At 43.1% G+C, this 109,997-nt stretch carries 97 protein-coding genes, 1 rRNA gene and 7 pseudogenes; 30 read left to right on the plus strand and 75 right to left on the minus strand.

Going from position 1 to position 109,997, the window contains the following annotated elements; translation table 11 throughout:
• The 5 genes from FTV30_RS03780 to FTV30_RS03800 all read right to left on the minus strand — a co-directional run.
• On the minus strand, positions 1-126 hold a 126-nt coding region (locus tag FTV30_RS03780; RefSeq protein ID WP_227518531.1), incomplete at its 3' end, for a GTP-binding protein.
• A gap of 92 nt (positions 127-218) precedes the next feature.
• Complete coding sequence (gene fusA / locus FTV30_RS03785) at positions 219-2,354, minus strand: elongation factor G (RefSeq protein WP_074384132.1); 2,136 nt, start codon at positions 2,352-2,354, stop codon at positions 219-221.
• 128 nt (positions 2,355-2,482) lie between these two features.
• Positions 2,483-2,953, minus strand: coding sequence for a 30S ribosomal protein S7 (rpsG, locus tag FTV30_RS03790; protein WP_004279240.1), 471 nt, complete (start codon positions 2,951-2,953; stop codon positions 2,483-2,485).
• Between the two features lie 178 nt (positions 2,954-3,131).
• On the minus strand, positions 3,132-3,506 hold the full coding sequence (gene rpsL / locus FTV30_RS03795; RefSeq protein WP_002050319.1) for a 30S ribosomal protein S12: 375 nt from the start codon (positions 3,504-3,506) through the stop codon (positions 3,132-3,134).
• Positions 3,507-3,660: 154 nt separating this feature from the next.
• Positions 3,661-5,163, minus strand: coding sequence for an EcsC family protein (locus FTV30_RS03800; protein WP_180001050.1), 1,503 nt, complete (start codon positions 5,161-5,163; stop codon positions 3,661-3,663).
• 275 nt (positions 5,164-5,438) lie between these two features.
• On the opposite strand from FTV30_RS03800, the gene FTV30_RS03805 reads away from it, so the two are divergent.
• Together FTV30_RS03805 and FTV30_RS03810 are read left to right on the plus strand one after the other, a co-directional pair.
• Complete coding sequence (locus tag FTV30_RS03805; RefSeq protein WP_005096011.1) at positions 5,439-6,668, plus strand: beta-ketoacyl synthase N-terminal-like domain-containing protein; 1,230 nt, start codon at positions 5,439-5,441, stop codon at positions 6,666-6,668.
• A 23-nt stretch (positions 6,669-6,691) separates the two neighbouring features.
• Positions 6,692-7,144, plus strand: a complete 453-nt coding sequence (locus FTV30_RS03810) for a CopD family protein (RefSeq protein WP_074384131.1) — start codon at positions 6,692-6,694, stop codon at positions 7,142-7,144.
• A gap of 57 nt (positions 7,145-7,201) precedes the next feature.
• Here the strand turns inward: FTV30_RS03810 and FTV30_RS03815 are convergent, their stop codons facing one another.
• The 5 genes from FTV30_RS03815 to FTV30_RS03835 form a co-directional block, all read right to left on the minus strand.
• The gene (locus FTV30_RS03815; protein WP_373683701.1) at positions 7,202-8,440 is read right to left on the minus strand and encodes a hypothetical protein; all 1,239 of its coding nucleotides are present in this window, start codon (positions 8,438-8,440) and stop codon (positions 7,202-7,204) included.
• Positions 8,441-8,612: 172 nt separating this feature from the next.
• Positions 8,613-10,052, minus strand: a complete 1,440-nt coding sequence (locus FTV30_RS03820) for an amino acid permease (protein WP_074384173.1) — start codon at positions 10,050-10,052, stop codon at positions 8,613-8,615.
• A 151-nt stretch (positions 10,053-10,203) separates the two neighbouring features.
• Positions 10,204-10,566, minus strand: coding sequence for a RidA family protein (locus FTV30_RS03825; RefSeq protein ID WP_005172374.1), 363 nt, complete (start codon positions 10,564-10,566; stop codon positions 10,204-10,206).
• A gap of 45 nt (positions 10,567-10,611) precedes the next feature.
• Entirely contained in the window at positions 10,612-11,724 is a 1,113-nt protein-coding gene (alr, locus tag FTV30_RS03830) for an alanine racemase (protein ID WP_100534696.1), read from the minus strand.
• A gap of 23 nt (positions 11,725-11,747) precedes the next feature.
• On the minus strand, positions 11,748-13,007 hold the full coding sequence (locus FTV30_RS03835) for a D-amino acid dehydrogenase (RefSeq protein ID WP_005095996.1): 1,260 nt from the start codon (positions 13,005-13,007) through the stop codon (positions 11,748-11,750).
• A gap of 138 nt (positions 13,008-13,145) precedes the next feature.
• On the opposite strand from FTV30_RS03835, the gene FTV30_RS03840 reads away from it, so the two are divergent.
• Positions 13,146-13,613, plus strand: coding sequence for an Lrp/AsnC ligand binding domain-containing protein (locus tag FTV30_RS03840; RefSeq protein ID WP_005095994.1), 468 nt, complete (start codon positions 13,146-13,148; stop codon positions 13,611-13,613).
• Positions 13,614-13,723: 110 nt separating this feature from the next.
• On the opposite strand, the gene lysM is transcribed toward FTV30_RS03840, so the two are convergent.
• The 6 genes from lysM to FTV30_RS03870 all read right to left on the minus strand — a co-directional run bounded on the left by lysM (position 13,724) and on the right by FTV30_RS03870 (position 17,484).
• On the minus strand, positions 13,724-14,221 hold the full coding sequence (gene lysM, locus FTV30_RS03845) for a peptidoglycan-binding protein LysM (protein ID WP_005095992.1): 498 nt from the start codon (positions 14,219-14,221) through the stop codon (positions 13,724-13,726).
• A 185-nt stretch (positions 14,222-14,406) separates the two neighbouring features.
• On the minus strand, positions 14,407-14,643 hold the full coding sequence (gene acpP / locus FTV30_RS03850) for an acyl carrier protein (protein WP_004646101.1): 237 nt from the start codon (positions 14,641-14,643) through the stop codon (positions 14,407-14,409).
• A gap of 83 nt (positions 14,644-14,726) precedes the next feature.
• Positions 14,727-15,461 carry a 3-oxoacyl-ACP reductase FabG gene (gene fabG, locus FTV30_RS03855; RefSeq protein WP_005095990.1) on the minus strand — a complete coding sequence of 245 codons (735 nt, stop codon included), beginning with the start codon at positions 15,459-15,461 and terminating at the stop codon, positions 14,727-14,729.
• Positions 15,458-16,444, minus strand: coding sequence for an ACP S-malonyltransferase (fabD, locus tag FTV30_RS03860; RefSeq protein WP_005095987.1), 987 nt, complete (start codon positions 16,442-16,444; stop codon positions 15,458-15,460). Before fabD ends, fabG begins: the two co-directional genes overlap by 4 nt.
• A gap of 222 nt (positions 16,445-16,666) precedes the next feature.
• A complete protein-coding gene (rpmF, locus tag FTV30_RS03865) occupies positions 16,667-16,849 on the minus strand; it encodes a 50S ribosomal protein L32 (protein WP_004279227.1) in 183 nt (60 codons plus the stop codon).
• Between the two features lie 77 nt (positions 16,850-16,926).
• Positions 16,927-17,484: a DUF177 domain-containing protein gene (locus FTV30_RS03870; protein ID WP_074384127.1), complete on the minus strand. Its 558-nt coding sequence runs from the start codon at positions 17,482-17,484 to the stop codon at positions 16,927-16,929.
• Between the two features lie 97 nt (positions 17,485-17,581).
• On the opposite strand from FTV30_RS03870, the gene FTV30_RS03875 reads away from it, so the two are divergent.
• From FTV30_RS03875 to rluB, 6 genes are all read left to right on the plus strand, one after another.
• Positions 17,582-18,244: an elongation factor P hydroxylase gene (locus FTV30_RS03875; protein WP_180001089.1), complete on the plus strand. Its 663-nt coding sequence runs from the start codon at positions 17,582-17,584 to the stop codon at positions 18,242-18,244.
• Positions 18,245-18,331: 87 nt separating this feature from the next.
• Positions 18,332-18,949: an L-threonylcarbamoyladenylate synthase gene (locus FTV30_RS03880; protein WP_005095982.1), complete on the plus strand. Its 618-nt coding sequence runs from the start codon at positions 18,332-18,334 to the stop codon at positions 18,947-18,949.
• Positions 18,950-18,990: 41 nt separating this feature from the next.
• Positions 18,991-19,275 (plus strand): hypothetical protein, encoded by a 285-nt coding sequence (locus FTV30_RS03885; protein ID WP_005095980.1) that lies wholly within the window; start codon positions 18,991-18,993, stop codon positions 19,273-19,275.
• A 323-nt stretch (positions 19,276-19,598) separates the two neighbouring features.
• Positions 19,599-20,393 carry a ScpA family protein gene (locus FTV30_RS03890; RefSeq protein WP_005172392.1) on the plus strand — a complete coding sequence of 265 codons (795 nt, stop codon included), beginning with the start codon at positions 19,599-19,601 and terminating at the stop codon, positions 20,391-20,393.
• A complete protein-coding gene (gene scpB / locus FTV30_RS03895; protein WP_180001052.1) occupies positions 20,390-20,980 on the plus strand; it encodes an SMC-Scp complex subunit ScpB in 591 nt (196 codons plus the stop codon). The genes FTV30_RS03890 and scpB overlap by 4 nt, the downstream gene beginning before the upstream one ends.
• 41 nt (positions 20,981-21,021) lie before the next feature.
• On the plus strand, positions 21,022-22,113 hold the full coding sequence (gene rluB / locus FTV30_RS03900) for a 23S rRNA pseudouridine(2605) synthase RluB (protein WP_074384125.1): 1,092 nt from the start codon (positions 21,022-21,024) through the stop codon (positions 22,111-22,113).
• A gap of 54 nt (positions 22,114-22,167) precedes the next feature.
• Here the strand turns inward: rluB and FTV30_RS03905 are convergent, their stop codons facing one another.
• The 7 genes from FTV30_RS03905 to bfr form a co-directional block, all read right to left on the minus strand.
• Positions 22,168-23,904: an ABC transporter ATP-binding protein gene (locus tag FTV30_RS03905; RefSeq protein ID WP_180001053.1), complete on the minus strand. Its 1,737-nt coding sequence runs from the start codon at positions 23,902-23,904 to the stop codon at positions 22,168-22,170.
• A gap of 10 nt (positions 23,905-23,914) precedes the next feature.
• Positions 23,915-25,066 (minus strand): ABC transporter permease, encoded by a 1,152-nt coding sequence (locus FTV30_RS03910; RefSeq protein WP_159138574.1) that lies wholly within the window; start codon positions 25,064-25,066, stop codon positions 23,915-23,917.
• Positions 25,067-25,073: 7 nt separating this feature from the next.
• Positions 25,074-26,012, minus strand: coding sequence for an ABC transporter permease (locus FTV30_RS03915; protein ID WP_180001054.1), 939 nt, complete (start codon positions 26,010-26,012; stop codon positions 25,074-25,076).
• A gap of 12 nt (positions 26,013-26,024) precedes the next feature.
• On the minus strand, positions 26,025-28,031 hold the full coding sequence (locus FTV30_RS03920) for a M3 family metallopeptidase (RefSeq protein WP_180001055.1): 2,007 nt from the start codon (positions 28,029-28,031) through the stop codon (positions 26,025-26,027).
• 19 nt (positions 28,032-28,050) lie between these two features.
• Positions 28,051-29,856, minus strand: a complete 1,806-nt coding sequence (locus tag FTV30_RS03925) for an ABC transporter substrate-binding protein (RefSeq protein WP_180001090.1) — start codon at positions 29,854-29,856, stop codon at positions 28,051-28,053.
• A gap of 22 nt (positions 29,857-29,878) precedes the next feature.
• Entirely contained in the window at positions 29,879-31,636 is a 1,758-nt protein-coding gene (locus FTV30_RS03930) for an ABC transporter substrate-binding protein (RefSeq protein WP_180001056.1), read from the minus strand.
• Between the two features lie 517 nt (positions 31,637-32,153).
• Positions 32,154-32,618, minus strand: a complete 465-nt coding sequence (gene bfr / locus FTV30_RS03935) for a bacterioferritin (RefSeq protein WP_005095949.1) — start codon at positions 32,616-32,618, stop codon at positions 32,154-32,156.
• Between the two features lie 341 nt (positions 32,619-32,959).
• On the opposite strand from bfr, the gene FTV30_RS03940 reads away from it, so the two are divergent.
• Positions 32,960-34,027 (plus strand): aldehyde reductase, encoded by a 1,068-nt coding sequence (locus FTV30_RS03940; protein WP_180001057.1) that lies wholly within the window; start codon positions 32,960-32,962, stop codon positions 34,025-34,027.
• Between the two features lie 415 nt (positions 34,028-34,442).
• Here the strand turns inward: FTV30_RS03940 and FTV30_RS03945 are convergent.
• Positions 34,443-35,324 (minus strand): annotated as a pseudogene (locus FTV30_RS03945) (helix-hairpin-helix domain-containing protein); the annotation flags it as partial.
• Positions 35,325-35,435: 111 nt separating this feature from the next.
• On the opposite strand from FTV30_RS03945, the gene FTV30_RS03950 reads away from it, so the two are divergent.
• The 4 genes from FTV30_RS03950 to FTV30_RS03965 are packed head-to-tail and all read left to right on the plus strand — an operon-like array spanning position 35,436 to position 41,962.
• Positions 35,436-38,054, plus strand: a complete 2,619-nt coding sequence (locus tag FTV30_RS03950; RefSeq protein ID WP_180001058.1) for a hypothetical protein — start codon at positions 35,436-35,438, stop codon at positions 38,052-38,054.
• A gap of 11 nt (positions 38,055-38,065) precedes the next feature.
• Entirely contained in the window at positions 38,066-40,054 is a 1,989-nt protein-coding gene (locus FTV30_RS03955) for a hypothetical protein (RefSeq protein WP_092692908.1), read from the plus strand.
• A gap of 16 nt (positions 40,055-40,070) precedes the next feature.
• A complete protein-coding gene (locus tag FTV30_RS03960) occupies positions 40,071-40,607 on the plus strand; it encodes a hypothetical protein (RefSeq protein ID WP_092692924.1) in 537 nt (178 codons plus the stop codon).
• The gene (locus tag FTV30_RS03965) at positions 40,607-41,962 is read left to right on the plus strand and encodes a site-specific integrase (RefSeq protein ID WP_180001059.1); all 1,356 of its coding nucleotides are present in this window, start codon (positions 40,607-40,609) and stop codon (positions 41,960-41,962) included. Before FTV30_RS03960 ends, FTV30_RS03965 begins: the two co-directional genes overlap by 1 nt.
• A 94-nt stretch (positions 41,963-42,056) precedes the next feature.
• Here FTV30_RS03965 and FTV30_RS03970 read toward each other — a convergent pair whose 3' ends face one another.
• From FTV30_RS03970 to FTV30_RS03980, 3 genes are read right to left on the minus strand one after another with little or no spacing between them, the layout of a single operon-like run.
• A complete protein-coding gene (locus FTV30_RS03970) occupies positions 42,057-43,115 on the minus strand; it encodes a patatin-like phospholipase family protein (RefSeq protein ID WP_180001060.1) in 1,059 nt (352 codons plus the stop codon).
• The gene (locus FTV30_RS03975) at positions 43,115-45,367 is read right to left on the minus strand and encodes a ThiF family adenylyltransferase (RefSeq protein ID WP_180001061.1); all 2,253 of its coding nucleotides are present in this window, start codon (positions 45,365-45,367) and stop codon (positions 43,115-43,117) included. The genes FTV30_RS03970 and FTV30_RS03975 overlap by 1 nt, the downstream gene beginning before the upstream one ends.
• Positions 45,348-46,526, minus strand: coding sequence for a hypothetical protein (locus FTV30_RS03980; protein WP_004669931.1), 1,179 nt, complete (start codon positions 46,524-46,526; stop codon positions 45,348-45,350). The genes FTV30_RS03975 and FTV30_RS03980 overlap by 20 nt, the downstream gene beginning before the upstream one ends.
• A gap of 447 nt (positions 46,527-46,973) precedes the next feature.
• Between FTV30_RS03980 and FTV30_RS03985 the strand changes: the two genes are divergently transcribed.
• Positions 46,974-47,585: an HAD family hydrolase gene (locus tag FTV30_RS03985; protein ID WP_004669930.1), complete on the plus strand. Its 612-nt coding sequence runs from the start codon at positions 46,974-46,976 to the stop codon at positions 47,583-47,585.
• Here the strand turns inward: FTV30_RS03985 and FTV30_RS03990 are convergent.
• The gene (locus tag FTV30_RS03990; protein WP_004669929.1) at positions 47,559-47,780 is read right to left on the minus strand and encodes a helix-turn-helix domain-containing protein; all 222 of its coding nucleotides are present in this window, start codon (positions 47,778-47,780) and stop codon (positions 47,559-47,561) included. The genes FTV30_RS03985 and FTV30_RS03990 overlap by 27 nt on opposite strands.
• A 134-nt stretch (positions 47,781-47,914) precedes the next feature.
• On the opposite strand from FTV30_RS03990, the gene FTV30_RS03995 reads away from it, so the two are divergent.
• From FTV30_RS03995 to FTV30_RS16215, 3 genes are all read left to right on the plus strand, one after another.
• Positions 47,915-48,358: a hypothetical protein gene (locus FTV30_RS03995; protein ID WP_227523941.1), complete on the plus strand. Its 444-nt coding sequence runs from the start codon at positions 47,915-47,917 to the stop codon at positions 48,356-48,358.
• A 116-nt stretch (positions 48,359-48,474) separates the two neighbouring features.
• Entirely contained in the window at positions 48,475-48,669 is a 195-nt protein-coding gene (locus FTV30_RS04000; protein ID WP_004669927.1) for a DNA-binding protein, read from the plus strand.
• Between the two features lie 41 nt (positions 48,670-48,710).
• On the plus strand, positions 48,711-48,833 hold the full coding sequence (locus FTV30_RS16215; RefSeq protein ID WP_276553980.1) for an ATP-binding protein: 123 nt from the start codon (positions 48,711-48,713) through the stop codon (positions 48,831-48,833).
• A gap of 72 nt (positions 48,834-48,905) precedes the next feature.
• Here FTV30_RS16215 and FTV30_RS04005 read toward each other — a convergent pair whose 3' ends face one another.
• The 10 genes and pseudogenes from FTV30_RS04005 to FTV30_RS04050 form a co-directional block, all read right to left on the minus strand.
• Positions 48,906-52,019: an HsdR family type I site-specific deoxyribonuclease gene (locus FTV30_RS04005; protein WP_180001062.1), complete on the minus strand. Its 3,114-nt coding sequence runs from the start codon at positions 52,017-52,019 to the stop codon at positions 48,906-48,908.
• Positions 52,020-52,027: 8 nt separating this feature from the next.
• Positions 52,028-53,233 carry an AAA family ATPase gene (locus FTV30_RS04010; RefSeq protein ID WP_180001063.1) on the minus strand — a complete coding sequence of 402 codons (1,206 nt, stop codon included), beginning with the start codon at positions 53,231-53,233 and terminating at the stop codon, positions 52,028-52,030.
• 1 nt (position 53,234) lies between these two features.
• Complete coding sequence (locus FTV30_RS04015) at positions 53,235-54,461, minus strand: restriction endonuclease subunit S (protein WP_218950548.1); 1,227 nt, start codon at positions 54,459-54,461, stop codon at positions 53,235-53,237.
• Between the two features lie 5 nt (positions 54,462-54,466).
• Entirely contained in the window at positions 54,467-56,026 is a 1,560-nt protein-coding gene (locus tag FTV30_RS04020; protein WP_180001065.1) for a type I restriction-modification system subunit M, read from the minus strand.
• Positions 56,027-56,110: 84 nt separating this feature from the next.
• Positions 56,111-58,054: a BRCT domain-containing protein gene (locus tag FTV30_RS04025; protein ID WP_180001066.1), complete on the minus strand. Its 1,944-nt coding sequence runs from the start codon at positions 58,052-58,054 to the stop codon at positions 56,111-56,113.
• Between the two features lie 74 nt (positions 58,055-58,128).
• Positions 58,129-59,289: pseudogene (ligA, locus tag FTV30_RS04030) on the minus strand (NAD-dependent DNA ligase LigA); the annotation flags it as partial.
• A 108-nt stretch (positions 59,290-59,397) separates the two neighbouring features.
• Positions 59,398-60,390, minus strand: a complete 993-nt coding sequence (locus FTV30_RS04035; RefSeq protein ID WP_180001068.1) for a cell division protein ZipA C-terminal FtsZ-binding domain-containing protein — start codon at positions 60,388-60,390, stop codon at positions 59,398-59,400.
• Position 60,391: 1 nt separating this feature from the next.
• Positions 60,392-63,844 (minus strand): chromosome segregation protein SMC, encoded by a 3,453-nt coding sequence (gene smc / locus FTV30_RS04040; RefSeq protein WP_180001091.1) that lies wholly within the window; start codon positions 63,842-63,844, stop codon positions 60,392-60,394.
• Between the two features lie 11 nt (positions 63,845-63,855).
• The gene (locus FTV30_RS04045; RefSeq protein ID WP_005095938.1) at positions 63,856-64,551 is read right to left on the minus strand and encodes a GntR family transcriptional regulator; all 696 of its coding nucleotides are present in this window, start codon (positions 64,549-64,551) and stop codon (positions 63,856-63,858) included.
• A gap of 199 nt (positions 64,552-64,750) precedes the next feature.
• The gene (locus FTV30_RS04050; RefSeq protein WP_005095936.1) at positions 64,751-65,554 is read right to left on the minus strand and encodes a sulfite exporter TauE/SafE family protein; all 804 of its coding nucleotides are present in this window, start codon (positions 65,552-65,554) and stop codon (positions 64,751-64,753) included.
• 27 nt (positions 65,555-65,581) lie between these two features.
• Here FTV30_RS04050 and FTV30_RS04055 point away from each other — a divergent pair, with 27 nt between their 5' ends.
• Together FTV30_RS04055 and FTV30_RS04060 are read left to right on the plus strand one after the other, a co-directional pair.
• Complete coding sequence (locus tag FTV30_RS04055) at positions 65,582-66,337, plus strand: biotin--[acetyl-CoA-carboxylase] ligase (RefSeq protein ID WP_180001069.1); 756 nt, start codon at positions 65,582-65,584, stop codon at positions 66,335-66,337.
• Between the two features lie 13 nt (positions 66,338-66,350).
• Complete coding sequence (locus FTV30_RS04060; protein WP_005172432.1) at positions 66,351-67,094, plus strand: type III pantothenate kinase; 744 nt, start codon at positions 66,351-66,353, stop codon at positions 67,092-67,094.
• Here FTV30_RS04060 and FTV30_RS04065 read toward each other — a convergent pair.
• From FTV30_RS04065 to ffh, 3 genes are all read right to left on the minus strand, one after another.
• Positions 67,045-67,650: an alpha/beta hydrolase gene (locus tag FTV30_RS04065; protein WP_180001070.1), complete on the minus strand. Its 606-nt coding sequence runs from the start codon at positions 67,648-67,650 to the stop codon at positions 67,045-67,047. The genes FTV30_RS04060 and FTV30_RS04065 overlap by 50 nt on opposite strands.
• A gap of 137 nt (positions 67,651-67,787) precedes the next feature.
• Positions 67,788-68,360 carry an alpha/beta hydrolase gene (locus tag FTV30_RS04070; protein ID WP_005095930.1) on the minus strand — a complete coding sequence of 191 codons (573 nt, stop codon included), beginning with the start codon at positions 68,358-68,360 and terminating at the stop codon, positions 67,788-67,790.
• Between the two features lie 150 nt (positions 68,361-68,510).
• Positions 68,511-69,917 carry a signal recognition particle protein gene (gene ffh / locus FTV30_RS04075; RefSeq protein ID WP_005095929.1) on the minus strand — a complete coding sequence of 469 codons (1,407 nt, stop codon included), beginning with the start codon at positions 69,915-69,917 and terminating at the stop codon, positions 68,511-68,513.
• A gap of 138 nt (positions 69,918-70,055) precedes the next feature.
• Between ffh and FTV30_RS04080 the strand changes: the two genes are divergently transcribed.
• Complete coding sequence (locus tag FTV30_RS04080; RefSeq protein WP_180001071.1) at positions 70,056-70,865, plus strand: inner membrane protein YpjD; 810 nt, start codon at positions 70,056-70,058, stop codon at positions 70,863-70,865.
• Between the two features lie 60 nt (positions 70,866-70,925).
• Here FTV30_RS04080 and FTV30_RS16420 read toward each other — a convergent pair.
• Positions 70,926-71,192 (minus strand): annotated as a pseudogene (locus FTV30_RS16420) (class I SAM-dependent methyltransferase); the annotation flags it as partial.
• On the opposite strand from FTV30_RS16420, the pseudogene FTV30_RS16220 reads away from it, so the two are divergent.
• Both FTV30_RS16220 and FTV30_RS04090 read left to right on the plus strand, forming a co-directional pair.
• Positions 71,181-71,333, plus strand: a pseudogene (locus FTV30_RS16220) (cytochrome C assembly protein); the annotation flags it as partial. The pseudogenes FTV30_RS16420 and FTV30_RS16220 overlap by 12 nt on opposite strands.
• Before the next feature lie 47 nt (positions 71,334-71,380).
• Positions 71,381-71,857, plus strand: a complete 477-nt coding sequence (locus tag FTV30_RS04090; protein ID WP_005095921.1) for a hypothetical protein — start codon at positions 71,381-71,383, stop codon at positions 71,855-71,857.
• Between the two features lie 55 nt (positions 71,858-71,912).
• On the opposite strand, the gene FTV30_RS04095 is transcribed toward FTV30_RS04090, so the two are convergent.
• The 12 genes from FTV30_RS04095 to paaA all read right to left on the minus strand — a co-directional run bounded on the left by FTV30_RS04095 (position 71,913) and on the right by paaA (position 82,983).
• Complete coding sequence (locus tag FTV30_RS04095; RefSeq protein WP_005095918.1) at positions 71,913-72,512, minus strand: hypothetical protein; 600 nt, start codon at positions 72,510-72,512, stop codon at positions 71,913-71,915.
• A gap of 31 nt (positions 72,513-72,543) precedes the next feature.
• Positions 72,544-73,482 carry a phenylacetic acid degradation operon negative regulatory protein PaaX gene (paaX, locus tag FTV30_RS04100; RefSeq protein WP_005095916.1) on the minus strand — a complete coding sequence of 313 codons (939 nt, stop codon included), beginning with the start codon at positions 73,480-73,482 and terminating at the stop codon, positions 72,544-72,546.
• A gap of 63 nt (positions 73,483-73,545) precedes the next feature.
• Entirely contained in the window at positions 73,546-74,838 is a 1,293-nt protein-coding gene (gene paaK, locus FTV30_RS04105) for a phenylacetate--CoA ligase PaaK (protein WP_180001072.1), read from the minus strand.
• A 60-nt stretch (positions 74,839-74,898) separates the two neighbouring features.
• The gene (gene pcaF / locus FTV30_RS04110) at positions 74,899-76,110 is read right to left on the minus strand and encodes a 3-oxoadipyl-CoA thiolase (RefSeq protein ID WP_180001073.1); all 1,212 of its coding nucleotides are present in this window, start codon (positions 76,108-76,110) and stop codon (positions 74,899-74,901) included.
• 11 nt (positions 76,111-76,121) lie between these two features.
• Complete coding sequence (locus FTV30_RS04115) at positions 76,122-77,675, minus strand: 3-hydroxyacyl-CoA dehydrogenase (RefSeq protein WP_180001074.1); 1,554 nt, start codon at positions 77,673-77,675, stop codon at positions 76,122-76,124.
• Between the two features lie 3 nt (positions 77,676-77,678).
• Positions 77,679-78,470 (minus strand): 2-(1,2-epoxy-1,2-dihydrophenyl)acetyl-CoA isomerase PaaG, encoded by a 792-nt coding sequence (paaG, locus tag FTV30_RS04120; protein WP_180001075.1) that lies wholly within the window; start codon positions 78,468-78,470, stop codon positions 77,679-77,681.
• The gene (locus FTV30_RS04125; RefSeq protein WP_180001076.1) at positions 78,470-79,240 is read right to left on the minus strand and encodes an enoyl-CoA hydratase-related protein; all 771 of its coding nucleotides are present in this window, start codon (positions 79,238-79,240) and stop codon (positions 78,470-78,472) included. The genes paaG and FTV30_RS04125 overlap by 1 nt, the downstream gene beginning before the upstream one ends.
• Before the next feature lie 40 nt (positions 79,241-79,280).
• Entirely contained in the window at positions 79,281-80,339 is a 1,059-nt protein-coding gene (gene paaE / locus FTV30_RS04130) for a 1,2-phenylacetyl-CoA epoxidase subunit PaaE (protein ID WP_180001077.1), read from the minus strand.
• A gap of 75 nt (positions 80,340-80,414) precedes the next feature.
• Positions 80,415-80,915, minus strand: coding sequence for a 1,2-phenylacetyl-CoA epoxidase subunit PaaD (paaD, locus tag FTV30_RS04135; protein ID WP_005247163.1), 501 nt, complete (start codon positions 80,913-80,915; stop codon positions 80,415-80,417).
• A 28-nt stretch (positions 80,916-80,943) separates the two neighbouring features.
• On the minus strand, positions 80,944-81,699 hold the full coding sequence (gene paaC, locus FTV30_RS04140; RefSeq protein ID WP_180001078.1) for a 1,2-phenylacetyl-CoA epoxidase subunit PaaC: 756 nt from the start codon (positions 81,697-81,699) through the stop codon (positions 80,944-80,946).
• 17 nt (positions 81,700-81,716) lie between these two features.
• Positions 81,717-82,007, minus strand: a complete 291-nt coding sequence (gene paaB, locus FTV30_RS04145; RefSeq protein WP_004279183.1) for a 1,2-phenylacetyl-CoA epoxidase subunit PaaB — start codon at positions 82,005-82,007, stop codon at positions 81,717-81,719.
• A gap of 31 nt (positions 82,008-82,038) precedes the next feature.
• Entirely contained in the window at positions 82,039-82,983 is a 945-nt protein-coding gene (gene paaA, locus FTV30_RS04150) for a 1,2-phenylacetyl-CoA epoxidase subunit PaaA (RefSeq protein WP_074384100.1), read from the minus strand.
• 262 nt (positions 82,984-83,245) lie between these two features.
• On the opposite strand from paaA, the gene paaZ reads away from it, so the two are divergent.
• From paaZ to FTV30_RS04165, 3 genes are all read left to right on the plus strand, one after another.
• Positions 83,246-85,357, plus strand: a complete 2,112-nt coding sequence (gene paaZ, locus FTV30_RS04155; RefSeq protein ID WP_180001079.1) for a phenylacetic acid degradation bifunctional protein PaaZ — start codon at positions 83,246-83,248, stop codon at positions 85,355-85,357.
• Between the two features lie 194 nt (positions 85,358-85,551).
• Positions 85,552-86,991 (plus strand): MFS transporter, encoded by a 1,440-nt coding sequence (locus tag FTV30_RS04160; protein ID WP_180001080.1) that lies wholly within the window; start codon positions 85,552-85,554, stop codon positions 86,989-86,991.
• Positions 86,992-87,178: 187 nt separating this feature from the next.
• A complete protein-coding gene (locus FTV30_RS04165) occupies positions 87,179-88,114 on the plus strand; it encodes a tRNA-dihydrouridine synthase (protein ID WP_180001081.1) in 936 nt (311 codons plus the stop codon).
• A gap of 52 nt (positions 88,115-88,166) precedes the next feature.
• Here FTV30_RS04165 and FTV30_RS04170 read toward each other — a convergent pair whose 3' ends face one another.
• The 4 genes from FTV30_RS04170 to rpe all read right to left on the minus strand — a co-directional run bounded on the left by FTV30_RS04170 (position 88,167) and on the right by rpe (position 91,053).
• Positions 88,167-88,829 carry a nuclease-related domain-containing protein gene (locus tag FTV30_RS04170; protein WP_180001092.1) on the minus strand — a complete coding sequence of 221 codons (663 nt, stop codon included), beginning with the start codon at positions 88,827-88,829 and terminating at the stop codon, positions 88,167-88,169.
• A gap of 33 nt (positions 88,830-88,862) precedes the next feature.
• Positions 88,863-89,345: a methylated-DNA--[protein]-cysteine S-methyltransferase gene (locus FTV30_RS04175; protein ID WP_005095887.1), complete on the minus strand. Its 483-nt coding sequence runs from the start codon at positions 89,343-89,345 to the stop codon at positions 88,863-88,865.
• A gap of 74 nt (positions 89,346-89,419) precedes the next feature.
• Positions 89,420-89,737: a quaternary ammonium compound efflux SMR transporter SugE gene (gene sugE / locus FTV30_RS04180; protein ID WP_005095886.1), complete on the minus strand. Its 318-nt coding sequence runs from the start codon at positions 89,735-89,737 to the stop codon at positions 89,420-89,422.
• Between the two features lie 629 nt (positions 89,738-90,366).
• Positions 90,367-91,053, minus strand: a complete 687-nt coding sequence (rpe, locus tag FTV30_RS04185) for a ribulose-phosphate 3-epimerase (RefSeq protein WP_180001082.1) — start codon at positions 91,051-91,053, stop codon at positions 90,367-90,369.
• Between the two features lie 171 nt (positions 91,054-91,224).
• Between rpe and FTV30_RS04190 the strand changes: the two genes are divergently transcribed.
• Entirely contained in the window at positions 91,225-91,503 is a 279-nt protein-coding gene (locus FTV30_RS04190; RefSeq protein ID WP_005095882.1) for a DUF2218 domain-containing protein, read from the plus strand.
• Positions 91,504-91,565: 62 nt separating this feature from the next.
• On the opposite strand, the gene fghA is transcribed toward FTV30_RS04190, so the two are convergent.
• From fghA to FTV30_RS04225, 7 genes are all read right to left on the minus strand, one after another.
• Positions 91,566-92,402, minus strand: a complete 837-nt coding sequence (gene fghA / locus FTV30_RS04195; RefSeq protein ID WP_100355870.1) for an S-formylglutathione hydrolase — start codon at positions 92,400-92,402, stop codon at positions 91,566-91,568.
• A 44-nt stretch (positions 92,403-92,446) separates the two neighbouring features.
• Positions 92,447-93,829, minus strand: coding sequence for a C13 family peptidase (locus FTV30_RS04200; protein ID WP_180001083.1), 1,383 nt, complete (start codon positions 93,827-93,829; stop codon positions 92,447-92,449).
• Between the two features lie 121 nt (positions 93,830-93,950).
• On the minus strand, positions 93,951-94,772 hold the full coding sequence (locus tag FTV30_RS04205) for a class I SAM-dependent methyltransferase (protein ID WP_074384092.1): 822 nt from the start codon (positions 94,770-94,772) through the stop codon (positions 93,951-93,953).
• Positions 94,766-95,590, minus strand: a complete 825-nt coding sequence (locus FTV30_RS04210; protein ID WP_005095875.1) for an undecaprenyl-diphosphate phosphatase — start codon at positions 95,588-95,590, stop codon at positions 94,766-94,768. The genes FTV30_RS04205 and FTV30_RS04210 overlap by 7 nt, the downstream gene beginning before the upstream one ends.
• 16 nt (positions 95,591-95,606) lie before the next feature.
• Complete coding sequence (tsaB, locus tag FTV30_RS04215; RefSeq protein WP_074384091.1) at positions 95,607-96,272, minus strand: tRNA (adenosine(37)-N6)-threonylcarbamoyltransferase complex dimerization subunit type 1 TsaB; 666 nt, start codon at positions 96,270-96,272, stop codon at positions 95,607-95,609.
• A gap of 136 nt (positions 96,273-96,408) precedes the next feature.
• Positions 96,409-96,936 (minus strand): gamma carbonic anhydrase family protein, encoded by a 528-nt coding sequence (locus tag FTV30_RS04220; protein ID WP_373683702.1) that lies wholly within the window; start codon positions 96,934-96,936, stop codon positions 96,409-96,411.
• A 24-nt stretch (positions 96,937-96,960) separates the two neighbouring features.
• On the minus strand, positions 96,961-97,569 hold the full coding sequence (locus FTV30_RS04225; RefSeq protein ID WP_005095870.1) for a CoA pyrophosphatase: 609 nt from the start codon (positions 97,567-97,569) through the stop codon (positions 96,961-96,963).
• Between the two features lie 123 nt (positions 97,570-97,692).
• Between FTV30_RS04225 and FTV30_RS04230 the strand changes: the two genes are divergently transcribed.
• Positions 97,693-98,241: an NUDIX hydrolase gene (locus FTV30_RS04230; protein ID WP_167381261.1), complete on the plus strand. Its 549-nt coding sequence runs from the start codon at positions 97,693-97,695 to the stop codon at positions 98,239-98,241.
• A gap of 66 nt (positions 98,242-98,307) precedes the next feature.
• Here the strand turns inward: FTV30_RS04230 and FTV30_RS04235 are convergent.
• Positions 98,308-99,000 (minus strand): annotated as a pseudogene (locus FTV30_RS04235) (hypothetical protein); the annotation flags it as partial.
• Positions 99,001-99,058: 58 nt separating this feature from the next.
• On the opposite strand from FTV30_RS04235, the pseudogene FTV30_RS04240 reads away from it, so the two are divergent.
• Positions 99,059-99,999: pseudogene (locus FTV30_RS04240) on the plus strand (IS5 family transposase).
• A gap of 55 nt (positions 100,000-100,054) precedes the next feature.
• Here FTV30_RS04240 and FTV30_RS04245 read toward each other — a convergent pair.
• Positions 100,055-100,830: pseudogene (locus tag FTV30_RS04245) on the minus strand (DUF6160 family protein); the annotation flags it as partial.
• A 260-nt stretch (positions 100,831-101,090) separates the two neighbouring features.
• On the opposite strand from FTV30_RS04245, the gene FTV30_RS04250 reads away from it, so the two are divergent.
• Entirely contained in the window at positions 101,091-102,422 is a 1,332-nt protein-coding gene (locus tag FTV30_RS04250; RefSeq protein ID WP_005095856.1) for an anthranilate synthase component I family protein, read from the plus strand.
• Positions 102,423-102,541: 119 nt separating this feature from the next.
• Here the strand turns inward: FTV30_RS04250 and hisC are convergent, their stop codons facing one another.
• The 8 genes from hisC to rrf all read right to left on the minus strand — a co-directional run bounded on the left by hisC (position 102,542) and on the right by rrf (position 109,993).
• Positions 102,542-103,633 (minus strand): histidinol-phosphate transaminase, encoded by a 1,092-nt coding sequence (hisC, locus tag FTV30_RS04255; protein WP_180001085.1) that lies wholly within the window; start codon positions 103,631-103,633, stop codon positions 102,542-102,544.
• A gap of 151 nt (positions 103,634-103,784) precedes the next feature.
• Positions 103,785-105,086, minus strand: coding sequence for a histidinol dehydrogenase (gene hisD, locus FTV30_RS04260; protein WP_081273097.1), 1,302 nt, complete (start codon positions 105,084-105,086; stop codon positions 103,785-103,787).
• Between the two features lie 186 nt (positions 105,087-105,272).
• Complete coding sequence (hisG, locus tag FTV30_RS04265) at positions 105,273-105,974, minus strand: ATP phosphoribosyltransferase (RefSeq protein ID WP_004646025.1); 702 nt, start codon at positions 105,972-105,974, stop codon at positions 105,273-105,275.
• The gene (murA, locus tag FTV30_RS04270; RefSeq protein ID WP_180001086.1) at positions 105,974-107,230 is read right to left on the minus strand and encodes a UDP-N-acetylglucosamine 1-carboxyvinyltransferase; all 1,257 of its coding nucleotides are present in this window, start codon (positions 107,228-107,230) and stop codon (positions 105,974-105,976) included. Before murA ends, hisG begins: the two co-directional genes overlap by 1 nt.
• 7 nt (positions 107,231-107,237) lie before the next feature.
• Positions 107,238-107,489 carry a BolA family iron metabolism protein IbaG gene (gene ibaG, locus FTV30_RS04275; protein WP_004730742.1) on the minus strand — a complete coding sequence of 84 codons (252 nt, stop codon included), beginning with the start codon at positions 107,487-107,489 and terminating at the stop codon, positions 107,238-107,240.
• A 133-nt stretch (positions 107,490-107,622) separates the two neighbouring features.
• A complete protein-coding gene (gene hpf / locus FTV30_RS04280) occupies positions 107,623-107,955 on the minus strand; it encodes a ribosome hibernation-promoting factor, HPF/YfiA family (protein ID WP_180001087.1) in 333 nt (110 codons plus the stop codon).
• A gap of 183 nt (positions 107,956-108,138) precedes the next feature.
• The gene (locus tag FTV30_RS04285; RefSeq protein WP_180001088.1) at positions 108,139-109,590 is read right to left on the minus strand and encodes an RNA polymerase factor sigma-54; all 1,452 of its coding nucleotides are present in this window, start codon (positions 109,588-109,590) and stop codon (positions 108,139-108,141) included.
• Between the two features lie 288 nt (positions 109,591-109,878).
• Positions 109,879-109,993: ribosomal RNA gene (gene rrf / locus FTV30_RS04290) — 5S ribosomal RNA — on the minus strand.
• Between the last annotated feature and the right edge of the window lie 4 nt (positions 109,994-109,997).

Genomic DNA, 109,997 nt, shown 5'->3' on the forward strand with positions numbered 1-109,997 from the left:
GCCACCGAATTTTTTCGCACATACAGTTGCAATCGCAGCTGTTAAAGTTGTTTTACCATGGTCGACGTGACCAATTGTGCCCACGTTAACGTGTGGCTTATTACGTTCAAACTTAGCCTTAGCCATGAGATCTTCCTTTTTAAACTACTCATGCAGGATCACTGCATGAGCACTTGGGTTTAACTATGAATTAGTTTGGGCTTATAGTAATCGAAAGATTACTCGTCGTCACCTTTTTTACCGCCAGACTGGAACTTAGAAATGATGCCTTCAGCCACATTACGTGGAGTTTCAGCATATTTAGCAAATTCCATAGAGTAAGTCGCACGACCTTGAGACATAGAACGCATATGAGTTGCGTAACCAAACATCTCAGCCAATGGAACTTCAGCACGAATGGCTTTAGTACCACCAGGTAAATCGTCCATACCCTGAACCATACCACGACGACGGTTTAAGTCACCCATGATATCGCCCATGTAGTCTTCTGGAGTTTCTACTTCAACTTTCATGATTGGTTCAAGCAAGATTGGATCTGCTTTCATGAAACCATCACGGAATGCGTAAGAACCTGCCATTTTGAACGATAATTCGTCAGAATCGACATCATGGTAAGAACCGTCGAACAATGTCGCTTTGATGCCCACTACTGGATAACCAGCAAGTACACCATTCTTCATACGTTCTTGGATACCCTTGTCAACCGCTCCGAAGAATTCTTTAGGTACTACACCACCTACAACTTCTTCAACGAATTCGTAGTCTTTACCAGCGTCTTCAGCAAGCGGTTCTAGACGTACGTATACGTGACCGAACTTACCTTTACCACCAGTTTGACGTACGAATTTACCTTCTTGTTCAACTGACTTTTTGATCGTTTCACGGTAAGAAACCATTGGTTTACCAATGTTGGCTTCAACACCGAATTCACGCTTCATACGGTCAACAATGATGTCAAGGTGAAGTTCACCCATACCAGCAATAATGGTTTGACCTGATTCTTCATCAGTACGTACGCGGAATGATGGATCTTCTTTCGCCAAACGACCTAAAGCAACTGACATTTTTTCTTGGTCAGCTTTAGTTTTAGGCTCAACTGCAAGTGCAATTACTGGCTCAGGGAATTCCATACGCTCTAGTGTAATTACGTGGTTTTCATCACATAATGTATCACCAGTCGTTGTGTCTTTAAGACCTACACATGCCGCGATGTCGCCCGCACGAATTTCTTCGATATCTTTACGGTCATTCGCATGCATCTGTACGATACGGCCAACACGCTCACGCTTCATTTTTACTGGGTTATAACACGGGCTACCCGCTTTAAGAACACCTGAGTAAACACGAACGAAAGTCAAGTTACCTACGAATTTGTCATTCATAATTTTGAATGCAAGTGCAGAGAACGGAGCTTCGTCAGACGCTTCACGAGAACCTTCAGATTCGTCTTTGTCGTCAAGGATACCCTTGATCGCCTCAACGTCAGTCGGTGCTGGCAAGAATTCAATTACAGCATCCAACATACGTTGAACACCTTTGTTTTTGAATGCCGAACCACAAAGCATCGGTTGAATTTCGTTTGCCAATGTACGCTTACGGATACCAGCAACGATTTCTTCTTTAGTTAGCTCTTCGCCTTCTAGGTACTTGTCCATGAGTTCTTCTGATGCTTCCGCAGCAGCTTCAACCATGTTAGTACGCCATTCTTCAGCAGTAGCAACTAAGTCAGCAGGGATGTCGCCATATTCGAATTGCATACCTTGAGATGCTTCATCCCAAATGATTGCTTTCATTTCGATCAGGTCAATAACACCCTGGAAGTTTTCTTCTGCGCCGATTGGAACAACGATTGGCACTGGATTACCGCCAAGACGTGTTTTAACTTGTTCAACTGCGCGGAAGAAGTTCGCGCCAGTACGGTCCATTTTATTAACGAACGCAATACGTGGAACTTTATATTTATTTGCTTGACGCCATACCGTTTCTGACTGAGGCTGAACACCACCTACAGCACAGTAAACCATGCACGCACCGTCAAGAACACGCATAGAACGCTCAACTTCAATCGTGAAGTCAACGTGTCCCGGGGTGTCAATTACGTTAATACGGTGTTGTTCGAACTGGTTCGCCATACCTTTCCAGAAGCATGTTACAGCTGCTGAGGTAATGGTAATACCGCGTTCTTGCTCTTGTTCCATCCAGTCCGTAGTTGCCGAACCTTCGTGAGTTTCACCAAGTTTATGGCTCTCACCTGTGTAGAACAAAATACGTTCAGAAGTGGTTGTCTTACCTGCGTCAATGTGCGCAGAAATACCAATGTTACGGTAACGAGAAATTGGGGTTTGACGTGCCATGATTTCTAGCATTCCTAAATTTTGTTGTTTAAAACAGGACGCTTTAAGCTGCATAGCAACTTAAAGCGCTTTGGTGACAAAACCATGACGGTTTTAGCACTTTCCTGAATAGGGCCTGTTTTATCTGCTTAGAAACGGTAGTGAGAGAATGCTTTGTTGGCTTCAGCCATACGGTGCACATCTTCACGTTTCTTAACCGCAGCGCCTTTGCCTTCAGATGCATCAAGCAACTCGCCAGCAAGACGTAAAGCCATAGTTTTTTCAGAACGCTTAGCAGCAGCATCTACTAACCAACGCATAGCTAGGGCAGTACGACGGGATGGGCGTACTTCCATAGGTACTTGGTATGTAGCACCACCAACACGGCGTGCTTTTACTTCGACCATAGGACGAACTTTTTCAAGAGTAGTCTCGAAAAATTCAACTGGGTCTACTTTAGATTTTTCTTGAACGCGGTCTAAAGCACCGTAAACGATACTTTCAGCAATAGATTTTTTACCATCTTGCATTACGTGGTTCATGAATTTAGCGATTGTTTGGCTGCTGAACTTAGGATCCGGAAGGATTTCACGAGCAGCGACTACGCGACGTCTTGGCATTTTAAACTACCTATAAAGATGACACTTCAGGTTTATCCAGCATGAGCACAAAGTGTCATGTGCATTCGCTGGCCTTACTACACGTCGCTTGAATTTCACAAAATTAAATGCAGAAATCAGACAAGCGAGACGATAAAGGATTGCGGTTCTACGTTCTTAAAATTTAATTCTCGACGAATTATTTCTTAGGACGTTTAGTACCGTATTTAGAACGAGACTGGTTACGATCTTTAACACCAGCACAGTCTAAAGAACCACGAACGGTATGGTAACGTACACCTGGTAAGTCTTTAACACGACCACCACGGATAAGAACAACACTGTGCTCTTGCAGGTTATGGCCTTCACCACCGATGTAGCTAGAAACTTCAAAACCTGAAGTTAAGCGAACACGGCAAACTTTACGCATTGCTGAGTTAGGTTTTTTAGGTGTAGTTGTGTAAACACGTGTACAAACACCACGGCGCTGTGGACAAGCCTTCAACGCAGGAACTTTAGATTTTTCAACTAAAGTCGTACGACCCTTACGGATCAACTGATTTGTTGTTGCCATTTGGCAATTCTCCCGTTAATAAAAAGCCCCAAAAACATACTGCTTTTTGAGGGCATGCAATTGTAATTCAAGATGTAAAATTGGTCAACCTGCTCAGGTCGACCAAATATAATAACAACTATACGCTATGCTGCTATTTTCTCTCAGAATTCATTTACTTTTTCGGATTCTTCGCAGTTTTTTTTGTAACATCTTGAGCTTTAGATGTTGTTGAGGCTGTTTCAGATGCAGAATCAGGATCCTCCTGCCCCTCTAGCCCCTCATTTTCCACGGTCTCCGATTCATTTTCAGCAGTATTATCTGCTTGTATCTCTGCTTCCACGTCAGGATCAAAAGAAGTTTTGGTTAAAGCAGGCTGTTGCGATTGTTTATCTGCCACAGGTTCAACCAATTCATCACTGAGGGCATCTAGACCTTCACTGACTTTTTCATCTTTTTTCACTTCAGCTTCTTCAGAACTGAGATCATTCTTTTCTTTCTTAACCAGTTTGACCTGAGTAATTATATCATTGCCTTCAATTGCAATATCCTGATCCAGAATTGGCTCGTCTTTTGGCGCCTCGATCGACTGAGATGAACTGTCTAATAATTTAGGTGCAGCCTGTTGCAATAAATTGACTGCTTTTTCATAGGCCGCATAGGGAGACAATTGCGAATCTTGATGCTGAATCAGATATTGTCGAGCATGTGAGAAAGCTTCTTGAGCTTTCTGATTTACATCATCAACAAAACGGTGACTATAAACTGCTCCGATTCCAGCACTTGCCAATGGTGTCAATTTCGTTAATTTTTCTAAAATAGAAATTTTTGGCAGATTGTTCACCCATTCCCATTTTGCCTCGCCCTCATGGTTGTTTAACCATTGCTTGATGGCATTCATATCATTATCAGAACCCAGCATGGCCTGAAGCTGGGAAATATCGTGGGTTTTAATTGTATTACTCAGCGCTTTTAAACCCAATAATAAGGTTTGCTTTTCAGCAATCAGGCCGAGGTCCAGCTGTCTAAAGATATGTTGTACGATTTCCTGATCATCATCTTTGCTCAGGTCAAAACCATAAGAACGACCGACCTGATAAATGGTACGTAGCGCCATTAACAAAGAAGCCGGAATATCAATCGCTGTACCAAGCACCCCAGAAGCACCGCTGATTGCACCCTGTACCGCTGCAATCCATTTGTTTTGCTCACCCAAAGCCTGTGAAATTCGCTTGGAACGATCGACATCCTGAGTCAATTCTTCCAAGTCTTTTGCCCCTGCTTCATTCAGAATGGTATCGACCGAACTGCTCTGGTTACTAAACTGGTTAAGGCGGTCATAAAAATAGTCTGATACTTTCTCCGTCAGTTCAGGAGAAACAAAATGCGCCACGTTATTGACGGTATTAAAACGGTGTCCTAGAAGCTGGCGAGATACATTTGGCAGATGTTCACGAAGCATTTGCTGTGGATTATCATATTTTTTAGCCGAAAAAACGCTTTTTGTCTTCGCCGAACCGTCAATCACCTGACCGGAATTTGACGGCTTAAGCGCTTTCGTCACCGAGTCTGGTGCAACATGATTCAATAAATCCAATCCGGTTGAACTGAACTTTTTCGCCACTCCAAAGGCATTCGAAATCAGACCATTAGATTGTTTATTATTAGCATTTACCATTTTTTACCTCAGCATTCACGTGCTTGTATTTGATATAAATACTAGGTGTAGTCAGCATTTATCTCAACTTTATTCTGTGTCATTTAGTAAAATCCCTACATGCCGACTCACAAACCCAACCGACTGTCACACGGCATAACATTTGCCATAAGATTTCAAAAGTCTTTCTGCTATCATGTTCTCCATCATGAAATAAGGCTAGAGGCCGGATTTGGCGATTTTATATAGCCCATTTTCTGCCACTGGACGTAGAGCTAAACTATAAGGATCTGTAGATGAAACGTGTTGTCATCACTGGCATGGGTATTAACTCGTGTATTGGTAATACATTAGAGGATGTAAACCATTCTTTACAAAATGGGATTTCAGGAACACGTTTTAATCCGACTTATGCTGAACTCAATTTTAAAAGCCATGTGAGTGCTGCGGCCGAACAGGATTTCGACGGTATTGACCGTAAACTCAAACGCTTTATGGGCGTATGCGCAATGTATGCCTACAATTCGGCACTTGCTGCAGTTGAACATGCCGGTTTAAAACAAGAAGATCTGGCAAATAATCCACGCTATGGTATTGCCGGTGGTTCAGGTGGTGGTTCAACTGCCTCAGTGGTTGAAATGAAAGAACTTCTAGATACCAAAGGTGCGCGTAAAATTGGCCCTTTCTTTGTACCACGCAATATGACCAACACCATTACTGCAAACGTCGGTGTCGCTTTTAAACTACAAGGCGTAGCACATACCATTACCAGTGCATGTGCAACCTCTGCCGATGCCATTGGTTATGCTTATAACCTGATCCAACTGGGCAAACAAGATTTGATGCTGGCTGGTGGCGGTGAAGAAGATCACTGGTCACAAAGCTTATTGTTTGATGCGATGGGTGCGCTTTGCTCTAAATACAACGACACGCCTGAAACTGCATCTCGTCCGTACTCTGCTGACCGTGACGGCTTCGTGATTGCCGGTGGTGGCGGTTTTGTGGTGCTTGAGTCACTTGAGCATGCACAAGCACGTGGTGCAAACATCTTGGCTGAAGTGGTGGGCTATGCGGCCAACTCGGATGGTGCAGATATGGTTGCACCAAGTGGCGAAGGGGCTACACGCTGTATCCTGATGGCACTTGAAGAAGCCAAACAACATGGTGTTGAATCGATTGATTATGTGAATACTCATGGTACATCTACACCTGCTGGTGACGTGACCGAGCTTCAAGCGATGGCACGTGCATTTGGTGAAGATAAAGTTCCACCACTGAGCTCAACCAAGTCTATGACTGGTCACAGCCTGGGTGCTGCTGGCGTTCAGGAAGCAATTTACTCGATCCTGATGATGCAAAATGACTTTATTGCTCCAAACATTAACGTGACCGAGCTGGATGAAGGCGCAAAACCATTTGATATCGTGCTTGAAAAACGTGACGCAAAATTGAATACTGTGATGAGTAACAGTTTCGGTTTCGGCGGCGTAAATGCTTGTCTCATCTTCAAAAAATGGGAAGGCTAAGCCGCCCATTTTAGGGTGACTTGATGGATGCTCCTTCTGATGCTTTCCTTTGGGTAAAAGCATTACATATTATTGCTGTGGTGTGCTGGTTCGCTGCGTTGTTCTACTTGCCACGGCTGTATGTTTACCATGCCATGAGCGAAGATGCCGTAAGCCACGCGCGTTTTCAGGTGATGGAACGTAAGCTGTATCGTGGCATCATGTGGCCTGCCATGCTGGCCACCCTCATTACAGCGCACTTTCTGGTCGATTGGGGTGATGCAACACGTCACTATCATGAAGCTGTATGGTTTTACCTGAAAGTGGGTCTGGTGGGTTTATTGGTGATTTATCATCTGGTATGTGGCTATTACCGCAAAAAACTGATGGAAAATGCCCATTACAAGTCACACAAGTTCTGGCGTTATTTTAATGAAATGCCAACCCTGATCTTATTTGCTGTGGTAATTTTGGTCGTGGTAAAACCGACCTTCTAACGCATAGAGCAAAAATAAAAAATCCCTGATTCGTCGGGGATTTTTTATTTTGGCATTCTAGATTTTTACACAGCCATCCTGCTTCAGATTCAGTTCAGACAATTTCTGTTGAGAAAATGGCAGTGCTATACATAACTTTCCATCTTGCTGAAAATAACGTCGCCCTGCTGCATTTTGATTCAATAGCTCTATCTCTATACTGCCTGAATTGACTGCATTAAAAGTCGTAATTTTATTGTTTAAGACATGATTCATCACAATATATTTTTCAAAGTTGGGCTTACTGACCTGCGCTAGAACATGTCCAATCGCATTTTTTAGTCGCCATTTAGACAATGAAGAAGGCTCACTTGTCGTAAGCCGCTCTTGCAGTTCAACATACGGTGTTTCCGAAAGCATCCAGTACACCTCATATTGTGCTGCAATTGCATTAAAGGTGGTATTGGGTAAATACAGCCATTTTAGCTGTACAGGGCTGATTTCAGAGGCATGTGCCAGATATTGGGTCAGCAAATAATGTCCCATTAATTCATTTTGCAGACTTGCTTTTAAACCCAATTGATCTGAATCCAGATTATTAAGCATGACTGGATTGCTTTCATTTTTTTGCTCGATCCGAATCAGATCAATCATTTGACTGAGCCAATTCTGTACCAGCATTTTTTCAACTAAAGACAAGCGGTTCCGGCTAAAATCTAAAACCTGATGAAATTGCTGTGCATAATCCTGCACTTTAGAGCCTGAATCAAGCTGGATGTGAGCCAGTTTCAGCAACTGTAAATTTTGAATATAGCGATAATCAGGCCCGACTGCCTGCGGCGGAATCACCAATGAAATATAATCCTGGTGTTCCAATAAATCTGAAAACCGTTGTAAAGGAATACGCTCACGCCCCAGTAAAGCGTATAGCAATTTTTTATGTTCTACCACCAATGCAGAAAACTGCTCAGCTGAATTAGCCAAACGCATTTGCAGATTTTCAAGAAGTTCTTTTTCCTGTTCAGAAAAACCAGCTCGGCTCAGCTGACGGTTTAATCCTGAGTCAATCTGCAAATTTTCAGCAGCATTCTGATCTTGAATATAGTTTGCCCATTCCCGATGGTAACGATAACGACCCAGTGCCTGAGGGTGAACCTCATCTTTGGCAGCAATTCCCAATAAGTAAAAATATGAGTGTTGCTGAACATTTGCCCTATAGATTAAATCTGGCTGAATAAACTTTTTTGCCGTATCCGTTAAAGGTTGATCTGTACGCAGCCACTTTGCAGTAAATACCAACAGAATGGCTATTCCCACAAGAATGCCAAGCGACCATAACCCCAGCCTGTTTTTACTCCATCCCCTCATATAGATCCTTATTTTTAATTATAAATTTTTCTTCAATTCTAAGGGCACAGGACGAAGTTCACAAATGATTCATCACACCATAAAAAAATCCCCGATCAGGCGGGGATTTTTTTGAGCTATTTCATTGTGTTTCTAATGCCGCTTTTCTCGCGGCTGCGACACGCGGCCGATACAGTACATAATAAGTTACTGCCAAAATAATCAACCATAATGGACTGATTTTTAATGCATTGAATGTATCTGGCTCCAAACTTAAAATGACCAGAGCGAAAGCCAGAAAAGTTAGTACGATATAGCTCATCCATACCCCGCCCGGCATTTTAAAGGTGGAGTTGGCATGCTGTTCAGGGCGTAATTTACGGTAGCGTAAATAACACACCATAATTAAGCTCCAAATACTAATAAACAAAATCACGCACAGTGACGTCGCTAAAGTAAAAGCTTCCAAGGTATTGGGCACGAAGTACTGCAAAGCTGCACCAGCCATAATAAAGGCACATGAGAACATTAAACCCTTGGCTGGTACAGAACGTTTCGATAGATGCGCCAAAGCGGCAGGTGCCTGTTGACCACGCGCCAATCCGAAAAGCATACGACTGGTGGAGAATACACCACTATTCATGGAAGACATGACGGATGACAAGACCACCAGATTCATGATGATCGCCGCCGCACCAATACCGGCATGCATGAATAAGCTGACAAAAGGACTTTGATCCGCAGGAATTTTAGCCCATGGAGTCACTGACATCACTACAAACAATGACAACACATAGAACAAGATAATACGCGTTGGAATTGCATTGACGGCTTTGGGTAAATTTTTCTCAGGATCTTTGGTTTCAGCTGCCATCGTACCGAGCAATTCCACACCCACAAAGGCGAATAAGGCAATCTGGAAGCCTGCCAGGAAGCCATCCGCACCTTTGGGGAACATACCACCCGACCAGACATGGCTAAAGCTTGCAGTACTGCCATCTGGTGCCTGAAACTGGTTCAACACCATAAAGCCGCCAATAAAAATCAGGCCTAAAATGGCTAAAATCTTAATCAGGGCAAACCAGAATTCAATTTCACCAAACAGTTTGACCGTCAGCAAGTTCAAACCCAGAACCAGCAATACACAGCCGACACTGATCAATGCCTGCCCGATGGGGGTAAAGGCCACACCCTCAGGCAACCAGAAACTCAGATAATTAATAATCGCTGCTAAATCGGCAATCCCGACCAGAACCCAACCAAGCCAATAAGACCAGCCAATATAATAGGCCGCGCCCGGACCAATCAGGTCGCGCGCCATATCAATAAATGATTTGTAATGTAAATTAGCCAACAATATCTCACCCAATGCGCGCATCAGGAAGAAAAACATAAAGCCAATAATCATATAAATAAATAAAATTGAAGGGCCGGCCAAAGAGATAGTTTTACCCGATCCCATAAATAAACCGGTACCAATTGCACCACCAATGGCAATTAACTGCAGATGCCGATTGGATAGCTTGCGTTGTAGCTCATGTTGCGACGGCGCTGCGTCATCTTTAGCGGATGTTGTATTCATGTTTAGTTCCTTTTTCGCATCAGACCCTTGCCCATCTGATCGGATTTCTTCCTGAAATCCTGAATGCAGATGAAGTTCCATTTAAAAAGCTAAATGACCGGAGCTGATGTCCTTACAAAATTGAGTTGGGAGATATAAAAATCAAAACAACTCAAGCCTGTGCTGCAATCACTGCAATTTCAATCAGCCAGTCAGGATTGACCAGATCTGCCTGAATGGTGGCACGTGCCGGAGTTCCCTGTCCTTGCAACCAGTGAATCCAGATCTGGTTCACGGTTTGAAAATCTTCCAGATTTTTCACAAATAGTTGTGCCGACAGCAGTCGGCTTTTGTCTGTTCCTGCCAGCTTGAGCAGCTGATCAATTTTCGTCAGCACTTCCTGCGTTTGACCGCTAATATCCTGACGGGTGCTATCCGGCACCTGCCCTGATACATACACGGTCTGGTTGTGAATGGTGACAGCACTCATGACCTGATTGCTGTTAATACGCTGGATATCGGTGTGTTCCATCATCATATGTCCTCTCAATTTCTTCCGTTATTTGGTCAATATTTAGTTTTAGCTTTCAATCCGAACCGGTACACGAGCCGTAATCGCACACATCAATTCATAGCCTACGGTTCCTGAACCGGCCGCGACCTCATCAATTGATAAAATTTCACCTTGCGAAGATTTCCCCCAAAGTACCACTTCACTCCCCACAGTCGCCTGAGGGACAGCGGTCAGATCGACGGTAAGCATATCCATACTGACCCGACCAAGAACTTGAGTTCGCACTGAATCCACCAGAACTGGTGTACCTGTGGCTGAAATGCGCTGATACCCATCGGCATATCCACACGCCACTACACCAATGCGCATCGCCTGCTCCGCAACGAAGTTAGAACCATAACCCACACTTTCATCAGCCTGAATATACTGAATCGCAATGATTTCACTGCGCAGGCTCATGCCGGGCTGCAAATTCCAGTCATCAATAGTATGGTCAGGATAGTCAGGCGAACTGCCATACAGCATGATGCCACTACGCACAATGTCGGATTGAATATGGTGATGATGGCGCAGGATGGCTGCACTATTACTGACAGAAGTTTTCCCTGCTAAGGGTTCAATGATTTGCGTGAACATTGAATATTGATAATCAATGCCGTTCTGGCCAAAGCGCTGACCATCTGCATCGGAAAAATGCGTCATATGGCTAATTGAGCGCACATTGCCCAGTGCCTGGACTTGCTTAAAAATATCCGTATATTCGTGGGCCTGAAAACCCAAACGGTTCATACCGCTGTTAAGTTTTAAGTACACATCAAATTTTGCGTCTGGATTGATCTGCTGAAACTGCGTTAACCAGGTGATTTGATGCTGGCTATGTAGACTAAAACTTAAATCTAATGCAGCACAGACGTCTAAATCGTCTACAGCAAAAATTCCTTCGAGCAGTAAAATTTTGCCCTGCCAACCGAGCGCACGCAGACGCTGCGCTTCAGCCAAATCCAGCAAGGCAAAACCATCGGCTGATTGAAATACTGAATAGACTCGCTCAATACCATGACCATAGGCATTGGCTTTAACCACAGCATAGACTTCTGCATTTGGCGCTGCGGCTTTGGCGATCTTCAGGTTATGCTGCAATGCATCTAAGTGCACTACAGCTTGAATTGGGCGTGGCATAGCTTCTTCCTTGAAACAGCAATTTAGGCCGCGTGTGAATAACGTCCGAGTGAAAGTCCTTCAGTGCTGATTTCGGTTTTATGATTCAACACAATGTCACTGATTAACTTGCCCGAACCACAGGCCATGGTCCAACCCAGAGTGCCATGTCCAGTATTCAGGAACAGATTTTTAAAACGCGTTACACCAATAATCGGGGTACTGTCTGGGGTCATTGGACGTAAACCGGTCCAGAAACTCGCTTCTGCCAGATCCCCGCCTGGGAATAATTCCTGAGTGACCATTTCCAGAGTGGCACGGCGATTGTCTTTCAAATTGTGGTTAAATCCACTTAGTTCGGCCATACCGCCAACACGGATCCGCTGGTCAAAACGCGTGATGGCAATTTTATAGGTTTCATCCAGCACCGTAGATTGTGGTGCAAAGTTGGCATCAACAATTGGAATGGTCAGTGAATAGCCTTTGACTGGATAAACCGGCAAATCCAGATTCAAAGGTTTTAAGAAATCACGCGAATAACTACCGAATGCCAATACATATTTATCAGCCGTCAGCACTTCACCATTGACCACCACCCCCTTAATTTCATCGCCTTCAATCACCAAACGCTCAACATTTTGGTTAAATTTAAACTGCACGCCCAATTCTTTGGCAACATTGGCTAAGGCATTGGTAAATAAATAACAGTCGCCTGTCTCATCATTGGGTAAATGCAAGCCGCCCACCAGTTTATCCTGGGCATGCGCCAGGGCTGGCTCAACTTTGGCCAGATCAGCGCCCAACAACAATTCATGCGGTACGCCGCATTCTCGCAATACCGCAATATCACGTTGCACCATCTCTAATTGCGCTTCGTTACGAAAGACTTGCAAAGTACCTTTAGAACGGTGTTCATAACTGATCCCGGTTTCTTTACGCAATTCACGTAAACAGTCACGGCTATATTCAGCCACACGGGTCATACGTTCTTTGTTAATCGCATAGCTGGCTGGATTACAGTTTTTCAGCATTTGTGCCATCCAGTTCAACTGCCACATACTGCCATCTAAATTAATCGCTAAAGGTGCATGATGCTGGAACATCCATTTCACTGCTTTAAATGGAATGCCCGGTGCTGCCCATGGCGTCGAATAGCCCGGAGAAATTTGTCCGGCATTGCCAAAACTGGTTTCTTCAGCCGGCCCGGTTTGACGGTCGAGCACTGTAACTTCTACACCCTGCTGCGCCAGATAATAGGCACTCGCCACACCGATTACACCACTGCCTAAGACCAAAACGCGCATCTTACTACCCTCAAATTTTTCTAGTTGATTTAACTAGTATATTTTTGGATCAATAGTGAATTTAACTATATTGAGACGATATATTTAGTGAAATAAACATTTTTTTCGGGCAGAATTAAAAAAAAGAGGGAAATATTGATGCGTAAATTAGACCGCATTGATCGCATGATTCTGGATATCTTGCAACGCGATGGCCGGATTGCCATTAGTGAGCTGGCAGCACGTGTGAACCTGTCAACCACACCCTGTTCAGAACGGGTAAAACGGCTGGAGCGCGAAGGCATTATCATGGGTTATTACGCGCGCTTAAATCCGGAACTGCTAGAACGCAATTTGCTAGTCTTTCTGGAGATTAAGCTTTCTGCAAAATCGGGTGATGTATTTGATCAGGTGGCGCGTAATCTGACCGAAATTCCAGAAGTACTGGAGTGTCATTTGATTTCCGGTGACTTTGATTATCTGGTCAAGGCACGTCTCAAAGAGATGAGTGCCTATCGGCGTCTGTTAGGCGATTTGCTAAAAAAATTACCTGCTTCTGCCTCCTCACATAGTTATGTGGTCATGGAGGAAGTAAAAGAAAGTCTCTATCTGGATCTTGGCGGGTAATTATTTTTATCTTTCAACATTCAGCGCTCAAGCTGTTTCCAAAAAAATAATGCCCCAAATGGGGCATTATGGTGAACAAGATATTTAGATATTTATTTTCGACTTAAAAATCAGGCCGGAATACGCAATACCTGTCCCGGGAAAATATCATCAGCATCTTTGAGCAATGGGCGATTGGCCTCAAAGATCTTATTGTACTGATTGGCATCACCATAAAATTCTTTCGAGATTTTTGACAAGCTATCCCCCGATTTTACCGTATAGAATTTGCTTTCCGGTTCAGGGCTGCTGACCGTAAGCTGATCATCCACTTTGGCCACATGATCAATATTCCCCACCGCCAGAATAATTTTTTCACGATCGGCCTGACTTTGCACCTGACCTCTGACCGTGGCCAGATCCGAGGTTGAATTATAACTGATGGATAAACCAGTGATCGGAAGACCCAAACCTTTTACATGACCAAGTAATTTATTTGCGACTTCTTGGGCAGAAGGCTCTGCGGGCTGTGCTGCTGCGGCTGGAGTAGTATTTGCTGGTGCGGCCTGCGGCTCTGCGGCAGCTGTATTTTTCTTACCGATACCTTTTACAAAATCAAAAAGACCCATATGGAACTCCATTCTTGTCGTTAATGTCATATCACTCTTATTTTTATAATGAAAATAGCCAAGGCATAGTTAGTCATTGGTGACAGAAAGGTAATCGATTGTAAAATTTCCATTTAGGTGAAAAGCAGACACAAAAAAACCACCGAGAGGGTGGTCTTTATGCTCAGCAAAGCTGAAATCGGCGATTAACCCAGTTTCTTAGAAACATAGTCAATTGCAGATTGAACAGTTGTGATTTCGTTAGAATCTTCATCAGGAATCGTGATGTCGAAATCATTTTCGAAAGACATAACCAGTTCAACTAGATCTAGAGAATCTGCACCTAAGTCATCCATGAAAGACGCTTCGTTTTTAATCTCTTCGATTTTGATACCAAGTTGTTCTGCAACTGCTTGCTTAACACGTTGTTCGATATCGCTCACAGGAATTCTCCTCATTGCTTGTGGCGTTTTTAATGCCGTTAGTTTAATTGAATCTAAAAAATTTGGAAAGTTTATACTTGAGCTTAGCTCATGTATAAGCCCCCATTTACATGCATAACTGTACCAGTAATGTAACTGGCTTTGTCTGAAGCCAGGAAACTTACAGCATTTGCGATATCTTGTGGGTTACCCAAACGGTTTAACGCCACTTGCTCAGTCATTTTTTTACGAATTTCTTCGCTTAACTGTTCCGTCATTTCAGTTGCAATAAAGCCTGGTGCGACCGAGTTAACCGTAATCTGACGGCTACCCATTTCTTTGGCCAAACTACGACTGAAGGCTTCAATTCCGGCTTTGGCAGCAGAATAGTTGGCCTGCCCCGGGTTGGCAAAGTGTGCCACCACAGAGCTGATGTTGATGATGCGTCCGAAACGTGCCTTGGTCATGCCTTTCAGCACACGTTTAGACAGACGGTAAACGGCTTTCAGGTGAATATTTAAAATATCATCCCAGTCATCTTCAGACATGCGAAGCAATAAGTTGTCTTTGGTAATACCGGCATTATTAACCAACGCCAGCACTGGACCATAGTTCTGTTCGATCTCCGTCACCAGTGCATCAATCGCAGCACCATCACGTACATCTAAAACTTTGCCCGCACCATTTTCAGCAAACTGTGCAGATAATTTTTCAGCGCCCGCTTCAGAAGTCGCAGTACCCACGACAAAATAACCATCCTGAATCAACTGTTGTGCGATCGCAGCACCAATACCACGACTTGCACCTGTTACCAAGGCAACTTTCGGTTCCTGTGTCATGCAATTTTCCCTTCTGCCGTCAATACGGTGTTCAATGCATCTTCCAGACGAGATTTGCTATCCAGTGGAAGTGCTTTTTCGATATTCGGTAGGCGTTTCGCCAAGTTACTCAATACATTGCCCGGACCACATTCAACGATGTACTGAATGCCTTCATCTTGAAGGAATTGCAGGGTTTTGGTCCATTGTACTGATTCATAAAGTTGCGCTGTTAAAGCCTGACGCAATGCAGGGACATCAGCCGCAGCTTCAGCGCCTACATTTTGTAATACAGGAATGCATGGCAGCTCAATGGCGGTTTGTTCCAATGCAGGCGCAAACTGTTCTGCCGCAGGTTTCATCAGTGAACAATGCGATGGAACCGATACCGGCAATGCAATCGCCTTAGCGCTATTTTCTTTGGCCAGTGCCATCACTGCTTCAACGCGATCTTTATTGCCTGCAACCACAACCTGCCCTTGGGCATTGTAGTTTGCCGCTTCAACAGAACCTTCACCTGCTGCAGTTGCTTGTGCACACAGCTCAATCACTTTGGCATCATCCAGACCTAAAATAGCAGCCATTGCACCGACACCCTGAGGTACAGCCGTCTGCATCAGTTTACCGCGCAGGTTGACCAGTTTGACTGCATCACCCAGGCTTAGGCTACCCGCTGCCACCAGCGCGCTGTACTCACCCAGTGAATGGCCTGCCAGATATTTCGGTGCCACACCACCAGATTCCAGCCACACGCGCCACAAGGCAATACTTGCAGTCAGCAATACCGGCTGGGTAAATTCAGTTTGATTTAAGTTTTCGCCAGTTTGCGCAATCTGCCACAAATCGAAGCCGACAGCTTCAGAGGCTTCTGCAAATGTCTCGCGAATAGCAGAAAACTGCTCTGCAAGTTCAGCCAGCATGCCGGCTTTTTGTGAGCCTTGACCTGGAAATACAAATGCAGTTTTCGTTGCTTGTGCTGCTTGTTCGAGTTGTGTCGCAGACATAATAAAATCCTTTCATTCAAGAGGTGTCATCTTCAGTTGTAGCAAGAAGACTGGCCAATAAAGCCACCTAAATCATTGTGGAGCGCAATTTAGCATGTAATTTTGCTGGCGGTAATTGCCAAATACAACAAAAAACCGATGCAAGCAAAAATCAAGGACAAAAAAAAGGGAGCTAAATGCTCCCATTTTTTCTACTAAGCTTGACGCTTAATACATCATCAATTATTCAGCAGATGCTTTAGCGAATAATTGACGACCACGGTAGATACCATCTTTAGATACGTGGTGACGACGGTGAGTCTCGCCAGTAGCTTGGTCTACAGTTAATGCATTCTCGGTTAAAGCGTCATGTGAACGGCGCATGTCACGGCGAGAGCGACTTTTACGGTTTTGCTGAACGGCCATGATGGCTCCTTACAAAGATCGAAAAAATGGATCAGAACAAATTCGATTGTCTTATACACAAGAGTATAACACAAAAATTAGTTAAGTTTACCCTTCAGAGCTGCCAAAACATCAAACGGATTATCTCGTTTTTCTTCGACAACTTCTTCTATGGCAGGCTGATGCTTATGTTCGCAAAACTCATGTTTAGGCGACAACGGCACCAACAATAACAGTTCATCTTCTATCAGCGCGAGCAAATCAGCGGTCGCAGGTGCATCATAGTCACCTTTGGTCGTTGCTTCACTTTCACCTAGGACGATGAAATCAGCATCCTCATCCAAGCGCTCTATCAGTGACTCATCATCCACAAGTGCCAAATGGAACGATGAAACCAGTTCAATCTCTACAGTTTCCAGACAACGCTGGCACTCCATAGGAACTTTTGTTTCAACGTGACCATCTAGCCATGCAATACGATGATAGGCATCCATTGATAGCTTACAGTCTATGTTAATCAATTGATCATCAATTGATCCAACAGCTTCACGAGCGATACGAACAAAGCGGGATAAAGGCAGTTGACCTGACCATTTAAAGCCCTGTTCAGCCCATTTAAACGGCTCAATCTGTGCCGGAAAGGTATTTGCTGACATAATTAAGGCGGCAATTCTACAAATTCATCAGTACTCTGTCAAAGATTAAGATACAATTTTGTACTTATTTCGACAGACCATTTGGGTAACTCAAGTCATGCATCTGTTGCAGCCGCAAACAGAAGTGAATGTTTCATCACTCGTTAGCACAATTCCAAGCCTTGATTCTGACAGTTCAACACAACAAGTGCAACTCTCGCCATGGACGAATTTATCGTCAGAAGCGCAGCAGGTGGACTGGCTCATCTTACACTTTAATCACTGGTTTTCCCATTTAAATGTGACTTTAGTCCGTGGCGAATTTGAACCTGAATATTTTCCTGCCGATGCCGATACTCCTGCCCGGATTCAGTTTGCACATGGATTCTTTAATAGTGCCTTGCATGAAATCAGCCATTGGACAATTGCCGGGAATAAACGCCGGGAACTTCCGGATCTTGGTTACTGGTATGCCCCGGATGGGCGTACAGCCGAACAACAAGCGCTGTTTGAACAGGTAGAAATTAAACCGCAGGCAATCGAGTGGATGTTTGCCCAGGCCTTTGGGCGTAAATTTCGGGTGTCGCTGGATAACCTGACTGGTGACGGCGGTGACGGAACCCGCTTTAAAGATCATGTCTATGCACAAGTGCAGGCTTATTTTCGTGGTGAGGCAAAATTGCCACGGGATGCACAACGCTTTATTCAATGTATCTGTGCCTGTAGCAGAGGTGGCAAAAGTTTACAATCTGATGAATTTATACGTGAAATGCTTGATTAAATTACACAAATCTACCTTTTTGGTGATTGCCAGACGCTGCCTGAGCGCCACATAATAAGCCATCAGCCCAAGCTTGGAGTAGCCTCTATGCTGCATTTACGCGTACACCCCGATAACCCGCAACCGCGCTTAATCAGTCAGGCGGTAGAACGAATCCGTGCTGGCGATGTGGTGGTCTATCCCACGGATGCTGCCTATGCGATTGGTTGCCAGATTGGGAATAAAAGTGCCATGGAACGCATTGCGCAGATTCGCGGACTTGGCCCAAAACATCAATATGCAATTTTGTGCTGTGATTTATCCGATATTGCCACCTATGCCAAAGTGGACAATGCCATGTATCGCTTACTCAAAAACAATACACCAGCAGTCACCACTTTTATTTTACCGGCCACCAGTGAAGTGCCGAAACGCTTGATGCATCCCAAAAAGAAAACCATTGGCCTGCGCATTCCGAGCAATCCGGTGTGTCAGATGCTGCTCAAAGAACTGGGTGAGCCTCTCTTGACCTCTACCCTGATTTTGCCGGACCAGACCGATCCGCTGGATGATCCTTTTGAGATTGAAATGCAATTGGGCAAACGCATTGATGTGTTTATCGATAGCGGTTTAGGTACATTAAGCACCACCTCGATTATTGATTTATCTGGTGATCATCCAGAAATTATTCGTCGTGGCGTGGGTGATGTCAGCGCATTTGAATAAAGAATGCCATCTTATTTCCAGCCGACTGCAGGAGTCAGTCTATGGATTTATTTTATATCCTGCTGAATCAGCATGAATTCTCTGCCCAATATTGTATCTATGCAGAACTGCCTTGGACACTTCAATCCAGGGCCATCATGATCGAAGCATATCCTTCGCCCAGTCCCACTCTAAACATTGATGCTACTGAATATCAGTTTTTCATGAATTTGGCTTTGCTTCGACAGCTATTACAGATCTATTCAAGCCAGAACCTATGCCTGGCAGAGACTTGCCAACGTATGATTGAGTTTGCACTGAGTGAATATCCTTCCTCACCGCGCTGAAGTTCTTAGCACTCAGATAGGTATTAATCATATCGCAGGATACTAAAACAGATACTAAAACATGGATATGGTCATAGCTTCCACCCGTAACACATTGACTCTTTGCCCCGCTTATCTGGCTGTTTTTTTTGGGGCCTTCTTTTAAATTGCAAATAAATTCCATTATTTTTTCAAGTTTTTATGCCTTTGACTCCTTATTTAATTTATTTAGAGTTACTTTTCCAGTACAATGACGGCACTTAATTCTATGCTTTTTCTTTCGATGAGATACCGAAGATCAAGCCTTTGCATGCCTTTGAAAATTCGCGTGGCCTATAATTGTAATGACTCAAATTATCCATAACACAATGGAATCTGCTCCGCACATTCGGGTTCTGGATGAATGGCAGGATACTATTCCAGAGGATCTGTATATTCCTCCCGCCGCATTTGAAATCTTGTTAGAACATTTTGAAGGCCCACTCGACTTTTTAATTTACCTGATTCAAAAAAATGGTTTTGACCTGTTGCAAGTCGATATCGCGCCGATTGCAGCGCAATATTTATCCTATATGGATGCAATGAAATCCCTGAATATTGAGCTGACCGCAGATTATATGGTGATGGCTGCTTTATTGGCAGATCTCAAATCGCGTCTGTTATTGCCTAAACCGAAAAGCCTGTCTGCGATTGAGCAAGATCCAAAACAAGAACTGATCGACCGTTTAGAAAATTATTTAAGAATTAAACGGGCAGCAGAACGTCTGGGGCAAATGCCTATTCTGGAGCGTGATACATTCCTGACCCATGTCAGTCTGGGCGACGTTCAGCAGAATAATGAAGGCTATTCGATCGATTTACTGCGTGATGCCTTGTTGTGTATTTTTAACCGTCCTGAACCGGTGATTCATCAGGTGCAACAGGAACCGGTACTGCTCGAAGAACGGATCGCCTATATTGAAAGCTGTCTGGAATCTGGCGAAGTCTTATCTTTTGCCGATTTACTCAAACCGAGTCAGGGACGCATGGGGATGGTGGTGACCTTTATGGCAGTGCTGGAGCTGACCCGGCAACAAAAAATTCAGATTATTGCTACAGGTATTGAAGCCCCGCTCGCAGTTCAAGGAGCCAGTCAATGACACTAGAGCTAAATACGCTGTTTTCTGCAGAAGATAATCTGCATGAGGTGTTGATGCAGCTTGAGGCGATTATTTTCGCCAGCGACTCTGCGGTTTCACTGGCGCGTCTGAAAGAGGCTTTTCAGGATCGCTATAGCAAACAGGAATTACGTCAGTATTTACAACAACTTTCCATGTTAATGCATGGCCGTTCGATTGAACTGATTGAAACAGCACAAGGTTATCGTTTTCAAGTGCGTGCAAAATATCGTAATATTATTGCACAGACCTGGCCTGAGCGACCAACTCGCTTGTCGCCGGCCTTACTTGAAACACTTGCAGTGATTGCTTATCACCAGCCGGTGACCCGAGCCGATATTGAACAAATTCGTGGTGTGACGAATAACAGTCAGATTTTGCGTACGCTGTTTGACTGGAACTGGATTAAAGAATCCGGATTTCGTGAACTCCCTGGAAGACCTGCGTTGTTAATGACAACGCCACAATTTTTAAATGCGTTTGGCTTGAATTCTTTAGGCCAATTGCCTCCCCTGCAGGATGCCAAGGAAGCTTTTATGGCCCTCGATGCAAATGCACCGAAGTCATAAATAGGTGAACTGTTGATAATTATTTCTAAGGTTATGCTGTCATGAGTGAAAAATTGCAAAAGGTGCTTGCACGCGTTGGTTTGGGTTCTCGCCGTTATATGGAAGAAGTCATTGCCGCGGGTCGTGTAAGCGTCAATGGGCAAATTGCCCAAGTGGGTGAACGAATCGAACCAGGTGATGAGCTTCGCATCGATGGTCGTAAAGTTGCATTTCAGATTGAAGACGAAATTCGTCGTCGTGTGATTATCTATTATAAGCCTGAAGGCGAGATCTGCTCACGTAGCGATCCTGAAAACCGCCCGACCGTGTTTGAACAGTTACCTGCGATTCCGGGCGATCGCTGGGTGATGGTCGGCCGTCTGGATATTAACTCGACCGGTCTGTTACTGTTCACCAATGATGGCGAACTTGCCAACCGCTTGATGCATCCATCCAATGAAATCGAACGTGAATACGCAGTTCGTGTCATGGGTGAAGTGACACCACAAATCAAAAACACCATGCTTAAAGGCGTGGTATTAGATGACGGCCCAGCAAAATTCGAATCGTTCTCTGAACTCGGCGGTGATGGTATTAACCGTTGGTTCCAGGTCGTAGTAAAAGAAGGGCGTAACCGTGAAGTACGTCGTATCTTCGAATCACAAGGTCTGAAAGTGAGCCGTCTGCTGCGTACCCGCTACGGTACTGTGATTCTGCCACGCGAACTGCGTACCGGTCGCTGGATTGAACTGGATAAAAACGATATCGACAACCTGACCAAAGCTGTGGAACTGAAACCACGTCAAGGTACAGGCCTGTTTGGTATGGCGAAACGTCGTAACGAGCGTATGCAGGATAAACCGATGGCTGCACGCCGTGGCGGTTTCTTGCGTCAGCAACGTCGTGACAGTGATGAACAACAACCACAGAATAACCCTGGCCGCGAGCGTCGTGATGACAATGCTTATGGTCGTCGTGACAGAAATGAAAACCAAAATGGTACGCAGTTCGTTCGTCGTGACAACCGTGATGGCAATACTCAATTTCCTCGCCGCGAAACTCGTCCAGATCAAGCTTTTGGTCGCCGTGAAGAGCGTGATGAAAATGCGCCACGTCGTCCATACGGTGTCAATAAAGGCTTTAAAAAGTTTTAATTGATATAAACAAAAAAAGTCAGGCAAATGCCTGACTTTTTTATGCATTATGTATCAGGCGCTTTGTGGAATCCCCTGCGGAATGGCACTGAGTAAACGCTTGGTATATTCATGTTGTGGTGACTGATACAATTCATCTGAATTGGCAATTTCCACCAGTTCCCCATGATTCATCACCATGATCTGATCTGAAATATACTTCACCACCGATAAATCATGTGAAATGAAAATATAACTGAGTTCAAATTCATCCTGCAAATCTTGCAGTAAATTCAAGACCTGCGCCTGTACTGAAACATCCAGCGCCGAGACCGACTCATCACAGATCAAAATTTCAGGCTTCAAAGTCAGACAACGTGCAATTGCAATACGCTGACGCTGACCACCGGAAAACTCATGCGGATAGCGATAAAAAGCCTGAACAGGCAAGCTGACCCGCTCCAACAGGTCCAAAGCCATTTGCTTGCGTTCTGTATCATCCTGACCAATTTTATGAATCTGCATCGGTTCCATCAGGATTTGCCCCACGGTAAAACGCGGATTTAAAGAGGCATAAGGATTCTGGAAAATGATCTGGATTTTACGTTGATACTGGTTAAATTCCTTTTCAGACATGGCCAAAATGTCCCGCCCCTGAAACAGCGCTTTACCGCCTGTTGCCTGTTGCAAACGCATCAATAACAAGCCAATGGTGGTTTTGCCAGAACCGGATTCTCCGACCAGCCCCAAGGTTTTACCTTTGGCCAGCTGAAAAGAAACCCCTTTCACCGCCTGAAATTCATCTTTGCCAAACAGACCTTTGCGGCTATAAAAAGATTTTTTCAGATCACGTACATCCAGAATAATTTCTTCTCCACCCTTCAGTCCGCGTGAGCGTTGCGGAAGTTGAGTATTCAGGTGGATATCGTCCAGCCAGGTTGAACCATCCTGTTTCATAAAATCACTGATCATCGGCAAACGTAACGGACGTTGCGACAATTGTGGACGGCAATGCAATAAAGCCCGGGTATACATATCCTGAGGTCGATCCAATACGTCCTGAACCAAACCCTGTTCACGAATTTCCCCATGTCGCATCACAATCACCTGATCGGCAATTTCACCAACCAAAGCCAGATCATGGGTAATGAACAGCATCGACATCTGACGGCGCTGACGCAGAGATTCCAGCAAGTCCAGAATCTGCTTTTGAATGGTGACATCCAGGGCTGTGGTCGGTTCATCCGCAATTAACAGCTTGGGTTCACAGGCAATGGCCATGGCAATCATGACCCGCTGCTGCTGCCCCCCCGAAAGCTGCCCCGGATAAGCATCGATTTTAGTTTCTGGCGCAGGGATCCCTACTTCTTTGAGCAATTCCAGAGTACGTTGCCGCGCCTGCTTTTTATTCATACCCAAATGGAGTTGCAAAATTTCTGCAATCTGCATGCCTACCGTAAATACCGGATTGAGCGAGGACATCGGCTCCTGAAAAATCATGGCAATATCTTTACCACACATCTGGCGCATGTCACGGGTTTTGAGCTTAAGCAGATTTTTCCCTTCAAAGATAATCCGGCTGTCTTCGGAAATACGCGCGCTTTCCGTCGGGAGCAAGCCCATGGTCGCCAGTGAAGTAACCGACTTGCCACTTCCCGATTCTCCTACCAATGCCACCGTAGTATTGGCCGGAATTTCAAAAGAAACCCCTTTCACGGTTTCGATATATTGTTTATTTTCATCTTTAAAACTGACACGCAGATTTTCCACGCAAAGTAACGCAGGTGCTGTACTTGGATTGATTTCAGACATGGTTGCGCTCCTATTTCAGTTTCGGATCTAATGCATCACGGAGTGCATCGGTAAACATCGAGAAAGCCGTCACCAGTATTGCCATGGCAATCGAGGCTGCGGCCAGTTGCCACCATTTTCCTAAAATCAGCTCGCTTTGCGCTTCATTCAGCATGCTTCCCCAAGACACTACTCCGATTGGCACGCCAAAACCAAGGAAGCTGAGAATCACTTCAGATTTGATAAAAGCCACCACCAGAATGGACATTTGTACCAAGGCAATATGACTGACATTCGGAAAAATATGTACAAACATACGTCGTAAATTACTCACCCCAATTGCCTTGGCAGCCAGTACATATTCACGCGCCGTATGTTTCATGTACTCGGCACGAACCAGACGGAATACTCCCGTCCAGCCGGTCAGACCTAAAATCAGGATGATTGATAAAATCCCTTTCTGTTGTAACACCGCAGCAATTGCCAGAACCAGCAGTAAATAAGGAATTGAAGTAAAGACATTATAAAACCAGTTGAGGAGATCATCGACCCAGCCACCAAAATAACCGGCAAGTGCACCAAGTACGGTGCCAATGATCACAGCGACCAAAGCCGCAACCAGTCCGACCAGAATCGAGGTTTCCGCACCTTTAATGGTTTTCTGTAAAACATCCTGTCCCCATTTATCCGCACCAAAGATCAGACTCTGTTTTAATTCGCTGTCCTGATCCATCAGCTGACCACCGAGCTGCTGGTTAATGACGCGCATGTCTTCTGCCAGCGGATCTGTTACACCATAATAATCGATGCTGCCCCCCATCCTTTGCTCAGCAGCAATTTCGGCATTGAGTTCTGCAATCACCTCTTTTAAAGGATCGACTGGATTGACCGGTAAAACGACCAATTCTGCTTCCTGTTCTTCACCGGAAACAGCCGGCATAGGCGCTGCACTGATAAAACTTGGCGGTGCATAACTGACCGCCACTTCTTTATTCCAGTCCTTGGCAATAAAACCGCTCATGGAAAGCAAAAGTAGCAGCAAATAAAACAGCACCACCAACAAGGAGAACATGGCAATCCGGTCACGTTTCAAACGGCGCATGGCCAGTTGCCATAATCCTGTTGAAGTAGACTCAGGCACAGCTTGAGCGTGTTGCTCTTTTTTAAATATCGCACTCAGCATAATTCACCTACTTCAACTGTACGCGTGGATCGACCCATTTATAGATCAGATCGGCAATCAGGTTGAATATCATGGTCGCAGCGGCAACATAGACCGTAATCGCTTTAATCACCGGGAAATCCGAACGCTCTACGGCAATAATCACTTCACGGCCAATCCCCGGAATACCGAAAAAACGCTCAATCAGGAAAGCACCTATCAGCAGTGCTGGAAGCCCCGCCATCACATCGGTAATAATCGGAATCGAGGCATTGCGTAGCACATGCACGCCCAGAATCCGGCTCTCGCCCAGACCTTTGGCCCGTGCAGTACGCACATAGTCCTGATTGACTTCATCCAGTACGAAACTGCGGTACAGACGTAAGGTCGGGGCAATACTCACCACCAGCATAATCAGTACAGGCAATAAGGCGTATTTGAAAAGATTGTCAGCGAAATTATCACCCCAGCCCTGCACCGGAAACCAGCTCAGCTCATAAGCGAGGAAATACTGAAACACAATGATATAGACCAGAATACTGATCGACATGCCGATGGTGCACAGCATCATGATCATGCGATCGGTCAGACTGCCGCGAACTGACGCCACACCCAAGGCCAAAATGATGGAAATAATGGTTTGCAAAATGGTCAGTGGAATCAGAATGGTCAGTGAGGGTCCCAGACGCGTACTAATAATTTGCGCCACCGACTCGCCGGTACTCCAGCTCACCCCATAATCAAAGGTTAAAATCTGCTTGATGAAAATCCACAGTTGCACATAATACGGTTGATCCACCCCAAGCTGTTGCCGGATGTTTTCAATCTGTTCTGCATTGGCCATCTTACCAGCGAGGATATAGGCAGGATCGCCCCCCACCCAGTTAAACAGCAGAAAGATCAGCAAAATCACCCCGAGCATGGTGGGGATCATTTGCCAGAGCCGTCGAATAATATATGCCAGCATCGCTTGCCTTCCTTAATTTTTTCCAGAGATTTCATTAAAGAAAGCTTTGCTGTCCGGATCACGACCCAGAAAGTCTTTCACCATCTGCTCGCCATGTTTTTGTCCGCCTTGCGCCAAGACCGTATTGCGATAATGCGCACCGACTTTTTTATCCATCAACTGATCGCCAAAGGCAGAGAGCATATCCAGCGCAATCACCTCGGACCACATATAGCTGTAATAACCTGCCTGATAGCCGCTCATCACATGCCCAAACTGTCCCGGGAACTGCTGACCGGGTACATAACCCAAGGCAGTTTTGCTTTCCATCTCTTGCCATAATTTTAATGGGTCGGTCTTGAGGGCATCTTTACTGTGTAAGGCCATATCGTACTGCGCATATAAAGTCTGACGCGCATAATGCAGACCGCGACCATAGTTTTTTACGTCTTTGAGACGCTCAGTCATGGCAGCATCGACACGTGGACAAGCCGGTTCACAATAATCGGCCACTTTTGATAAGGTTTCCAGACGGCGTGCCCACTCTTCATACATCTGTGAAGGTGCTTCCACCAAGTCACGCTCTACCGATGTACCAGACTGTTCGGAATAGCGGGTTTTCGATAAAATCCCGTGTAAGGCATGCCCCATTTCATGCACAAAGGTTTCCAGCTCGTTGCTGTTCAAACCTTTGCGGTTGAAGTTGGTGACCAGTACCGACACCGGACGACGCTGATTCAGGGTACTGCCACCATAGGCGCCCCAGACGGCCGCGTGTCCATATTTACCTTCACGCGGGTATTTATCGACATATAATCCGCCCAAGAATTCACCTGAGGCAGTGTCATGTACCGCATAATATTCCACTTCATTGTGCCAGGCCTTGACTTTCATCGGCCTGAAATCAATCCCGTACAGTTCTGATGACACAGCAAATAACCATTTTTGTGCCGCTTCGGTCGGGAAGTAATCGCGCAGTTTTTCCTGATCGACCTTATATTTGGCCTGACGCAGTTTTTCACTCCAATAGCCCTGATTCCAGCGAGTAATATCTGCTTTCTCTCGTGGAACTTTTAAGGTCTCGGCTTTGAACTGGCGTAACTCCTCTACATCTTGCTTCTCTAAAGGTGCGACTTTGCTATATACATCCTCTAGAAAAGAATTCACCGCTTCAGGGGTTTTTGCCATACGAAATTCAAGGGCTGAATGTGCATAGCTTTCTTTATCAAAAAGTTGGGCCATCTCATAACGCAGATCAATGGCTTTTTTCATAAATTGCAGGTTTTGCTCTGTCCCACGGCGGGTATAAGCCATCTGATAACGTTTACGCGCTTCATCACTTTCTGCCAGCTCCATGAATGGCTGGTATTCCGGATAATCAAAGCCAAGCAGATAATTGCCTTTTTCATTTTTCTTTAACCCCGCCATATAGCTGGCTGGCAGACCTTTCATTTCTGCTGGGGTAAATTCGACTTTATGCGGATTATCACGTACATTTTTGGCGAAATCCTGAGACAGCTTGGTCGATTCTTCGATGATATCTTTCAGGCGCTTTTGTTTTTCTGCACTGAGTTGTACCCCTGTTTTTTCAAACTGCTCCAGAATATCTTGCAAGAATTTTTGATCAATCGGATCGCTGGCCTTCAGTTTCTTGAACTGGGCATACAGTTTCGGATTCTGGTACAGCGTGGTCTGGTACTTGCTGATTTTTAGCTCACAGTCATCTGCTGCCTGACGCAATGCAGGGTCTGGATCGACATTACTATACAATCCGACTGCTGCACCAAAATCCCGGGCTTTGGCATGTAATTCATCCCATTCAGCCAGATAAGGCCCTGCCTTGGCCTTATTTTTAATTTTCTGATTTTCAAATATCTGAATATCTTTTTGCATGCTGGCCAGATTGGCATCACATAAAGATGGAATCTCTGCTGCCTTAAATAATGGCAGTAGCTGCGCTTGAGTCTGTGCCGCTACCCCCTGATACCCCCCCATTATGACTAAACATAAGCTACTTAATTTTAAAGACTTCGATTTCATATTTATCTCCAGATTTTTCTTACTTTTTGCTATCAATATCGATGTACATCCACTCTGAAGACAGAATCGGATGGTTTTTATAACCAATGACCCGAGGTTGCGACAAGACATTACGATAGGTGCTATATAGCATCAGTACCGGCATATTCACTTCCAGAATCCGGGACATTTTGCGATAGATTGCATCACGTTCAGGACTGGCTGGCATGCTTTGGGTTTGCTCATACAGGCGGTCAAATTCAGGATGTTTGAAGCAGGCATTGTTGGTGACATTGACATTTTTGCCATAAAAAAGCTGCATGAAGTTGTCGGCATCCGGATAGTCAGCAATCCAGGCCGAGCTTTTAAACATGGTCTTACACTGTTTTTCCAGCTTGATCGCCTCGGCAAATGGCATGGCTTTGCTGACCATCTTGATCTGAATATTGTCCAGGGCTTTTTTCCAGAATTCTGCCTGTTGCTGACCACGACTGGTATTACCGACAATCAGTTCAATCTCTAAAGGCTTACCATCGGGTTGTCTGCGCCAACCATCGGCCCCGACTTTGTATTGATAACGGTCAAGCAGCATATTGGCCGCCTTGACCGAATAGGGAATACTGCTTTTATAATCCGGTGAATAACCAACCACTCCGGGTGGTACCGGCATCTGTAACTTATTGGCATCGCCCTTGAGCAAGACACTGATCATATTGTCGGTAGAGTAAGCCATGGCCATGGCACGACGTAGCGCAATTTTTTCCTTGCTGAACCCACCGACCACAGGATTCTGCATATTCCAGTAATGGTAGCCAATCAGCGGATCGGTAATCCTAGATAACTGAACCCCTTTTTGTTTTAAGGAGGGTTTGAGTAGCCCATTTTCAAGCGCCTGAACCACCATGTCGCCGTCGATTTCAGTCATGTCCAATTCATTTTTATTAAAGGCCAACCAGCGTGACTGGACTTCTTCAATGACCCGGATATCAATCGTGCCAATTTGCGGCATTTTTTTGCCTTGCAATGCATCCACAATAGGCTGGTCTTCGCTGCTACTGGCTTTAAAATTCCAGACAAAACTCCGGTAGTTCGGACTGGCTTTTAAAATAATGCGTGAACCCGGAGTCCAGCGTGACAATAAATAAGGGCCTGTACCGACTGGTTTGTCCATCGCAAAGCCTGCTTTATTACGGTACTTTTCAATAACTTCACGGGCAACTGCAGCTGCTGGGCCATGTGCCAGTAACATCGGAAAGTTTTGATCCGGTTGGGTCAGTTTCAGAATCAGGGTATAACGGTCTGGCGTTTGAATGCCTTCAAAGGGGTTTTCATAGACTTTGCCATTCTTTTTGCCTAAGGCGACCCATGCTTCCAGCCCTTTAATCCGGCCATCCAGCAACCAGCTATTTGGTGAATGCAAGTTGGGATCGATCAGACGTTTTAATGAATAGGCATAATCATAAGCCGTCAGTTCACGTTTCTGACCTTTAAAAACGGGATCATCGGCGAAGTAAATGCCTTTTTTGATTTTGATGGTATAGGTGAGACCATCTGCACTGACTTCTGGCATGGCAACCGCGGTATTAGGAATCAGCTTGGCTGGGGTTGCCAGATAGTCATAGCTAAACAGGTTTTCAAAAATCGCGCTATTAACCCGGGCTGAATAGGCATCGTGCGTTGCGGCGGGATCAAATCCGGTTTCTGCCACAGGAAAAACATCCCGAATCACCTTGTTAGGATCTGCAGGATTAACGGCCCATGCAGAAACGATCCCCGAACAGAGCAAACTTCCCAACAGAACACTACCCGTCAGTTGCTTGAATTGCTTTGATAAATTTCCCTTCATCATACTCTTCATCTAAATAGGTTTATTTTTTGACTGGTTCAATATCGAGATATTGCCAAACGGAGTTCATGATTGGATGTGCCTTAAAGCCTTGAACCTGAGGATGAATCAGCCAGTTACGCACCCGGGTATTGTGTAAAATCCAGGGATTATCGGCTTCGATTTGCCGGTTCATTTTTTCATAATAGGGCGTACGCTGATCTGGTGGCAGCTTCATGGCAGCCTGATACAGGGCATCATAGGCTTTTGAGGTATAGCAGCTCAGGTTGCCCTGCTGTGCATTTGGGCCATATAAGAGTTGAGCAAAATTTTCACCCTCCGGATAATCTGCAATCCAGGCGCCGCCCCACAGCATATGTTTACATTGGGTGGCTTCTTTCAGGTTGTCGGCGAAATTGCTGATTTTAAATTCAATACGTAGACCAACTGCATCCAGATTCTTTTTCCATAATTCCGCTGCAATCACTGAAGAGCTGGAACTGGTCGAGTTCATTTTCAGTGTCAAAGGTTTGCCATCAGGCAAAGTCCGATAGCCATCTGCACCTTTTTTATAACCGAAACGCTCGAGCAGCTTGTTGGCCAAGAGGGGATTATAGGCAATACTATTTTTATAAGCTGGATTATGCCCATTCACGCCTTCGGGAATGATCATTTCAGCTTTATCTGCATGTCCCTTATACAGCTGTTTGATGGCTTCATTCTGGTTATAAGACAAGGCGATTGCCCGACGCAGAGCGATTTTTTCTAGTGAATTTCCACCGACCACAGGATCGCGCATATTCATGATGGTATAAGTGATTTCTGCATCTTTATTTGGATAATGCAAAATGCCTTTTTGCTTGTATTCATTTTTGAGCTGCTTATTGACCAAGGCCTGTTCAGCACCACTTGCAGTGAGCCGGTCATAATCCATTTGACCCGATTTCAGCGCCAGCCAGCGCGATTGTTCTTCTTCAATAATACTGACCTTGACCCTCCCAATTTGCGGCATTTTTTTGCCGCTCATTTCTTTCACCAGACGTTGATCCCAGGCCGTATTTTCACCCTTAAAATTCCAGCTAAATCCCCGGTAATCTGGATTGGCCTTTAACTCAATCCGGCTACGCGGCACATATTTATGCAATTGATAGGGCCCTGTCCCGACTGGATGCTGACCTGCACGCGCGCCATAATGCTCAATGACTTCTCTGGCGGTACCGCTAAAAGTGACATAGGCCATGATATAAGGGAAATTAAAGTCGGAACGCGTGAGCGTGATTTGCAAGGTATATTGATCAAGTGCCTTTAGTCCTGCAATTGGCGCATCGTAATTAAATTGACCAGAACTTTTGGCTTGCTGAATGGCAGCATCTGCACCGAGAATTTTGCCCTCAATAAACGAAAAGGTCGGCGAATGATTTTTAGGATCCATCACCCGCTTCATGGAGTAAATATAGTCCTCGACAACCAGTTCACGTTTTTTGCCCTTAAATGCCGGATCAGCACTAAAGTAAATTCCAGGCTTAATCTTGAAGGTATAGACTTTGCCCTCCTGCTCGATCTTGGGCAAGGCTTCCGCAGTGTTCGGGGTTAAAGTGGCGGGTCGTGCCAGATAGTCATAGCGTAATAAGGGTTCAAAAATCGCTTCAGCAATACTGCCACTATAAAAATTATAGGTCTTGACCATATCAAAACCGTCATCAGGCGCTTCAAATGCAATATTTAAAACTTTATCTGACTGCGCAGGCGATTTTGCCAAGACCGCCTCCCCCGATCCGATGGTCAGTGCTAAAACGGTCATCTTTAACATTGCTGATTTCAAAGTCATACCTATTTTTATCTTAATGTTTTATTGATCTAGGAAGTTCTTAACCTAACGCCCTATATTTGTTGCAATTTATGAATCAAAGCTGAATAGAGAAATTAAATTGGACAAAGCAAATCTCATATCTTCAAAAACAACTATTTTTTCAACTTCTACCGAGAAAATTTATTTTTATGCACTTGCCCTTATTCTGCCTAACCAAATATTTTTAATGAACCTTTTATGTCATTTTTATCTTTAAAACGCCCATTCGTCTTCTCTTCACACAAAGATAAATAAGCTTTTTTTTAGAGAATTCACATGGCCTTGATCTTAGAACCCAGAAATTCATAATAACCAACTGCTCACTAAATGTCTCTTTATGCAATCATCCTATTCTTTGTGCAATGTTTATCAACCCCACATTGTCCCAACTGAAACCAGAATAGTATTGCCCTCAATTTTTATCCCATAAAAAAACCCAGCATATGCTGGGTTTTTTCTCAATCCGATTTTACATCTGTGATTGAATATAATTTTGCAAGCCAATCAGTTCAATTAAACGCAACTGTTTTTCTAACCAGTAGGTATGGTCTTCTTCAGTATCTGACATTTGCTGGCGCAGCATATCACGGGTGATATAGTCACCTTTTTCTTCGCACAGCTTGATGCCTTGTGCCAGTTTTTCCCGCACATGATATTCAAGTTTCAGATCGGCTTTCAGGCAGCTCACGACATCTTCACCAATCTCAACGTCATCGCGTTGCATGTTCGGTGTACCTTCAAGGAACAATACACGGCGGATAATCGCATCCGCATGCTGGGCTTCTTCCTGCATTTCGTGGTCGATACGTTCAAAGATTTTGGTTAAACCCCAATCTTCATACATACGAGAGTGAATCAAGTATTGGTCACGAGCAGCCAGTTCGCCACCGATCAACATATTTAAATAATCTACGACTTCTGGATTACCGCGCATTTGAATTACTCCCTACCTTTATGCTGCTATTATGGAGAAAAGCATTCAGATTTGCAAAGCTTAACCATGTTAAATATTTGATTTTTATATAATTAAAATGAGAAGTACTTGCATTTACACTTCGTTCTGAATCAAATCCCATTTATAAAACAATACTTTGCATTTTTACGGCGCTCGGCTCTACAGCTAAATACACCAAAGAATGTTCAGGTTAAAATTTGTAAATATTCATGAAGATCAGTCATATTAATAGTTTTTGTATAAACATCACCGCATTGGCGTACTTAATGCATAAATTTCGCTTATGATGCAGACAAATTTAAAACAACAATGGTTTAACTATGACACATCTATATACTACAGCGCCGGTTCTAGTTACCGGTGCATCGGGTTATATTGCCAGCTGGGTCATCCAGAAATTACTCACGCAAGGCTACACCGTACATGCCACGGTACGTGACCTGAATAAAAATAAAAGCTTTGCCCATTTAGAAAAAATTGCCGATAACAGTCCAGGCACTTTAAAGTTATTTCAGGCCAATTTATTAAGCCCGGGCTCTTTTGATGCAGCCATGCAAGGTTGTGAAATTGTTTTTCATATGGCCTCGCCTTTTGTGGTGACCAATTATAAAGATGCGGTCAAAGACATTATTGAACCTGCGGTTTTAGGCACTGAAAATGTCCTGAATAGCGTCAATCAGACAGAATCTGTAAAACGCGTGATCGTCACGTCGAGTATTGCCTCTACTTATGGCGATGCGGTTGATATTCTACAAACTGAAAATAACAGTTTTGATGAATCATGCTGGAATACCACCAGCTCGGAAACGCATCAGCCTTATCCTTATTCTAAAGTCATGGCTGAACGCAAGGCCTGGGAGATGGCAGACGCACAGGATCGCTGGACGCTGATTTGTATTAATCCGGCGCTGGTCTTTGGTCAATCCTTAACCTCCAACACCCAGTCCGGAAGTGTCGAGGTCTTGCAGCAATTCGCCAATGGCATGACGCTATTCGGTGTTCCACCCATGTGGAATGGTGTGGTCGATGTGCAGGATGTCGCTGAAGCACATCTCCGTGCTGCATTTAAACCGGAAGCACATGGGCGTTATATTATTTGTAGTGAAAGCCTGAGCCTGCTGGAAATGGGGCAGATTTTAAGAGAAAATTTTGGCAATAAGTTCCCCTTCCCGCGCAATCAGTTGCCAAAAGCGGCCTTTAAACTGTTTGGGCCATTGGCAGGCTTTAGCTCTAAGTTTGTGGAACTGAATATGGGTTATCCAATTTTCTTTAATGCCCAGAAAAGTAAAGATGAGCTCGGCATTGAGTATCGTCCGGTACAAGAAAGTCTGGTCGAACATTTCCAGCAACTGCTGGATGATGGCATAGTCAAAAAATATATTCCTTAAAGTTTATAGATTTAAAAAGCCACCTGAAGGTGTAATGCTGATCAGTTAAGGAGTTTAGAAATAGACTCTTTAACTTTTTAGTCGTTCACTACGGAGTCTTAATGTTATAAATCAAATTCTTGTAAATTATTTGTTACTTTGGTTTCGCCTAAATGAGAAGCAAAGCTTCGCAAGGAAGGCATCTTGCGGAGCAACACTCCTCACCGCAAAACTCGTCAGCTACCATCGATTAGTAAATTTGTCGCAGAAACAATCATTTTTAAATCTAGTCCTACCTCAAACAGTTGCGGATGACTTTTCTACTTGTCAAATATAATCATGAATTTAAAAAAGAAAATGCCAGTCAATTTCTTAACTGACTGGCATTACCTCGAAAGGCGCTTTTTAAATGACTGTGCTTCAATCAAGTCCTGATTTAGGCTTCAAGCTGACCATAGTCTTTCATCAAGGCAATAAACTGTTCTTCATTAATCACAGCTATCCCGAGCTTTTCTGCCTTGTCCAGTTTGGAACCGGCTTTTTCACCCGCCACCACACATTTGGTTTTGCTCGATACACTGCCGCTGACTCGCGCGCCTAATGCTTGAAGCAACTGAGTCGCTTCATCACGCCCCATGGTGCTTAATGTTCCGGTGACCACCCAACTTTCACCATTGAGTGGTTGGCGTGTTGGCGCAATGGGTGCATCCCAGTGAATGCCGGCAGCCAGTAAACGATCCAGAACTTCCAGATTATGCGGCGCCTGAAAGAAATCAATAATCCATTCTGCGGTAATATCCCCCACATCTGGCGTTTTTTTGAGTGCTTCGATATCCGCGATACGTAATGCATCCAAGGTCTGGAAATTATTGGCCAGCATGCGCGCTGTAGTTTCACCCACGCCACGAATACCGAGTGCATAAATAAAAGCGGCCAGTGTGGTTTTCTTACTGTTCTCAATAGAATCTATTAAATTCTGAACAGATTTTTCACCCATTTTTTCAATCTGTAGCAGCTGCTCACGATGTTCATGCAGGTGATAAATATCCGAGACATCTTTCAGCAGATTTAGATGCAGCAAAGATTCTGCCCAGCGATCCCCCAGACCCTCAATATCCATGGCTTTACGTGAAACAAAGTGACGAATCGCCTCAATACGCTGCGCTGCACAATACAGCCCACCCGAACAACGCGCCAAGGCTTCACCTTCCGGCATCACTACCGGTGAATCACAGACTGGACATTGCTCAGGTAAATGCACTTCAACGGCATCCACCGGGCGGAATTCCGGCCAGACTTTTTCCACTTTAGGAATTACCAGGAAGTGTCACCTTACATCTAACCTTTCATCATGCAAATACTATTGTAATAAATGAGATTTTGATATAAAAATAGAACATCTTCACTAGTTGAAACTATCAAAAAGAGAATGGCTGTGATAGATCATGACGAAAGGCTCATTTTTTTATCTACGTTTATTAGTGTCGGTGAGTTGGTCAGAAAATGGATTGATTCTAAGAGCACGGATCAACAGCCCTTGCTTTCCCTTATCTTGATTCGGTACATCGAACTGATCCATTCACCTTTCAAAAATGATGATAAAAACGAGCTAATTCTTAACCTTACTTACATTCGTGCGGACCTTTGCCAGCAGAATAAATTTAAATATGCAAATGAAAGGTATAAACAGATTTGCTTGCTCATAAAGCACATGATTTATGAGAGCTATTTCAAAGGCGGAAATGTCGATGGTCTATCTTTCCTCATGTGTACTCTCACTGAACCTCAATACGAAGCCTGTAAGTCTGAGAAAATTCCATTCGAGGTTTCTCTCAAGATCAACTATGACCTTTCCAAATCAGAGACAGTAGACAACGCTAAAGATCATTCTCTCTCACCTACTGTTGCACTAAGGCTTGAATACTTATCAGGAATTTTGAATGCTGATGTTTATTATTTAATTTCCAATTTTATATCTCAGTCGGGTAAGCAGCGACAAACCAAACTATCATTTTTATTAAAAACATACATAGCAGTACTGTATGAAGCACTTAACAATAACGATCCAGGTGAACTAGCTAAAAGCCTACACTATATTCGAATAGACCTCTGCAAAAGATACACTTTTAAAAGCAGTAGAATTTTAATAAGTGATCTTCAAATGCTCATTAAGAAATTAATTAATATAGAATTTTTTAGTAAACAAGAATCAAATAAACTAGATAACTTTCTTACTTTACCAACTGAATCTCAATTCCAACTAATTAAATCTGAAATTATACCAGAAGAAATATCTAATCTTTTCTCACATGAATCTAGCGCCGATGAGAACTTTAAGAGAATACTAAACTCCACCTGCACTCCAGAAATTGCTAATAGATTAAAAGAGCACGTTAACAGTTTTAAGCATAAGAAACATCATAGAGGCCCATTAATTCAATTTTTAGAGCAAATTTCATCAAGTAATATTGAGTGGTATAAACATCCCAGAATTATTCAAGGTGAGCTTTTAAAATATAGAGGTAACTTGCTTGATGAATATCAAAGAAATACAGCATATGGTAAATTCCAGAACGTTAAGAACTCACTTGATGTATTAGTTAAACATGGCGTATTGCCAGAAAACGTTGAACTTCCGGACAATTTGCGTAGGTGTATAAATACGCAAAAGGTGCGAAAAGACAACCCGCTCATTTGTGAAGTGGACATGTATGATGAAAAAAAGCGTGATGAATACATAAACACCCCCCAATTTATCGAGTCTTTAAAGAGCGAACTTTCATATAACTTGTGTATGCTTGTGAAAAACGCCCAAGAGATTGTTTTTCAGGGGTACAAAAAGTTTTGTAATAAAAATATCATCATAGAGCAAAGCCAGTTTGATGAATTCATGAACCACCCTCAATTACTCGTAAGTAGAACAAAAGGCAGCAATTCTAAGTCAAAGGTAAACCCTTTTAATAGCGCACATCCATTACGCTTAAATAATTTAACTGCTTATTACAATCATTACTTTAATGATCTACTAAATAGCAAAACTCAACATAATATTAACAATCTCGCTATAAGCGAAGATATCCTTGGATATCTAGGCTTAACAAGCAGTATTGCATCTGCGATGCAAACCATCATCACAGAAGAATTAGGGATTAATCCGTACTCGCTTTATAGAGTAAAAATATCATCTGACGGTCACGGCCATGAATTTGTTATAGTGGATGATGAGGGTTCTGTAAGAATTAAAGCTTTAAAGCCACGAGCTAGAAGCGCTCGCTCAAGAAAAGCAGAAGGATCTTGTAAATCATTAGCCGATATAGATGCATATGAAATAAATGCGGCAACTTGCTTAAGAATGGCATTAGAAATGACAGCAAGAATCAGAGAGACCTTGGGAATACGAGATCTATGGGTTTGCCTATCTTGTCACGGTACCACTGTTCCATGTCCTGAAACATTCCAAAATAAATTTAATAAGTTCTGCTTGACGCTCTCACCTCAGAACACGACTTTGCAGGAAGCTACATTAAAAAAAGTACGAACATCAAAAGGTGTTTTAATTTATTTAAATTCAAATGGCGACTCCATCAAGACTTCGACATATTTTGGTAATACTGTTAAGACAACTCTTAATCGTTACATCCCGAAATATTTAACTGAGATAATTTACAGACTCAAAATAAGAAACTTTCAGAAGATATTTCTGTTTATGGCTACCTCATCTGATAAATTACCTTTCAAGTCACTAAATATGAGTGAGGCCGAATTGAAATTACAGCTAAAACAAGTTTTCAATAATCCAGATATGGGAGGTAATTTATACGAAAAACTAACTAACCCTTGTATAGATAATGAGGAAGATATCCCACTATATTTTTGTGTATCTGATCTAAATCTTCAGTTAGCTATAAAGTATGCGAAAGATGGTAAAGATGAGAAGTTAAAGAAAAACTGTAAAGATGTACTTGATAAGATTGGACAAGAGTCCTCAGTAATGATGAAGCATATGCTTAGGACAGCACAGTTAAATGTCGAGAAAAATAGTTCTTAGGTGTGTAAATAATGAAAAGTAATTTAAGCCCTATAAAGGAACGCATAGACCCTAATGACTTGCTAGAGACCATTGTTAATTCCTCTTACCCTAAACCTCGATGGATGTTGAACGAGTCTATAAATGATAAAACTTGGTACTTATCCAAAGTTGGTATTAATTTATCCTTCTATAAGGAAAACCTTAATAAAGCCCGAAAGTTTGAATTCAAAAAAAAGATTGCAGATAATGAGTATCTAACTGACAAAATTAATGAAGCATTATTAATAGATATCCGTAATAGTCTTCTTTATCTTGATACAACAGGTAAAATTACAAGACCAGCTAGGATTTCGGATATCGCTATATCTGTAATTCATCTCATCTACCATGCAAATGAATTTCGTATTTCCAAGAGCGAACCTTTAGTTAGAAGCCTAGAGCAAATCAAATTAAAAGAGTTGAAACATTACTTGTTATCTTTCAATGTAGAGAGGGATTTGTTTGAAAAAGCAGTTAATTTTATATTAATAAAATGGAGCTCAAAGAGCGATATAAACTGGTCTTTAATAAAAACTGAGTTTGCTATTACAACTAGGGAATTTAAAAGTCTTAAATACAAGGTAATTAAATACTTAGAATCAAAAGATGATGGCTTTTTTTCTCAAATGGCGTATAAGCGAGAATACAATAATGCATGTACACGAGAGTTTGACATAGACTTTGATCTGTATCCAAGTCAAAGTACAATCTCTAATGAAATCTCTAAATTGGAAGCCTTTTTTACTGCAAGAACTGCCCAAAAATATAAGTTTCAGTATTCGCCAATGAAACTGTTTTCTGTGGGAAGGACTATTTTTGATGAAATGATCGATAGAGTGAAAACTCCATTGATGCCAATTTCATTATCCCTTCATACAACTTCCTCAGCATTACATTTTGCACGCGTTTATGGAGAGCCACTTCGTCAGTACCTTTCGGATTTATCTAAAGGCGAAGTTAACAGGATAAAAGAACTTGGTATAGCTTTATCAACCAGCAGGCAACATAGCCTAAAGATAAAGAATTATGTATATAAAACAACTAAGATCCCAAGCGCTCTCAAACCTTTAATCATTACGTCATGGGAAAAAGCAGATGTCAGTAAATTTGACTATAGCGAGTTAAGAAATGGCATGTCTGTTAATATGGCTATCAGACTTTACACAGCTGCAATATGGATTCTGATCGCCAGCTTCTCTGCTGGCAGAGCAACATCATTGCGGACTTTAAACCGTAATTGCTTTGTACAATCCCCAGTTGATGGTTTGTTTGACATAGTCATGAAAATCCCTAAAAGCTCAGAAAGGTTAGAGTTAGAAAAAGTACATAGACCTATCCCTGATTTAATATACGATTACGGTCTAGAGTTCGCTTTAATGGTATGTGAGCTTGAAGAAAGACGAGGTTTTATAGGAGATGAGAATGAACTATTTTTGTTTGGTTGTGCATTGTCATATAGATCAATCAGTGCGGCTCGTGAAGATGGCGGGGAAAACTCTAAAAACCCTTTAAGCGATGACTATATTAATGCTTCCATTAATATGTTTATGGACTGGATTGAATCCCCCCTGATCGGTGGAAAAAGATGGTATCCATCAACACACCAATTTAGAAGACTATTTGCTGTAGTGTATTTTAACTTCTCAGATCAAATTGGATTAGATGAGCTATCTTGGTTCATGGGTCACTCTAACCTCGATCAAACATTCTATTATGCAGAAGTGTCACCTGATGATGAATGGATCGACGAAGCTGAGGCTACTATTGCACAGATAGGGGCATCATTAAACAAGCATATTAATGGTGATCAAGCAGTGAGAAGCATCATTAACAAAGCCAGACAGTCAACAAATATTTCAACTGTGCTAGAGACACTGGTCCGTAGATTGATTGACGAACATAAAGAAAAAACAGGTCAACAAGTCCGTTTCTGTAAAATTGATGGAAACGAAGTTTTCTTTTACTTTATTAAACCATAAAACTAGGAATTTAGTTATGTCAAAGTTTAAGAAGGGCGAAACTTCGAAACCAGTTATCGATAAAAAGATTGAAATATCCTCATCTATAAAGCGAAAAACTGAACTCATAAATAAGATAGAATGCTTTGAAGATATACCTAGCAGCTTGGAAATGAAAAAAAACGCCATCTCACAAACTTCAGTTCATAAGTGGGATGATAGTGATCTTAATATTATATCTTATTCTTACAATACAGCTCATGCTGAGCATAACTTAAAATATTTAAACGATCTAATTGATTCAATTAAAAATGCCAATCATAGGCTTTCTCAACTCCTAGAATCAGAAAGGAAGGATAAAGGTAATTCCACCGCCAGAATCTCACAAAATGAAGTCAATAAATTAAAAATTGAAAACGAGGAATTACGTGTTGCATTAGCGGAAGTGTATAGAGCTTATATGAGTCTTTTAGATCAATGTCGAGAAGATAAGGAAATCGATGCTGCATATAGAAAACTTATTCTATCTCAAGCTCAAATCCTAGGTAGAAATCGACTCTGGCTGGTTAAATAATGTCTTCTGTAGTCGTTGCAAAAGATCCTAACCTTAAATTTCTCAATACTAGTAGGCGAATAGATCAAAACAATGATTGCCCACTTCCCATGATTTTAAAGAAAGGTGGTAAGTTTGATTGGGATGCTAATTCATTTATTACTCATTATGGCGGTGGTTCACAAACATATAATATTCGCCCATTAGCAAAAACCGTTCAAAAAAAAGCATATAGTTTAAATTTGTTCTGTGATTTCCTTGAAGATAATTCTATAAATCTGAGTGAGATTAATGATAGCACTCTTTATCAATATATTAAGGAGTCAAAAGATAGGAATATTAAAGACGGTACTATTATTCAACATGGAAGGACTGCAATTGAGTATATAGATTATCTCAGTAAAATGTATCCAGAATGGAAACTGGGTACTACAGGGAAAGATTCAGATAAAATATTCAGCGTGCATTATGAAAAACTTAAATTCAAGAAAGGAAGTATAACAGGTGAGTATTTTTATCATGAATCACTTGTCGGACTAATTAACATTGCCTCTGAAGCTGAATACGTTCATGATCACGAGTTAGTTATGTGGCTAGATGCCATCAACTGTACAACCAACCACCCAAGAATAAATACATTCCTCATAAGCAGGTGGGAGGCCTTAACCACATTACTAGATATTACAGGTTCTAGAATAAGTGAGGCTCACGAGATAACCCGAACTATGATAAAAAAGGCAGCGGATTCATTACTCATCAGTGACAAGCAGCCAATAATCCGAAATATCCCCATAAGGAAAGGAAAATACAAAGGTAAAACTCGATCAGTAAAGACTACCCATGAGGATATTCAAGTTATTCTTTTATACGTCCATATAATTGAAGATATGTTTCCTGATATGGAGCATGATGCTCTTTTTGTCGATTCAGTCACAGGAAAACCATTAAAATCTACTTATTTAAAAAATTATGCAAAAAAGGTTATTAACGGTAGTAAATATTGTGAGGCTCTGAAGCACCTAACCAATCATTCTTTTCGCCATAGATTTATTACCCTTAATATAGCTAAAGCAATTAAGAAAATATCAGCACAAGGTAGCTTTTCAAGTATTCTGAGTGTTGCTTCAAATGCATGCCGAAAAGTTACCATGCACGCAAACAATGAATCTATGTCACATTATGTGCATCTAGCCACTGAATACAATGAAAAAAATGATCAAGGAGATATAGATATGAGCAATATTTCTCCTCAAATTAGAATTCGTGTAAAAAAATTAATCTCAATTGTAAATTTGTTCCGCTTAAAGGAAATAAACGAAGCTGAAGCTTTAGATTCTCTTCTCTCAACGATAAATGGATTTAAGAAGTTTACTTAAAACCAATCAGCCTTTGTTCTTCAGTTCAGATATGTGAGCGGAGAACGCTCAAAGTTTCTGATGGACTGCCACCACTCTCCTAGACAAATTTAGTCTATTTTTTTGCTAATTCATAACCATGATTAAGAAGCTTATCAAATTCTTCATAAGTTAGTCGTCTAAGAGTGGTAGGAAACTTTGATGCAAACTCAGAGGAACTACAAATATCACCATCATTTATCTTATCTATAATAGAGATCAAATTACCTCTATTTACGTCTTGTTTAATATAATTTACGAAAGCTCGGATACGCAATGCTCTTGACTGATCATAGATTATGTCTGTGATTCGTTTTAGACGCCAAGGATTAATTTTAGATAAAGAAAAACCTTTTTCTAATGGGGTACTTGCATCCGATACTATTAACTGAGTCTTACTTGGGAGAGATTCTTTTAAAGCACCTCTACCCGCATTAAAAAAAGGTTCAAGCCCAAGATTATCATATACACCTCCATCGTAAACATGAAACCTTGGATATAAAGGGGAAATGGTTAACTGGTTTTCCTCTAGCTCGTTCCATGTTTTTCTTTTTTTCCACTCATATGATTCAGCTTGAATAACTAATGGACCAATCCCACCAGGAAAGCCTGCGGATACGGCTAAGGCATTCGCTAATGGAAAATTTTTAGAGGATGCGTATCCTAATAAATAATCTCCAAAGTTTTTCTGCTTAAATCTAAATCTTTTACCTGTCTCGGCTGTTGTTCCATTTATTGACCATTCAGGAAAAATAGGAATATCTACGAGTTTATTGTCAATTTCCCATTCATCCTTTAAAGCAAATGCTAATAAATTGGCTCTTGATAACAAAAAATACCAATTTCGCGGCTTCAGAAGTTGCCTTGCCATTCCTCCTATTAAACTTCTAGTACATAATTTATTTCGCAAAGAAGGAAGCAGGTGTTCAGTGTATTGATAGGATGTTGGCCATTGCATTTGATTTTCTTTTAATAATAAGCCGATTATTAAACTCCCGCCCGATACAGTAGAGATATGACTAATTTCCTCTAACTTATTTTGTTCAGATAAATATTTTAGTACCCCCAAATGGAATACCATTGCTCTAATTCCACCACCTGAGAGAGCTAAAGCAATATTGTTTGGCTTAGTCATTAATTTCTTATTCCTTTAAAAACTTGAAAATTATTATCACCTACAATAAGCGATATAGCAGGTAGTCCTTCTTCTGCCATTTCTTGTGCAAGATGTGTTAACTGAATAATATCCTCTCCACTCATAGAGGTTGAGTGACCAGTAGGATGGCTATGCCATTCACCAATATATCCCACTATACCCATTGTCCTAGCTGAAATTTCCTTTACTTTTTCAGCTAATCCGGCCGTTCCACGTTCAAAAGATGTTGGCGTGGATTTACTATCTGAAGGGCTTGGTAGAGCTGTGACAATTACAACTGCTTTAATATTGAAATCATAATAACCTAATAGAACGCCACCTGTTTCATTTGGAAGGCAATGTTTTCTCATCTCAGAAAGAAGTTCTATAACTCCTTCATCAATAAATAAGGTTATATTATCTAAAATAAAATTTCTTTCTGCGTAAACTGGAAAATTATATGCAGAAGTAGAACCACTTTCAGGCTCTGTTTGCCACACTTTAATGAAAGCAGTAGGAAGCGTAGCTTGATGCTGAATTTGTTCAGCCACAGTACAAGCATGTCTTAAAATTCTAGAGTAAGGTAATACAACAGAAATATCCCTGCATCCGGCACCGCTCCAAAAAGTTCCTATAGCATTAGTTAGATGGTCTCTACCTAAGTCATTTTGAATAAGAGCTCTATAGTATTGGGCTTCTAGGGTCCTGAGCTTAATTTTTCTTTCTATATCTTCGCCTAGTAATACAGCTCCATTACCATTAGGAGTTATAAAAACTGAAATGTGGCGTGATAGTGAATCATCATTACTAGCTGCACGGGGATATTCGAGAGTAGTTGAGGCATCGATTACAATATCTGGATCGCGTATGATTGAAGAAGAGTTTTTTATAAGATCAGTAGCATCAGCTACTACGCTTGTAAAAATAGATGCATTATCAACCGCTAGAGAATGAAGTTCCGTAACGACATTAGCTTTTGATTCTCCAATATGAGATACATAAGCCGTATGTCTTGAGAGATTGTGAGGCTTGATATGATCCTTATCAATGACAGTCCATTTACCCCAACCGCTTCTTCCCCATAAATTGAGAAGTGCACTACCTAATGAGCCAGCTCCAATAAGTACTCCTGTTGCTCCTTCTGAACTGATACCAGATTGTTTTCGAGCTGCAGAATTGTCATTTACTTGTAAAATTTCAATAGCATCTAATGGATGTGTTCGCCAACGATTATTAAGTATTTGATTGTCTGTAAGAAGCAATGTATTCCGATAATATTTACGATCCATTTTGATTAATAGGTCGAGTTCCACCCCTAAATCTAATATATCAATAGGCGTCAGAAAAGCTCTATAGAGTTCTTTTTCAACGGGGCTATCGATAGCTCTACATATAGGGATCTGTAATAAGATGAGTGTCCCTTTGTAATTGTCAGGTACTGTAGCGCCAGACTCCGTGACTAGTTTGTCTAGGGCAATTTTTAACTCTTTTATTAGATCAATACCTCGATCTAATAAAAGGTCGACTAGTTCCCCAAAATTGCTTGGATCATTTGCTATTACACCATGGACAACAGGTGGCAGCTCTAATTGTATATATCTAAATCTAGAATTATTTTGATCCTTTGGATTATCTGTATGTAAAAAACAAGAAAAACCTTCATCCTGACGCACAGAACCACGAGTAATTATAAAATTTGAATTTTTTTCTTTTAACTCTTTAAAATTAAAGGGAAGAATAAGTTCAAATTTGCTCCGAAAAAAAAGACTTTCAACAGGTTGATCTATTGGATGTAGTTCGTTTTTTGAACTTTTCTCAAACCACCATTGGATTCTTCTTAGAAATTTTTGAGGCGTCCAAGTCCTTAATACCGAGATGGATGGTTCAAAATATAAGCACAAGCTTGCTGGTTGGCCTTTTCCTCGCTGATTCTGGTGTATTAAGGTAGGAAAATCTTTACGCATTGCTAAAACATGGACTAACTCTTCTGGATCTTTGGATACAAGAAGAGCAAGACGTTCACGATATTGCAAACCGACGGTATTCCTAGGAGGAATACCGTCGCATTCTACGTCAACAATAATAGCTTCTGCTGTTAATTCCCCATCAATTGGAAAGCGCATTAATTTGATGCAGCTATAATCATTATTACGATCAATAGCTTCTAATAATTCTTTAGTCCTAGATAGCATCAAATCTGTACGATCAGGAATATCTACTCCCCGGTTTAGATCAAAATATTCTTGTGTCATCGTTGCCTGCTCTAGGAGGTACTGAAGTAATAAGAGACGGAGCTCCTATATTTGTAGTGCGTATAAACGAAATACCACCTGAAGTAACTTCAAAAGTTAAAGGTTCTGGTTTCTGCTCATTAGGTTCTTGCATTGTTACAAGAAATTTACGTCCTTTAATTTTTTTAAGGTACTTGTTATAAGTGTTATACGCTTGAATATGAGGAGGTTGTACCTGTCTATAACTATCTTTATCATCTCTTATAGGGTGACTCGAACTCACTAAATAAGCATCAGCTTTTCCCATTTCTAATAATTCTTGGACTAATGGAGTTGGGTCAGTTTCATCAACTCCTTTATCTTGGGCATTAAGCGCTTTATAGCTGCAATGATGAGGAATATTAAATAAATCCCATGCTAAACGGTCATCATTCTGATGATACTTGGTAATACTTACAATATCGTCTAGATCACATGAGTCTGCATCACCTACTGCTAAATAGTCATAAATATTATCATCTGCATTAAAGCGAATATTGAAGATCAAAGACGCTTGATTTCGAACTATATCTCCACCAGCACAGTGTTTTATAAATGGAGAATGGCAGAAAAATTCGACTCCATCTTTGAATAAAGAAAAAGTTGGAACTAATGTACCTGCATCAACGAAAAGATGATCGCGTGCATTCGAACTCTCTCCACGCTCTTTTAATTTTGGTGATAGCCAGTCAGTTAATTCAGATGGTTTAGAAAAAACGCGTATACCTTCACCTTCAAGTAAACGATGTCTTGCTTCCTGACGTAATATGACAAATTCATCTGATCGGTGATCATTATCAGTTTTCTCTAATAACATGGCTGCAGGTACCCAAAGCTCAGAGATTTTAATGCGCCCGTTACCTTGATATTTAGTAGCAAATTCAAGTTCAAAAAACTCAGTAGATCCACAAATATGATCATCGTCAGCGTGGGTGAAGGCGACGACATCAAAATAATCTCTATCAGCATCGTCTAACTCTTTTTTTAATCTAGTTTTAAGGTCAATTACAGGTTCCGAAGTATTTTCCCCTTTTTTTTGATGGCGGTAATCCATCAGAATTCTTCGACCATTATTCAGAATAATTTGGCTAGTATCCCCATTCCCAACCGGGTAAAAAATAACCTTGTGTTCTATTTGCATTTTTAAGTGAATCCTTTAGATGAAATTATTTTACTGATATATAAGGTTGAATTTTCTATATACAAGGATGGCTGAAAAAATTACAGAATTAGGCCGACCTTATTCCCAAGTTGAATCCTAAATTTGAGTTAATTAGGAGAATTCTATCTTTCAGCTCTTTATACAACAAAGCCGTTTGGAAATATAAACCTTTCAAAATGCATTCGAAATCTAGTCAATTTTGATTTTAATTTCGCCAGTAATCACAGGTACGACTCTCAATATTTTAAGATCTTCTCCCATTTGCTAACTTAACTCATTTTATCGTTCTTCTTTTAAATCAATATTTTTTGGCATATTTAAACTATCCAGTTTATCTTTTTAGAAATATGAAATGAATAGAATTGCATTTTCTTAGTCCTTGGTTAGACTAAACCTACTATAAGTTTAGTATCAATAGTAAGAATGATGAATCACCTTCCTAAAGTCATTGTTTTTGATGCTTTTGGCACGCTAGTTAAAATTAAAACGGGCCGTTCACCTTATCGTAAACTCATGAGATGGCTAAAAGAGAATGGAAGAGCACCACAACCTGATGATGCCAAATTTATTATGTCTAATAATGTGAATATAAAACAATTGACAGAATTATTTGGCTATATCATACCATTGCCACTTTGGAGTGAAATCGAGGATGATCTTCGAGATGATTTACAGACAATTGAGTTATATGAAGATACGATTTCAACACTACAAAACTTAAAAAATCGTGGTTATAAGCTTGCGCTATGCTCTAACTTAGCTAGATATTATGGTGAACAGCTCAAGAAGCTAATTCCTGATCTATTTGATTTAATTGTTCTTAGTTACGAAGTTGGTCATATCAAACCAGAACAGCAAATTTATGCAATGATAGAAACTCATTTCAAATGTGATATGAAAGAAATGCTATTTATCGGAGATCATCCTGTTCTAGATGTTGAGAAACCAATTTCACTTGGTATGAATGCAAGAATAATTAATCGTCATCAAGAACAAAATCTACTAGATGTATTAGGTGATTTGATCACAAGGCAGTAATTCTTTAGGGCTAATCTTTAAAACAGAAGCAATTTCATAAATTTTTTCAACTGTGAGATTCACCTCACCACGTTCAATTCTACCCATATAGCTTCTATCTATACCGCACTGAAGAGCTAAAGATTCCTGTGTCATTTTTAGCTGTAAGCGTCGATTGCGGATTAATTGTCCAATCTTAATAGATAATTCTGACATTTGAATCTAATCGTTCAAAAAACAGAAATATCACCAATTGAGGACTATATATCCACGGACTATAATCCTCTTCACTATTAGTAATTTGAAAGAATCTTATGTTCGACTTCTATCTCCCTCTTGCTGATCACTTCATGCAAGTTATGCTCAAAAATGAAATTCAAAATTGGGAAGCTAAAAAATTTTGGCTTCAATTTGATCAATCAAAAATCAAGAATCATGCCCGACATCGGCAGTATATGTACTCTAGTTTAAAGATTTTAGCTAAACATGGTTTTTTGGAGTTTAAATATTCAGAAAATAATTCTAGATTATATTTATATAGTGAAACTGAAAAGCTTAAAAAATTGCGCTATAAACACCTAGATAAAGATTATGAAAATATTTTCAATATAGAAAAAGAAAATTTAATCATACAGTTAGACGGTCTATCTATAAAAAATAAATACATATCAGAACTAAACTCGAAGTATCCAGAGTTTAGATCAAAAATTATAGAAATAGAAAATAAAATCCATTTAAAGAAAAAAGAATACGAAATAAAACTACAGTTTTTAGAGGATTTTAAAAATATATAACAAAATCATTATTTAAATAATTATTAAAATAAAACAAATACTTATCAAAAAAAATACTTGAAATACATTAAAAAAAACCATATTTTTTCATCTAATTTATTCAAAATTTATCAAAAATGGTCAAATCAATACAGCAAGTTCGGGATGATTTTATAAATTCCGGAACAACGATATCGGCATGGGCAAGAGATAACAATTTCTCTCCAGATCTGGTTTATCGAATTTTTAAAAATAATAAAGTTCCACAGCGTGGTGAAAGCCATAAAATTGCTGTGAAATTAGGTATTAAGGAGCAAAAAACCATGAATTAATTTGAAATTGCATATTTTCGCTGCAGAAAGTATAAAGACCCATGTTGGATCCTACGTTAGCCGATGCAATTCTAGACAGAATAATTCATAACGCTTTTAAATTTGAAATTACTGGTGATTGGATGAGAAAGAACAGCTCTTCTGATGTGGAAGCCACTCTTTAAGAGTGGCTGATTTTAAAGTGAAATAGCTCTTAGCTAACTGTATCCTCCATTGATCTATTCCCTCAAGAGATTCTATATCTGCCCACCTACACCTTTGAACTTTTCAACAAAAGCAGCGATTTTCTGAAAAACCGTTTGCTTCTGGGTTCGGTACTGCGGATTCAAGGGGCTGAGTTTGGGCAGCGCTTCATTAAGAGCAGTGCCATTTTCAGAGGCGAACTCACGTTTGAGTGATGACGCAATATAACGTTTGGCAGCATCGATATTGAGCTTTTCAGAGGCAATGATGGCATCGGCTTCGCGCTTCTGCTCCGCCTGGGCGAACTTGAAGAAGGCGTCGATAATGCTGGCTTTGTCATTGATCTCATCTAGGTTTGTCTGGTTAATAAAATCAACCACCAAGCTCTCTTTCGCTCTATTGCCAAGGCTACCGCGGATCATACGACGAACTTCTTCAATCAAGCCTTCTTTGCTCTTGTTCTTCTTATTGTGATCAAAAATCAGTTCAAGAATGTAATCGAGGTTGATTTCTTGCGATTTGAGCAAATCAATTTCAAAGACCACATCGTCCCAGTCTACCGTTGACTTATCTTTGTCCTGACCTTCTTTATCGCGTCGCAACCAGTCGCGGGTATCGTTGTAGGTAGAGCGATAATCTTGAATAGCGCGCTCGCTTGGCATATCGATGGTTTGCATTGCCTCGATGTCAGCATCGTCCAGATAGTACTTTGACTTGAACTCTTCAACAGCTTGTTCATCACTGGTATCTAAGCTTTGCAGCGCTTTTAATCCAGCAAACTCATCGTAGTTTTGTAAAATATTTTCTGCTTTGAGGTATTCACCAAAGAGCTTGGCAAATTCTTTTTTATCTTGTTCTTTTTCAATATTTTCTGGGTTTGGAAAGCGTTCTTGCAGCTCTTTTACGATATCAACAAAACCTCGACGCGCCTGCCCAGTAGCAATATCGTTAAAACCTTCCATGTATTCTTTGTAGCTCTTCTCCAACACCACGTTTTTGGTGTTTTTGTCACCAAACAAGGTGATGGCATCAATGGTTGCCTGCTCTAAGTCCCGGAAGGTAACAATATTGCCAAAGGTCTTAGTCGCATCATAAATGCGGTTAGTGCGAGAAAACGCCTGCATCAAGCCGTGATAGCGCAAATTCTTATCAACAAACAAGGTGTTAAGCGTAGGCGCATCAAAGCCCGTTAAAAACATACCAACCACTATGAGCAGATCTATTTCTTGATTCTTCACGCGCTGGGCAAGGTCACGGTAGTAGTTCTGAAAGCCATTACTGTCCACGCCATAGTTAGATTTAAACATGGCGTTGTAATCCGTGATCGCGGCGCTCAAAAACTCTTTCGCGCTGCTGTTCATCGCGCTAACTTCAAAGCTCTCATCTAAAATATCACCGATAGCGTCCTGCTCTTCATTGGCTGCAAATGAGAAGATAGTCGCAATGCGCAGAGGCTTACTCGTGGGTCCATTCTCAGCCTCGGCCTGCAATGTTTTAAAAGTTTCATAGTACGCTTTCGCCGCATCAACACTACTGACCGCAAACATGGCGTTAAACCCTTTAGCGCCAGAATAGGCTCGATGCGTTTTCTGGTTAAAATGGCTCAGAATATACTGCGAGATTTCACGAATGCGCATTGGATGTAAGAACGCTTTCTTGTTCTCCGCCGCACTAAGCTTCTTTTCATCCTGCTCAGTCTCAATGCTCTTAAATTGCGGACGAACATCGTTATAGTCCACTTTGAACTTGAGTACTTTTTCATCACGAATGGCGTCAGTGATCACATAAGTGTGCAACTGCTGGCCAAACACGCTGCCCGTAGTTTCTGCGCCCAGTGCATTTTCTGGGAAAATGGGCGTACCTGTGAAGCCAAACTGATAGTATTTTTTGAATTTCTTCTTTAGGTTTTTCTGCGCTTCACCGAACTGACTTCGATGACACTCATCAAAAATAAAGACAACTTGCTTGTTGTATATCGCTAAATCGCTTTCGCTTTTGATTAAGTTGTTGAGCTTTTGGATTGTGGTGACGACAATCTTGTTATCGTCTTTATCCAGGTTGCTTTTAAGCCCTGCGGTACTGTCTGAACCGTTCACACTATCAGGTGAGAACCGCTGATACTCTTTCATGGTCTGATAGTCGAGGTCTTTTCTGTCCACCACAAAAAAGACTTTATCGATACAGTCTAAATCGGTGGCCAAACGTGCCGCTTTAAAGCTGGTGAGTGTTTTTCCTGAACCCGTGGTGTGCCAAATGTAACCCCCACTTTCAGGCTTAGCCCAGTCTTTAGCGTTAAATGCGCTCTTTATCTTCCATAAAATGCGCTCAGTGGCGGCAATCTGGTAGGGGCGCATTACAAGTAAAGTATTGCTTACGTCAAACACCGAGTAACGCAAGATCACTTCAAGTAAGGTCTCTTTCTGGAAAAAAGTGGCGGTAAAGTCTTTTAAATCCTTGATCAGCGTATTGTCTGACTTCGCCCAGTTCATCGTGAAATCGAAGCTGTTTTTGTCTCGCTTCGTGGTATTGGCAAAATAGCGCGTGTCGGTGCCATTAGAGATCACAAACAGCTGCAAGAACTTGTACAACGAGTTCTCTGCATTAAAGCTTTCTTTGCTGTAGCGATGTATTTGGTTAAACGCTTCACGGATTGCCACACCACGCTTTTTCAGTTCAATTTGCACCAAAGGCAAACCATTGACCAAAATCGTCACATCGTAACGGTTGGCATGGCTTCCCGTTTGCTCAAACTGCTTAATGACCTGTACTTTGTTACGAGCAATAGTTTTCTTGTCGAACAGGTAGATGTTTTCTATATGACCATCATCAAAGACAAAATCGAAGATATAGTCACTGTGCACCTTGCGAGTTTTATCAAGAATAGTATCGCTGGGTGTGTTTAAGTATTGCTCGCAAAAGCGCGCCCACTCGGCATCGGTAAACTGGACCTTGTTGAGGGCTTGTAGCTGCTTGCGCACATTTGCCATCATGGCATCGGGTGTGGTCAAGGCGGGTAGATACTCATAACCTTGATTGCTTAAATCCTGAATAAGCTCCCGCTCTAAATCACCTTCGCTTTGATAGCCCTCAGCAATTTGGTCTTGGCGCGTGTATTTATCTAAAACAATGTAATTTTTAGACTCTGCGATTGCTTTGTATTCTGCCATATCTATTCCTAAGCCTGTGTCCCTTGTGGAGCGCGTATCCCTTTATAAATATTGTCTATCTCTTTCACTAGAAACTTAAAGACGCGCTTATGATCTTCTTCGACTTCGGCCACTTCATGGCCTGCGTGTTTTGCATGGTTATATAAATTAATCACCCGTGCATAGGGGTTTACTTGCCCGGTAGCCCTATTACCTTTGACACCGGGCAACAACTCACCCCACTCTTCGTACCCCAAAAACGTTGAGGTTTTTTCGAGAACATTTCGCAAAAAATTAAAGTGGTATTTGTGGATATCGCCTGAGTCTGCCGCTTTCATTAACTCATTCTTTAAATGCAGGTGATACGAGAAGGGCGAATCATTTTCTTGCTCAATCAGGTCATGCTTGCCATCATCGAGCTTGTGCAAAACGAACTTGGGTGCTCGATTAAACTCGTTATGCAAAACATTGTAAAAAAGCGGATTATGAGTGGTGATGATGAATTTAAGACCAGAAATAGCGAAATCACTCGACTTAATTAAACGAGCTAAATCAACAGCCAACTCTATTAGATGGTTATCATCTAACGAGCTCACCGGATCATCAATAAACACATATTGTAATTGGTTAAACTGGTCAGTTTCGCGGCCAGCATCTTCAGGTACATTTAAGATGCTAATCACTTGCTCAAGCAATGAATAAAAAATACTCCAAATAAAGTTACTCTCTTCACCCTTTGATATTTTAATTTTTCTATCCGACTCGTCATCTCCACCTTGATGTGAAAACGTCACCTCAGAAAAGGCTTTGACGGTAACATCTTTACCGTCTGTGTCTTTAGCCGTGTATTGCGGATTAAAGCGTGGCGTTAGTTTATCGTTGGCATAACGCTGGAACGAACTGATCACGTTCATGTCTTGCCCTTGGTCTTGCAAAATCCAATCGGTAAACGTATTGGGTTGGATTTTTAGCTTCGGCTCTGCATCAGCATCTAAGTCGTTATCCCAGTAAAACAAGTCTTCCGTAAACGCGTTGTAATATAAAATCTTGTGGCGCGACAGTGGCGCTTGCTCCGCATCAATAATCGCATCTTGCCCATTGTCTTTTGCCGCGATGAGCTCTTTAAATGCACGCGACAAACGCGTTTTACCCGTGCCATTAAAGGCATAGATTAACTGCACCTTTTTATTCTTGCTCATTAAGTTTTTAGCTATGTCATTTAGTTCCTTACCCATATTAAGCTGTCACCTCTTCAGATTTAGGGAAGCTCAACAATAGGTCTCGATAATACTCGTATTGCTTTTGGCGTAACTCGATTTCGTGTGGGAGACCTTCCGAAAGCGATTTTGTGAGTTTATCAAATTTATCTAAGATACTAACTATATGCTCCTGCTTTTGGAGTGGAAGAATTGGCACTTTAACTTCAAGGATCTGACCTTTGCGTAAATTTGTTTGATCAACGCCATTATCATGTTTTAACAATTGCGGAGTTCTATCTAAATAATAGTGTAAAAATTTAGGCCACATTTCAGACTTATCTTTAACGGTGATTGCACCTATACGCTGATTTAACGTGTACCTTTCGTCTTCATCTACAATAAATGTTTTTGAGAGAGCTTTACCATTGGGTAGGTCACTCATTACCAGTAGAATATCGTCTTTAAAAAGAGGGCATAGTTGGCTATCTGAGTACTTAGCAACTAACCCATCTGTGGAGATAAACTTTGAATTGACAACAATAAACTTACCATTTTCTGATATATCTTTCTCATGCCCTTTTCCATTCGCAAAGTGCGCGACCTCCTCCAATGTCTTCCACTCAACTTCATCATCTTCAAAACTCAACAACTGGTCGCGGTAGTAGTTGTATTGTATTTTACGCATGTTAAGCTCGGCGGTCAGCTCGGCGGTCATGGCGGTAAATGCATCCAGAATACGCGCAATTTCATCTTGTATTGCCAGCGATTTTTCTGGATTGTTTGGGCATGGGATGGGGACTGGCAGAGTTTTAATAATATCTGCATTCAAATTACTTACAGAACCGCTATTTATTTTACTTATCCAATAATTTTGTACACTTTGCGAAGACAGATAATGATAAAGGAAGTCTGAGTTTAATTTATCGCCAAACTCACTAATTGAAGCCCATCCATCGTGAATAGCTCCTGTGATGTTTAGGATATATGGTCGGCCAAAGCTCATTGAGTTAGATATTATAAAGTCGCCTTTTTTTAGAACTCTAGATTTTGTTGCGCCTTCTTTTGTGATCTTTTGAGCCGTTTGCTCAACGTATTTTGAGCCCGACTCAGTATCTCCAATTTTTATCCATGGAACACCATCTTCATCATCTGTGATAAATTTAGCAATAGGTCTAGGTGATGCACCTCGCTGGATTTTGGCGATTTCACCAAAGGATTTCCACTCAACATCAACCCCATCCAATAGCTTCTCTAAATAGCTCAAATTACTCATGCGTCAGGCTCCTCACCTTCAATTTCCGCCACAATGGCATCAATATCACTGCGAAGCGCATCAATTTTAGCGACGGTGGTTTTAAGTTCGGCATTAAGCTCTGTAATGTTCACTAGCTCGCGGTTGTCTTTCGCTTCAACATAACTGCTTACCGAAAGGTTGTAGCTATTGCCTGCTATAACATCCAAATCTACGGATTCAGCAAAGTGATCCACGTTCTCTTTGCTGGCAAACACTTTCATGATGTCTTCAATGTGTTTCTCAGTCAGCACGTTGTTATTGGTTTCTTTTTTAAACAAACCGCTGGCATCAATAAATTGGGTGGTGGTGTCGGTTTTGTGCTTAGACAGCACCAAAATATTCACGGCAATGGTGGTGCCAAAGAACAGGTTAGGTGCCAGTGAAATCACGGTTTCAACATAGTTGTTATCAACCAAGTACTGACGAATTTTTTGCTCAGCACCACCTCGGTAGAAAATACCAGGGAAGCAAACAATTGCCGCACGACCTTTGCTTGATAAGTAACTCAGCGCATGGAGCACAAAAGCAAAATCGGCTTTGGATTTGGGTGCCAATACACCAGCAGGCGCAAAGCGGTCATCATTGATCAGCGTTGGGTCATCGCTACCAATCCATTTCACGGAATAAGGTGGGTTGGAGACAATTGCATCAAATGGTTTGTCATCCAGAAAATGAGGTTCTGTTAAGGTATCACCTAACTGAATATTAAACTTGTCGTAGTTGATGTTGTGCAAAAACATGTTCATACGCGCCAAGTTGTAAGTTGTGTGGTTTAGCTCTTGACCGTAGAAGCCATCGTCAATGATATGCGCATCAAAGTGCTTTTTAGCTTGTAAGAGCAATGAACCGGAGCCCGCCGCAGGGTCATAAATTTTATTCACACTGGTTTGGCCGTGCATAGCCAGCTGCGCGATCAATTTTGAAACGTGCTGCGGCGTGAAAAATTCGCCACCAGATTTACCTGCATTGGCGGCATAGTTGGAAATCAGGAACTCGTAAGCATCACCGAATAAATCAATTTGGTTGTCTTCAAAATTACCAAAAGAAAGCTCCGACACTCGTTTTAATACCTTTGCTAAACGATCGTTTTTTGCATTAACCGTATTTCCCAGACGATTACTGGTCGTATCAAAATCCGCAAACAAGCCTTTGATGTCTTTTTCTGAATCGTAGCCATTGGCTGAGTTTTCGATTGCGGCAAAAATAGCAGCCAAATCCGTATTTAAATTTTCGTTTTTGTGTGCATTAGCCACCACATTGCTAAACAACTGGCTAGGGTAAAGAAAATAGCCCTTGGTTTTAATGGCATCTTCTTTAGCAAACTTGATGTTTTCATCATCGTCAGACATGGCCGCATAATTAACGCTCTCATCACCGCTAGTGATGTAGTTGACAAAGTTTTCACTGATAAAACGGTAGAACAGCGTACCCAGTACATATTGTTTAAAATCCCAGCCATCCACTGAGCCTCGCACATCGTTGGCAATCGCCCATATTTGGCGTTGAAGTTCGGCACGTTGTTGTAAACTTGTCATTTGTTAATTCCTGCTTTAATTCGTTTATTGGTTGTCCACCAGCGTATGCCTATTCGCGACTGGCGTTTAGCAATGAGCCGCTTTCTAAAGCTCCCCAATTAATTTAAAGTATTCCTGTTCAGTCAAGACCTTAACGCCTTTATCACGGGCTGCATTAATCTTAGTTTCACCGACCTTGTCGCCAGTTACTAGATATGTGGTTTTACCAGTAACCGATTTAGCCACGTTAGCTCCAAGTGCTTTTGCCTGCTTTTCCATATCACTACGGGAACCTTGTTGCATCGAGCCAGTAAATACAACGACTGCTCCAGCTATAGGCGAATCTGAACTTTCTCTATCAGATTCCTTGGGTGTAACACTTAAGTTGAAACCGAGGTTATATACTTTGAAAAACTCTTCTCTAACGTTTGCTAAACCTTCAACAATAGCTTCAGCGCTTAGTTGTGCAAATCCATCTATTTTAACCATATCCTCGACTGATATTTCGAAAACCTGAACTAGGGCATGATGCCGAAGTAATTTCTCACAGTTTCCGCCAGCTAATCGGGTAACTCCAAATGCAGCAAGAAACCTCCAATCCTCTATTTCAATCTGTCTACTTGCTTGGAGTTGATCGATAAGATTCTGTGACGTTTTATCTCCAAATCCAAACTCTACAAATTGATGCTTAGGAATCTGATAAATTTCATGGATGTGCTTAATACCTTGATTAGTTATTTTTTCAATCACCTTTGGCCCAAAGCCATCTACATTACCCAATGTTTTAAAAAAATGAATCAGTGTATTCTCAGTTTGGGCAGGACAGTCTGACTTATTCGGGCATATTAAATGATCACCTTCCCAAATAAGGTGAGCACCACAACTAGGACAATTTTTAGGTAATTCAGGCTCTGCTGGTTTGATAACTTCTTCAATTTTTGGAATAACTAAGCCACTTCTGACTAGCTTTATGATTGCTCCAGGACCAACCCCTTTGGTCTTCACCATACTATAGTGATGAACGGTTGCTCTACTTAAAGTAGCCCCACTAAGTTTTGTCGGAACCAATACAGCTACTGGTGAAACTCGACCAGTCCTTGAAGTCTGTGGAACAACTTCCAATACTTCGACTTCAGCCGTTGCATCATTCACTTTAAAAGCAATTTGCCATCTATGAAATTTTCTCGTAGAGCCCATATGCTCTTTAATGGGCTCATTTGTTGATTCTAAGATTAAACCATCAACATCAAAATCAACTGAGTTCCATATATCTTCAAGAATACTCTCAAAGTTTGACAACAACTCTTCAATACTTCCTGTCCAGTTCTCTAATAGTGAAAAAGGGTAGAAGACACAGGCACCTTCATCAATTGCCTTTTGAACATCTTCATCAACTTTCTTTTCAGCAATAATTGCTGCTTGAATATTCCGTGAGTTTTCAAATTTTTCACTCAACACTTCATCGAAGTAACTTTTCTTGATTACGATTTCGCCCGGACCTAAACCTCTTCCTGCATTTTCTGATACTTTGAGCCCTCGTTCAAATGCACGAGTAATATCTTGACCTCTTGTCCCATCACCTCGGGTATAGAGAGTTATGCCATCATCATAAGCAGCATAACCATCAAGTTTCGGTGTAACCCTAATACGAATTAAATTTTGATCAAAATCAATTTCTGACGCTGCTTTAGTAATTCTTTCCGTCCATTTTTTAATTTCTTCAAAAGAATATGCTTTATCAGTAGAAAGCATTTTCTTTGGAAGTCGGACAGTCTTACTATCGATTAAAACTTCAGGCTCTACATTTAATAAGTATGGATTGTCGGGATCATGAGTTTTGAAGTAGTTAAGATATTCATCATACGTCTCATCCTCAATAATCGGATAACCTGATCTGTAAAGAGCATTAGCAACTTTAAGTAATGTTTCCAACTCTTCCCAACTGTGCTCATCAGATGTAAATAACTTCTCTGCTTCTTCTATACCTAAATTAAAGTCTAGTTTTTCAATAATGGCGATTTGGTTATCGTTAAATATATATTTAGACATTACTGCTACCCTTACACTGCCATTTGAAAATCTAGTTGAGTTCTACTTGAAACATTTGAGTGTATGGTGACACCTACATCGCCACTTCGGTAAACACTGACGGTATCGCCAATCCGTACATCGAGACGGTGAATTTCACCAATATTATGCAAGGTCACATTAGAAACAGTCACGCCGCCGACCGCGACCGGATTCAAACGTGCTACCGGCGTCAGAGTTCCGGTACGACCCACCTGCCAGTTAATATTTTCAACCGTGGTCAAGGCTGCAACTGCGGGGAATTTATAAGCGGTGGCCCAACGCGGCTCCCGACTCAGAAAACCGAGTTGCTGCTGCTGTTTCAGGTCATTGACTTTAATCACCATGCCATCAATTTCTACACTGAGGCTGGCACGTTCCTGAATAATCTGTTCATAGACTTTTTGCACGTCCTGGATACTGTCACAGATAAAGTGACGCTCGCCAACCGCAAAACCGAACTGATGTAACCATTCCAGACTGGCAGACATTGTGCCTTGCCCATGATGCGGTACGCATTGTGCAATTCCATAAGCATAAAAAGCCAGTGGCCGTAATGCGGCAATATTCGGATCCAGCTGACGCAAACTGCCTGCCGCCGCATTACGTGGATTGGCAAAGGTCTTTTCACCTTTGGCTGCATTGGCGGCATTCAGTTTTTCAAAGCCGGATTTCGGCATCAACACTTCGCCGCGTACTTCTAACAAATCGGGAATGATGCCATTCACTGATGATAAAAGTTTCGGCAGATTGCGAATGGTTCGGACATTCTGGGTAATGTCTTCACCGGTTTCCCCATCACCGCGGGTCACACCACGGGTCAAGACACCATGCTCATACCACAGGGAAATGGCCAGTCCGTCAAATTTCAGTTCAACATCATATTCAATTTCTTGATTCGGTAAACGTTCTTCAATACGGCGGGCAAAAGCAAACAGGTCGTCCTGATGAAAGACATTGCCTAATGACAGCATCGGAACAGCATGCGTAACGGTGACAAATTTTGAAAGTGCTTGCCCACCGACTTTATCGGTCGGGCTATCAGACTGGATCAGATCGGGATATTGTTGTTCTAGGGCTTTAAGCTGATGAAAGAGCTGATCATATTCACTGTCTTCAATGCTCGGTTGATCCATCACATAATAAGCATGGTTATGCTTGGCAAGCAGTTGAATCAGTTGACGCATTTGCGCAATGACAGTGGCATCTTGGGTCATAATTTCACCATAAAAAAGGGCGGAAAATCCGCCCTGTAGAATATTCAGCTTTTGGCTATTATAAAAATTGCAGTCTCCAGATTCAACTTGGAGATTGAACAAAAGCGCTTAAACTTCTGTCGGTTGACCGGCACGATAATCAATCGCTTGATGGCGCCAGAATTCGCGTAATTGTGGGGTAAATTCCTGCTGGTTCTGGTCATAGACCAGACCATCGACTTCACGGGCAATCAGACGTGAAATACTGTCCATGGTATCAAAGGCATTTTGTACATCGCTATGCGGTAAAGCCAGGAAGAAAGCCAGACCTTTGACTTCCTGAGTCGACAATGTTTCCAGATCAAAGCCTTCCATACCCGTATCGGTCATTTGCAGTACCGAAAATAGCAGTTTTGAATCATCTTCACTATAACGGTGGAAACAGGCCAGTTCGCCATAACGCAGACCATATTTGAGTAAGACTTTCAGGGTTTTATCACCTGAAAGTACACGGCCTTGCGGATAGATATGCAGAGAAATAATGGTTTCAGCACTGGATAACGCACTTTCTTCATCCACTATTTTTTGCTCATGCAGATGGGCATCCAGAATACTGCTTTCATCATTAAATTCAGAAATTTCTGCTTTTTCGATGTTGCTGTTCAGACTAAATTCGGTAGCTATATCTTTATTTTCAGGCTGGTTATTTTCCGGTTCTACTTCGGCCGGCTTTTGCTCCAGTGATGTTTCGGCTGGTTCTGTAGTTGCAGAGCTTGCCACCACTTCAGCTTCGGTCATTGGACTCGGCTCGACCGCTGCAGCTGTCTCAAGCACTGCTGGCTCAGCCAAGGTCGGTTCAGGCTTGCGAAATGCCGAAGGTTTTTCAGGAGCCTTTTCTTCTACGCTCAGGCTCGGCTCTATACGTTGTGCCGGATCTGCGTTCTGCTTTGCCAGTTGCGATCGTACATGCCGAGGAATGACAGGGGTCTGGCTATCCGGATCGATATGCAGGTTAGCATCCAGTGAAGGGACTGCCTCTACAGGTTTTTTGAGCAGCATTCTGATGCCCAACAGCATGATGATAATTGCAATAACAATCCCGATAATGGTGGTGATTTCCATATTATACCTCCGCAGCTAAGCCGTATTCTTTTGCCTGTTCCAAATTTACTGTCACTAATTTTGAGGTTCCCGGTTCAGGCATGGTTACACCTAAAAGATCAGTCGCCATCATCATTGCAAGTTTGTTATGGGTAATATAAATAAATTGCACGTGTTCAGAAAGCTCTTTGACTAAATTACAAAAACGTCCCACATTGGCATCATCTAGCGGTGCATCGACTTCATCGAGTACACAAAAAGGTGCCGGATTTAAGCGAAAAATCGCGAATACCAGTGCCAATGCAGTTAAAGCCTTCTCCCCACCGGAGAGTAATGCCAAGGAGCTATTACGTTTACCCGGTGGTCGGGCCATCAGTTTTACACCCGATTGCCATCCATCTTCAAGACTTAAACTCGCCTCGCCCCCTTCAAATACTTTCGGGAACAGGTTTTGCAGTTCGGCATTGACTTGATCAAAAGTGTGCATAAACAGTTTGCGGGTTTCCTGATCAATACTTTTCATCGCAGCTTGTAGCTGTTCCACAGTATTTTCCAGATCCTGCATCTGGTGGCTCAGTTCCTCATAGCGTTTCGAGACTTCTTTATATTCTTCAGAAGCCGCCAGATTCACTGCACCGAGCTTATCGAACTGCACCTGAGCTTTTTCCAGTTTCGCCTGATGGGTTTTGACATCAATAGTTAAACCGCTGATGACTTCATGATTCAGTTCTTTTAATTGTTCTGAATAATGCTGCAAATTAGATTTGGCTGCCTGCCAGGCCAGACGTTTGGCTTCCAGTGCTGTACGCAGTTTTTCATCCTGCTGCTGGAAACTGTGACGCTGTTCAGTCAACTGCTGCTGCTTGCTCTGCACCTGATTTAATTCGATCTGCCAGTCGGCCCAGGTTTTTTGCAGCTTTTCAGTGATCTGCGCCTGTTCATTAAACTGGCTCTGTAAAGCAGGCAATTCCAGCTGTACCGGATCGACAAATTTCTTGGCTTGCTCGATTTGTAGATTAATTTGTTGATACTGTTCTATTAAAAATACCTGATCTTTTTCCAGCAATTCAATCTGCTGCTGACTCTGTACGCTTTGACGGCGCAGCAGTTCCAGTTCCTGCTGCGCTTGCTGGCTAAGCTGCTGCGAGTCATCTAACTGAGTGCTCAATGCTTCCAGCTGGAATTGCAGGGTTTTATAATTTGGTAGCGCTTGTTCCAGCTTGATATTCAAGGCATGCAGGTCAATTTCCAGATCGTCTTTCTGCATGGCATCTTCTTCAAGTTGCTCATCGAGTTGTTGCAGCTGATGCTGTAATTGCTGCTTCTGTAATGCGAAAGCCTGAGCACTACTTTGAACTTTGGCAATATTGACATCGAGTTGTTGCAGTTGCTTTTGTGTGTGCTTGTACTGCTCACTGATCGTTTGAATCTGGGTTTTTAACTCCTTCACCCGAAGATTCAGTTCAGGCAGTTGCTCTTCAGCCTGAGTAAGTTGGGTATTCAGTGCTGATAACTGAAGCTCGATTTCCTCCAGACGGATACGATGACTCAATGCGCCCTGAGCGGCTTGGCTCGATTCATCATAATCCAGCGCAATCACCCAATCAGGCCCAACCTGATAGCCATCCAGACTGAGTAGGGTCTGACCTTGCAAAAGCCCAGTTTGAAGTTTCAAGGCTTGCGCTAATGAATCTACAACTGCAACCTGCTGCCACAGTGAATACTGTGGAGATTCAATCCAGTCGGCCAGACACACGGTATTGGCAATCTGAATTTTATCCTGTACAGCATATGGTTTTAACTGACGCGCCCGATCTTCAAGAAAGTTTTCACCCTCTGCCAGAATCTGGGCAGACAGCCATTTTGCCAGAAACTTTTCGATCAACTTTGCATAGTCTTTGCCTGCATCGTTGAGCTTAAGTACATGCATTAGCTGTAGTGCATCGGCCTTGGCATGTGGATTGGCTTTGGTCAGCAATTGACTGAGGTTGTTCTGTTCTGAATGCAGCACCTGAATTTCAGATTTTAACTGCATCAAGCACTGCTGCTGTTCTGCCTGCTCGGTCTGAACTTGAGCCAATTGATCTTGCAATACAGTGCGTTGCGCTTCACATGTGAATAGCTGCTGTTCGATCTCAGTCTTGTCTTGTTGATATTGCTCTAGCTCATCTTGTTGCGCTTGATGCTGAATCTGTATGCTCTGTTGCTGTACGGTCTGTTTTTGCTGTTCAATCCGCTCAATATTCTTGGCCAGTTGTTCACTTTGAGCCAGCATTTGTAATTTACGCTGCTGCTGCTGTTCGACCTGAGTTTTGATTTGGGCAAATTGTGCCGCGACTGTTGTATGTTGTGATTTGAGATCAGCCAGATTTTGGCTCTGCGCCTGATTCTGGCCATCTTGCTGCTGCAATTGTGCTTGCTGATCTTCAGCTTGCTGCTGCAAGGTATCGAGTTGCAGTTCAATCAATTGCAAACGCTCTTTGGTCTGGGCTTTTTGCTGTTCCAGCTTGACCAGACTGGTGGAATTTTGCTCGAGCAAAGACTGTTTTTGCTGCAAGGTCATTTCCAGTTCGGCCAGTTTTTTCTCGGCCTGTTGCCATTCACTTTGCAAAGGTGTCGATTGCTGAATCAGACGCTGAAACAGTTCACTGGTACGACCTAAATCATGTTCAACCGTAGTCAGCTCGGAACGCACCAGCTTAAAATTATCTCCGAGAGTATTCATCTCCACGGTATATTCTTCTTGCAAGCGCTGGCTTTGTTCACATTGGAAAGACAGGATTTCGATCTTGATGCTACGAATCTGTGCTTCCAGTTGCTTATATTGAATCGCGCTTTCAGCCTGACGTTTCAGGGTTTTTAACTGAGATTTAAGTTCAGAGGCAATATCTTCCAGACGCGACAGGTTTTGCGTGGTGTGATCCAGATGCAGCATGGTTTCACGGCGCCGTGCCTGATAACGCGAAACCCCGGCAGCTTCTTCAATATAGACCCGCATTTCATCCGGCTTGGCATCGACCAGACGGTTGATCATGCCCTGTTCAATAATCGCGTAAGAACGTGGCCCCAGACCGGTGCCCAGAAAAATATCGGTAATGTCACGACGCCGGCATTTGCTGCCATTCAGGAAATACTCAGACTTGCCATCGCGGTTGACCTGACGGCGGACTGCCAGTTCATTATAGGCATTATAAGCACCGCCCAGTTTGCCATAGGTATTGTCAAAGCGCAGTTCTACACTGGCCATGCCCACCGGTTTACGCTTGGCAGTTCCGGTAAAAATCACGTCCTGCATGCTGCCACCACGCAGCTGGCGCGCACTGGACTCGCCCATGACCCAGCGTATGGCATCAATGACGTTAGATTTACCACACCCGTTCGGTCCCACGACTGCAGTACGGTTATCTTTAAAATGTAAAGTGGTACTGTCGGCAAAAGATTTAAAGCCTGAAAGTTTTAAACTGCTTAAACGCATAATGTCCTGATTTAACGTCGTGAGCGTCTGGCCCACGCGAGTTCAATTTGTTTCATCCGTGTCAGAGATTCCAACACAAGGTTGCGTAAGTGTCGACAAAAATCTTCCATAAATAAAGCGGCCTGATGGGTTTTTCGTATCAAAATTGCTTCAGTGACCAGTTTAAATAAGTCGAAAGATTCCTGTAACTCGCGTCTGGAAATATTCAGGGTCAGGAAATAGCTACGCCGCAAGCAAGGTAACAGTTCCTGATAGTAGCGCATCAGATAGGGATTTCCGACCATCTCATGTTGCTGGGCCATGCCCTGAAAGATCAGATCATAAAACTTTTCTGTATGTCCTTGGCGAGTTTCTGCTTCTAATTGTTCTAATAATAGCTGAATGCGCTCGGCTTCATGACTCCGCCAGGTTTCAGCCATACGATGCACCATCTGCCCCAGCAATAAAGAGGTAATGTCAAATAAGGCCCGCACCTGCAAGGCTGACATTTCCGAGACAATGGCACCGCGACGCGGATAAATTTCAATCAGCTGGGTGCGTTCCAGCAACAGCAGGGCTTCACGAACTGACCCTCGACTGACATCCAGCTCCGAGGCAATCCTGAGTTCCTGTATACGTTCGCCTTCGACCAATTCGCCGCGAATAATCTGTTCGCTAATGTGTTTGGCAATCTGCTCAGACAAACTGTGTGCTTGTTCTAATGGCATACCGTTCCTGTCTTTATTTTTATGGATACTGGTTCAGCCCATGATTTGGGCTATATTGCTATTAGACAGAATTTTTTCGATGAATACTGTGTCATTGTCAGACAATCTTGTGTCTCTACAGCCAACTCAAGTTCATAAAAAAGGAGAATAGTGAACCATTCTCCTTAGGTGATACATCAGTTCAACCTAAAAAATTAAATCAGGCCATAAAACCTTGATAAATAAAATACAGGCCGACGGTGGTCAGTAAAGCCGCAAAACATTTTTTCAGTACCGCAGGTGAAAGTAAATGTGCCACTTTTGCACCGAGTTTGGCGGTGAAAAAACTCATCATGCTGATGCCAATAAAGGCATAAATATGGATATAGCCAATCGTATTTGGTACTGCGACTTGGGCCTGTTGACCAAACCAGATAAAGCCCAATGCGCCTGCCACGGCAATCGGCAATCCACAAGCCGCAGAGGTCGCCACGGCTTTTTGCATCACGATGCCACAGCGATTCAAAAACGGGACTGTCAGACTACCGCCACCAATCCCAAAGATCGCCGATGCCACACCAATCCCACCGCCCGCAGCGAGTTGTACTGGGGTTGAAGGCAATTTTTTATTCGGATCGACCTGAACATTGGCGCCTTTAAACATTCTAAATGCCACCCAGACTGCAAAGAACCCGATCAACAGCTGCAAGCCTTGACCAGATAAATAGTCAGCAATCCCTGCGCCCAGGAAGGAACCAATAATCAAGCCGGGTGCCAGATTACGAAATACCGACCACAACACGGCACCTCTTTGATGATGCGCCATGACAGAACTGATCGAGGTGACAATAATGGTAGCCAGAGAAGTCCCCACCGCCATGTGCATAATCACGCTGGGATCGTACTGGAGCTGGGTAAAAACAATGTACAGAATCGGCACAATAATCAAACCACCACCAACCCCAAACAGGCCAGCGGTAAATCCTGCAATTGCACCAATCAATAAATATATGATTAACTCCATAACGATATTTACCACGTTTAGATTCAAATGGATGTAGAAACTCGTGAACTGCAACAACGATTAAGCGATGCAGGCCAGCTTCCGGAAGTATTGCTCATCAAACCGATTACCACATCGACCAATGACGATGTGCGGGAATTGGCAACCAAGGGGGTACAGCAGGTTCTGGTCTGCAGCCATGTGCAGACCCAAGGCCGTGGACAGCGCCAGCGTCAGTGGATTTCACCTGAAGGGAATATCTATTTAAGCACATTGCTGCATACACAAAAACCCATCGATGGCCGTTTGGCTCTGGAAATTGCGTTAAATATCCTGCAAATGCCCAGTCTACAAGGGCTGGACTTGCAAGTAAAATGGCCGAATGACCTGTATAGCGTCAAAGGCAAATGGGGCGGCATTCTGGTGGAACCGATTTCACCTACGCAGGTGGTGATCGGGGTCGGGATCAACCTCAGCCCAATGTCTGCTGAGGTTCCCGAGCAGCAAGTGACCTCATTGAATGAGTTGGGCCTGCATCCGGGTTCACGCATTCAGCTGATTGCAGAACTGTATCTGGCGATTCAGCAAGCCGGACAATGGTTTAGTTATGGCAGCCAGAATCTGTCTGGTCGTTTCAATCGACATGCCGCTTTTATCCAAGAGAGGGTTGAATTTACCGATCTGCAAGGGCAATATTCAGGAAAATTTCTGGGTATTCAGGATGATGGCGCGGTTAAAATCGTGACTGAAACAGGTGTCCACATCTTTTACCAAGGTCAATTACGGCTCAAAAATAATCCTTGAACAGGCATAATCCATGAAGAAACTATGGCTAGATATTGGCAATACCCGACTCAAATACTGGATTACCGAACAAGATCAGATCATTGAACATGCAGCGGAATTACATTTACAATCCCCTGCCGATTTGTTACTTGGCCTGATTCAGCACTTTAAAACGCTGGATCTGGATCAGGTCGGATTGTCTTCGGTTCAGGACAAGGTCAATAATGAGCGCATTCTCAGTATATTAGATGGTCTGCATATTCCAGTGATTTTTGCTCAGGTGCAGGCCCAATATGCTGGCCTGATTTGTGGCTATGATGAACCGGCACAACTGGGGATTGACCGCTGGCTACAGGTACTTGCTGTCGCGACCCAGCCTCATGAGAATTATTGTGTGATTAGTTGTGGTACAGCGCTGACCATTGACCTGATTCAAGGACAACAACATTTAGGCGGTTTTATTCTGCCAAATTTATATTTACAACGTGATGCACTGATTCAGAATACCAAAGGTATTAAAATTCCGGATGCCGCATTCTCTGAGCTCAATCCCGGACGCAATACCATCGATGCAGTACATCATGGCATTCTGCTCGGTCTGCTCAGCACCATTGAAAAAGTGCTGCATGATTTTCCGGCACAGCTGGTACTAACCGGTGGAGATGCTCCACTGTTTGCCCAACATCTTGAGCCGTATCAGCCGAGGATTGAACCTGATCTTCTGCTTAAAGGTTTGCAGCATTTTGCGGCTCATTTGCCAGACACAGTTTCATGATTTCGAGCAATTGAGGAAATTCGGTAAATCCATCATATTTGTTAAAATGTCCGGCTTTTTTAATCTCAAAAATTTGAGCATTTAAGCTGTGGGCTAGGCGCAGGGAAACCGGTGCAGGTACAAAAGGATCATTACTGGAGATCAGCATGACCGCGCGTTTATAGCTATACGGCAGGTTGTTCAGATCCAGTCGTGTCGCCTGCAGCATTTTATTCAGTTCCGACCAGGCCACCAGCGGTGTATCGAAAGCTGAAACCAGAATGACCCCGCCGGTCTTGCGGTGCTGCTGGAGATAATGTTGCTGTAAAAAACTTAAAACACTGAGTCCACTCAGGCCATGGGCAACTAAAAACGTATGCTCATCCAGATGTGGAATATGCAGTTTCAGATTTTGCTGCCATTCTTCTAGGTCAGGCTGAAAAGGATTGGCCAGCATAATCCGTTTTGAATCAACACCGACATTTTTGAGTTGGCGACTCAGCCACGGATACCAATGGTCATTTGAGGTGGCCTGATAATCAGGCACGATATAGACTTTGTTGATTATATTTTTCATCGTGTTTTACTTATTATAATTGAGCACAAAGTGCTTTGACAAAAACTACTATTAAACAGTCTGAAGATGAAATTCAAGTAACTTTTTGCATCCCATCTCAGACTCAATTTACAAATTGAACGAATCCAACAACCTGCTTAAGATTCAGCTTTAATCAGATAAGGCTCAATCACTTTCCAGAGTTCTGGCAGATCGGTACAGCCTTCTGAATCGATAAAATGTCCCTGATGCTTGGCACTCACCACAATCGCATCCAGACTGTCTGCCTGTTCCAGGCTAAATTCAGGCTCCACCCGATCATCGCCTTCAGAATAAATCACCACCCGTTCTGCCACCTGCTGTTTAAGCAGATCAAAATCGATCTCAGCAGCATCAATAAACGGATTGACTTCATCTAAACGACCCAAGCGGCCATTAAATCCTGCGATCAATACCAATTGCTGAATCTTTTGCTGTTTTAACTCTCTGGATAAGTAATGCAATACAGCCACAGTTCCTAGGCTATGCCCGATAAAAATACTGTCTTCATCAATCCCCTCAATCTGCTCACGCATTTGCTGGTCCCACACCTCTAGCTTGGGTGTGGTCGATGGGTCAAGTCGCAGTACTTTTAAGCTGACATTTTCCTGTTGGGCTTTTTCCTGAATCCATGGAAACCAGTTTTCTTCCGGGCTTGCAGTATAACCATGGACGATGATCACTTGAGCCATTTTAAATTTCTCTTTGTTTTGTGCTGATGTTCCTGAGTCTGCCTGATTGGATTTTTATTTTGGGTAAGTAAATGTTGTTTTGTTTAAACCGGTTTTCTGATTGATACATAATAAAAAAGGCGCATTTCGCGCCTTTTTTAAATCAGAATCTTATTTCTTGTCATTGCCGCCGAACAGTGGACCCATGCCACCGCCGCCGCCAAACTGTTTCTGCAAACCACCGAGTGATTTCATCATTTTTGCCATACCTGACGGATTGGCAAATTTCTTCATCATCTTGGCCATTTGCGCATGTTGTTTAATCAACTTGTTGACTTCCGCCACTTCCATACCACAACCTGCTGCGATACGTTTTTTACGGCTTGGGTTCATCAAGTCTGGATTACGGCGCTCTTTGATGGTCATCGACTGGATAATCGCTTCCATTTTCTTGACCTGCTTTTCAGGATTGGCCTGGGCCAACGCATCTTGCAGACCGGCATTGCTCATGCCAGGAAGTTTGTCCAGGAAGCCCATCATGCCGCCCATCTTGTTCATCTGCTCAAACTGCATCAGCATATCTTCAAAGTTGAAGCTGCCGCCTTTTTGCAGTTTTTTCGCCATTTTTTCGGCTTTTTCTTTGTCGACCTTGCGCTCAAGTTCTTCGACCAAAGAAAGGACGTCACCCATACCCAAAATACGCTGTGCGATACGTTCAGGATGGAATGGCTCCAAGGCATCAAGCTTTTCGCCCATACCCAAGAATTTGATTGGCTTACCGGTAATGGCACGCACAGACAGTGCCGCACCACCGCGTGCATCACCATCGGTTTTGGTCAGGATCACACCGGTTAAAGGCAAGGCATCATTAAAGGCTTTGGCCGTATTCGCCGCATCCTGACCGGTCATGGCATCGACCACGAACAGGGTTTCAGTCGGGTTAATCGCCGCATGCAGCTCTTTAATTTCGTCCATCATGTCATTATCGACATGTAAACGACCGGCAGTATCGACAATTAACACATCAGCAAACTGGATTTTTGCCTGTTCAATCGCACGATTTACAATCGTAATCGGTTTTTCGTCTGCGCTAGATTCCAGGAAAATCGCACCGACTTCGCCTGCAACCGTTTGTAGTTGCTTGATCGCTGCGGGACGATAGACGTCGGCAGAAACCATTGCCACTTTTTTCTTTTGACGTTCTTGTAAAAAGCGTGCCAATTTTGCTGCAGTGGTGGTTTTACCCGCACCTTGTAGACCTGCCAGCAGGACAACGACCGGTGGTTTTGCGGCAAGGTCAAGGCTTTCATTGGCCGCGCCCATCATTTTGGTCAATTCGTCATGAACGATTTTGACAAAAGCCTGTCCAGGAGATAACTGAGTCATCACTTCCTGGCCCAATGCCTCTTCCTTAACTTTCGCGATGAATTCACGAGTTACAGGTAACGCAACATCGGCTTCAAGAAGCGCCATACGCACTTCACGTAACGTATCTTTAATATTGTCTTCGGTTAGCTGCCCTGAGCCAGTAACATTTCTTAAACTCTGCGTGAGTCGTTCTGTTAAGGTATCAAACATTGCAAAATCCGCTTAAAATAGCCATGAGCAAAAAATTGTTTCTTAAAATAGAAAATTTATGCATAGAATGCTATAGGATACTGTAGTTCGCAGCGAATTTATATAAATGAATATTCATCACCCTTAAAAAGGTTTGACATGGTTAGCCTCCCCTTGGTTTATACGATCTTAGCATTAGTCGCTTATACCGCTTCATTCTGGTATCTGTTCATTCATTTAATGTCTAAACGTAGCCCCAATCAATGGTTTGTCGGCTTAACCGCGATGCTCGGACTAGTATTGCACGCGCTGGTTTTATATGGCGATATGCGTACTCCGATTGGCATCAATTATGATGTCTTTGCCCTGTTTTCCTTTACCTCTGGTCTGATGCTGTTACTCAGCATTATTTACAGTACTTATCGTCCAATTATTGCCCTGAATCTGATCGGTATTCCCGTGGCCGCCACGGGTCTAATTCTCGGCTTTGTCTTTACCCAGCCGGCTAAAATCATTAGCCAAAATTCTCTGGGCCTGGACATTCATATTATTTTGTCTTTGTCTGCCTATGCCGTATTGCTGATGGCCACCATTCAGGCTGTGATTTTGCGTTTGCAGGATCGTGAACTCAAGAAAAAGCAAAAACGCCGGGTCTGGGTCAGCCTGTTACCGTCTTATCAGGATATGGAATCACTGCTGTTCGATATGCTGATGACCGGTTTCGTCTTATTGACGCTTGCTTTAGGCTTTGGCTTTTTTACCATTGATAATTTCTTTGCCCAGCATCTGGCACATAAAACAGCCTTTAGTATTATTTCCTGGCTGGTTTACGGTTCACTGTTAATCGGGCACTGGAAGTTTGGCTGGCGTGGCCAGAAAGCCGTACGCTTTACCCTGCTCGGCTTTGGCTTGCTGGCCCTGGGTTTCATTGGTTCTAAATTCGTGCTGGAAATGATTCTAGGGCGATAATTCTGAGCCTTGAAATATTCAATTCATTGTTCAATGAAAAGGCTTTAGCTTGAGTATTCTTTAAAGGATTATACGCCCCGCACGCACTGATAATGGCCAGCGAATGACTCTAGGCAATTCTGGATCTTCCCATTCTGGCAATAAAGCATCTGCCAGTACATCCAATGGATTATGTCCAAGTGCTTTAGTGGCAGCTTTCACGGCTGACCAGGTACTCATATAACCAATTAACTGATAAAAGTTCCATTCAACCTGTAATACCGGTGGCTGAATCGCAATTTCCTGAAAGGGAAATGGTAGATTTTTATATCCTTCATCTACATGGCGACCATTCAGGCCGTGATCTTGCGACTTCAGGATCGCGAGCTGAAAAAGAAGCAAAAACGCCGGGTTTGGGTCAGTTTGTTGCCTTCTTATCAAGACATGGAATCACTCCTGTTTGATATGCTGATGACCGGTAATGTCATATTCAAAAATTATGGTTAAAGTGCATTAAAAATACACCAAGGATCATGATGATAAAATTACTTTCAGGTTTAGCACTACTTTGTTTATCCAGCGCAAGTTTCGCAGATTATCACTGTCACGGTAGCATTAAAGATCGCACGATTGATGACAATGTCAGTATCAGCCAAAACTGTCAGATTGATAATGCCACCATTAAAGGCAATGTCATGTTGTATCAGGGTGCTCAAGCAGTAATTTCAAATACTGCGATTGATGGCAATCTGGAATCGAAAGGACGTTTTAGCTCGGTTCTGGCACAACATAATCGGATTGACGGCAATATCCAGCTAGAAGGCGGTCAGACGATTCAGCTCACTGCCAATCAGGTAGAGGGTGACATCCAGCTGAAAAAGAATACCCAAAAAATTACTGTAAATGACAATGTGGTTGACGGTAATTTGCAATGCGAATCCAACCGCATTCAACCGATCGGTGGCAATAACCGGGTCAATGGTGACAAAGAAGGTCAATGTCGCCGTTTATAATTTTTATAAATGAAATAAAAAACTTGGCTGATACGATCATCAGCCAAGTGCTAAATTAATGATTCTTTTTAATTTGATATTCCGCATCAAAGGCCTGATAGTTCAGGCGATCTGCTGAATCTTCAGACAATGGTTCAACTTCCTGCATCGAAGAAAGACAGCGTTCTGTCAGCTGAATATATTCCTGCGTTCCCTTGCTTTTCCAGGCGATTTCTTTGGCGTCCAAGGGACGAATGACCCGCGCCGGACTACCGAGCACCAGTGAATTTTCCGGGATCTGGGCTTTAGCTTTAACCGTGCTATTGGCACCGATAATGGTATTTCCACCAATTTCGGCTTCATCCAGAATCACGCTGTTCATGCCCACCAGTACATTTTTGCGAATGATACAACCATGTAAAATCGCGCCATGTCCGATATGGCCATATTCTTCGACCAGCGTGACGCTACCGGGAAAGCCATGGATGGTACAGGAATCCTGAACATTGGCATTTTTTTGGATGTGAATCCCGCCAAAGTCGGCTCTCAAGGTGGCAAAAGGGCCGATATACACACCCTCTTCAATGACCACATCCCCAATCAAGACGGCTTGCGGATGCACATAAGCACGAGGGCTGACCACAGGAATCACACCATCAATGGCATAACACGGCATTATTTTATTCCTTTAAAAATGCAGAATTAGATTAGCTGACGGCTTCGAGTCGCAAACCACCAAAACGTTTATAAAATTGTGGATGTACCGGCGGCATCGAACCTTCCGAAGTTCGGGCGATCTCCATAAAGAACTCATCCCCTGCCGCAACCACGGTTTGATATAAATTACTGCTCAGATTACGGGCATTCAGGGAAAGCCAGTTGGATGGCAATAATTCAAAAGGCAGATTTGGATCTTTTAATAAAATCCGGCGGAATTGATGAATCAGTAAAATACGCAGCTGAAATGCCTGTAGCGGATCCTGTTCATCTTCCTGTTCCACCAGATGAAAGAATTCCCGGAAATCTGCAATGAATTTTTCATAACGCTGATGCAGTTCCTGCACCGGCCAGTTGGTGGCCACCATGCGTTTTACAGTTGGATAGGATTCCTGCCAGAGCTGCAAGGTTTCGGCCTTAAACACCACCACCTGATCGGTCATTTTCAGGTTCAGCAGCAGGTTTTGCAGTTTCTGGTGATCACAGCCCGGATAGGCCATGACATTGGTGGCGATATTGGCAAAACCCAGCCATTCCAGTTCTTTTTTCAGAACCAATTTATTTTCCAGTTCCACCGAACTGAGCAGCACCAGATCCCATTTTTGATCCCATTCGGTATGCTGAAAACTATAAATTTTTTGATCCGCCATAATGAAGCGCTGGCGGCTACTTTCGGTCACGCGATAATAACTGGTGCGACCAATTTTTTCAGACATCAGCCAGCCATTTTGGACCAGACGGAATACGGCAGTCCGTACCGATCGTTCATTAAATCCGAAGACATCCATAAGCTGAATCAGACTGGCCAGACTGATAATGCCACCCCGGTGAAAAATACAGTCACCGAAGATGGTCATGATTAATGAGGTTCCGCTGAGTGCTTCAGTTTGAATAAAGTCATCAATTATTTGTTTTAATTTCGGATTCATTGCGTTTAACTTTACCTTATAGAAACTGGATGATAGACCATTTGGCTATCATCCAATAGTACTTCATGCAGACTTGCGGATATCAAAAACGCGCTGTGCCTTACCTTCAGAGCGTGGCAGACTCCCTTCAGGCAACACTTCGACACTTACCGTGATTCCGACCATGGTTTTAATCTGGCCCTTAAGCTGAGTTGCCAGCTGGTGCGCCATAATGTCACTGCTATCTTTACGCATTTCGGTACGGATATGCAATGTATCCAGATGTCCCTGTTTGCAAATCTGGATTTGGTAGTTCGGAATCAGTTGCTGGATCTGTAAAATCTGCTCTTCAATCTGCGACGGAAACACATTCACTCCACGGATAATCATCATGTCATCACTGCGGCCAACAATCTTGTCCATACGGCGCATGGTACGTGCCGTGCCAGGCAATAAACGGGTCAGATCGCGGGTACGGTAACGGATTACCGGCATGCCTTCTTTGGTAATAGTGGTAAATACCAGTTCACCTAGCTCACCGTCTGCCAGCACTTCGCCAGTTTCAGGATGAATGATTTCAGGATAAAAATGATCTTCCCAAATGGTTGGGCCATCTTTGGATTCGAGACATTCCATTGCAACACCTGGCCCCATCACTTCAGACAGACCATAAATATCCAGCGCATCAATGCCTAGACGCTCTTCAATTTCCTTACGCATTTCATTGGTCCATGGTTCTGCACCAAATACACCGGTTTTAATCGAACAGTTTTTGGCTGTGCCAAATTTCTTCTCAAGCGCTTCAATAATATTCAGGCAGTAAGATGGTGTAACCATCAGTGCTGTCGGTTTAAAGTCATGGATTAGTTGCGCCTGTTTATCGGTTTGTCCGCCAGACATTGGGATCACGGTTGCACCCAAACGCTCAACGCCATAATGCGCACCTAGACCGCCCGTAAACAGACCATAACCATAAGACACCTGAATGATATCTTTACTGCTCAAGCCGGCTGCACGTAATGAACGCGCCACCACGTCTGACCAGACATTAATATCATTTTGGGTATAACCAACTACGGTCGGCTGACCAGTGGTGCCAGAAGATGCGTGCACACGTACAATCTGTTCCTGTGGCACAGCGAACATGCCAAAAGGATAGTTATCGCGTAAATCCTGTTTGGTGGTAAACGGGAATTTCGCTAGGTCTTCCAGAGAGTTAAAATCGTCCGGATGCACGCCCGCATCATCAAATTTCTTTTTATAAACCGGACTGTTCTGATAAGCATGTTGCAACGTCTTTTTCATACGCTGTAGCTGGACACTGCGTAACTCATCAACCGATACTTTTTCAATTTTTTCTATTGCATTGTTATTCATATTCTTACTCCTGACGCAGTCATCCTGACCACGATTTATTTCATTAATTGAATGATGTTCTTAATCCATATTTTCTAAAACCAGTGCAACACCTTGACCGACACCGACACACATGGTGCACAGTGCATATTTGCCTTTACGGCGTTTCAGTTCATGCATGGCGGTAATCACCAGACGGGTGCCACTCATACCCAGCGGATGACCCAAGGCGATGGCACCGCCATTCGGGTTGATTCTGGAATCATCGTCTTGCAAGCCAAGTTCACGAATCACGGCCAGCGACTGTGCTGCGAATGCTTCATTCAGCTCAATCACATCCATCTGTTCCAGACTCAGGCCAGTCTGTTTCAGCACTTTATGTACTGCTGGCACCGGGCCAATACCCATATATTTAGCTTCAACACCGGCGCTGGCCATCCCGATCACTTTGGCTTTCGGGCTCAAACCATACTGCTCGGCAAACTGCTGATTGCCCAGCAATACGCAAGCTGCACCGTCATTGACACCCGAAGCATTGCCGGCAGTGACTGAACCGCCTTCTTTACGAAATGGGGTTTTTAAGGCGGCCAGATTGTCCAGTGTCGTCTCTGCACGCGGGTGCTCATCTTGGGAAATGGTGAGGGTGGTTTTCTTCGGACCTTTGGCCTCTACCGGCAGAATTTCTTCGGCAAAAATACCCTTCTGCTGGGCTACTGCAGTTTTCTGCTGGCTGTGATAGGCAAATAGATCCTGGTCTGCACGGCTGATCTGATATTTTTCAGCGACGTTTTCGGCCGTTTCCGGCATGCTGTCGACGCCAAACTGCGCTTTAAATTTTGGGTTGATAAAACGCCAGCCAATGGTGGTGTCATAAATTTCAGGGGTACGGCTAAAGGCAGTCGTAGGTTTGGATTGTACATAAGGCGCACGGCTCATGGATTCTACACCGCCAGCCAAAACAAATTGGGCTTCACCCGATTTGATGGCACGTGCTGCAAGTCCAATCGCATCCAGACCTGAGGCACATAAACGGTTTACGGTAAGTGCTGGAACAGATTCAGGCAGCCCTGCGAGTAAAGCAGCCATACGCGCCACGTTGCGGTTATCCTCACCGGCCTGATTGGCACAGCCCAAGATCACTTCATCCAGTTCTGCCCATGGCAAGGCAGGGTGCTGATCTTTCAGATATTGAATCGGTAGCGCTGCCAGATCATCGGCACGAATACTGCTCAGTCCACCGGCATAGCGTCCGATCGGGGTGCGAATTCCATCAAAAATATAAACCTGTTCCATGATTCTTCCTTTTAGCCAGCAACACGTAATGGTTGCTGCTGAGTTTTCTGTGCATGTCCCTGCACCGCTTTCTTTGCTAAATATATACTAGTTCTATAGCGATCTTCACCATAAATACGATACATATTTTCTAAAATTTGTAAAATTGTGTAATATCCAATTTTATCTGCCCATTCGAATGGACCACAAGGATAATTCACTCCATATTTCATAGCAGAATCAATATCTTGTTCTGATGCAATAGCATGTAATACCGCTTCACAGGCTTCATTCACCAACATGGCAATACTACGTATAACATAAAGACCTGGATGATCCTTAGACCAAATAGGTATCATATCCATACCTATAAGGAATAGCTCCACTACCTGGCGTTGTTCAGCACTACATGCTGGTGATGCAACTACTGGAATCGCTTGAGCATTTGTCCAATCTGCATGCCAGTCCATCAACACCACAGGCGCATGCGGATAAGCCAGTTCAACCGACTCTCCAAGCGATAATCGCAGGGAAAGATCACCAATCAGGATTTCATTCTGTTCTGCCGCCTGAAAACTCAGCTCTACATGAGAGGCCTGTTTTAAACGTTCAATCAGGGCTAAGGAATGTAGCCATTCACCTTTTACCGTGACTTTGAGCTTATTCAGCGACTTGGCATAACACACTGGCAATTCATATACAGGTGCAGGCTTGGACTGCGTGTAATCATAAAAACCCTGACCGGACTTGCGGCCATAACAGCCGGCATCGACCAGTTCTTTTTGAATCAAGGATGGGCGGTAGCGTGGCTCATAGAAAAACTCCTGATAGACACTTTGCGTGACCGAGAAATTCACATCCTGACCAATCAGGTCCGTGAGTTCGCACGGTCCCATGGCAAAACGGCCACATTCACGCATGATGTAATCGAGCTGTTCCGGTGTAGTGGCATTTTCCTGCAAGGCACGAAAGGCTTCGGCATAATAAGGTCGTGCGACACGATTGACGATAAAACCGGGCGTCGATTTGGCTCGTACCGGAACCTTGTTCCAGTCCTTCATCAGATCAAATACTGCATCGGCAATCCTTGCTGAAGTTTTCAGTCCGCGGATAATCTCGACCAGTTTCATCACGGGGGCCGGATTAAAGAAATGCAGCCCAATCACCCGTTCCGGATTCGGAATCGCCGAGGCAATTGCAGTAATGGAAATCGAGGAAGTATTGGAAGCAAAAATTGTCTGTTCTGGACAAATGGTAGCAAGCTGTTGAAACAGGTTTTGTTTCACTTCTTTCTTTTCGACAATGGCTTCAATAATTAAGCCCGCATCGGCAAGCTGCTGAATATCCTCTGCCACGATCAGATTAGCCAAAGTGCTATCGAGCAGTTGCTGGGTCATTTTGCCATTTTGTACGCGCTTGCTGAGCTGCGCCTCTAAAGCAGTTAAGGCACTCTGAACTTTGCTGCGATCGAGGTCAAACACATAAGTCGGATGCCCGTGCATGGCGGCCAGTTGCGCAATGCCAATCCCCATGGTTCCAGCACCGACCACAGCAACTTTGACTTGCTCTAAATTGATCTGTTGCATGATTTAGCATCCTTTATATTCAGGAGTACGCTTCTGCATAAAGGCTTGTACACCTTCTTTATAATCGCTTGAACGTCCAGCCAAACGTTGCAGGTCACGCTCCAGAATGAGCTGCTCATCCAGATTGTTGTCGGCTGCGGCATGAATGGCTTTTTTGATCAGGGACAGACCATAGGTCGGTTGCTGTGCCAGATGCTCTGCCAGTTTTTTCGCTTCTGCCTGCAATTGCTCATCTTCAACCACTTGCCAGATCATGCCCAGTTGTACTGCGCGTTCAGCCGGAATTTTATCGCCGAGCATGGCAAGTCCCATCGCTTGGGCACGCCCGACCAGACGAGGTAGGAACCAGGTGCCACCTGAATCTGGCACTAAACCTAGACGGCAGAAGGCCTGAATAAAGGAAGCCGATTTTGCTGCCACCACAATGTCACACGCCAAGGCAATATTGGCGCCTGCCCCTGCGGCCACACCATTCACCGCACAAATTACCGGTTTTGGCATCTCGGTAATTAGTTTGATTAAAGGGTTGTAGTATTTTTCAATCGACAGGCCTAAGTCCGGTGCATCGGCATTCGGATCGACCACACGATCATTTAGATCCTGGCCGGCACAGAAACCACGGCCTTCAGCTGAAATCACCACGGCACGAATCTGGCTGTCTTTGGCCCAGGCCTTGATGACCTTGGAGACTTCCTGATGCATGGTTTCATTAAAGCTGTTGAGCTGTTTCGGACGGTTAAAGGTCAGATAGCCCACTGCATTTTTTTCTTCGACAATAATTGTTTGATATTCCATTACACACCTCTAAATTCTGGTTTTCTTTTTTGTAAAAATGCATTGATGCCTTCTTGGCGATCTTGGGTCGCCGCCAGCCAGACAAAATGCTGACGTTCCAATTTCAGTCCCTGACTTAATGTCACTTCATGAATCGACTTTAAAGATTGCTTGATGGCGCGAATGGCCAGCGGTGCCTGCTTGGCAATTTTTTCTGCCAGTTCCAGTGCGTATTGCACGGTCAATCCTGTCGGACAAATCTGGCTGCTCATTCCATGTTGCAATGCGGCTTGTGCTGAAATCATTTCACCGGTCATGGCCCAGCGCATCGTCAATTGCTGACCGACTAAACGTGCCAGACGCTGTGTGCCACCGGCGCCCGGCAACATGCCTAAACCAATTTCAGGCAAGGCAAATTGGGCATTTTCTCCGGTCAGCACCATGTCACCATGCAAGGCCAACTCGAAACCTGCACCAAGAGCATAACCATTCACGGCCATGATTAAAGGTTTGGAAAATTCATCAATTTTTTTCCACAGCAGTGGCCGCTGATCCTGCTGGATGCTGACCACATCTAACTGCGCCAATTCATTTAAATCAGCACCGGCAGCAAAGCATTGCGTATTTCCGGTGATGACCACCGCTTTCACAGCAGCATCTGTTTCCAGGTTCTGCAAACAGGCTGCAATCTCTTGCAAGGTGGCATTGTTTAAGGCATTGCGCTTTTCCGGACGGTTTAACTCGATCAGTACCACACCTGGCTTGGGTAAGCTGGTTTTAATGTAGGTCATCCTTGAACTCCTGCTATGCTCGATGCTGTAAATTCAGCTGTTATTCATCAAAACTGAGTCGTACATTGGCCGTGGTTGGACGTGCCTGACAACTGAGCACATAGCCCTTTTTTATTTCATCTTCTTCCAGACTGTAGTTGACTGCCATTTCAACCTGACCTTCTAATACCTTACATTTACAGGTTGCACAGACGCCGCCCTTACAGGCATATGGCAGGTCTGCTCCGGCACGTAGCGCAGCATCTAAAATACTGTCATCCTGTTTGGAGACTTCAACAATCAGCTCGCGACCATCCAGGATAATATTGACGCGTTCTTCGCTGCGGCTTTCCATCTGCTGGGCGGTTGCTTTCGGTGCAGTACCCGTATTGAAGCGTTCCGTATGAATCTTGCTGCGTTGAATGCCCCAAGTCGGTAATACCGTTTCGACTGCTGTCATCATTTCTTCAGGACCGCAAGCGAAACAGTGATCTGCTTCGGCAGAAATCAGATTGGCCTGAAATAACTGCTGCAATTTGTCTGCATCAATCCGACCATTAAAGATGTCACTGTCATTCAGTTCACGTGAAAAAATATTTACCAGTTGCAGACGTTCCTTAAAACGGTCTTTCAAGTCCATGATCTGTTCAGAGAACATGGTCTGTTTCCAGGAGCGGTTGCCATATACCAGAGTGAATGTTGCTTCCGCTTGACGGTTCAACACCGACTTTACAATCGATAAAATTGGCGTAATGCCACTGCCTGCTGCAAATCCTAGATAATTCTGGCCACCAGCCTTGGCGGCTTTCTGAAAGAACACCCCTTGCGGTGGCATGACTTCTAGTACATCGCCCGCTTTGAGATGCGCATTGGCCCAGGTTGAAAACTGACCCTGATCAATTTTTTTAATCGCAATGCTCATGTCTTCCTGAGTATCACTGCAGATCGAGTAGCAGCGGCGCAGCTCGCCGTCATCGGTTAAATGACGAATGGTGAGGTGCTGACCCGGCTGATATTGAAAAGTATCCAACTGCTCAGGCGCGAGATCAAAGGCAATGCAGATCGCTTGCTCGGTTTGTGGCTGAATCGATTTAATGGTTAATGGTATAAATTGGCTCATGGCAAAATCCTTCTTTTAGGTGGCGGTGTTCAGGCTTGTTATTGGTTTACCCTGCCCACCGCGCAATCGTTACAATCAAATACATTTGAAATAGTCAAAAGTTTCTAAGCAGTCCCGACATTGATATAAAGCTTTACAGGCTGTCGAACCGAATTCACTTAATAATTTGCTGTTGTTACTTAAGCACTGTGGACAGGTGATGCCATCGGTCAATGCCACATGCGTACCACAGCTATGTGACTGGCCTTGCGGCGGGGCAATACCATATTGCTGTAATTTGTGTTTGCCCGATTCACTCATCCAGTCCGTAGTCCAGGCTTGAGACAGATCCACAATGACTTTGACCGGCGTCAAACCGTTCGCCTCGAAAGCCTGGGTAATTTCTGCTTTTAATAAATCCGTGGCCGGACAGCCGCTATAGGTCGGCGTGAGTCGCACCACAATTTCATCCTGCTGATTCAGCTCGACGCCACGAATCATGCCCAGATCAATCACTGACAATACTGGAATCTCTGGATCAGAAACCTGCTGTAAAACGTCCCAACATTGATCTTCTACGTGTCGAATCAGATTCATGCGACTCACTCCCTGTGATTGTGCCGAATTACCAGTTCATGTTTGGATAAGAGCGCTGCATGTATTGCAGTTCAGCCAAAACAAAACCGAGATGTTCTGTATGTAAACCCTGTTTAGCCCCACTGCGATAAGCGCCTAGCTCTGGCAGGCTTAATTCAAATCGCGCTAACTCGGATGTAATGGTCTCCAGCCACTGGGCTTTTAAATGTTCAATCTCTGGAATGACACCGCTCTCAACCAGCTGTCTTTCATCAGCCGTCAGGACAAAAAGCTCTTCGGTAAAACGCCATAACTGGTTTAAACCTTGCTGGGTTTTGTCATGCGCTTCTGCGGTACCTAAACTTAAGCGTTCCATCCAGGTAGTGGAAAAACGCTGGTGATATTTCACTTCTTTGAGTGATTTCACTGCAAAAGCAGCTAGTTCAGTATGCTGACTTTGACTTAAGGCGCTAAACAATAAAGCATGGTAGTGATCCATCAACCACTGGCGCACCAAAGTCTGGGCAAAATCACCATTCGGCTGTTCGCACAGCAGCAAATTACGGTATTCACGCTCGGTGCGGAAATAAGCCAGCTTGTCTTCATCACGACCCTGTCCTTCCACTTCCCCCGCCAGACTGAGTGCAGTACGTGCCTGACCCAATAAATCCAGTCCGATATTGGCCAAGGCAATATCCAGCTCCAGTTCAGGTGCATGACCACACCACTCTGCCAAACGATGTGACAGGATCAGTTGACTGTCACCCACATGTAAAAGAAATTCTGCCAATACTTGATTTGTCATAATCTTCACCTTTCCCTTTACATGTGCTCGATGCCAGCTGGAATGTTATAAAAGGTTGGATGGCGATAAACCTTGTCCAGAGCGGGTTCAAAAAATTCTGCTTTTTCATCTGGCTGTGAAGAGGTAATCAATTCAGATTTCACCACCCAAATACTGATACCTTCATTGCGGCGGGTATATACATCGCGGGCATTTTGTAGTGCGACTTCCTCATCTGGTGCACGCAGGCTGCCGACATGACGGTGACTCAGACCCTGTTTACTACGCACAAACACTTCATAAAGTGACCAGTTGTTTTTGTTATTCATGAGCAAAATTCCCTATATTGATCAAACTGTTTTAAGCAACTTTTTGTGCTTGTGACTGTTGCTGCTGTTTTTGAGCATAGACTGCTGCAGACTCACGTACCCACTTGCCGCCTTCCCAAGCTTTGCGGCGTGCTTCAATACGCTCATGGTTACACGGTCCCTTGCCTGCAAGAATCGCAAAAAACTCATCCCAATTAATTTCACCAAATTCGTAATGTCCGGTGGCTTCATTGAATTTAAGGTCTGGATCTGGAACGGTTAAACCCAGCTGCAAAACTTGCGACACGGTGTTATCGACAAATTTCTGACGTAGCTCATCGTTACTGAATAATTTAATTTTCCATTGCATACTTTGTGCACTGTTCGGTGAATTATCATCACTTGGACCAAACATCATCAGTGCCGGCCACCAGAAACGATTCACTGCATCCTGTGCCATCTGCTTTTGTTCCGGCGTACCATTGGCCAATTCCATCATGGCTTCAAAGCCCTGACGCTGATGGAAACTTTCTTCTTTACACACACGCACCATAGCGCGGGCATAAGGACCATAAGATGTACGGCACAGCGCAACCTGATTGACAATTGCTGCACCATCTACCAGCCAGCCAATCGCGGCAACATCGGCCCAGCTCAGGGTTGGATAGTTGAAAATTGAAGAATATTTCATGCGACCGGCAATCAGCTTATCCATCATGTCGTCACGATCCGCACCCAAGGTTTCTGCAGCACTGTACAGATACAAAGCATGACCGGCTTCGTCCTGAACTTTTGCCATCAGCACAGCTTTACGCTTCAAGGTCGGTGCACGGGTAATCCAGTTGCCTTCTGGCAACATGCCCACCACTTCAGAGTGTGCGTGCTGACCGATCTGACGAATCAAGGTTTTACGATAAGCATCCGGCATCCAGTCCTTCGGCTCGATGGAAATATCCTTTTCAATCTTTTGATCGAAGATTTGTTGTTGATTATTCATTGTTCCCTCACTTATCCCAAGTGTTGATACACTCAAATTAAAACGATACGCAATTAAAATCAATATCTATTTATTGGTATCATTTAATTTTCACCCCTTATTTTTAATAAATATTTGTTTTATATAATTTAATATTTTTTATTTTATTGTTACGCATTTTTAAATACAGATTTATGATTGACATTTTCAATTTTTCAACACAAATTATGAAACATCAAAATTAAAATACATCTCAAAACGTATCATAAATGGAGTTTTTACAATGTTAGAGTTAGACAGCAGCTCAAGCACAACGGATTATCAAGATACTGAATCAACCCATAATCCTATTGCCATCAAAAGCTTATCTTCACTGGTGTACGGCCAGGAATACGCAGCGCAAGCCGATTTACGTACGGTTTATCATGCCATTAGCGGTGAAGCGGTTTATCAGGTCGGCAGTCAGGGCATCGATACCCAAGCCGTGGTGAAGTATGCCAAACAAAAAGGCGCGACTATTGCCACATGGACCTTCCATCAACGTGCCAATGCACTGAAGCAAGTGGCTCAGTATTTGATGGAACGCAAAGAAGACTTTTATGAGCTTGCCAAAGCAACCGGCTGTACCCGTAAAGATGCCTGGATTGATATTGAAGGCGGGATTGGCACCTTATATGCCTATTCGAGTTTGGTGCGTCGTGAACTGAGTGATGAAACAGCATGGGTCGAAGATGCCTGGATTCCTCTTTCTAAGCAAGGTAGCTTTGGCGCGAAACATATTCTGACGCCTAAAGCCGGTGTCGCCGTGCATATCAATGCCTTTAACTTTCCGATCTGGGGCATGCTGGAAAAAATCGCACCGACACTGCTGGCAGGCGTACCCTGTATTGTCAAACCGGCGACCGAAGGTGCCGAGCTGACTCATGCCGTAGTTAAAGCCATTCATGAAAGCGGTTTCTTGCCAGAAGGTTCACTGCAGCTCATTTGCGGACAGGTCTATGATTTATTTGATCATTTAAATCCTCAAGATACGGTCACTTTTACCGGTTCTGCTTCAACCGGGCAAAAACTGCGTTCGCATCCACACTTAAATGCCTACTCGATTCCATTCACCATGGAAGCAGACTCGGTCAACAGTGCGATTTTGACGGCGCAAGCTAATGATGAAACGATTGATTTATTTGTCCGTGAAGTTTTCCGTGAAATGACCACCAAAACCGGACAGAAATGTACCGCTATTCGTCGTGCCTTTGTGCCAGCCAAGCTATTGGATACAGTACAAAGTCGCCTGATTGCAAAACTGAAAAAAGTGGTCGTCGGTGACCCCGCTCAGGAAGGCGTCAGCATGGGTGCTTTGGCCAGCGTCAAACAGAAATATGATGTCGCGGCAAAAGTTGAACAGCTCAGCCAGGATGCAGAGATCGTATTCGGTAGCCACTTGCGTCAGGACTTTAAGATTCAAGTACAAAGCGCTGAAAAGTCTGCATGCTATCCACCGACAGTTTTGGTATGCAAAGTGCCAGCTCAGGCAGAAAATATCCATAAGATTGAAGCCTTTGGACCTGTAGTGACTTTAATGCCATATACTGACCTGGCTCAGCTGGCTGACCTGGTGGCACGTGGCGAAGGTAGTCTGGTAGCATCCATCGTACGCAATACCGATGAAAATATTGAACAACTGCTCAGCAAAATTGCGCCATGGCATGGCCGTGTCCATATTCTGGATGCTGAAAGTGCCAAAGAAAGTACCGGACATGGCTCGCCACTACCTTTGCTGGTGCATGGCGGACCGGGACGTGCCGGTGGCGGTGAGGAGCTCGGTGGCTTACGTGCAGTGAAACATTATATGCAACGGACTGCAATTCAAGGTTCCCCGAATGCCATGACCCAAGTCGGTCATAGCTGGACGGCTGGTGCTCAGGTCTTTGAAGACCGTGTGCATCCATTCAAAAAATCATTTGATGAATTGCGTATCGGTGAGCGTTTACTGACTGCACGACGTAGCGTGACCGAAGCCGATCTGGTGAATTTCGGCTGCCTGAGCGGTGATCACTTTTATGCGCATATGGACAAAATTGCTGCGGCAGAATCACTGTTTGGTGAGCGCGTGGCCCATGGTTACTTTGTGGTATCTGCCGCGGCCGGTTTATTCGTCGAGGCTGCTCCAGGCCCGGTCATTGCCAACTATGGCATGGACAACTTGCGCTTTGTAGAGCCGGTGAAAATTGGCGATACCATTCAGGTAGAACTGACCTGTAAGCAGAAAACTCCAAAAGCACTGCGCGATCCGGCACAGAAACCACATGGTGTGGTGGTCTGGGATATTAAAGTCAAAAATCAGCGCAATGAACTGGTCGCAACCTATGATATTTTGACCCTGGTTGAGCGCGGCTAAACATTTAAACTCAAAAAAGGAATCATTATGATTCCTTTTTTTTTGATTCAAATATTATTTGTATCTATTCTTAAAAAACAGATTGACGTCAATCCAATTAAACTTTAGATTGATCAAACACGATACAAAATAAAAATAATATATAAATTAAAAGTATCAAATAAATATCTCAAACGATCAGCACAGGATGTTGCATGATGAATGATAAATCGCTAGACATAGACATGGTTGAAAGGACGATTCAACCGCCCAATCAAAGTTTTGAGCCTACACCGACAGAAACGGCCGTGCCGCTGTCTGAACAGATTGAACCACCACCGGAAAGCAGCACCTATCAATGGTATGTGGTGGTCATTTGTATGGTGGCTTACATTCTGTCATTTGTAGACCGTCAAATTTTATCCTTAATGATTGAACCGATTAAAGCCGATTTAATGCTAAGCGATACCCAGTTCAGCCTGTTACAGGGTCTAGCCTTCTCCTTGTTTTATGCCATTATGGGTCTGCCCATTGCCGCGCTGGCGGATCGAAAGTCCCGGATTAAAATTATTGCGACCGGGATTGCATTCTGGAGCCTCGCTACAGCGGCCTGTGGTCTCAGTAAAAACTTTATTCAAATGTTTATTGCACGTTTGAGTGTGGGTGCCGGTGAAGCTGCGCTTTCCCCTGCCTTTTATTCAATCGTTGCCGATTTATTTCCCAAAGATAAATTAGGCCGTGCACTCGGGGTATATGCGATTGGTGCCTTTATTGGTTCGGGTTTAGCTTTCCTGATTGGCGGCTATGTGATTGGCCTGCTAAAAGATGTCAGCTTCGTGGCTTTACCGCTCATTGGTGAAGTAAAAACCTGGCAACTTACCTTTATGATTGTGGGTCTACCAGGCGTATTGCTGGCCCTGCTGATGGTTTTGACGGTGCGTGAGCCTGCACGTAAGGGCATGAAAGTCGGTCAGGATGGTCAGGTCATTAAAGCCTCTTTCAAAAATTCGATCGGTTTTATCAAGACACATAAAAAGACCTTTTTCTGTCATTTTATCGGCTTTTCTTTTTACACCATGATGCTGTATTCGCTGCTGGGCTGGGCACCTGCCTATTACATGCGTAATTTCGGTCTGGATGCGAGTCAAACCGGTTATATCCTTGGGACGATTATTTTAGTGGCAAATACCTCTGGTGCCCTGTTCTGTGGCTGGCTGATCGACTTCTTTTCAAAGCGTGGCTATAGCGATGCTGCAATTCGTACCGGTGCCATTGGCTGTGCGGCGCTGATTATTCCGAGTGTGCTGTTTACTCAAGTCGATAATATGCAGCTTTCATTTGCGCTGATTTTTGTGGCGATGTTCTTCTCTACTTTCCCGATTCCTGCATCCGCTGCTGCTACGCAAATGCTGACACCAAACCAGTTACGAGCCCAGGTCTCTGCCAAGTTCCTACTGGTTTCAAACCTGATTGCCTTAGGCATCGGAACCACCGCAGTGGCGTTGATCACGGATAAATATTTTCAGAACATGATGATGGTTGGTAATTCTATTTCGATCGTCAATGCCATTGCCGGAGTGATTGGCTTCTTCTTGTTGTATAAGGGCTGTCAGTATTATCGTGAGAGTATGAAAGTCGAAAAACTGGCTGACTAAAATAGCTGGATATGAATCAGCCATCTTAAGCTTCACTGTGAAAGGCCTTTAATCCACATTAAAGGCCTTTTTTATATCCATTCCACAAGCTCAATTTTCAAGTTCTCAAATTTCAATTCTCCCTCCAACCTAGACAGGCTGGCTAAAAAAACGTATAACACCGTTTTAAATTTACAGGTGTGCACCGTTGAAACTTGTGCTTGCTCCCATGGAAGGCTTAACCGATCCGATTATGCGTGATGTGCTGACATCCGTAGGTAGCTTTGACTGGTGCGTGACCGAGTTTATCCGTGTCACCGACTCTATCCTGCCCGATCATGTTTATCACAGTTACTGCCCGGAACTGTTAAATGATGGCAAGACGGCGGCGGGTACGCCGGTACATGTGCAGTTTCTGGGAAATAATCCGGAAATGCTGGCAGCAAATGCAGCCAAAGTTGCCGCAATGGGCGCACCGGCGATTGACCTGAATTTTGGTTGTCCTGCGAAAACCGTGAACCGTCATCGCGGCGGTTCCGTTTTACTGGATGAACCCGAAGTGGTACATGAGTTAGTCAAAGCCGTGCGAGATGCAGTACCGGCGCATATTCCGGTGTCTGCGAAAATGCGTTTGGGTTATATGGATCGCAACTTTATGCTGGACAATGCCCATGCTATTGAAGATGCGGGAGCGTCTTGGGTCACCGTTCATGCGCGCACCAAAGCCGATGGCTATACCCCACCTGCTTTTTGGGACCAGTTACAACCGATCCGTGAAGCATTGAAAATTAATGTGATTGCCAATGGTGAAATCTGGAACAATACCGATGCCAAACAGTGTCGTCTGGAATCTGGCTGCGAAGACCTGATGATTGGCCGTGGTGCAGTGACCACACCCGACCTGACCCAATGTATCCGCCAAAATTCAGATGCACCTTTGATGAACTGGAATGAACTGCTGGAACTGCAAATTCGCTTTATCAATGGTTCCGCCAAAACTGAAATTGGCATGGTCGGTCGTTACAAGCAATGGCTGGGCATGATGTCGAAACATTATCCTGAAGCCAAAGCCTTATGGAATGAAGTAAAGCGGATTAAAGTTCTGGCCGAGATTACCGAAAAACTGAAAGCTTCAACTATGTAAATGCAAAAGCCTTTGAATGATTCAAAGGCTTTTTTTGATTCTATAAATCATTTTAAGGCTGCTTATGCTGTTTTAAGCTTTCTACATGTTCCCGATTGGTTTTCCAGGATTTTTCTAAAAGCTCTTTTTCTAAAGGCAGTTGTATCCGTTTTAATTTTGTTTCAGAAATCATCTGTTGATCAAAACTTTTCACATAATCGGTCCAGCCTGCACCGCGAAATACCTCATTCGGCATTGGTGTTTTAAATACCGCATCCGGCATAAATACAATCACGGAATGCAAAAGATCTGGCTCCACAATATCAGTCAGTAATTGTTCCAGAACTTTGATGTGTTTATAGTTTTGATGAATCGGATTTTGAAATGTATAACTGTTTTTATAAATTTTCTGAGTCCATTGTTTCTGACGCGCGCTTGCAAAAATCCAGCCCTTATAGTTTTTGGTTTCAATCACAAAGATGCCATAAGGACTTAATAGCAGATGATCGATTTGTGTGGTGGCACCTGCTCCATCTGGAAGGGTCAAATCATTCAGCAGAATGTATTCAGGGTCTTTTAAATACAGTTTGACATGGGCAGCAACCGCAAATTCTCCTAATTTCCCTTTTAAAAATGGCTTAAATAATTTAAAAACAATCACGCCAAAGAACAGCAGAAAAATCCACCATACACTGGACCAGAGCGAACTTAATATCTGTAATGTGGAATGTTCAATATTCTAATTTTCATTTATTTTAAGACTTCGATCTTAATGCGTTCGCTCAATATTTAACAGAATTTCTTTTTTATCCAAACCACCGGCGAAGCCCACCAGCTTACCACTGCTGCCAATCACCCGATGACAGGGTGCAATAATCGAAATCGGGTTTTTCCCGTTGGCTGCACCCACGGCACGCACTGCTTTAACATTACCCACCTGCTCGGCAATATCGCGATAGCTTCGGGTCTGGCCATAAGGAATATTCAGCAGAGCCTGCCAGACTTTTTTCTGAAAATCGGTTCCGGCAAAGTCCAAAGGCAAGTCAAAAACATTGCGCTGACCAGCAAAATACTCCTGAAGCTGGCGTCTGGTTTCAATCAATACCGGATGCTGCGGATCTTCCACCAAGGTCGCCAGTTTCACCCGATTCGGCTGTTCACAATCCCAAAGCACAGCTACCAGTGCGGTGTCATTCGCGACCAGTCGTAACTGACCGACTGGAGAATCCATATAGAGATAACTTAAGTTCATGCTTACACCCTGTCCCGGATCAGCGGAGTTTATTTTCTATTTTAACTCAGTTCACCGAGACAGGCTGAAACAAATTATGAAGAAGATACTTTCATCAGCACCAGACCGGAAATAATCAATACTGCAGCTAGCATACGCATGGCCGATGTCGGCTCACCCAGAACTAAAATCCCGATCAGAAATGAACCCACAGCCCCGATTCCGGTCCAGATCACGTAAGCTGTGCCTAATGGCAAAGTACGCATGGCATAGGCCAGTAAGGCAAAGCTGAGAATCATAAAGAAAATGGTGATGATACTTGGCGTTAATCGGGTAAATCCTTCGGACAATTTCATGGAATATGCCCAAACGATTTCAAAAACACCTGCGAATATAAGTGCAATCCAGGCCATGCAGCCCTCCTCTTTTATCTAAGAATCAGGCCGTCCTGACGATTTTTCCTGTGCATTTCAGCATGAAATAGACAAGGGAGGTCGTTCCTCCTACCTATAAAAAATTTTATAAAACCAGATTACGCACACCTGATTATTTTTACAAAACATGACTCTTAGAGATGCAACTTAACCTGATCTTACTCAAATCTTCAAGACATTTGTCGCTGCTGTTATTATGGTAGATATTCAAAATGATCATTCAGAAATACCCCCTATGATCAGGCAAATTCAGCAACAATAATTTCACAAAAATAAGTGCAGCATATCAAGTTATACACATCCATTAAATTTAAATAACGAGCAAAGAGATTACACAATGAAATACAATTTTAAGACCTATTGATCACTTTTTATTTAACATGATTATGAACCTGTGATGAATAAACGCCCCCTAAACAAGAGGGGTTGTAAGGTATAAAAAGAACCAGATTTGAGCTCTTTTTATACAAATTTCGTCTAAGGAATAATCAATCTGGCTACAAATGATTACATTTTACACAACATATCCATATGGTTACCCACATGGATATCTACACACTTATCCATAAAGTTATCCACATATTTATGTGCATACTACTTTTTAGCGATTAGAGTTGAACCTGACCGACTTTGGCTAATTCTGCACGCATTTCATCAATTACAGCTTTATAATCCGGCTTGCCAAAAATAGCAGATCCAGCGACAAACATATCCGCCCCCGCTTCGGCAATTGCACGAATATTGCTTGGGGTAACACCGCCATCGACTTCCAGCTGAATATCACGCCCTGAAGCATCGATCAGTTTACGGGCCTGATGCAGTTTATCCAAAGTCATCGGAATGAATTTCTGTCCACCAAAACCCGGGTTTACACTCATCAACAGAATTTGATCTACTTTATCTAATACATAATCCAGATAATGCAGCGGTGTGGCCGGGTTAAAGACTAAACCGGCTTTTGCACCACCCGATTTGATCAACTGTAAAGAACGGTCAATATGGTCAGATGCTTCCGGGTGGAAGGTAATGATATCGGCACCTGCTTCAAGGAAATCCCCGATCATACGATCTACCGGTTTCACCATCAAATGCACATCAATCGGGGCTTTGATCCCATAGTTTTTCAATGCCTTACAAACGCCTGCACCAAAAGTCAGATTCGGTACATAATGATTATCCATCACATCAAAATGAACAACATCTGCCCCTGCTGCCAAGACGTTCTCGACTTCTTCACCTAATCGGGCGAAATCGGCAGATAAAATTGAAGGTGCAATTAAATATGGCTTGGACATGGGAGAACCTGGCTAGCTAAAATTGGATTTTTCTCATTATAACAAATCCAGTCCGGCTACTGTGACCTTGATGTTGCAAGAATAAAACGCTGTGTAACGCTTTAAGGCTTATGAATGCCTTTCAATTTGGTTTAAAGTCCTGACAAGGATAAAAAGTTTAGAGGAGTAAGAATGCAAAGTACCGCCCAGATCCAGACTCAACAGGCGCAGCGCCTTGCCAAACGCCTGGCCAATCACTGGAAGCATAAGTTTACCATCGAAGAAACAGACCAGCAGTTCCTGATTCATTTTCCGAGTGCAGAGCTGATGTTAATTCCTCAGACTGAGCACTTGCTGGTGACCATCCAAAGTAGCGATGAATCTACCGATTTCGATAAACTGGAAAATGTGGTTCTGGATCATCTCATTCGCATGGGACAGGAAGATTTAACAGCAGACTGGCAAAGATAAGCGATAAAAAGCCCTGATGATCTTATATCTAGTAGGGCTTTTTTATATGAATAATGTTAAATTTAAGGCTGAAGCTGTACCGCATGAAACTGTAGATGGTCATCCATAAAACTTTGAATAAAGTAATAGCCATGATCATAACCCTGATGTTCACGCAAGGTCAGCGGCTGGTTCACGGCATCACAGGCCTGCTGGAACAGCGCCGGATTCAGCTGGCTATAGAACTGGTCTGAAAAACCCTGATCAATCAGGATGTCAGCGAATAAAGCCCCTTTCTCTTTAACCAGTGCAGTCGCATCATGCTTGAGCCATTCTTCACGGTTTTCACCCAGATAATTCGAGAAAGCTTTGTCTCCCCAAGGACATTGGCTTGGTGCACAGATCGGTGCAAAAGCCGAAACTGAACTAAATTTTTCTGGATATTTAAAAGCCAGAGTCAATGCACCATGTCCGCCCATACTGTGACCGAATATGCCGATCTTGCCCGGCTGAATCACAAACTCTTCTGTGACCAGTGCATAGAGTTCATCGACGATGAAGCTTTCCATCTGATAATGTTCAGCCCACGGCGCTTCGGTGGCATTGATATAAAAACCTGCTCCCTGACCGATATCCCAGTGATCGCCTTCTGCCACAGCTTCACCGCGTGGCGATGTATCCGGTGTGATTAAAATCAGGCCCAATTGTGCTGCCAGACGCTGCGCATGTGCCTTAATCGCAAAGGTTTCCTCGGTACAGGTCAAGCCTGCCAGATAAAACAATGCCGGACAGCTATGACCTTCTAGGGCTTGAGGCGGCAGATAAATGCCAAATTTGGTCGATGTTTTCAGTGCTTTCGAATCAAAGCGATAAATCCGCTGTTCACCTTCAAAGCTCCTATTGTTCTGTACGAGTTCCATGGCATATTCCTTATGATTGCAGCATATCTGCTGATGACATTGATCTAAGGTGATTGTGTCATTGTACTGGTTTGCGGAAATAAACGTTGTTCCAGCTGTGGCAACATCAATTGCATATTCTTGCCAATCACCCATTGCGGTTCTGAAGGCTCGAAGCCTTGCGCTGATTCCCATTTTGCTACGGTATCTCTGGCCTGTTCGAACGCGGCTTGCAGACTGCTATTTTCACGCATCGCTTCATCAAAGAATGCACGGCCAAAATAGGTATAATCCGCTTCATTGGAGCAGCCAAAAGACTGACGGTCAGCTGCCGAAGCCGTAACCACCAGGGTATTGTCATTCTGCAGGGCCGAAGCAAAGCTGCCGGAAAAACAGGCCGAGATCACAATCACACGCCAGCGAATGCCTGCTGCATCCAGTGTTTCACGTAACCATTTTGGATCGACCTGGGCCAAATCCAGCGGCGCATTTTCCATTTCAAACACATTTGGCAGACCATGAGAGGTCATATATAAAAATAACACATCACTTTCACGGTTCATCTGCTGGCCCATACGGCGCAATGCCAGTTCTATACTGGTTTTGGAGGCAATCGGCAGGGTGGTACGTGTCGCCGGATGATTGACCAAAGCAATAGAACGGCCATAAGTGCCAAAACGGGTATCAAACTGCTCTTTAATCCGCTCGATTTCAGAATGAAATACATCCTGATAACTTGCGCCAGCCACGCCCATAAAATACCAGTGCGATTGGGCAAATTCACCGTATTCGATATTTTCCAGGGCTTTATTCAGCAAAATTGGCTGCGCATAAAATGCATCTTCGGCAAAGCTCGGTGGAATTTCTTCGACTTTCCAGATCGGTTGATCTTTGACTGAAATTTGCCAGACCACCAGCGTAAACAAGGTCGCCAGCATAATCAGCGCACGTTCCCACCACGGCCATTTTAATTCACGTGAAATTACCCAGACCACAGCCAGACTTTGCCAGACAAATAACATGACAAACAGGGTCGGAATATAGTCATAGAGGATATAAGGCAGATAGTCCAGATCGCCCAGATATTGAATCAGGCACTGGAACAGCATGATATGAGTATCTAAAACCAGCCATAACAATGCCGGCACCAGCATCAAACGCAGGTTATTGATCCGTTGCGACAGAAAGATACCCACAATCAGCGCAATAAAAGGCCAAAGTGCATAACTAATCAGACCTTGAGAGTTAAAATCTCCTATACGGCCTGAACTGAGCCAGCTAAATAGGCTGTTGGCACAACCACCCAGAATCCCCCAGAACACCAATTGCATGATCGATGGACGAACCAGTTGCAATGAACGCCGAGATCCCAGAAATAACCACATCCCGGCAATTTGGTTGCTCTTAAAATCGTGCCAAAAATTAATGGAGGGTTTAAAGTCGATCATAGAATTTCAAGGAGATCAGTGGCTCGCTAAGGTGCTGAATAAGTTTATGCTTGATAACGGTTTTATCAATGCCAATTGTTAAATATACAACAAATCCTTGCTTAATATTGAAACAATTATCTTATTCAGCCACAAGTTCATGCTGAAAATATGCATCAAAACGGCAGGCATCACCCTGCCATTGATGATGAGGTTCTTTTTCTGCCAAAAACACCGCCAGACGTGGACGTTTGACCACCACACGTTTGGCAATTTTTTGCGCCAATTCCAACAGGTTATCTCCCAGATCCATTTCGCCATCTTCAGGCAAAAGCATGTGCAAGAGCTGCATCTGTTTTTTGACTTGCGCCTGTTTCTTAACCGCCTGCTGGTTCTGATCCCGCTGCGGGAACATCGGATCCAGATAGACCACATCTACAGTTCGATGCTGCTCGGCTTGCTGCTTCAGATAATCGGCTGAATCAGAAAAGACCAGTTGAATCCGTGATACGACTTGACTCAGAAATACATCAGATTGTGCACGGGTATGGGTATCTTCAAGTAAAGTAAATAATATGGGATGTCGTTCGACCAGCGTGACTTGGGCACCTAAATGCGCCATCAATAAACTGTCATGTCCCAGACCCGCGGTGGCATCGATCAAGCTCGGTTTCTCGGCTAAATGACAGGCACGTGCAATCATTTCAGATTTTAAAGATGCACGTTTTAAACGTCCGGTCTCGGCTTGCCAGTCCGGTTGCATTTTCATGCCATGGGCACAAAGCCAAAGTCCATTCTCATCCACACATAAGGCCAGTTCAGGATTCAGACGAAAGAAACGTGCATTGAGTTTTTCAACCGTTTCAATTTCGACCTGCACCCCACGAGAAGAAAGCACAGCCCCGAAGTGCTGTGCTTTCTGTTGATCGTCAGATTCGGCATATAAGCGAATCGCGCTTACCATAATTTCCAACCTGTATAGGCAAATAATAAAATCAGCAGACCCGAAGCAATACGATACCAGGCAAAGATCATAAAGTCGCGTTTAGCGACATAAGCCACCAGCGCGCGGATGAGTAACAGTGCCGAAATAAAAGAAACCAGAAGCCCGACCCCGATCACGGCCCAGTCTTCAGTAGTATTTAGCACATCATAACTTTGATAAAGATCCAGCAGGCCGGCACCAATAATGACCGGAATACCCAGAAAGAATGAAAATTCAGTCGCGGCCTTACGTGATACACCTAAAAACATCGCACCGATAATGGTCGCACCTGAACGAGAGGTTCCCGGAATCAAGGACAAGACCTGAATCAGACCAATCCAGATGGCATCTTTAATACTGAGATCTTCAACTTCATGTGCACGAACTTGAGGCGGATGTTTTTCAATCCAGATAATGATCAGGCCACCCACAATCAAACCAATGGCAATGGCAATATCATTAAACAGAAACTGTTTGACCGTTTGCCCCAAGGTCAGTCCAATCAATATAATTGGAATCGAGGCCAAAATCAGGCCGATCCCTAAGCGACGACCCTGTGGCTCACCGCTGACAATTCCGGTTGCTGCTCCCCAAAGACGGGCCCAATATTCATAAATTACCGCTGCAATGGCACCCATTTGAATGGCAATGACGAATACATCACTCTTTTCCTTGGTCCAGAAATTCATTAATTCTGATGCCAAAATTAAATGGCCAGTACTGGAAATCGGCAAAAATTCGGTAATACCTTCGATAATACCCATGATTGCCGCTTTGAGTAGCAGTAAAAGATCCATGCTTTATCCTAATTAATTATGCTTTGCCTTGTTCAGGAATTTTTTTCCACGCGTTATCACGTAAATACACCGGCAGCGCCAATTCTGCACTGACCCAGTTTTCTGTGTGTGCTGCTGCACGTGCGATGCTGGCAATATCCTGTGCGGTCGCATGCACATTTTTATACATTGAAGCTTCAGTTTGTACCAGCTCAGCACCAGAGCCCACCGGCGTAAACCGAACAGCTTGACTGCCTTCGGCATAACTTAATAATTGTTCTTCATCGACCGGCTGCATGATCCCCTCTGCATCCAGTTGATAGCTCGCGATATAAACTTCGCTCATGCGTGCATCTAACACGGCAGAAACTTCAGTCAGACCATGTACACGGTAAGCTGCCTGCGCCAAGGCCTGTAAAGTCGACACCGGAATCACCGGCACATCATTTGACCAGGCCAGCGCCTGCGTGACTGCGGCATTAATCCGCACGCCGCTAAAAGAACCCGGACCACGACTAAAAGCAATCGCGGTTAAATCACCAATCGCCAGCCCAAGATCTTGCAGACCTTGTTCAATCATTGGGAGAATCGTTTGCGTTTGTGCCTTGGCGCGCGCATCAAGCTGAAAAAATAGTTCTTGAGTATCATCGATCACAGAGACGGAACACTGCTCATTGGCAGTCTCCAATGCCAGCACTTTCATGCACAACCTTAATTCAGAGAATATAAAAAACGCGGATATAATACTCCACTCATATCCGCTACGCGAGATTTTCCCGAAACAGATACAAAAATGCCTAGAAAATTCTAGGCTTATCATGATTTTCTAGAACATCGTATTAAAGCTGAACTTGTTCCAGATCCTGAAATTTCTGAAAATGCCCGGCATAGTGCAGGGCACTCATTTTCAGCTTTTGAATACTGTCTTGATCCAGCGTTTTTACCACTTTGCCCGGTGAACCCATCACCACCGAATTATCCGGAATGATCTTGCCTTCAGGAATCAGGGCATTGGCACCAATAATACAATTCTTGCCAATCACCGCATGATTCAGAATCACCGCCTGAATCCCGATCAGGCTGTTATCACCAATGGTACAGCCATGTAACATGGCCTGATGTCCGATGGTGACATAATTTCCAATTTGCATCTCAATACCGGCATCGGTATGCAGCACGGCATTTTCCTGCACATTGCTGAAATCACCCAGTTTGATTTTACTGTTATCTGCCCGTACCACGGCACCAAACCAGATGCTGACCTGCTGCCCGAGTTCGACTTGTCCAATTACTGTTGCCGTTGGTGCGACCCAGCCATCCCATGGCTGCTGTGTAGCAGTCGGTGTGTGTCCCTGAAATTTATACAACATTGATAAAATCCTGTTCAATGGTTAAAAAAATTTGGAGCGTTTAAAACTTGGTGAATTGAGCAGGAATGGCCAGTCTTTTTTATAATCCAATCCATACTGGAACAAAGAAATCAGCATACGTGCCGTCAATCCCCAGACCACTTCATTTTCTACCCGCATACTTGGAAAATATAAAGATTGCTGGGCAAAGCGGACTTCATAAGGTGTGGGCGTGGCTTCAAGCAAATGTTGCAATGAGGCAAAGAAAATCCGGTCGATTTCCGTTGGTTGCGGAATCAGCTGCACTTGCGGCGGAATCAGCCCCACAATCGGCTTAACCAGCATGCCATTACGGGCTTTCTGCATGGGCAAGTCCCCCATCAGCTGCACATCAAAGGGATTTAATGCCGTTTCCTCATAGGCTTCTCTTAAAGCCACGACAATATTGCTGGTATCTTGTGGATCGCGCTTGCCACCCGGAAACGAAACCTCTCCGGCATGATTATTCAAATAGGCCGAACGGCGGGTCAGCAATACTTTGGGATCAGCTTCATCGGTGATCGCAATCAACACGGCAGCATGCGCAGATCGAATACGCCTGGAAAAGCGTAATCGTTGCTGCAACTTTTGTGTCAACTCACGCGCATCCATTCTTTCAGCCCTAGCCATGATCATAATTTCATCATAGCTGATTTTTGATTCAGCGGGATAGAAATGATGCCAAATTTTGATTTTTCAGTTATCCTGAGCTTACTTTTATCATTGATGATGAATATGAACTTCTGTGTGAATTGTGGACATAAAACGACCGAAAAAATTCCTTTGGGCGACCAACAAATCCGCAGCGTGTGTAATTCATGTGGCTCTATTCATTATATTAATCCAAAAGTCATTTGTGGCGCGCTGGTACTCTGGGACAATAAAGTCCTGCTGTGCCGCCGCGCCATTGAACCGCGTTACGGTTTATGGACTTTACCTGCCGGCTATATGGAACTGTTTGAAACCATGGAGCAAGGTGCTGCACGGGAAACCCGTGAAGAAGCTGAAGCCGAAGTGGAGATTGAGCAGTTGTACTGTATGTATAACATTCCGCGTATTGGCCAGATTTATGTGCTGTTCAAAGCCAATCTGATTGATGGAAAATTTGGTGCTGGTGAGGAAACCATCGAAGCACGTTTATTCGATGAAGCAGATATTCCGTGGACCGAGCTGGCTTTCCCAAGTGTAGAACATACACTAAGACATTATTTTGCAGACCGTAAAAATAATATTTTCCCGATGCATTTAGAAACCTTAGGTTCGCGTCTGGATCATACCGGTTAAATCCAATAGATTGAGCGCGCATAAAAAAATCCCATACGCAGATGGGATTTTTTTATTTATGGGACATTACGCTTTAGCTTTGACGCGATAACAATCTGCAAGTTTAAACTCAACAGACCCACCGCTTCGTTTGGCCAGACCAATATCGTCAGGCGTTTCATCCTCATTATTATTGTTATAAATTTTCTGGAAACTGGCATAGGTATTGGCCCATTGCACGCCGTCTCCGACCGAATTCAGGAAGGTGACCCGCCCATTCTGACCGGCAGCAGTATCCAGTACATTGGACAAATTCAGCAAAGCACCGCCAATCACAATCGAATCATTTGAATTTGGTGAAGACTGGATGCATGAGTCGACCCCAACCAATGCACCATTCAAATCCCCTAATTTTACATTGGCCAAAATCAGACGCATCGAAACCGATTTATCACGAACAAATGCACGGCCTAAAGTTCCAAGCCGGTATTGCTGTACGCCATTCAATAATAAATTGTTATCAAGCACATCGCCCTCACAGCCTGTTATTGGGTCGGTCGCAAGATTATTCTCAGATTGCATATTGGTTCGCACATCACCATTACTATCAATCACAATCCCCAAAGTGACTGGACTGACCGTTGTGTCACTAAACTTAAACTCCAGATTGGCATACATCGGGAAGATATACTTCTCCCCACTAGCTACATTCTGCTCTGTTTTAAATACCGCGCGATCCAGATAGCGGATTGAGAAAATTTTATATAAATCAATACTTCCATTAGGCTTTGTTGCACAAACCTATCTGTAAAGGCTTTTTTAGCGATATAATTTTCAAATGAAGAAGCCTACACAGAAAATCTACCGCACAACCAATTGGTCCTCGTATAACCAAGCTTTAATCAAGCGAGGAAATATTTCAATCTGGTTTGATCCTAAGACCCAATGGTATGCACAACCACAAGGCAAGCACGGACGAAATCAAACTTATTCCGATACAGCGATTCAATGCTGTTTAATGATCAAATCTCTATTCCGTCTTTCTTTACGTATGGTCACTGGCTTTGCTCAAAGCCTGATTAAACTCTGTGGCTGAGCAGCCCCGAATATCAGTGATATTCGTACTCCACCCTCTGTAGACGACAAAAGCATATTGATATTGCGATAAGCTATCAGAAAAGTCGTGATGGGTTACACCTACTCATGGACTCTACAGGCATGAAGTTTCTAGGTGAGGGCGAATGGAAACGCAAGAAACATGGATCTGAATATCGTCGCCAATGGCGTAAACTTCATATTGGTATAGATGCCAAAACCCTACAAATACGAGCAGTTCAGCTTACAACCAATAATGTCAGTGATTCACAGGTGCTTGGTGATTTACTTGATCAGATTCCACAAGATGAGCGGATTGACTCTGTTTATACCGATGGAGCTTATGACACCAAGCAATGCCGTCAGGTCATTGCAGATCGGCAAGCGCATGCGGTGATTCCACCTAGAAAAAATGCGAAACCATGGAGAGATACAAAGAGCAGCTCGCTAGAACGAAATGAATTACTTCGAACAGTTAAACGTTTAGGCAGGACACTATGGAAAAAATGGTCAGGCTATCATCGGCGAAGTTTGGTTGAAACTAAGATGCATTGCATCAAATTATTAGGAGATAAACTCAGTGCAAGGAGTTTTGATAGCCAAGTGAATGAGATCCATGTACGTGTAGCAGTCCTTAACAGATTTACGGAATTAGGTCGACCACTTACCCAAGTTACGCCTTAAATTTGGCTCAATTAGGGGCGCTTTGCATTTCAAATCTTTGTGCAACAAAGCCCTTCGAATCTGCAATTTTAATACTTTCAATGAAGATCTCACCAGATTCACGTGTAGTTACTGGAGTTGTACCTGAAAGTCCCACAGTTACACCTTTAGTTGAATTATCCAGAATACCTAGATTTTTAATTTCTAGGCCAGCAACCATTTTAGTATTCAGTTTGATCATCGCACCTTGAGGTGCGGCACCTAATTGGATATTTGCATCCATCACACCTGTTTTAACTTCTAAACCACTGAGGATATCATTTATAACCGCACCTCCACCTCGACGAATTGTATCTACATTATCACCTACACCTTTTACGCCAGATGCAGTTACACCAATTCGACCGATCTTGATATCAAGACCTGATACTTGTGCTGCAATATTAATGAAAGGATTAGCCCCCCTGCACCAGCATCTGAATCAATCACCAAGTCAGCAAGATTACGAGATTGAAGTAAGTAAGCACCACCATCATCATAGTTAGCACCAATTACTACACCATGAGTTGCAGTAGTCGGATTAGCAAGAGCAGCGGCATCAGGAGCTACATCAGTCGTACCGCGAATAACGATTGCACCTGCCGTACCTGTCCCACCTTTATCAACAGCTAAACCGTCATTATCATGAATAAATAACTTTTCAATAGCGATTTTTGAAATACCGATCCCGATAGTAATACCGCTTTGACCCGTTGTTTCGCTTAGAGATGCTTCATCCATAGCTTGCATCGCCATCGCATTGGCACTAAATGCAACTGAAGTCGCCAGAACTAATTTTGTGAATTTTTTCATTGTTTACTCTCCCAAGAGTAGTATTTTTTTTGGTTGTGAATCACTCAATGTTCACGCTGTATTTTTTATTTTCTGACAACGCAAAACATCTTTCCTTGAGTAATTTGCTTGCAGAACTAAGTTATCTCCGAGCAATCATTTGATCAACTGTTGTTGGTCGCAATCCAATGCTTACCGATAAACGGTATTTGATGATTTAAAAATATTTTCCTGTCTTCTTGATATAAAATAGCGAGTCATATTGAACTCTGCTTAACTGAATGACCGAAGCTCTCTATCATCGCCCCTTAAAATTTAAATCACCTCTGGTTGCAGATGTATTATCCGCATTAAAGACATTGGGGCATCTGGTGTATTTAAATAATAATGGTCAGCCTTTTATTGCCTGCTGTGCTCAAGAATATTTTATTGTGCAGCAATCACATATTCAGTCGTTTCAAAGAGTGGAAATTGAACAATATCAACCCAGATCATCTGAGTTTAGTTTGGAAATTGATGCATTAAGAAATCCTCACAAGAATGGATTTCATGGAGGTTATGTCGGTTTTATTGGCTATGATTATGCGGCTCAGCAATATATTCAGTATCCGGACCGCTCTCAACCTGGTTTATTTATCGGTCAATTTTCTTCCTATATTAAACTAAGCTCTGAGGGATGGATGTTCTATAGTGATGATCCACAAGCAGAGCAGATCTTCGATTATATTCAGAACTTACTTAATCAAAATAAAATTCGTCCGACGTTTCAGTTAATAAGCCCTTGTACTTCACGCTGGACCAAAACGGTCTACAGCAAGGCATTTCAGAAAATTCAGGATTATATTATTGCAGGTGACTGCTATCAGATTAATCTGACACAAGAATTTAATGGTCGCGCACAAGGTTCCCTCTTAGCAACCGCCCAAGCCTTCTGGACATTAACCGAAGCGCCTTATGCGGGTTATTTGCGTATTGGTGATTTTGAATTATTAAGCTGCTCACCCGAGTTGTTCATTGATTTTGAAACGAAGCGAAAAATTATTACCAAACCGATTAAAGGCACAATGCCCCGTTTTACTGATCCAGTGCTCGATGAACAATCCAGACAGACCCTAAAAGCCTCAGAAAAAGATCAGGCAGAAAATGTCATGATTGTGGATTTATTACGTAATGATTTAAGTGTTTATGCCGAAACAGGCTCGGTCAAAACACCGAAATTATTTAGTATTGAAAGCTTCAATCAAGTTCATCATATGGTCAGTGAAGTTGAAGCGACTTTAAAAGCAGATATCAATCCTTTTGAAGTACTCATGTCTGCTCTTCCAGGTGGCTCGATTACAGGCGCACCCAAAATTCGGGCCATGCAGATTATTGAAGAACTTGAGGGTGCACCACGTGGTGCTTACTGTGGTTCTATGGGCTATTTCAATTTCGATGGCACTGGCTCCTGGAATATTCTGATTCGCTCGATTCAAAAGTATCAGGAAGATATTTCTTTATGGGCCGGTGGTGGTATTACCATTTCTTCAGATTGTGATGCGGAATATCAAGAATGCTTTGATAAGGTTTCAGCGATGCTTGATCTGTTAAATACCTGGTATCAGCCTGAATAAATAAAAAGTGAATTTTAAGATTCGCTTTTTACTACAAATCTCCCCCTTGCGCAGCAATGCTTCTCACCTTTAATAAAGGTGAGAATGCCTCCCTTTAAAACGGGAGGCTAGAAAGGATTTTAATTACACAAAATCTCATTTTTTAGCGTATCTACTAAACGCTGATTTTGCTCATCTGTACCAATCGTAATACGCAAGAATTGATTAATACGAGGTTTGTTGAAATAACGCACGATAATACCACGCTCACGTAACTCACTCGCGAGCTCACCTGCATCTTTAGATACGAATGTGGCAAAAATAAAGTTTGCACTCGAAGGTAATACCTTAAAACCAAGTTCATTCAGCTGAGCTACCAACTTTTCACGACTGGCAATGACTTTATGATTTTGTGCTTCAAAGTATTCCTGATCTTCAAAAGAAGCCACCGCTGCCGCAATGGCAAAACGATCCATCGGATAAGAGTTGAAACTATTTTTGACTGCTTCAAGTGCTGCAATTAAATGTGGCTGAGCAATGGCAAAACCCACACGTAATCCTGCAAGAGAACGCGACTTCGATGTAGTTTGACATACCACTAAGTTTTCGTATTTCTCAACCAGCTTGACTGCCGATTCAGCGCCAAAGTCGACATAGGCTTCATCAATCACCACCACTGAATCTGGATTGGCTTGCAGAATTTCTTCAATCGCACCCAAGCCAAGATTAATACTGGTTGGCGCATTCGGATTGGTGATAATGATACCGCCATTGGCCTGTTTATAATCATCTACCACAATTTCAAAGTCATCATTGAGTGGTAAAATTTTGGTTTTTACCCCAAAGAACTGACTATATACCGGATAGAAACTATAGGTGATGTCTGGATAAAGCAATGGCTGTTCTTGAACAAAGAATGCTTTGAAAATGTGCGCTAAAACTTCATCCGAACCATTCCCGACAAAAACCGTCTCTACAGGCACATGTTGCTGTTTCGCAATCGCCTGTTTAAGTTCAGATGCGTCTGGATCTGGATAAAGGCGCAAAACGTCAGCTGAATTGGCCAATACCTGCTGCACTGCCGCAACCACTTTAGGCGATGGCGGATACGGATTTTCATTGGTATTCAGTTTTAAAATATTCTGGATTTTTGGCTGTTCACCCGGCGTATACGGTTCTAATTCACGTACGTCAGGACTCCAAAAACGCATTTGTTCTGTGGTGATATTCATTTTTAAATTCTCAAAGTTCCCTCTCCTAACCTCTCTTACATTCACTTTAAAACAATGCTTAAAGCTCATTCAGAGAGAGGAATATTCATTCTTTATAATATTTCCCCTCTCCTTAGTAGGAGAGAGTTAGGGAGAGGTTTTATATTTTTAATTACTGGTAACGATAACGCGCCGATCTCGCATGCGCATCCAGATTTTCCTGCTGTGCCAAAATATCTGCTGTTTTCGCCAAGGTTTTAACACCCTCTTGTGAACACATGATCAGGCTTGATCGCTTCTGGAAATCATAAACCCCCAGCGGTGATGAAAAACGTGCTGTACCTGAAGTTGGCAAGACATGGTTTGGCCCGGCACAATAATCACCAATCGCTTCAGGGGTGTAACGACCCATGAAAATCGCGCCTGCATGGCGAATATCTTCTGCCATCTCTTGTGCTTCATCTAAACATAGCATGAGATGTTCTGGCGCCACTTGGTTAATCAGCTCAGCACCTTCAGCACGGTCTTTTACCAATACCAAAGCACCGCGGTTCTCAATTGAAGTACGTGCAATATCTGCTTTCGGTAATGCTTCTAAGTGTTTTTCAATCCACTTTTCAACAGCATCTAAAAGTGCTTCATCAGGTGTAATGAAAACGGCTTGTGCCACAGTGTCATGTTCAGCCTGTGACAATAAGTCCATCGCCAACCATTCAGCGTTATTCTCGCCTTCGGCATAGACCAGAATCTCAGAAGGGCCTGCAATCATATCGATACCGACCTGACCAAACACCGCACGTTTTGCTGCAGCCACAAACCGGTTACCTGGACCAGTAATTTTATCGACAGGTGGTACGGTTTCTGTACCATATGCGAGTGCTGCAACGGCTTGTGCACCACCAATCGTAAAGACACGTGTTACGCCAGCCAAATATGCAGCAGCCAATACCAATGGATTGAGTTCACCATTCGGGGCAGGCACCACCATAATAATTTCAGGGACACCCGCCACATGTGCAGGCACTGCATTCATCAGTACTGAGGATGGATAAGATGCCAGACCACCCGGCACATAAATCCCGACACGATCCAGTGGAGTCACTTTCTGACCGAGCGTATTCCCCAAAGCATCGACATAAGTCCAGCCATCTTGTTTTTGGGCCTGGTGAAACTCACGCACACGCGCTGCAGCTAATTCCAGTGCTTCACGAACTTCAGTCGTTAAACCTTCAAAGGCAGCTTTGAGCTGCTCTTGTGTCAGTTCTAGCTCTGAAAATTGATGCGCCGGATGTCGATCGAACTGTTGAGTGAGTTTAAGAACATGTGCATCACCATGCTGACGAACATCAGCAATAATTTGATCTACAGTTTTTAAAAGTTCAGGATCATTCACAGTCTCAAAAGCCAACAAGTCAGCAAATGCTTGCTTGAAGTTTTGATCTTGGGTCGATAAACGTCGCATCAATTTACCCATCAGGTTTGAATTCGAAGGCTTTAGTTTACCTGTTTTCTAGGCTTTTGTCGGCAGACATAGTGCTCTAGCTCTATGAGTTTTATTGAAAATAGCTTTGGGTAAAATTGATGAAAGGATTTAAATAGAATCTGATATATAGAGAAATAAGAAACCGCCCGGATTGGGCGGTTTCTTAAGCAATCAATTTTAAGCCTGTTTTGCCTTTTCGCGTTCTTCGACTGCTTTTTCAAGCTGAGCCAGAATCGGATTTAACAAGGCTTGCTTACGTTTGAAGCTGGCTTTATTGACGATTAAACGTGAAGAGACTTTACAGATTTCTTCAAGTGGCTCTAAACCATTGGCACGTAAGGTATTACCAGTATCGACCACATCGACAATGTAATCGCCCAGACCGACCAATGGTGCAAGTTCCATTGAACCATACAACTTGATCACATCGACTTGCTCACCCAAGCTGGCATAGTATTGCCGGGTTAAATTCACGTACTTGGTCGCAATTTTCAAACGACCTTTAGGACGCTGCATCCCGACTTTACCAGCTGTCATCAATTTACAAACCGCAATTTTCAGGTCTAATGGTTCATAGACATTTTGCGCACCATGTTCCATCAATACATCTTTACCCGCTACACCAATATCGGCTGCACCATTTTCTACATAAGTCGGCACATCAGAAGCACGTAAAATTAAAATACGAACCTGTTTATGCGTAGTGGGGAAAATCAGTTTACGTGATTTATCCGGATCTTCCAGTAAATTAATCCCTGCTGTTTCAAGCAGTGGCAATGTTTCTTTTAAGATACGACCCTTACTTAATGCCAAAGTTAAACCATGATCAAAATTGCCCATTACGTCAAAGTTTGGATCATCGTTTCTCATATCGCTCATTAATTTACTCGCTTAATTTGGGCACCTAAATTTTGTAACTTTGCTTCTACATTTTCATAACCGCGGTCAATGTGATAAATACGGTCAATCAGTGTTTCACCTTCAGCGGCAAGTGCTGCCAGTACCAAAGAGAAAGAAGCACGTAAATCTGTTGCCATTACGGGTGCGGCAGAAAGTTTTTCTACCCCAGTTACGACAGCATCATTACCTTCGACCTGAATGTTTGCCCCCATACGGGCCAACTCAGGAACATGCATAAAACGGTTTTCAAAAATCGTTTCTGAAATTGTCGCAAAGCCTGCAGCAATGGCATTTACAGCCATGATCTGGGCTTGCATATCAGTTGGAAATTCTGGATGTGGCAAGGTCTGGAAGCTTACGGCTTTCGGACGTTTACCCAGCATATCTAACTCAATCCAGTCGTCGCCACGAGTGACTTCTGCGCCCATTTCTTCAAATTTATCCAGCACAGCTTCCATGAGGGATGGATCTGTGTGTGTGGTTTTGATACGACCACCTGTGATTGCAGCCGCCGCCAGATATGAACCCGTTTCAATCCGGTCAGCCACCACTGCATATTCACAGCCATGCAGACTTTCAACACCAGTCACGATTAACGTATCGGTATCCAAACCTTCAATTTTGGCCCCCATCTTGATCAGCATTTGCGCAAGATCAGTGATTTCAGGCTCACGTGCTGCATTGCGAATTGTGGTCACACCATCGGCCAAGACTGCAGCCATCAGAATATTTTCTGTACCACCGACAGTCACCATATCGAAAACGACTTCGCCACCTTTAAGACGGCCATCGACTTTGGCATGCACATAGCCTGCTTCAACTTCAATCTCTGCACCCAAAGCTTCCAACGCTTTTAAATGCTGATCAACAGGACGTGAACCAATTGCACAACCACCCGGCAAAGACACTTTTGCACTGCCATAGCGCGCCAATAAAGGGCCAAGCACTAAAATAGAAGCACGCATGGTTTTCACGAGCTCATATGGTGCAAACTGGTTATGTAATGTCGAGGTATCCGCAGTAACGGTATCACCTTCATAAGTCATGGTGATCCCAAGACCGGCAATTAGCTTCACCAATGTATTCACATCTTTCAGATCAGGAACATTTTTGAGCGTAATTGGCGTATCGGCAAGAATCATTGCTGCTAATAATGGAAGCGCGGCATTCTTAGCACCAGAAATACGCACTTCACCTTCGAGCTTGATACCGCCCTGAATTAAAAATTTATCCATTAATTTATTAAGCTCCAAATAAGCTTGCTTTGCGCCATTCTTCTTTTGTCATTGCTCGAATTGTCACTGCGTGAACTGCACCACTGGCAATATGGGCATTGAGAGGAGCATAAACAGCTTGTTGACGTGCAACTGGACGCTTACCTTCAAATTGATCATCCACAATACGGAGATCAAATTTTCCGCCCTGACCACTCACAGCAACATCCGCCTCGGGAAAAGCGGCTTCTAAAATTTCAGCGAGCTGTTCATTATTCATCACAAGACCTCTTATAGGACTAAGGGTGTAAAACGAGCCATTTTACTATAAATAGCAAAAATAATTCATGGATCCATACATTATATATATAAAAAAAAGAGGCTTTTAAAACCTCTTTTTCATCATTTGTCCTTTACAAAGCCAAAGCATGCTGCTGTAAATGTATTTCCCGATATCGATCGATCTGGCGTTTTAATTTTTCTGTCAGAAGTTTAATGGAAGTATACATATCATCTGCTGTGGCATGGGCAAAAAACTCGATGCCCGGCAATCGGATAATCGCTTCTGCGATATGATTACTACTGCCTTTTCTGGAGCGTTTATCAATTTGATGATCTTTAGAGAGTTTCACTTGCATACTATTCACCTGATCAAGATGCTTGGTCATTTGTGAAAATTTGGTTTTTATACGTTCTTCAATTGCTGGCGTAATAGATAAATGATGTCCACGAATTATTATTTGCATAGTTCTATCCCTCACCTTCGTTAGGATTAGAAGAGTCACAATATAAAATAATTTAAATACAGCAACTTATAACTCAAAAATCGTATTTTAAGCACTGATTCAAATCATTTTCACTGTTCCTCAAAAGAAAAAAGATTCATTATGCTGTCATAATGAATCTTTAGAATAGCCAGATTTTAAATTTTAGATCAAGACCTTTCGCTCAGAAGATGAAGGAATATGTAACGATTCACGATATTTCGCCACCGTCCGTCTTGCCACATCAATCCCTTCATTTTTCAATATATTGGCGATTGCATTATCAGACAAAGGCTTACGGGCATTTTCTTCAGAAACCAGTTTTTTGATCTTGGCACGAATGGCAGTAGATGAAGCCTCTCCACCTGAAGTCGTGCCCACATGACTCGAGAAGAAATATTTTAATTCAAATAAACCACGCGGTGTCAGCATATATTTATTGGTGGTCACACGCGATACGGTCGATTCATGCAATTCTACTTCTTCGGCAATATCTCTTAAAACCAAAGGTTTCATCCCTTCAGCGCCAATTTCCAAGAACATTTTCTGATGTTCGACAATACAGGTTGCCACTTTTAATAATGTTTTATGCCGCTCATCAACGCTTTTAATGAAATTTTTTGCTTCTAGCATCTGGTTACGTAAATATTGATTATCGTCACTTTGATCTGCACGACGAATCATTTTGGCATAGAAAGGATTGACGCGTAATTTTGGCAATACATCCGGATTTAAATTGACATGCCAAGCGTTATTCTTTTTCATGACCACAACATCTGGCACCTGATAATCCGATTCTTTATTTTCAAATTCCAAGCCCGGGTGAGGTTTCAGAGTTTTTAATAAATCTACCGCACAGCGTAACTGCTCTGGATTTAGCCCAGTTTGTTTAATCAGTTTAGGAAGTTCATTACTAATCAGTAATTCATAATGTTGTAGAAGCTTGATTGCATCATTTCGGTAAGGCGTTGAGGCAGGTAAATGATCAAGCTGAACCAACAGACATTCTGCCAAACTTCTAGACCCTACACCCACCGGATCTAAACGCTGAATATGCTTTAATACGACCGCAACTTCATCATCTTCAATTTCCTCCTCACTCCCCATCGAAGATAGAAGATGTTGTACCGATGCAGTAATTTCAGTCAGCTCAGCATCTAAAAAGCCTTTGTCATCCAGGGAATCGACAATGCAATAAGCGATCAATTTATCAAGCTGTGAAAAATTTAACAGGTTAATTTGCTCAAGCATATATTCCTGTAAGCTCTGATGCCCTTGACGATTGTCTTCGCGCTCTTCGAATTCAGCCGCACCTAAGCTGGTAGGTTGATGAGTATAGACATCATCCCAATCGGTATCTACAGGTAGGTCATCGGGAAGGTGATCCGCATTGAGCTCATTAGTTAGGTCTTTGTGTTCATTATTTGATTCAAGTGTCGATAAGCGTTCAAGAGTAATCTGTTCTTCAACTTTTTCTAATAGAGGGTTACTATCAAGTTGCAGTTGAACTTCTTGTTCCAGTTCCAGACTCGATAATTGTAATAGCCGAATTGCTTGCTGCAATTGTGGAGTTAATGACAGCGAGTTCGCAATTTTTAAGCCCACTGATAGTCTCATTATTACCCCCTTAATTAAAAATCTTGTTCTATAAGCAATTTTTATGCCGTTTTAATTTTTATAACACAGTTTTACCAAAAAACATACGAATTGGCTTTCAAATTCTTATATTTCCCAAATTAATAATTCTCAAATATTTGATTTACAAGAACAAAAAACACCCATTAACGATTTCGCTAAGGGGTGTTTTGAGTAAATTCAGAATATTATTTTTACTTTTTAATTTTGCTATAAATCCCGCACATAAAAAAACACCCCCTGCTGATGCAGGGGGTGTTTTGAATAATGAGCTGGCGATGACTTACTCTCACATGGGTAACCCCACACTACCATCAGCGCAAAGAGGTTTCACTTCTGAGTTCGGGAAGGGATCAGGTGGTTCACTCTTGCTATTGTCGCCAGCACAA

Origin of the sequence: Acinetobacter sp. YH12255 (genome assembly GCF_013417355.1) — a bacterium.
Taxonomy (GTDB): domain Bacteria; phylum Pseudomonadota; class Gammaproteobacteria; order Pseudomonadales; family Moraxellaceae; genus Acinetobacter; species Acinetobacter pseudolwoffii.

What these genes read in the sequence shown, in the direction of transcription:
- fusA (WP_074384132.1), bottom strand. Translation starts at nt 2,354, where the DNA reads ATGGCACGTCAAACCCCAATTTCTCGTTACCGTAACATTGGTATTTCT.
- rpsG (WP_004279240.1), bottom strand. Translation starts at nt 2,953, where the DNA reads ATGCCAAGACGTCGCGTAGTCGCTGCTCGTGAAATCCTTCCGGATCCT.
- rpsL (WP_002050319.1), bottom strand. Translation starts at nt 3,506, where the DNA reads ATGGCAACAACAAATCAGTTGATCCGTAAGGGTCGTACGACTTTAGTT.
- FTV30_RS03800 (WP_180001050.1), bottom strand. Translation starts at nt 5,163, where the DNA reads ATGGTAAATGCTAATAATAAACAATCTAATGGTCTGATTTCGAATGCC.
- FTV30_RS03805 (WP_005096011.1), top strand. Translation starts at nt 5,439, where the DNA reads ATGAAACGTGTTGTCATCACTGGCATGGGTATTAACTCGTGTATTGGT.
- FTV30_RS03810 (WP_074384131.1), top strand. Translation starts at nt 6,692, where the DNA reads ATGGATGCTCCTTCTGATGCTTTCCTTTGGGTAAAAGCATTACATATT.
- FTV30_RS03820 (WP_074384173.1), bottom strand. Translation starts at nt 10,052, where the DNA reads ATGAATACAACATCCGCTAAAGATGACGCAGCGCCGTCGCAACATGAG.
- FTV30_RS03825 (WP_005172374.1), bottom strand. Translation starts at nt 10,566, where the DNA reads ATGATGGAACACACCGATATCCAGCGTATTAACAGCAATCAGGTCATG.
- alr (WP_100534696.1), bottom strand. Translation starts at nt 11,724, where the DNA reads ATGCCACGCCCAATTCAAGCTGTAGTGCACTTAGATGCATTGCAGCAT.
- FTV30_RS03835 (WP_005095996.1), bottom strand. Translation starts at nt 13,007, where the DNA reads ATGCGCGTTTTGGTCTTAGGCAGTGGTGTAATCGGTGTGGCGAGTGCC.
- FTV30_RS03840 (WP_005095994.1), top strand. Translation starts at nt 13,146, where the DNA reads ATGCGTAAATTAGACCGCATTGATCGCATGATTCTGGATATCTTGCAA.
- lysM (WP_005095992.1), bottom strand. Translation starts at nt 14,221, where the DNA reads ATGGGTCTTTTTGATTTTGTAAAAGGTATCGGTAAGAAAAATACAGCT.
- fabG (WP_005095990.1), bottom strand. Translation starts at nt 15,461, where the DNA reads ATGACACAGGAACCGAAAGTTGCCTTGGTAACAGGTGCAAGTCGTGGT.
- fabD (WP_005095987.1), bottom strand. Translation starts at nt 16,444, where the DNA reads ATGTCTGCGACACAACTCGAACAAGCAGCACAAGCAACGAAAACTGCA.
- rpmF (WP_004279227.1), bottom strand. Translation starts at nt 16,849, where the DNA reads ATGGCCGTTCAGCAAAACCGTAAAAGTCGCTCTCGCCGTGACATGCGC.
- FTV30_RS03870 (WP_074384127.1), bottom strand. Translation starts at nt 17,484, where the DNA reads ATGTCAGCAAATACCTTTCCGGCACAGATTGAGCCGTTTAAATGGGCT.
- FTV30_RS03875 (WP_180001089.1), top strand. Translation starts at nt 17,582, where the DNA reads ATGCATCTGTTGCAGCCGCAAACAGAAGTGAATGTTTCATCACTCGTT.
- FTV30_RS03880 (WP_005095982.1), top strand. Translation starts at nt 18,332, where the DNA reads ATGCTGCATTTACGCGTACACCCCGATAACCCGCAACCGCGCTTAATC.
- FTV30_RS03885 (WP_005095980.1), top strand. Translation starts at nt 18,991, where the DNA reads ATGGATTTATTTTATATCCTGCTGAATCAGCATGAATTCTCTGCCCAA.
- FTV30_RS03890 (WP_005172392.1), top strand. Translation starts at nt 19,599, where the DNA reads ATGACTCAAATTATCCATAACACAATGGAATCTGCTCCGCACATTCGG.
- scpB (WP_180001052.1), top strand. Translation starts at nt 20,390, where the DNA reads ATGACACTAGAGCTAAATACGCTGTTTTCTGCAGAAGATAATCTGCAT.
- rluB (WP_074384125.1), top strand. Translation starts at nt 21,022, where the DNA reads ATGAGTGAAAAATTGCAAAAGGTGCTTGCACGCGTTGGTTTGGGTTCT.
- FTV30_RS03905 (WP_180001053.1), bottom strand. Translation starts at nt 23,904, where the DNA reads ATGTCTGAAATCAATCCAAGTACAGCACCTGCGTTACTTTGCGTGGAA.
- FTV30_RS03910 (WP_159138574.1), bottom strand. Translation starts at nt 25,066, where the DNA reads ATGCTGAGTGCGATATTTAAAAAAGAGCAACACGCTCAAGCTGTGCCT.
- FTV30_RS03915 (WP_180001054.1), bottom strand. Translation starts at nt 26,012, where the DNA reads ATGCTGGCATATATTATTCGACGGCTCTGGCAAATGATCCCCACCATG.
- FTV30_RS03920 (WP_180001055.1), bottom strand. Translation starts at nt 28,031, where the DNA reads ATGAAATCGAAGTCTTTAAAATTAAGTAGCTTATGTTTAGTCATAATG.
- FTV30_RS03925 (WP_180001090.1), bottom strand. Translation starts at nt 29,856, where the DNA reads ATGAAGGGAAATTTATCAAAGCAATTCAAGCAACTGACGGGTAGTGTT.
- FTV30_RS03930 (WP_180001056.1), bottom strand. Translation starts at nt 31,636, where the DNA reads ATGACCGTTTTAGCACTGACCATCGGATCGGGGGAGGCGGTCTTGGCA.
- bfr (WP_005095949.1), bottom strand. Translation starts at nt 32,618, where the DNA reads ATGCGCGGTAATCCAGAAGTCGTAGATTATTTAAATATGTTGATCGGT.
- FTV30_RS03940 (WP_180001057.1), top strand. Translation starts at nt 32,960, where the DNA reads ATGACACATCTATATACTACAGCGCCGGTTCTAGTTACCGGTGCATCG.
- FTV30_RS03950 (WP_180001058.1), top strand. Translation starts at nt 35,436, where the DNA reads ATGGCTGTGATAGATCATGACGAAAGGCTCATTTTTTTATCTACGTTT.
- FTV30_RS03955 (WP_092692908.1), top strand. Translation starts at nt 38,066, where the DNA reads ATGAAAAGTAATTTAAGCCCTATAAAGGAACGCATAGACCCTAATGAC.
- FTV30_RS03960 (WP_092692924.1), top strand. Translation starts at nt 40,071, where the DNA reads ATGTCAAAGTTTAAGAAGGGCGAAACTTCGAAACCAGTTATCGATAAA.
- FTV30_RS03965 (WP_180001059.1), top strand. Translation starts at nt 40,607, where the DNA reads ATGTCTTCTGTAGTCGTTGCAAAAGATCCTAACCTTAAATTTCTCAAT.
- FTV30_RS03970 (WP_180001060.1), bottom strand. Translation starts at nt 43,115, where the DNA reads ATGACTAAGCCAAACAATATTGCTTTAGCTCTCTCAGGTGGTGGAATT.
- FTV30_RS03975 (WP_180001061.1), bottom strand. Translation starts at nt 45,367, where the DNA reads ATGACACAAGAATATTTTGATCTAAACCGGGGAGTAGATATTCCTGAT.
- FTV30_RS03980 (WP_004669931.1), bottom strand. Translation starts at nt 46,526, where the DNA reads ATGCAAATAGAACACAAGGTTATTTTTTACCCGGTTGGGAATGGGGAT.
- FTV30_RS03985 (WP_004669930.1), top strand. Translation starts at nt 46,974, where the DNA reads ATGAATCACCTTCCTAAAGTCATTGTTTTTGATGCTTTTGGCACGCTA.
- FTV30_RS03990 (WP_004669929.1), bottom strand. Translation starts at nt 47,780, where the DNA reads ATGTCAGAATTATCTATTAAGATTGGACAATTAATCCGCAATCGACGC.
- FTV30_RS03995 (WP_227523941.1), top strand. Translation starts at nt 47,915, where the DNA reads ATGCAAGTTATGCTCAAAAATGAAATTCAAAATTGGGAAGCTAAAAAA.
- FTV30_RS04000 (WP_004669927.1), top strand. Translation starts at nt 48,475, where the DNA reads ATGGTCAAATCAATACAGCAAGTTCGGGATGATTTTATAAATTCCGGA.
- FTV30_RS16215 (WP_276553980.1), top strand. Translation starts at nt 48,711, where the DNA reads ATGTTGGATCCTACGTTAGCCGATGCAATTCTAGACAGAATAATTCAT.
- FTV30_RS04005 (WP_180001062.1), bottom strand. Translation starts at nt 52,019, where the DNA reads ATGGCAGAATACAAAGCAATCGCAGAGTCTAAAAATTACATTGTTTTA.
- FTV30_RS04010 (WP_180001063.1), bottom strand. Translation starts at nt 53,233, where the DNA reads ATGGGTAAGGAACTAAATGACATAGCTAAAAACTTAATGAGCAAGAAT.
- FTV30_RS04020 (WP_180001065.1), bottom strand. Translation starts at nt 56,026, where the DNA reads ATGACAAGTTTACAACAACGTGCCGAACTTCAACGCCAAATATGGGCG.
- FTV30_RS04025 (WP_180001066.1), bottom strand. Translation starts at nt 58,054, where the DNA reads ATGTCTAAATATATATTTAACGATAACCAAATCGCCATTATTGAAAAA.
- FTV30_RS04035 (WP_180001068.1), bottom strand. Translation starts at nt 60,390, where the DNA reads ATGGAAATCACCACCATTATCGGGATTGTTATTGCAATTATCATCATG.
- smc (WP_180001091.1), bottom strand. Translation starts at nt 63,844, where the DNA reads ATGCGTTTAAGCAGTTTAAAACTTTCAGGCTTTAAATCTTTTGCCGAC.
- FTV30_RS04045 (WP_005095938.1), bottom strand. Translation starts at nt 64,551, where the DNA reads ATGCCATTAGAACAAGCACACAGTTTGTCTGAGCAGATTGCCAAACAC.
- FTV30_RS04050 (WP_005095936.1), bottom strand. Translation starts at nt 65,554, where the DNA reads ATGGAGTTAATCATATATTTATTGATTGGTGCAATTGCAGGATTTACC.
- FTV30_RS04055 (WP_180001069.1), top strand. Translation starts at nt 65,582, where the DNA reads ATGGATGTAGAAACTCGTGAACTGCAACAACGATTAAGCGATGCAGGC.
- FTV30_RS04060 (WP_005172432.1), top strand. Translation starts at nt 66,351, where the DNA reads ATGAAGAAACTATGGCTAGATATTGGCAATACCCGACTCAAATACTGG.
- FTV30_RS04065 (WP_180001070.1), bottom strand. Translation starts at nt 67,650, where the DNA reads ATGAAAAATATAATCAACAAAGTCTATATCGTGCCTGATTATCAGGCC.
- FTV30_RS04070 (WP_005095930.1), bottom strand. Translation starts at nt 68,360, where the DNA reads ATGGCTCAAGTGATCATCGTCCATGGTTATACTGCAAGCCCGGAAGAA.
- ffh (WP_005095929.1), bottom strand. Translation starts at nt 69,917, where the DNA reads ATGTTTGATACCTTAACAGAACGACTCACGCAGAGTTTAAGAAATGTT.
- FTV30_RS04080 (WP_180001071.1), top strand. Translation starts at nt 70,056, where the DNA reads ATGGTTAGCCTCCCCTTGGTTTATACGATCTTAGCATTAGTCGCTTAT.
- FTV30_RS04090 (WP_005095921.1), top strand. Translation starts at nt 71,381, where the DNA reads ATGATAAAATTACTTTCAGGTTTAGCACTACTTTGTTTATCCAGCGCA.
- FTV30_RS04095 (WP_005095918.1), bottom strand. Translation starts at nt 72,512, where the DNA reads ATGCCGTGTTATGCCATTGATGGTGTGATTCCTGTGGTCAGCCCTCGT.
- paaX (WP_005095916.1), bottom strand. Translation starts at nt 73,482, where the DNA reads ATGAATCCGAAATTAAAACAAATAATTGATGACTTTATTCAAACTGAA.
- paaK (WP_180001072.1), bottom strand. Translation starts at nt 74,838, where the DNA reads ATGAATAACAATGCAATAGAAAAAATTGAAAAAGTATCGGTTGATGAG.
- pcaF (WP_180001073.1), bottom strand. Translation starts at nt 76,110, where the DNA reads ATGGAACAGGTTTATATTTTTGATGGAATTCGCACCCCGATCGGACGC.
- FTV30_RS04115 (WP_180001074.1), bottom strand. Translation starts at nt 77,675, where the DNA reads ATGCAACAGATCAATTTAGAGCAAGTCAAAGTTGCTGTGGTCGGTGCT.
- paaG (WP_180001075.1), bottom strand. Translation starts at nt 78,470, where the DNA reads ATGGAATATCAAACAATTATTGTCGAAGAAAAAAATGCAGTGGGCTAT.
- FTV30_RS04125 (WP_180001076.1), bottom strand. Translation starts at nt 79,240, where the DNA reads ATGACCTACATTAAAACCAGCTTACCCAAGCCAGGTGTGGTACTGATC.
- paaE (WP_180001077.1), bottom strand. Translation starts at nt 80,339, where the DNA reads ATGAGCCAATTTATACCATTAACCATTAAATCGATTCAGCCACAAACC.
- paaD (WP_005247163.1), bottom strand. Translation starts at nt 80,915, where the DNA reads ATGAATCTGATTCGACACGTAGAAGATCAATGTTGGGACGTTTTACAG.
- paaC (WP_180001078.1), bottom strand. Translation starts at nt 81,699, where the DNA reads ATGACAAATCAAGTATTGGCAGAATTTCTTTTACATGTGGGTGACAGT.
- paaB (WP_004279183.1), bottom strand. Translation starts at nt 82,007, where the DNA reads ATGAATAACAAAAACAACTGGTCACTTTATGAAGTGTTTGTGCGTAGT.
- paaA (WP_074384100.1), bottom strand. Translation starts at nt 82,983, where the DNA reads ATGAATAATCAACAACAAATCTTCGATCAAAAGATTGAAAAGGATATT.
- paaZ (WP_180001079.1), top strand. Translation starts at nt 83,246, where the DNA reads ATGTTAGAGTTAGACAGCAGCTCAAGCACAACGGATTATCAAGATACT.
- FTV30_RS04160 (WP_180001080.1), top strand. Translation starts at nt 85,552, where the DNA reads ATGATGAATGATAAATCGCTAGACATAGACATGGTTGAAAGGACGATT.
- FTV30_RS04175 (WP_005095887.1), bottom strand. Translation starts at nt 89,345, where the DNA reads ATGAACTTAAGTTATCTCTATATGGATTCTCCAGTCGGTCAGTTACGA.
- sugE (WP_005095886.1), bottom strand. Translation starts at nt 89,737, where the DNA reads ATGGCCTGGATTGCACTTATATTCGCAGGTGTTTTTGAAATCGTTTGG.
- rpe (WP_180001082.1), bottom strand. Translation starts at nt 91,053, where the DNA reads ATGTCCAAGCCATATTTAATTGCACCTTCAATTTTATCTGCCGATTTC.
- FTV30_RS04190 (WP_005095882.1), top strand. Translation starts at nt 91,225, where the DNA reads ATGCAAAGTACCGCCCAGATCCAGACTCAACAGGCGCAGCGCCTTGCC.
- fghA (WP_100355870.1), bottom strand. Translation starts at nt 92,402, where the DNA reads ATGGAACTCGTACAGAACAATAGGAGCTTTGAAGGTGAACAGCGGATT.
- FTV30_RS04200 (WP_180001083.1), bottom strand. Translation starts at nt 93,829, where the DNA reads ATGATCGACTTTAAACCCTCCATTAATTTTTGGCACGATTTTAAGAGC.
- FTV30_RS04205 (WP_074384092.1), bottom strand. Translation starts at nt 94,772, where the DNA reads ATGGTAAGCGCGATTCGCTTATATGCCGAATCTGACGATCAACAGAAA.
- FTV30_RS04210 (WP_005095875.1), bottom strand. Translation starts at nt 95,590, where the DNA reads ATGGATCTTTTACTGCTACTCAAAGCGGCAATCATGGGTATTATCGAA.
- tsaB (WP_074384091.1), bottom strand. Translation starts at nt 96,272, where the DNA reads ATGAAAGTGCTGGCATTGGAGACTGCCAATGAGCAGTGTTCCGTCTCT.
- FTV30_RS04225 (WP_005095870.1), bottom strand. Translation starts at nt 97,569, where the DNA reads ATGGATGCGCGTGAGTTGACACAAAAGTTGCAGCAACGATTACGCTTT.
- FTV30_RS04230 (WP_167381261.1), top strand. Translation starts at nt 97,693, where the DNA reads ATGAACTTCTGTGTGAATTGTGGACATAAAACGACCGAAAAAATTCCT.
- FTV30_RS04250 (WP_005095856.1), top strand. Translation starts at nt 101,091, where the DNA reads ATGACCGAAGCTCTCTATCATCGCCCCTTAAAATTTAAATCACCTCTG.
- hisC (WP_180001085.1), bottom strand. Translation starts at nt 103,633, where the DNA reads ATGAATATCACCACAGAACAAATGCGTTTTTGGAGTCCTGACGTACGT.
- hisD (WP_081273097.1), bottom strand. Translation starts at nt 105,086, where the DNA reads ATGGGTAAATTGATGCGACGTTTATCGACCCAAGATCAAAACTTCAAG.
- hisG (WP_004646025.1), bottom strand. Translation starts at nt 105,974, where the DNA reads ATGAGCGATATGAGAAACGATGATCCAAACTTTGACGTAATGGGCAAT.
- murA (WP_180001086.1), bottom strand. Translation starts at nt 107,230, where the DNA reads ATGGATAAATTTTTAATTCAGGGCGGTATCAAGCTCGAAGGTGAAGTG.
- ibaG (WP_004730742.1), bottom strand. Translation starts at nt 107,489, where the DNA reads ATGAATAATGAACAGCTCGCTGAAATTTTAGAAGCCGCTTTTCCCGAG.
- hpf (WP_180001087.1), bottom strand. Translation starts at nt 107,955, where the DNA reads ATGCAAATAATAATTCGTGGACATCATTTATCTATTACGCCAGCAATT.
- FTV30_RS04285 (WP_180001088.1), bottom strand. Translation starts at nt 109,590, where the DNA reads ATGAGACTATCAGTGGGCTTAAAAATTGCGAACTCGCTGTCATTAACT.